The 97,474-nt window shown below is 61.1% G+C and carries 100 protein-coding genes and 1 riboswitch (1 of these 101 only partly in view); of the genes, 47 read left to right on the top strand and 53 right to left on the bottom strand.

The window, feature by feature from the left end:
* Window positions 1-215 precede the first annotated feature (215 nt).
* Window positions 216-2,399 (top strand): YccS family putative transporter, encoded by a 2,184-nt coding sequence (yccS, locus tag ACQRBV_RS11370; RefSeq protein WP_411985446.1) that lies wholly within the window; start codon window positions 216-218, stop codon window positions 2,397-2,399.
* A gap of 74 nt (window positions 2,400-2,473) precedes the next feature.
* On the opposite strand, the gene ACQRBV_RS11365 is transcribed toward yccS, so the two are convergent.
* A complete protein-coding gene (locus tag ACQRBV_RS11365) occupies window positions 2,474-3,211 on the bottom strand; it encodes a substrate-binding periplasmic protein (protein WP_090368305.1) in 738 nt (245 codons plus the stop codon).
* Window positions 3,212-3,409: 198 nt separating this feature from the next.
* On the opposite strand from ACQRBV_RS11365, the gene ACQRBV_RS11360 reads away from it, so the two are divergent.
* Window positions 3,410-3,862 carry a GNAT family N-acetyltransferase gene (locus ACQRBV_RS11360; RefSeq protein ID WP_060753677.1) on the top strand — a complete coding sequence of 151 codons (453 nt, stop codon included), beginning with the start codon at window positions 3,410-3,412 and terminating at the stop codon, window positions 3,860-3,862.
* Between the two features lie 105 nt (window positions 3,863-3,967).
* Here ACQRBV_RS11360 and ACQRBV_RS11355 read toward each other — a convergent pair whose 3' ends face one another.
* Genes ACQRBV_RS11355 through ACQRBV_RS11345 form a run of 3 tightly spaced genes read right to left on the bottom strand, consistent with a single transcriptional unit; the run spans window position 3,968 to window position 6,932 of the window.
* Entirely contained in the window at window positions 3,968-4,264 is a 297-nt protein-coding gene (locus tag ACQRBV_RS11355; RefSeq protein WP_090368303.1) for a winged helix-turn-helix domain-containing protein, read from the bottom strand.
* Between the two features lie 19 nt (window positions 4,265-4,283).
* The gene (locus ACQRBV_RS11350) at window positions 4,284-4,784 is read right to left on the bottom strand and encodes a M48 metallopeptidase family protein (protein ID WP_090368301.1); all 501 of its coding nucleotides are present in this window, start codon (window positions 4,782-4,784) and stop codon (window positions 4,284-4,286) included.
* A 42-nt stretch (window positions 4,785-4,826) separates the two neighbouring features.
* Entirely contained in the window at window positions 4,827-6,932 is a 2,106-nt protein-coding gene (locus tag ACQRBV_RS11345; protein WP_090368299.1) for a putative bifunctional diguanylate cyclase/phosphodiesterase, read from the bottom strand.
* A 311-nt stretch (window positions 6,933-7,243) separates the two neighbouring features.
* Here ACQRBV_RS11345 and ACQRBV_RS11340 point away from each other — a divergent pair, with 311 nt between their 5' ends.
* Both ACQRBV_RS11340 and ACQRBV_RS11335 read left to right on the top strand, forming a co-directional pair.
* Window positions 7,244-7,909, top strand: a complete 666-nt coding sequence (locus tag ACQRBV_RS11340; protein ID WP_060753402.1) for a polysaccharide lyase family 7 protein — start codon at window positions 7,244-7,246, stop codon at window positions 7,907-7,909.
* Between the two features lie 857 nt (window positions 7,910-8,766).
* A complete protein-coding gene (locus ACQRBV_RS11335) occupies window positions 8,767-9,126 on the top strand; it encodes a hypothetical protein (RefSeq protein WP_411985445.1) in 360 nt (119 codons plus the stop codon).
* 78 nt (window positions 9,127-9,204) lie between these two features.
* Here ACQRBV_RS11335 and fba read toward each other — a convergent pair whose 3' ends face one another.
* The 6 genes from fba to tkt all read right to left on the bottom strand — a co-directional run bounded on the left by fba (window position 9,205) and on the right by tkt (window position 15,645).
* The gene (gene fba / locus ACQRBV_RS11330; RefSeq protein WP_003177554.1) at window positions 9,205-10,269 is read right to left on the bottom strand and encodes a class II fructose-bisphosphate aldolase; all 1,065 of its coding nucleotides are present in this window, start codon (window positions 10,267-10,269) and stop codon (window positions 9,205-9,207) included.
* Window positions 10,270-10,549: 280 nt separating this feature from the next.
* Window positions 10,550-10,882 (bottom strand): MliC family protein, encoded by a 333-nt coding sequence (locus tag ACQRBV_RS11325; RefSeq protein WP_060753403.1) that lies wholly within the window; start codon window positions 10,880-10,882, stop codon window positions 10,550-10,552.
* 61 nt (window positions 10,883-10,943) lie between these two features.
* Window positions 10,944-11,171, bottom strand: coding sequence for a hypothetical protein (locus ACQRBV_RS11320; protein WP_060753404.1), 228 nt, complete (start codon window positions 11,169-11,171; stop codon window positions 10,944-10,946).
* Window positions 11,172-11,200: 29 nt separating this feature from the next.
* Window positions 11,201-12,364: a phosphoglycerate kinase gene (locus ACQRBV_RS11315; protein WP_060753405.1), complete on the bottom strand. Its 1,164-nt coding sequence runs from the start codon at window positions 12,362-12,364 to the stop codon at window positions 11,201-11,203.
* A 17-nt stretch (window positions 12,365-12,381) separates the two neighbouring features.
* A complete protein-coding gene (gene epd, locus ACQRBV_RS11310; RefSeq protein ID WP_090368291.1) occupies window positions 12,382-13,437 on the bottom strand; it encodes an erythrose-4-phosphate dehydrogenase in 1,056 nt (351 codons plus the stop codon).
* Window positions 13,438-13,647: 210 nt separating this feature from the next.
* Entirely contained in the window at window positions 13,648-15,645 is a 1,998-nt protein-coding gene (gene tkt / locus ACQRBV_RS11305; RefSeq protein ID WP_411985444.1) for a transketolase, read from the bottom strand.
* A 272-nt stretch (window positions 15,646-15,917) separates the two neighbouring features.
* On the opposite strand from tkt, the gene ACQRBV_RS11300 reads away from it, so the two are divergent.
* The 5 genes from ACQRBV_RS11300 to ACQRBV_RS11280 all read left to right on the top strand — a co-directional run bounded on the left by ACQRBV_RS11300 (window position 15,918) and on the right by ACQRBV_RS11280 (window position 20,920).
* Window positions 15,918-16,913 (top strand): ArsR/SmtB family transcription factor, encoded by a 996-nt coding sequence (locus ACQRBV_RS11300; protein ID WP_060753408.1) that lies wholly within the window; start codon window positions 15,918-15,920, stop codon window positions 16,911-16,913.
* Window positions 16,914-16,932: 19 nt separating this feature from the next.
* The gene (metK, locus tag ACQRBV_RS11295) at window positions 16,933-18,123 is read left to right on the top strand and encodes a methionine adenosyltransferase (RefSeq protein WP_060753409.1); all 1,191 of its coding nucleotides are present in this window, start codon (window positions 16,933-16,935) and stop codon (window positions 18,121-18,123) included.
* A 221-nt stretch (window positions 18,124-18,344) separates the two neighbouring features.
* Complete coding sequence (locus ACQRBV_RS11290; protein WP_090368282.1) at window positions 18,345-18,695, top strand: hypothetical protein; 351 nt, start codon at window positions 18,345-18,347, stop codon at window positions 18,693-18,695.
* A 95-nt stretch (window positions 18,696-18,790) separates the two neighbouring features.
* Window positions 18,791-20,455 (top strand): NAD-dependent DNA ligase LigB, encoded by a 1,665-nt coding sequence (gene ligB, locus ACQRBV_RS11285; RefSeq protein WP_411985443.1) that lies wholly within the window; start codon window positions 18,791-18,793, stop codon window positions 20,453-20,455.
* Between the two features lie 69 nt (window positions 20,456-20,524).
* Window positions 20,525-20,920 carry a DUF1090 domain-containing protein gene (locus tag ACQRBV_RS11280; protein WP_060753412.1) on the top strand — a complete coding sequence of 132 codons (396 nt, stop codon included), beginning with the start codon at window positions 20,525-20,527 and terminating at the stop codon, window positions 20,918-20,920.
* 6 nt (window positions 20,921-20,926) lie between these two features.
* On the opposite strand, the gene ACQRBV_RS11275 is transcribed toward ACQRBV_RS11280, so the two are convergent.
* On the bottom strand, window positions 20,927-21,376 hold the full coding sequence (locus ACQRBV_RS11275; RefSeq protein ID WP_411985442.1) for a c-type cytochrome: 450 nt from the start codon (window positions 21,374-21,376) through the stop codon (window positions 20,927-20,929).
* A 129-nt stretch (window positions 21,377-21,505) separates the two neighbouring features.
* Here ACQRBV_RS11275 and mltA point away from each other — a divergent pair, with 129 nt between their 5' ends.
* Window positions 21,506-22,687 (top strand): murein transglycosylase A, encoded by a 1,182-nt coding sequence (gene mltA, locus ACQRBV_RS11270; RefSeq protein ID WP_411985441.1) that lies wholly within the window; start codon window positions 21,506-21,508, stop codon window positions 22,685-22,687.
* 49 nt (window positions 22,688-22,736) lie between these two features.
* Here the strand turns inward: mltA and ACQRBV_RS11265 are convergent, their stop codons facing one another.
* Window positions 22,737-23,123, bottom strand: a complete 387-nt coding sequence (locus ACQRBV_RS11265) for an MAPEG family protein (protein WP_205344401.1) — start codon at window positions 23,121-23,123, stop codon at window positions 22,737-22,739.
* A 184-nt stretch (window positions 23,124-23,307) separates the two neighbouring features.
* On the opposite strand from ACQRBV_RS11265, the gene ACQRBV_RS11260 reads away from it, so the two are divergent.
* A complete protein-coding gene (locus ACQRBV_RS11260; protein WP_411985440.1) occupies window positions 23,308-24,567 on the top strand; it encodes a cation:proton antiporter in 1,260 nt (419 codons plus the stop codon).
* On the opposite strand, the gene ACQRBV_RS11255 is transcribed toward ACQRBV_RS11260, so the two are convergent.
* From ACQRBV_RS11255 to ACQRBV_RS11245, 3 genes are all read right to left on the bottom strand, one after another.
* Window positions 24,561-25,448, bottom strand: coding sequence for a formate/nitrite transporter family protein (locus ACQRBV_RS11255; protein ID WP_060753417.1), 888 nt, complete (start codon window positions 25,446-25,448; stop codon window positions 24,561-24,563). The two genes, ACQRBV_RS11260 and ACQRBV_RS11255, sit on opposite strands and share 7 nt — an antisense overlap.
* 72 nt (window positions 25,449-25,520) lie before the next feature.
* The gene (locus tag ACQRBV_RS11250) at window positions 25,521-27,419 is read right to left on the bottom strand and encodes a patatin-like phospholipase family protein (RefSeq protein WP_411985439.1); all 1,899 of its coding nucleotides are present in this window, start codon (window positions 27,417-27,419) and stop codon (window positions 25,521-25,523) included.
* 89 nt (window positions 27,420-27,508) lie between these two features.
* The gene (locus ACQRBV_RS11245; RefSeq protein ID WP_060753419.1) at window positions 27,509-27,913 is read right to left on the bottom strand and encodes an acyl-CoA thioesterase; all 405 of its coding nucleotides are present in this window, start codon (window positions 27,911-27,913) and stop codon (window positions 27,509-27,511) included.
* Between the two features lie 198 nt (window positions 27,914-28,111).
* Window positions 28,112-28,218: riboswitch (S-adenosyl-L-homocysteine riboswitch) on the top strand.
* Between the two features lie 21 nt (window positions 28,219-28,239).
* Between ACQRBV_RS11245 and ahcY the strand changes: the two genes are divergently transcribed.
* From ahcY to ACQRBV_RS11225, 4 genes are all read left to right on the top strand, one after another.
* The gene (gene ahcY / locus ACQRBV_RS11240; protein ID WP_060753420.1) at window positions 28,240-29,649 is read left to right on the top strand and encodes an adenosylhomocysteinase; all 1,410 of its coding nucleotides are present in this window, start codon (window positions 28,240-28,242) and stop codon (window positions 29,647-29,649) included.
* Between the two features lie 180 nt (window positions 29,650-29,829).
* On the top strand, window positions 29,830-30,675 hold the full coding sequence (gene metF, locus ACQRBV_RS11235) for a methylenetetrahydrofolate reductase [NAD(P)H] (protein ID WP_060753421.1): 846 nt from the start codon (window positions 29,830-29,832) through the stop codon (window positions 30,673-30,675).
* Between the two features lie 195 nt (window positions 30,676-30,870).
* Window positions 30,871-31,674, top strand: a complete 804-nt coding sequence (locus ACQRBV_RS11230) for a substrate-binding periplasmic protein (RefSeq protein WP_411985438.1) — start codon at window positions 30,871-30,873, stop codon at window positions 31,672-31,674.
* A gap of 221 nt (window positions 31,675-31,895) precedes the next feature.
* Window positions 31,896-33,767, top strand: a complete 1,872-nt coding sequence (locus ACQRBV_RS11225; protein WP_411985437.1) for a DEAD/DEAH box helicase — start codon at window positions 31,896-31,898, stop codon at window positions 33,765-33,767.
* A gap of 68 nt (window positions 33,768-33,835) precedes the next feature.
* Here ACQRBV_RS11225 and ACQRBV_RS11220 read toward each other — a convergent pair whose 3' ends face one another.
* Both ACQRBV_RS11220 and ACQRBV_RS11215 read right to left on the bottom strand, forming a co-directional pair.
* On the bottom strand, window positions 33,836-34,435 hold the full coding sequence (locus ACQRBV_RS11220) for a YceI family protein (protein WP_060753425.1): 600 nt from the start codon (window positions 34,433-34,435) through the stop codon (window positions 33,836-33,838).
* Between the two features lie 32 nt (window positions 34,436-34,467).
* On the bottom strand, window positions 34,468-35,019 hold the full coding sequence (locus tag ACQRBV_RS11215) for a cytochrome b (protein ID WP_060753426.1): 552 nt from the start codon (window positions 35,017-35,019) through the stop codon (window positions 34,468-34,470).
* Between the two features lie 272 nt (window positions 35,020-35,291).
* Between ACQRBV_RS11215 and ACQRBV_RS11210 the strand changes: the two genes are divergently transcribed.
* Both ACQRBV_RS11210 and ACQRBV_RS11205 read left to right on the top strand, forming a co-directional pair.
* The gene (locus ACQRBV_RS11210) at window positions 35,292-36,698 is read left to right on the top strand and encodes an adenosylmethionine--8-amino-7-oxononanoate transaminase (protein ID WP_411985436.1); all 1,407 of its coding nucleotides are present in this window, start codon (window positions 35,292-35,294) and stop codon (window positions 36,696-36,698) included.
* Window positions 36,699-36,780: 82 nt separating this feature from the next.
* Window positions 36,781-37,500 carry a 16S rRNA (uracil(1498)-N(3))-methyltransferase gene (locus tag ACQRBV_RS11205; RefSeq protein ID WP_411985435.1) on the top strand — a complete coding sequence of 240 codons (720 nt, stop codon included), beginning with the start codon at window positions 36,781-36,783 and terminating at the stop codon, window positions 37,498-37,500.
* Window positions 37,501-37,570: 70 nt separating this feature from the next.
* On the opposite strand, the gene ACQRBV_RS11200 is transcribed toward ACQRBV_RS11205, so the two are convergent.
* From ACQRBV_RS11200 to ACQRBV_RS11190, 3 genes are read right to left on the bottom strand one after another with little or no spacing between them, the layout of a single operon-like run.
* Window positions 37,571-38,473, bottom strand: coding sequence for a transporter substrate-binding domain-containing protein (locus tag ACQRBV_RS11200; RefSeq protein WP_411985434.1), 903 nt, complete (start codon window positions 38,471-38,473; stop codon window positions 37,571-37,573).
* Window positions 38,474-38,498: 25 nt separating this feature from the next.
* On the bottom strand, window positions 38,499-38,849 hold the full coding sequence (locus tag ACQRBV_RS11195; protein WP_060753430.1) for a RidA family protein: 351 nt from the start codon (window positions 38,847-38,849) through the stop codon (window positions 38,499-38,501).
* Window positions 38,850-38,858: 9 nt separating this feature from the next.
* Complete coding sequence (locus ACQRBV_RS11190) at window positions 38,859-40,100, bottom strand: D-amino acid dehydrogenase (protein ID WP_090368263.1); 1,242 nt, start codon at window positions 40,098-40,100, stop codon at window positions 38,859-38,861.
* Between the two features lie 108 nt (window positions 40,101-40,208).
* On the opposite strand from ACQRBV_RS11190, the gene ACQRBV_RS11185 reads away from it, so the two are divergent.
* The gene (locus tag ACQRBV_RS11185; RefSeq protein WP_411985433.1) at window positions 40,209-41,111 is read left to right on the top strand and encodes a LysR family transcriptional regulator; all 903 of its coding nucleotides are present in this window, start codon (window positions 40,209-40,211) and stop codon (window positions 41,109-41,111) included.
* Here the strand turns inward: ACQRBV_RS11185 and trhA are convergent.
* The gene (gene trhA, locus ACQRBV_RS11180; protein WP_060753433.1) at window positions 41,106-41,723 is read right to left on the bottom strand and encodes a PAQR family membrane homeostasis protein TrhA; all 618 of its coding nucleotides are present in this window, start codon (window positions 41,721-41,723) and stop codon (window positions 41,106-41,108) included. The two genes, ACQRBV_RS11185 and trhA, sit on opposite strands and share 6 nt — an antisense overlap.
* A gap of 143 nt (window positions 41,724-41,866) precedes the next feature.
* On the opposite strand from trhA, the gene ACQRBV_RS11175 reads away from it, so the two are divergent.
* Window positions 41,867-42,811 carry a LysR family transcriptional regulator gene (locus ACQRBV_RS11175; RefSeq protein WP_060753434.1) on the top strand — a complete coding sequence of 315 codons (945 nt, stop codon included), beginning with the start codon at window positions 41,867-41,869 and terminating at the stop codon, window positions 42,809-42,811.
* 117 nt (window positions 42,812-42,928) lie between these two features.
* Here the strand turns inward: ACQRBV_RS11175 and madM are convergent, their stop codons facing one another.
* The 14 genes from madM to ACQRBV_RS11105 form a co-directional block, all read right to left on the bottom strand.
* A complete protein-coding gene (gene madM / locus ACQRBV_RS11170) occupies window positions 42,929-43,693 on the bottom strand; it encodes a malonate transporter subunit MadM (protein ID WP_060753435.1) in 765 nt (254 codons plus the stop codon).
* 1 nt (window position 43,694) lies between these two features.
* Window positions 43,695-44,099 (bottom strand): malonate transporter subunit MadL, encoded by a 405-nt coding sequence (gene madL, locus ACQRBV_RS11165; RefSeq protein WP_411985432.1) that lies wholly within the window; start codon window positions 44,097-44,099, stop codon window positions 43,695-43,697.
* Window positions 44,100-44,166: 67 nt separating this feature from the next.
* Window positions 44,167-45,066, bottom strand: coding sequence for a malonate decarboxylase subunit epsilon (mdcH, locus tag ACQRBV_RS11160; RefSeq protein ID WP_411985431.1), 900 nt, complete (start codon window positions 45,064-45,066; stop codon window positions 44,167-44,169).
* Complete coding sequence (locus ACQRBV_RS11155; RefSeq protein ID WP_411985430.1) at window positions 45,063-45,659, bottom strand: malonate decarboxylase holo-ACP synthase; 597 nt, start codon at window positions 45,657-45,659, stop codon at window positions 45,063-45,065. The genes mdcH and ACQRBV_RS11155 overlap by 4 nt, the downstream gene beginning before the upstream one ends.
* Entirely contained in the window at window positions 45,653-46,423 is a 771-nt protein-coding gene (gene mdcE, locus ACQRBV_RS11150; RefSeq protein ID WP_411985429.1) for a biotin-independent malonate decarboxylase subunit gamma, read from the bottom strand. The genes ACQRBV_RS11155 and mdcE overlap by 7 nt, the downstream gene beginning before the upstream one ends.
* The gene (locus ACQRBV_RS11145) at window positions 46,420-47,262 is read right to left on the bottom strand and encodes a biotin-independent malonate decarboxylase subunit beta (RefSeq protein ID WP_060753440.1); all 843 of its coding nucleotides are present in this window, start codon (window positions 47,260-47,262) and stop codon (window positions 46,420-46,422) included. Before ACQRBV_RS11145 ends, mdcE begins: the two co-directional genes overlap by 4 nt.
* Complete coding sequence (locus ACQRBV_RS11140; protein WP_411985428.1) at window positions 47,255-47,554, bottom strand: malonate decarboxylase subunit delta; 300 nt, start codon at window positions 47,552-47,554, stop codon at window positions 47,255-47,257. Before ACQRBV_RS11140 ends, ACQRBV_RS11145 begins: the two co-directional genes overlap by 8 nt.
* Window positions 47,554-48,387, bottom strand: coding sequence for a triphosphoribosyl-dephospho-CoA synthase (locus ACQRBV_RS11135; protein ID WP_198763247.1), 834 nt, complete (start codon window positions 48,385-48,387; stop codon window positions 47,554-47,556). The genes ACQRBV_RS11140 and ACQRBV_RS11135 overlap by 1 nt, the downstream gene beginning before the upstream one ends.
* The gene (mdcA, locus tag ACQRBV_RS11130) at window positions 48,388-50,058 is read right to left on the bottom strand and encodes a malonate decarboxylase subunit alpha (RefSeq protein WP_090368242.1); all 1,671 of its coding nucleotides are present in this window, start codon (window positions 50,056-50,058) and stop codon (window positions 48,388-48,390) included.
* Between the two features lie 175 nt (window positions 50,059-50,233).
* A complete protein-coding gene (locus tag ACQRBV_RS11125) occupies window positions 50,234-50,668 on the bottom strand; it encodes a hypothetical protein (RefSeq protein WP_060753444.1) in 435 nt (144 codons plus the stop codon).
* Entirely contained in the window at window positions 50,631-51,260 is a 630-nt protein-coding gene (locus ACQRBV_RS11120) for a nucleotidyltransferase domain-containing protein (protein ID WP_104994920.1), read from the bottom strand. Before ACQRBV_RS11120 ends, ACQRBV_RS11125 begins: the two co-directional genes overlap by 38 nt.
* A 350-nt stretch (window positions 51,261-51,610) precedes the next feature.
* A complete protein-coding gene (locus ACQRBV_RS11115; RefSeq protein ID WP_411985427.1) occupies window positions 51,611-52,030 on the bottom strand; it encodes a hypothetical protein in 420 nt (139 codons plus the stop codon).
* On the bottom strand, window positions 52,008-52,238 hold the full coding sequence (locus ACQRBV_RS11110; RefSeq protein ID WP_205344390.1) for a polymorphic toxin type 44 domain-containing protein: 231 nt from the start codon (window positions 52,236-52,238) through the stop codon (window positions 52,008-52,010). The genes ACQRBV_RS11115 and ACQRBV_RS11110 overlap by 23 nt, the downstream gene beginning before the upstream one ends.
* Window positions 52,239-52,423: 185 nt before the next feature.
* Window positions 52,424-52,663, bottom strand: coding sequence for a DUF6124 family protein (locus ACQRBV_RS11105; RefSeq protein ID WP_411985426.1), 240 nt, complete (start codon window positions 52,661-52,663; stop codon window positions 52,424-52,426).
* Window positions 52,664-53,172: 509 nt separating this feature from the next.
* Between ACQRBV_RS11105 and ACQRBV_RS11100 the strand changes: the two genes are divergently transcribed.
* Window positions 53,173-53,451 (top strand): type II toxin-antitoxin system RelE/ParE family toxin, encoded by a 279-nt coding sequence (locus tag ACQRBV_RS11100; protein WP_065938127.1) that lies wholly within the window; start codon window positions 53,173-53,175, stop codon window positions 53,449-53,451.
* 14 nt (window positions 53,452-53,465) lie between these two features.
* Window positions 53,466-53,753 carry a HigA family addiction module antitoxin gene (locus ACQRBV_RS11095; protein ID WP_060753449.1) on the top strand — a complete coding sequence of 96 codons (288 nt, stop codon included), beginning with the start codon at window positions 53,466-53,468 and terminating at the stop codon, window positions 53,751-53,753.
* A 93-nt stretch (window positions 53,754-53,846) separates the two neighbouring features.
* Here ACQRBV_RS11095 and ACQRBV_RS11090 read toward each other — a convergent pair whose 3' ends face one another.
* The 6 genes from ACQRBV_RS11090 to pilG all read right to left on the bottom strand — a co-directional run bounded on the left by ACQRBV_RS11090 (window position 53,847) and on the right by pilG (window position 63,672).
* Window positions 53,847-54,302, bottom strand: a complete 456-nt coding sequence (locus tag ACQRBV_RS11090) for a chemotaxis protein CheW (RefSeq protein WP_104994923.1) — start codon at window positions 54,300-54,302, stop codon at window positions 53,847-53,849.
* Window positions 54,295-60,099: an Hpt domain-containing protein gene (locus ACQRBV_RS11085; RefSeq protein WP_244384925.1), complete on the bottom strand. Its 5,805-nt coding sequence runs from the start codon at window positions 60,097-60,099 to the stop codon at window positions 54,295-54,297. The genes ACQRBV_RS11090 and ACQRBV_RS11085 overlap by 8 nt, the downstream gene beginning before the upstream one ends.
* A gap of 168 nt (window positions 60,100-60,267) precedes the next feature.
* Window positions 60,268-62,319 (bottom strand): methyl-accepting chemotaxis protein, encoded by a 2,052-nt coding sequence (locus ACQRBV_RS11080; protein ID WP_060753452.1) that lies wholly within the window; start codon window positions 62,317-62,319, stop codon window positions 60,268-60,270.
* Entirely contained in the window at window positions 62,316-62,840 is a 525-nt protein-coding gene (locus ACQRBV_RS11075) for a chemotaxis protein CheW (RefSeq protein ID WP_090368232.1), read from the bottom strand. Before ACQRBV_RS11075 ends, ACQRBV_RS11080 begins: the two co-directional genes overlap by 4 nt.
* 12 nt (window positions 62,841-62,852) lie before the next feature.
* The gene (pilH, locus tag ACQRBV_RS11070; RefSeq protein ID WP_003234583.1) at window positions 62,853-63,218 is read right to left on the bottom strand and encodes a twitching motility response regulator PilH; all 366 of its coding nucleotides are present in this window, start codon (window positions 63,216-63,218) and stop codon (window positions 62,853-62,855) included.
* A 46-nt stretch (window positions 63,219-63,264) separates the two neighbouring features.
* Window positions 63,265-63,672 carry a twitching motility response regulator PilG gene (gene pilG / locus ACQRBV_RS11065; protein WP_060753454.1) on the bottom strand — a complete coding sequence of 136 codons (408 nt, stop codon included), beginning with the start codon at window positions 63,670-63,672 and terminating at the stop codon, window positions 63,265-63,267.
* A 239-nt stretch (window positions 63,673-63,911) separates the two neighbouring features.
* Here pilG and gshB point away from each other — a divergent pair, with 239 nt between their 5' ends.
* The 7 genes from gshB (at window position 63,912) to ACQRBV_RS11030 (ending at window position 69,798) form a co-directional block, all read left to right on the top strand.
* Window positions 63,912-64,865, top strand: coding sequence for a glutathione synthase (gene gshB, locus ACQRBV_RS11060; RefSeq protein ID WP_104994926.1), 954 nt, complete (start codon window positions 63,912-63,914; stop codon window positions 64,863-64,865).
* Window positions 64,866-64,942: 77 nt separating this feature from the next.
* Window positions 64,943-65,848, top strand: coding sequence for an energy transducer TonB (locus ACQRBV_RS11055; RefSeq protein WP_060753455.1), 906 nt, complete (start codon window positions 64,943-64,945; stop codon window positions 65,846-65,848).
* Window positions 65,849-65,915: 67 nt separating this feature from the next.
* Window positions 65,916-66,485 carry a YqgE/AlgH family protein gene (locus ACQRBV_RS11050; protein ID WP_060753456.1) on the top strand — a complete coding sequence of 190 codons (570 nt, stop codon included), beginning with the start codon at window positions 65,916-65,918 and terminating at the stop codon, window positions 66,483-66,485.
* Window positions 66,485-66,922 carry a Holliday junction resolvase RuvX gene (ruvX, locus tag ACQRBV_RS11045; RefSeq protein WP_003195067.1) on the top strand — a complete coding sequence of 146 codons (438 nt, stop codon included), beginning with the start codon at window positions 66,485-66,487 and terminating at the stop codon, window positions 66,920-66,922. Before ACQRBV_RS11050 ends, ruvX begins: the two co-directional genes overlap by 1 nt.
* 72 nt (window positions 66,923-66,994) lie before the next feature.
* A complete protein-coding gene (gene pyrR / locus ACQRBV_RS11040; RefSeq protein ID WP_060753457.1) occupies window positions 66,995-67,501 on the top strand; it encodes a bifunctional pyr operon transcriptional regulator/uracil phosphoribosyltransferase PyrR in 507 nt (168 codons plus the stop codon).
* A 24-nt stretch (window positions 67,502-67,525) separates the two neighbouring features.
* The gene (locus ACQRBV_RS11035) at window positions 67,526-68,530 is read left to right on the top strand and encodes an aspartate carbamoyltransferase catalytic subunit (protein WP_060753458.1); all 1,005 of its coding nucleotides are present in this window, start codon (window positions 67,526-67,528) and stop codon (window positions 68,528-68,530) included.
* Window positions 68,527-69,798 carry a dihydroorotase gene (locus ACQRBV_RS11030; protein WP_104994927.1) on the top strand — a complete coding sequence of 424 codons (1,272 nt, stop codon included), beginning with the start codon at window positions 68,527-68,529 and terminating at the stop codon, window positions 69,796-69,798. The genes ACQRBV_RS11035 and ACQRBV_RS11030 overlap by 4 nt, the downstream gene beginning before the upstream one ends.
* 131 nt (window positions 69,799-69,929) lie before the next feature.
* Here the strand turns inward: ACQRBV_RS11030 and ACQRBV_RS11025 are convergent, their stop codons facing one another.
* A complete protein-coding gene (locus ACQRBV_RS11025; RefSeq protein ID WP_060753460.1) occupies window positions 69,930-70,358 on the bottom strand; it encodes an NINE protein in 429 nt (142 codons plus the stop codon).
* Window positions 70,359-70,607: 249 nt separating this feature from the next.
* Between ACQRBV_RS11025 and ACQRBV_RS11020 the strand changes: the two genes are divergently transcribed.
* A complete protein-coding gene (locus tag ACQRBV_RS11020) occupies window positions 70,608-71,243 on the top strand; it encodes a C40 family peptidase (protein ID WP_060753461.1) in 636 nt (211 codons plus the stop codon).
* Window positions 71,244-71,380: 137 nt separating this feature from the next.
* On the opposite strand, the gene ACQRBV_RS11015 is transcribed toward ACQRBV_RS11020, so the two are convergent.
* Window positions 71,381-72,412, bottom strand: a complete 1,032-nt coding sequence (locus ACQRBV_RS11015; protein WP_411985425.1) for a type IV pilus twitching motility protein PilT — start codon at window positions 72,410-72,412, stop codon at window positions 71,381-71,383.
* A gap of 57 nt (window positions 72,413-72,469) precedes the next feature.
* Between ACQRBV_RS11015 and ACQRBV_RS11010 the strand changes: the two genes are divergently transcribed.
* From ACQRBV_RS11010 to ACQRBV_RS10970, 9 genes are all read left to right on the top strand, one after another.
* A complete protein-coding gene (locus ACQRBV_RS11010) occupies window positions 72,470-73,156 on the top strand; it encodes a YggS family pyridoxal phosphate-dependent enzyme (protein WP_104994930.1) in 687 nt (228 codons plus the stop codon).
* Window positions 73,157-73,189: 33 nt separating this feature from the next.
* Window positions 73,190-74,008, top strand: coding sequence for a pyrroline-5-carboxylate reductase (gene proC, locus ACQRBV_RS11005; protein ID WP_090368224.1), 819 nt, complete (start codon window positions 73,190-73,192; stop codon window positions 74,006-74,008).
* A gap of 25 nt (window positions 74,009-74,033) precedes the next feature.
* Window positions 74,034-74,621 carry a YggT family protein gene (locus ACQRBV_RS11000; RefSeq protein WP_060753465.1) on the top strand — a complete coding sequence of 196 codons (588 nt, stop codon included), beginning with the start codon at window positions 74,034-74,036 and terminating at the stop codon, window positions 74,619-74,621.
* A 190-nt stretch (window positions 74,622-74,811) separates the two neighbouring features.
* On the top strand, window positions 74,812-75,951 hold the full coding sequence (metX, locus tag ACQRBV_RS10995) for a homoserine O-succinyltransferase MetX (RefSeq protein WP_090368222.1): 1,140 nt from the start codon (window positions 74,812-74,814) through the stop codon (window positions 75,949-75,951).
* Window positions 75,952-75,958: 7 nt separating this feature from the next.
* Window positions 75,959-76,579 carry a methionine biosynthesis protein MetW gene (gene metW / locus ACQRBV_RS10990; protein WP_060753467.1) on the top strand — a complete coding sequence of 207 codons (621 nt, stop codon included), beginning with the start codon at window positions 75,959-75,961 and terminating at the stop codon, window positions 76,577-76,579.
* Between the two features lie 21 nt (window positions 76,580-76,600).
* Entirely contained in the window at window positions 76,601-77,035 is a 435-nt protein-coding gene (locus ACQRBV_RS10985; RefSeq protein WP_090368220.1) for a DUF4426 domain-containing protein, read from the top strand.
* The gene (gene rdgB, locus ACQRBV_RS10980) at window positions 77,032-77,628 is read left to right on the top strand and encodes an RdgB/HAM1 family non-canonical purine NTP pyrophosphatase (RefSeq protein ID WP_060753469.1); all 597 of its coding nucleotides are present in this window, start codon (window positions 77,032-77,034) and stop codon (window positions 77,626-77,628) included. Before ACQRBV_RS10985 ends, rdgB begins: the two co-directional genes overlap by 4 nt.
* Entirely contained in the window at window positions 77,625-78,827 is a 1,203-nt protein-coding gene (gene hemW / locus ACQRBV_RS10975) for a radical SAM family heme chaperone HemW (protein ID WP_411985424.1), read from the top strand. The genes rdgB and hemW overlap by 4 nt, the downstream gene beginning before the upstream one ends.
* 19 nt (window positions 78,828-78,846) lie before the next feature.
* Entirely contained in the window at window positions 78,847-79,170 is a 324-nt protein-coding gene (locus ACQRBV_RS10970; protein ID WP_016972961.1) for a DUF3392 domain-containing protein, read from the top strand.
* A gap of 75 nt (window positions 79,171-79,245) precedes the next feature.
* Here the strand turns inward: ACQRBV_RS10970 and trmB are convergent, their stop codons facing one another.
* The 4 genes from trmB to ACQRBV_RS10950 all read right to left on the bottom strand — a co-directional run bounded on the left by trmB (window position 79,246) and on the right by ACQRBV_RS10950 (window position 81,493).
* Window positions 79,246-79,971, bottom strand: a complete 726-nt coding sequence (gene trmB, locus ACQRBV_RS10965; RefSeq protein WP_060753471.1) for a tRNA (guanosine(46)-N7)-methyltransferase TrmB — start codon at window positions 79,969-79,971, stop codon at window positions 79,246-79,248.
* Between the two features lie 9 nt (window positions 79,972-79,980).
* Window positions 79,981-80,775 carry a thiazole synthase gene (locus ACQRBV_RS10960; protein WP_060753472.1) on the bottom strand — a complete coding sequence of 265 codons (795 nt, stop codon included), beginning with the start codon at window positions 80,773-80,775 and terminating at the stop codon, window positions 79,981-79,983.
* A gap of 65 nt (window positions 80,776-80,840) precedes the next feature.
* Window positions 80,841-81,041, bottom strand: coding sequence for a sulfur carrier protein ThiS (thiS, locus tag ACQRBV_RS10955; protein WP_060753678.1), 201 nt, complete (start codon window positions 81,039-81,041; stop codon window positions 80,841-80,843).
* A 71-nt stretch (window positions 81,042-81,112) separates the two neighbouring features.
* Entirely contained in the window at window positions 81,113-81,493 is a 381-nt protein-coding gene (locus ACQRBV_RS10950) for a DUF423 domain-containing protein (RefSeq protein ID WP_198763344.1), read from the bottom strand.
* 74 nt (window positions 81,494-81,567) lie between these two features.
* Between ACQRBV_RS10950 and mtgA the strand changes: the two genes are divergently transcribed.
* A complete protein-coding gene (mtgA, locus tag ACQRBV_RS10945; protein WP_411985423.1) occupies window positions 81,568-82,290 on the top strand; it encodes a monofunctional biosynthetic peptidoglycan transglycosylase in 723 nt (240 codons plus the stop codon).
* A 124-nt stretch (window positions 82,291-82,414) separates the two neighbouring features.
* Here mtgA and rpoH read toward each other — a convergent pair whose 3' ends face one another.
* The 4 genes from rpoH to ftsY all read right to left on the bottom strand — a co-directional run bounded on the left by rpoH (window position 82,415) and on the right by ftsY (window position 86,492).
* On the bottom strand, window positions 82,415-83,269 hold the full coding sequence (gene rpoH, locus ACQRBV_RS10940) for an RNA polymerase sigma factor RpoH (RefSeq protein WP_060753475.1): 855 nt from the start codon (window positions 83,267-83,269) through the stop codon (window positions 82,415-82,417).
* Between the two features lie 129 nt (window positions 83,270-83,398).
* Window positions 83,399-84,424: a permease-like cell division protein FtsX gene (gene ftsX, locus ACQRBV_RS10935; protein WP_090368208.1), complete on the bottom strand. Its 1,026-nt coding sequence runs from the start codon at window positions 84,422-84,424 to the stop codon at window positions 83,399-83,401.
* Window positions 84,421-85,092: a cell division ATP-binding protein FtsE gene (gene ftsE, locus ACQRBV_RS10930; protein WP_003176700.1), complete on the bottom strand. Its 672-nt coding sequence runs from the start codon at window positions 85,090-85,092 to the stop codon at window positions 84,421-84,423. Before ftsE ends, ftsX begins: the two co-directional genes overlap by 4 nt.
* Window positions 85,089-86,492, bottom strand: coding sequence for a signal recognition particle-docking protein FtsY (gene ftsY, locus ACQRBV_RS10925; protein WP_411985422.1), 1,404 nt, complete (start codon window positions 86,490-86,492; stop codon window positions 85,089-85,091). Before ftsY ends, ftsE begins: the two co-directional genes overlap by 4 nt.
* 337 nt (window positions 86,493-86,829) lie before the next feature.
* Between ftsY and ACQRBV_RS10920 the strand changes: the two genes are divergently transcribed.
* From ACQRBV_RS10920 to ACQRBV_RS10905, 4 genes are all read left to right on the top strand, one after another.
* Entirely contained in the window at window positions 86,830-88,185 is a 1,356-nt protein-coding gene (locus ACQRBV_RS10920) for a M16 family metallopeptidase (RefSeq protein ID WP_411985421.1), read from the top strand.
* Window positions 88,178-89,665 carry a M16 family metallopeptidase gene (locus ACQRBV_RS10915; RefSeq protein ID WP_104994936.1) on the top strand — a complete coding sequence of 496 codons (1,488 nt, stop codon included), beginning with the start codon at window positions 88,178-88,180 and terminating at the stop codon, window positions 89,663-89,665. The genes ACQRBV_RS10920 and ACQRBV_RS10915 overlap by 8 nt, the downstream gene beginning before the upstream one ends.
* Entirely contained in the window at window positions 89,665-90,273 is a 609-nt protein-coding gene (gene rsmD, locus ACQRBV_RS10910) for a 16S rRNA (guanine(966)-N(2))-methyltransferase RsmD (RefSeq protein ID WP_104994937.1), read from the top strand. The genes ACQRBV_RS10915 and rsmD overlap by 1 nt, the downstream gene beginning before the upstream one ends.
* A 176-nt stretch (window positions 90,274-90,449) precedes the next feature.
* Window positions 90,450-91,445: a hydrolase gene (locus ACQRBV_RS10905; protein ID WP_411985420.1), complete on the top strand. Its 996-nt coding sequence runs from the start codon at window positions 90,450-90,452 to the stop codon at window positions 91,443-91,445.
* A gap of 120 nt (window positions 91,446-91,565) precedes the next feature.
* Here ACQRBV_RS10905 and ACQRBV_RS10900 read toward each other — a convergent pair whose 3' ends face one another.
* Window positions 91,566-92,420, bottom strand: coding sequence for a sulfurtransferase (locus ACQRBV_RS10900; RefSeq protein WP_205344380.1), 855 nt, complete (start codon window positions 92,418-92,420; stop codon window positions 91,566-91,568).
* A gap of 33 nt (window positions 92,421-92,453) precedes the next feature.
* Window positions 92,454-93,125 (bottom strand): TetR/AcrR family transcriptional regulator, encoded by a 672-nt coding sequence (locus ACQRBV_RS10895; protein ID WP_060753484.1) that lies wholly within the window; start codon window positions 93,123-93,125, stop codon window positions 92,454-92,456.
* 146 nt (window positions 93,126-93,271) lie between these two features.
* On the opposite strand from ACQRBV_RS10895, the gene ACQRBV_RS10890 reads away from it, so the two are divergent.
* The 4 genes from ACQRBV_RS10890 to coaD all read left to right on the top strand — a co-directional run.
* Window positions 93,272-94,699, top strand: coding sequence for a coniferyl aldehyde dehydrogenase (locus tag ACQRBV_RS10890; protein WP_244384914.1), 1,428 nt, complete (start codon window positions 93,272-93,274; stop codon window positions 94,697-94,699).
* A gap of 44 nt (window positions 94,700-94,743) precedes the next feature.
* Complete coding sequence (locus ACQRBV_RS10885; protein WP_244384913.1) at window positions 94,744-95,289, top strand: twin-arginine translocation pathway signal protein; 546 nt, start codon at window positions 94,744-94,746, stop codon at window positions 95,287-95,289.
* 37 nt (window positions 95,290-95,326) lie between these two features.
* Complete coding sequence (locus tag ACQRBV_RS10880; protein WP_411985419.1) at window positions 95,327-96,922, top strand: GMC family oxidoreductase; 1,596 nt, start codon at window positions 95,327-95,329, stop codon at window positions 96,920-96,922.
* A gap of 103 nt (window positions 96,923-97,025) precedes the next feature.
* Window positions 97,026-97,474: the 5' portion of a pantetheine-phosphate adenylyltransferase gene (gene coaD / locus ACQRBV_RS10875; RefSeq protein WP_003176711.1), read on the top strand. It continues 31 nt past the right edge of the window; 449 of the gene's 480 nt are visible here — the first part of the coding sequence; it begins with the start codon at window positions 97,026-97,028; its stop codon lies off the right edge, out of view.

The raw sequence follows: 97,474 nt of genomic DNA, 5'->3' as shown, positions 1-97,474 counted from the left end.
GTGGGAGGGGGCTTGCTCCCGATAGCGGTGGATCAGCCAGCTTATCTGCCGCTGCCCCACCGCCATCGGGAGCAAGCCCCCTCCCACTTGGATTGCATTGCATATTGAAAATGGCGGGCGGGAATATATTTTGCTGTCGGATGTGATCGCCACGCTTGCCGTGGCGTCATTACTGGCTCAATTTAGCGGCATCGTCCCGGAAGACTCCAGACTTCATGTCATCGACCTCGTTCAAGCAGTCCATGCGGCGCCTGTGGGCGCTGGATAAATTCAGTTACAGCGTACGGGTATTCATCGCCCTCACCGGCAGCATGGCGCTGTGCTGGTATCAGGATGAAATGACGCTGCTGATCCCGTTATTCCTGGGGATTATCGCCAGCGCCCTGGCCGAGACCGATGACAGTTGGCAAGGCCGCCTCAATGCCTTGGCGGTGACGCTGGTGTGTTTCAGCATCGCGGCACTGTCGGTGGAGCTGCTGTTTCCCTACCCCTGGATCTTCGCGATAGCCCTGGCCCTGGCCAGTTTCGGCCTGACCATGCTCGGGGCGCTGGGTGAACGTTATGGGGCGATTGCCTCGGCGACGCTGATTCTGTCGGTGTACACCATGATCGGCGTGGACCAGCGCGGTGGCGCGGTCACGGATTTCTGGCATGAGCCCCTGCTGCTGGTAGCGGGTGCAGCCTGGTATGGCGTGCTGTCGGTAGTGTGGCAGGCACTGTTTTCCAACCAGCCGGTACAGCAGAGCCTGGCGCGGTTGTTCCGCGAGCTGGGACGCTACCTTAAACTGAAGTCGTCGCTGTTCGAGCCCATCCGCCAGTTGGACGTGGAAGCGCGCCGCCTGGAACTGGCCCAGCAAAATGGCCGGGTGGTCGCAGCGCTGAATGCGGCGAAGGAAATCATCCTGCACCGCGTGGGCAATGGTCGGCCAGGCTCGAAAGTCAGCCGCTACTTGAAGCTGTACTTCCTCGCCCAGGACATTCACGAACGCGCCAGTTCATCCCATTATCCCTACAACGCCCTGGCCGAAGCCTTCTTCCACAGCGACGTGCTGTTCCGTTGCCAGCGCCTGCTGCGTCAGCAAGGCAAAGCCTGCCAGACCCTGGCCGAGTCGATTCAGCTACGCCAGCCGTTCATCTATGACGACAGCTTCGCCGAAGCCCTGGGCGACTTGAACTCATCCCTGGAGCATCTGCGCATCCAGAGCAACCCGGCCTGGCGCGGCCTGCTGCGCTCGCTGCGGGCCTTGGCGGCCAACCTGTCCACGCTCGACCGCCTGCTGAGCGACGCCAGCAACCCCGACGCCCTGGCCGACGCCACCGACAGCAGCCTGCTTGACCGCTCGCCGCGCAACCTGAAGGAAATGTGGACGCGCCTGCGCACCCAGCTGACGCCAACGTCGTTGCTGTTTCGCCACGCGTTGCGCCTGCCGCTGGCACTGAGCATCGGCTACGGCATGGTGCATTTGATTCACCCGTCCCAGGGTTACTGGATCATCCTCACTACCTTGTTCGTCTGCCAACCCAACTACGGCGCGACGCGGCGCAAACTCGGCCAGCGGATCATCGGCACCGCCATCGGCCTCACCGTGGCCTGGGCCTTGTTCGACCTGTTCCCAAGCCCGCTGGTGCAGTCGATGTTCGCCATCGCCGCCGGCCTGGTGTTCTTTATCAACCGCACCACCCGCTACACCCTGGCCACGGCGGCGATCACCCTGATGGTGCTGTTCTGCTTCAACCAGGTCGGCGATGGCTACGGGCTGTTCCTGCCGCGTCTGTTCGACACCTTGCTCGGCAGCGTGATCGCGGGCCTGGCGGTGTTCCTGTTCCTGCCGGACTGGCAAGGCCGGCGCCTGAACAAAGTGCTGGCCAACACCCTGACCTGCAACAGCATCTACCTGCGCCAGATCATGCAGCAATACGCCGCCGGCAAGAGCGACGACCTGGCCTACCGCCTGGCCCGGCGCAATGCACACAACGCCGACGCAGCGCTGTCCACGACCCTGGCGAACATGCTGATGGAGCCGGGGCACTTCCGTAAGGAGGCAGACGTGGGCTTTCGCTTCCTGGTGTTGTCCCACACCCTGCTCAGCTATTTATCGGGGCTGGGCGCGCACCGCGAAACCCAACTGCCGGCCGAAGCGCGTGAACATTTGATCGAGGGTGCCGGCAATACCCTGGCGGCAAGTATCGATGAAATCGCCACGGGGCTGGCCAACAAGCAGCCCATTGCGATTCAAAGCGATGCCGAGGAAGCGATGGCCGCGGAGCTGGAGCAGATGCCGGAGGAGATCGATGAAGGGCAGCGCCTGGTGCAGACGCAGTTGGCATTGATCTGTCGGCAATTGGGGCCGTTGCGCACATTGGCCGCACATTTGATCAAAGATACCGGCGCGGCTTAGGCCGCTATCGGGGGCAAGCCCCCTCCTACAGGGGAATGCGTTCCAAAGGCAGGACGATAAGGCCAGAAAGAACGCTACATCCCATGCTCTTTCATTAACCGGTCATAACTACCGTCGGCCTTCATCCTGGCGATCTCCCGATCGAAGCCGGCAACGATCTGCGCATGCTCCGGGTTCTTCAGGCTGACCAGGATATGCAGGCTGTTCTCACTCAGCGGCTTGGGCAGGAACTCCACCGAATTGCGCACCCGCGGCGACTCCCGCGCCAGGTAGTAGCGGGCCACATACTCATCTTCCAGCGTCAGCCTCACTCGCTGTGCAGCGAGCATGCGCACGGCCATGGCGAAGTTATGCACCGGTATTTTCTGTAATTGTGCATCCTGATCGAACGCTGGCGAATAGGCATACCCGCGCACGACAGCGATAGGTTCGCCGTGCAACTGCTCCAGGTTCTGATAGTCGATCGGGTCATCGCCACGTTTAATGAAACGCACCCGGTTGAGCAGGTACTCAGCGGAGAACTGCCCAAACTGCGTGCGGGCATCGTCGTACCAGGCATTGATCAGCACGTCGTAGCGCCCCTCACTGACCCCCATCAGCGCGCGCGCCCAGGGCACCTGCTCGAAATCGCTGGCGTAGCCGGCACGGGCCAACGCAGTGCTGACAATATCGGTGGCCAACCCACCGTTGACCAGCGTGATATCGGTAAACGGTGGCCAGGCGTCCGCGACCAGACGCAGGCGTTGCGCGAGCGCCGGTTGGGCCAGCAACAGCACTGCAATCAAAGCAACGGCACGATAACTTCGCAGCATGCTCAAAGTCCTTGGCGGGCACGTGATGGCTTTATAACAGTAGCTCATCAATGAGCTTGTATTGCAGATTACACAAAGAAGTCAGCGGCGAGCGCAGAGAATGATGGCAAATTGACGCCATTCACAAAAATGCACGACTTAGACAGCAACCGCCGTCGCGCTTACTATCCTCTCCAGGCATTTCCAAGAGCACATATGATGACGATTGAATGGGTCTGCAAGCATCACGACGATTTGGGCAAAGAGCAGCTCTACGCCATCTTGCGCCTGCGCTGCGAGGTGTTTGTCGTGGAGCAGCGGTGCGCTTATCAGGACATCGACGGGCAGGACCTGTCCGGCGATACCCACCACCTGATGGCCTGGAAAGAGAATGAACTGGTGGCCTACCTGCGCTTGCTGGACCCGGAGTCCCAGGGCGGCGACGTGGTGATTGGCCGGGTCATCGTGGCACCCTCGGCGCGCGGCAGCGGCCTGGGGCACCGGATGATGGAGGAGACGCTCAAGCACATCGCAGAAATCTGGCCCGAGATGCCGATCTTTCTCTCAGCCCAGGCGCATTTGCAGGAATATTACGGGCGGTATGGGTTTGTGGTGGCGGGCGAGGAATACCTGGAGGACGATATTCCACATATTGGTATGCGGCGCGCTTGAGGACCTCATCGGGGGCAAGCCCCCTCCCACACTGGGTTGGGTTCACACTGTCAAAATGTGGGAGGGGGCTTGCCCCCGATTGCGTCAGCCCTATCACCGCATCCCTCAGGGGTAACCCAACACCTGCTTGATCGACACCAGATTCCCTTCGATCCATTGGCGATCAATCGCCCCCCAGTTGCGGATCCGATAGCGCCCGGCATGGTTGCGCGCACCGTCTTGCTGCTCGAACTCACACACGATATCCAGGTCGGCCAGCGCCGCAATCGTGTCCTGCGCGGTGCGCCTGGGCATGCCGGTGACGTCAGTCAGTGCCGGGACAGTGCTGGCCAGCTGGCTGTCGATCAAGTACGCCACGTACAGGCGGCGGTAAAAACTGCTTTTGGTCTTGCTCACATCCATGGTCAATCGCCTTGTGCGGTCAGGGCTTGCCCTGCAGGTCGCGATACGTGAGGTACACCCGCAGGTCGAATTCCACCTGATGGTAGCCCGGCATCATGTAGTCGCAGAGTTTGTAGAACGCCTTGTTGTGGTCCGATTCCTTGAAGTGCGCCAGTTCATGCACCACGATCATGCGCAGAAATTCCGGTGCCGCCTCCTTGAACAACGCGGCAATACGGATCTCTTTCTTGGCTTTGAGATTGCCGCCCTGCACGCGCGAAATCGTGGTGTGCAAACCCAAGGCGCGATGGGTCAGGTCCAGGCGGTTATCGAACAGCACCTTATCGATTGCCGGGGCGTTGCGCAGGTGTTCCTGCTTGAGCGCCAGCGCATACGCGTACAACGCCTTATCGCTCTGCACCGCGTGGCGCTCGGGGTAACGCTGCTCCAGATAGGCACCCAACTGGTCTTTGGCGATCAATTGGCGCACCTGCTCCTGGAGCGCGGCGGGATAGGCCTGGAGGTATTTCAACGCGGTCATGGGATCTGCAACGGTGCTCGAAAGGCCACCAGTGTAGCGAATTCACAGCTGACGGGGGTGAGACCAGGCGCCAACTTCCTCGGCGAGCAATGGTTGCGCCGCCAATGGGCCTTGGATAAACAGACAACCATGGGTTTTAAGCCACAGGGCCTGCTCTGATGTCTCCACGCCCTCGGCGATGACCAACACATCGAAATGCTCACACAGCTGGATAATGCTGCGCGCCATCGCCGCGTCCCGTGTCGAGCCCGGCAGGCGAGCCACCAGTTGCGGGTCCAGCTTGAGCGTATCGAACTCCAGGTCACGCAGATGGGCCAAGGAACAGCGACCCGAGCCGAAATCATCCAGGGCAATGCGCACACCGATCTGGCGCAGTAACTTGAGTTGCTTGGTGGAGTCTTGAAGGTTGTTCATCAGGCAGTCTTCACTGATCTCGACCTCCAACTGCCGCGCCTTCAAGCCATGCTGCTCCAGTACCTGCTGCAGTTGGTTCGCGAGGTTAGGCATATTGAACTGGCTGCTGCTGAGGCTGACACTCAACACCAGCTCGCTATCGAAAATGCCTTGCCAGGTTTCGCGCTGAACCGCGACCTCCTGGTAGATCCAGGTACTCAGTTGGCTGATCAGGCGAGCCTCTTCCAGCAACGGTAGAAACAGCCCCGGCGGCACGTCGCCGACGCTCGGGTGCTGCCAGCGCAACAGGGCCTCGAAGCCACGCAAACGCCCATCCTCCAACGACACCTGCGGCTGGAACACCAAGGTGAACTCTTTGTTCTGGATCGCCGTGCGCACACTGTCTTCGAGCATCAGCCGTGAGCGCGCGCGGCCGTTCATGTCTTTATCGTAGTAACGATACTGCTGGCGGCCGGCGCGCTTGGCTTCGTACATGGCGATATCCGCCGCTCGCAGCAGGCCGCTCAGGTCGGCACCGCAATCCGGGTACGTCGCAATCCCGATGCAGGCCCCGAGCATCACATCCAAGCCGTCGACGTGTTGGCTGACAGACACGCGCTCGATCAGTTTTTCCGAGATTTTCGCCGCTTGTTCCGGAAATTCCAGTTCCAACAACGCGGTGAACTCATCCCCGCCCATGCGCCCGAGAATGTCATAGGAACGCAGACACGCCTGCATCTGTTCCGAGACCCAACGCAGTACACGGTCACCGGCGTCATGCCCCAAGGTATCGTTGACCCGCTTGAACCCGTCGAGGTCCAGGTACAGCAACACCAGTGATTGATCACTGCGCTCGCTGCGCGCCAGGGTGCTTTCCACCGCCTGCTGGAAACCGCGCCGGTTCAACAGTCCGGTCAACGGATCGGTGACGGCCTGGAACTCCAACTGTTGATGCAGATGGCGCACCTCCGACATGTCGAGCACCGTCACCACCATGGCCTTCTGCTCAGCGGGCAGAGGCGCGCAAGACAAGGCCACCGGCACTTGCTGGCCGCGACGGGTGCGCAAGATCGCGTCGTGCTGGCGCCACGTTTCGCCTTTGCGATACGCCTCGTACATCGGGAAACCCAACCAGGCAGGCACGTGAGGCTTTTGCAGGAAACTCAGGAAACTTTCGCCCTGCAACTCAGCCATCGTAGCGTTGAGCAAGCGTGAAATCGCCGGGTTGGCATACTGGATGACGCTGCCCTCACCCACCACCAAAATACCCTCGGCAGCGTTGTCCAGCACCGAGGCATTGAAGGCACGGGCAGCCTCCAGTTCCAGGCTAAGGCGCTGCAAGGAGCGCCGGTTACGCTGGTGCTCCAACAGTGCCTGCACTTTGGGCTTGAGGATATTCGGGTCAAAGGGTTTGAACAGGTAATCGATGGCACCACTGGCATAGCCTTCCTGCACTGCGTCGGGCGATTGGGCATGGGCGGTGAGGAAGATGATCGGGGTCATTCGTGTACGCTGGCTGCCACGCATCAGGCGCGCCACCTCAAAGCCATCCATGCCGGGCATGCGCACGTCCAGCAATACCAGATCGATTTCGTGGGCCAGCAATAATTCGAGGGCTTCCAGGCCGGAAGCGGCGGTAATCACCCGCCAGTCTTCGCGCTGCAACAATGCACGCATGCTGATGAGATTTTCCGGGTAGTCATCGACCACCAAAAGAACCGAACTGCCATCGCCGTGGTGTGGAGCACAATCCATGCTACTTCTCTTCCTTGAAGGGCTGCACCGGTCACTTCTAAGACTAAAACCGGACAAACACTGAGGTCTCACTCTAGACCCGGTTCTAAAAAAGCAGAAGCGACGTCGATACCATCATTGCGCCAATAGCCAGGAAGCCGACTAACGGTACAGCCCTGCAGGCCACGCGGTATGGGACACATGGCTTTTTGGCATTCCATTGGCGCCAAAAATTTGCCAGCAAGTGTTTAACAATCGGTTTGAACCGACCTATAAAGAACCCGTGCAGCCCTCGGGCTAAAGCCTTCAACCCCTGCAATAAGGCCAACACCATGATCGACCTTTCCACTTGGAACCTGAGCATTCCTGTCGGCTCCCCGCCCGCGACTATCGACACACCGAAGCTGGTCAGCGGCTTCAAGGACCAGTACTTCCAGGCCGAAGGCAGCAACGTGCAATTCTGGACACCGGTGACCGGCACCCGCACCGAAAACGCCATCTACCCCCGCAGCGAATTACGTGAAACCTATGCCGACGGAAGGCTGCGCAACTGGACCTACCCAGAAGCGAACAACTTCCTGCGCGCGACCCTGGAGGTCAATCAGGTGCCGTCGTCCGGTAAAGTCGTGATCGGGCAGATTCATGCCTATGACAGCCAGAAGCCGCTGATCAAACTCGAATACCAGTTCAAGGAAAAGACCCAGACCGGCAACATCGTCGCCAAGGTGCGCATGCGCCCGGACGACGGCGAAGGCCGCGTGGTAACCATCGCGTCGAATGTGCCGCTGGAGAAGAGTTTTACCTACGTGATCAACCTCAACAAAGCCGGCCTGCTCAGCGTGTACGCCGCGGACGGAGAGTGGAACGAGCGAATCGGCGCGGCGTGGGGGAACAAGCCGTTGTACTTCAAGGCGGGGGTGTATGTGCAGGACAACAGCGGGGATAGCAAGGAAGGGGCGCGGGTGACGTTTGCCAAGTTGGATATTGATCACGAGTGAGTTGAACATCCCGAGATTTGGCCAGGCCCTGTGTTTTCAGGGCCTGGGTACCATCGGCATCGCACGCCTTCTTGGCGCGGATTCGCACGCCTGAGGGGAGCTCGACTCACGTGTAAGCAACGCAAGTGCAAACTTATCTAACCCATTCAGTGCCTATATATACAGACCGAATATCATCTATCTCAAAAAACTATAAAAACCTGTCAACTTTGACAGTTGTTCGTTTATACAAATAATTCAATTATTGGCTCAACCCCATATGGAGAGCCTCTAGATGCCCACTACAATCATACCGAATAACGTCCCCGGACCTATTCCTCAAAATGGACCGGTAAACGCGCTGCCTTTAGCCACGACGGCCGTTACAAGTGCAGCTGTTGCTCCCCCTCCGTACCTTGAACAATTTATCGCTGCTAACGGTCAGGAATGTTTTAGGTGCGTTTTGGTTTTGCACGCAAATACACGAACGGCTGATGTAATTCGAGTCAACTTGAAAAGCACGACTTTAAAACCTCAAATATCGCTCACGTTTATAAGCCAAACAGTGGATGATGCTTTTACAAAGCGAAGTGTTATTCAGAGTAACGGCCTTTGCATAGACGAATACACCATCGAAAACATTAAAAGCATGGGAGTGTTAAGCGACATTTATAAAATCAGCTACACACAAAGGAGTGTTTCTGGAGCATTGGTTGTCGCGTCTCTGTCCAACAGCTACTCAATTACCGTGTAAAAAAGGGCAACCACAATAATTTCCTCGAAGAGGAAGCGACTTGTATCACAGCCATTCCGAGGAACCTTAATAGAGAACGTTAAGAAGCGAAGCAACCTTAGCTATTTACACAAGGAGCGCCAACATGAAAATTGAACTTGAGTTAGAAGACGTAGTCACCCTAACCACAGGAAGCGATGAAAAAATTGGAGGCACTATTATTGGCATCGATGAGACCGGCTACATACTTAAAACCGGCCCAGGGGATAATGATATAGAAGCAATCGAGAGGAGACATATAATTTTAGTGGATGCAATACTTTCAATTGAAATGCATGAGAATGGAACGTACTCAGAGATATATACCACCCCAGCTCCTGGCTCGGTACCTCCAAGATACGACAGTATCATCATGAAATGGTATCACCCAGCTGGTGGCGCATGTACGTGTGGATGCACAGGTGGGGTTTATAGCGAATCACCCGATTACTTAATATCCTGTTAAGAACGTGAGCGACGCGCTATCAAATCCCATGCAAAAAAAGCCCGCATCACTGCGGGCTTCTTTTCAAACACCTGAGGCTCAATTCACCTTGGCGTTCAACTCACCTTTCAAATACCGCTGGTACATCGCTTCCAACGAGATCGGCTTGATCTTCGAAGCATTACCGGCCGTGCCGAACGCTTCGTAGCGAGCGATGCACACGTCGCGCATTGCCGTTACGGTAGCGCCGAAGAACTTACGTGGGTCGAACTCGCTCGGGTTGGTCGCCATCAGGCGACGCATCGCACCGGTGGAGGCCAGGCGCAGGTCAGTGTCGATGTTGACCTTGCGCACGCCGTACTTGATGCCTTCGACGATTTCTTCAACCGGTACGCCGTAGGTTTCCTTGATGTCGCCGCCGTACTGGTTGATGATCGCCAGCCACTCTTGCGGTACCGAGGAAGAACCGTGCATCACCAGGTGGGTGTTCGGGATGCGCTTGTGGATTTCCTTGATGCGGTCGATGGCCAGTACGTCGCCGGTCGGTGGCTTGGTGAACTTGTAGGCGCCGTGGCTGGTACCGATGGCGATGGCCAGGGCATCCACCTGGGTCTTTTTCACGAAGTCGGCGGCTTCTTCCGGGTCGGTCAGCATCTGGCTGTGATCCAGTACGCCTTCGGCGCCGATACCGTCTTCTTCGCCGGCCATGCCGGTTTCCAGGGAACCCAGGCAGCCCAGCTCACCTTCAACCGAGACGCCGCAGGCGTGAGCCATGGCCACGGTTTGTTGGGTCACGCGTACGTTGTACTCGTAGTCGGTCGGGGTCTTGCCGTCTTCGCCGAGGGAGCCGTCCATCATCACCGAGCTGAAGCCCAGTTGGATGGAGCGCTGGCACACATCAGGGCTGGTGCCGTGGTCCTGGTGCATGCACACCGGGATGTGCGGGAATTCTTCGATCGCGGCAAGGATCAGGTGACGCAGGAACGGCGCGCCGGCGTACTTGCGGGCACCGGCCGAAGCCTGGACGATCACGGGGGAGTCGGTCTTGTCAGCGGCTTCCATGATGGCGCGCATCTGCTCAAGGTTGTTGACGTTAAAGGCTGGGACGCCGTAGCCGAACTCGGCTGCGTGGTCCAGCATTTGACGCATGCTGATAAGTGCCATTGTGTTGTCTCTCCCGATCGAGGGTCGTTAATCGTGCAAGCCTGCCGTAGCGCAGGCTGCTATTCAAGTTATTGCCGGTCAGGTTTTGCACGCCTGGCCTGCTGAATCGTTATTTCTGATGGGCGCGACTCAAGTTCCAGTTTTGAACCGAATCTCATGTGGGAGGGGGCTTGCTCCCGATGGCAGCCTCCCAGTGATGAATCTCTTGACTGACCCACCGCTATCGGGGGCAAGCCCCCTCCCACATTTGGATCTCATGACCTTCGAGACCGCGCTCCAGTTACTGGGCCTTGCAGCCGCGCCCGATCAAATCGTCAGTCGCAACCCAGTAGACCAGGCCTTCCTCACCTTTTGTGTGAAACGCCAATTGACCGTCGCTGTACAGCACGCCCGAGGCGGCAACCTCTTGTTTGAGGCGGTAAACCTGCTCCGAACCCCCGAGGCGCACATCCACCTCCGAACGCGCCTGGTTCGCGAAGCGCCAGTTGACCTCAGCCTTGCTGTCGCAGGTCCAGGTGGTCCACTTATCGGCAGGCTCTGCCTTGTTGAACATGTTCATGCTGCTGCAACCGGCCAACAGGGCCAGTGCCGCGAGGGCGAAAACGCCTTTCATTGCCAATCCTCGAACGCAGGCCCAAGGGCCGCTGCTGCTGTCGGTTAGTTGATCAGACCCGTCAAGGGCAACCCTGTTCCTGACCGTTGGGCGCGGCGTCGTATTTCTCCAGCCGCTCGTTGCCGATGCGCTTGTTGATCACCGGCATGGTTTCGGCTTGCCAGTCAGCCTGGTAGCAACTGTGTTTGCGAGGCGCATCGGCTTTGTCCGCCTCGGGCGCCACACGTGGCGTGCTACCGCAGGCGGCCAACAGGCCTGCGGTCATCACCAATGCCAGCGACTTGATCATGGGAATGCTCCTTTTCCAGATCACGCGCCTTAACCTTTGGCTCGGGTTTCCAGCACTTCCACGGCCGGCAGCACCTTACCCTCGACGAACTCGAGGAACGCGCCACCACCGGTAGAAATGTAGGAGATTTGATCAGCAACGCCATATTTATCGATGGCCGCCAGGGTGTCGCCGCCACCGGCGATGGAGAACGCCGCGCTTTCAGCAATCGCCTTGGCCAGCACTTTGGTGCCGTTGCCGAACTGGTCGAATTCGAACACGCCGACCGGACCGTTCCACAGGATGGTCTGGGAAGCTTTCAGCAGTTCGGCGAAATTAGCCGCGGTTTGCGGGCCGATATCCAGGATCATGTCGTCGGCGGCCACGTCAGCGATCAGCTTGACGGTGGCTGCGGCGCTCTCGGCGAACTCCTTGGCAACCACCACGTCGACCGGCAACGGCACGCTGACCTTGGCGGCGATGGCGCGGGCGGTGTCCAGCAGGTCCGGCTCATACAGCGACTTGCCTACCGGGTGGCCGGCAGCGGCCAGGAAGGTGTTGGCGATACCGCCGCCGACGATCAGCTGGTTGCAGATCTGGCTCAGGCTGTTGAGCACGTCCAGTTTGGTGGACACTTTGGAGCCGGCCACGATGGCGGCCATCGGTTGCGCCGGCGCGCCCAGGGCCTTGCCCAGTGCATCCAGTTCAGCCGCGAGCAGTGGGCCGGCCGCCGCGACCTTGGCGAACTTGGCCACGCCGTGGGTCGAACCCTCGGCACGGTGAGCGGTGCCGAAGGCGTCCATCACGAACACGTCGCACAAGGCCGCATATTGCTGGGCCAGTTCGTCGCTGTTCTTTTTCTCGCCCTTGTTGAAGCGCACGTTTTCGAACAGCACGATATCGCCCGCTTTAACCTCAACGCCACCCAGGTAGTCAGCTACCAGCGGCACGTCGCGGCCCAGGGCCTTGCTCAGGTAGTCGGCCACCGGCTTGAGGCTGTTTTCGGCGGAGAACTCACCTTCGGTCGGACGGCCCAGGTGGGAGCACACCATCACGGCCGCGCCTTTTTCCAGGGCCAGCTTGATGGTCGGCAGCGAGGCCAGGATTCGCGCATCGCTGGTGACAACACCGTCCTTGACTGGGACGTTGAGGTCTTCGCGGATCAGTACGCGCTTACCTTGCAGATCGAGGTCGGTCATCTTCAACACGGTCATGGGTCGCAGTTCCTGAATTACTGTTGAGGTTGTTTAGAAGCGATGTGCAGATAGTGTTCGGCAACATCCAGCATGCGGTTGGCAAAGCCCCATTCGTTGTCGAACCAGGCCAGGATGTTCACCAGCCTGGGGCCGGAAACGCGGGTCTGGCTGGCATCGACAATCGCCGAATGCGGGTCATGGTTGAAATCACAACTGGCGTGGGGCAACTCGGTGTAGGCCAGCAAGCCTTTGAGCGGGCCGCGGGTGGCGGCATCACGCAAGATCCGGTTGACCTCCGTCGCATCGGTGTCGCTGACGGTCTGCATGGTGATATCCAGGCAGGACACGTTCACCGTCGGCACCCGTACGGCTTTGGCCTGGATTCGCCCGGCAAGTTCCGGCAAAAGGCGCTCGATACCACGGGCCAGGCCGGTGGACACCGGAATCACCGACTGGAACGCCGATCGTGTGCGGCGCAGGTCTTCGTGATGGTAGGCGTCAATCACCGGCTGGTCGTTCATCGCCGAGTGAATCGTGGTGATCGACACATAATCCAGGCCAATCGCCTGATCCAGCAGGCGCAACAGCGGCACGCTGCAGTTGGTGGTGCAGGAGGCGTTGGACACCAGCAACTCATCACCGGTCAGGCAATCCTGGTTGATGCCGTAGACGATAGTGGCGTCGACATCCGCCTCGCTGGCCATCGGCTGGGAAAACAGCACGCGTGGCGCGCCGGCGTCGAGGAACCGCTGGCCATCGGCACGGGTGTGGTAGGCACCGGAGCATTCCAACACCAGGTCGACGCCCAGCGCCGCCCAGTCGATGCCCTCGGGGGTGGCACTGCGCAGCACTTTCACGCAGTTGCCATTAATGTGCAGACAATCGCCGTCAACCCGCACTTCGCCAGGGAAGCGGCCGTGGGTGGAGTCAAAGCGTGTCAGGTATTCAATACTGGCCATGTCGGCCAGATCGTTGATCGCGACAATTTCAAACCCGGCCGCCGCCCCTCGCTCGAACAGAGCACGCAAGACGCAACGACCAATGCGGCCGTAGCCGTTGAGTGCAACTTTGTAGGGACGCGGTTGAGGCATGGGGTTCTCGTAGTGTGGGCGACATAAACCATTGTAGGAGCGAGCTTGCGTGGCGAGGGAGCTTGCTCCCGCTGGAGTGCGAAGCACTCCCAGACCGGTTGACGAAGTGTATCTGACACATATCGATCGCACGGTTTGGGGCCGCTTCGCAGCCCAGCGGGAGCAAGCTCCCTCGCCACAACAAGCTCGCTCCTACAAGGAGACGTGCTTTTAGTCTTCCAGCAGCTCTTCAGCCTGGCCCAGGATGTTCTCCAGGGTGAAGCCGAACTCTTCGAACAACGCTGGCGCCGGCGCCGACTCACCGTAGGTGGTCATGCCGATCACACGGCCTTCCAGGCCAACGTACTTGTACCAGTAGTCGGCGTGAGCCGCTTCGATGGCAATGCGCGCGCCAACTTGCAGCGGCAATACCGACTGCTTGTAGCTCGCGTCCTGGGCTTCGAACACGCTGGTGCAAGGCATCGAAACAACACGAACCTTGCGGCCTTGCTCGGTCAGCTTGTCATAAGCCTGAACCGTGAGGCCCACTTCGGAACCGGTGGAGATCAGGATCAGTTCCGGCTCGCCGGCGCAGTCCTTGAGCACGTAGCCGCCGCGGCTGATGTCGGCGATCTGCGCGTCGGTACGCACCTGGTGCTGCAGGTTCTGACGCGAGAAGATCAGCGCCGATGGGCCGTCCTTGCGCTCGATCGCATGCTTCCAGGCCACCGCGGATTCCACCGCGTCGGCAGGGCGCCAGGTGTCCAGGTTCGGCGTGGTGCGCAGGCTGGTCAGTTGCTCGACCGGCTGGTGCGTCGGGCCGTCTTCGCCCAGGCCGATGGAGTCGTGGGTGTACACATGGATCACACGCTTCTTCATCAGCGCGGCCATGCGCACGGCGTTGCGTGCGTATTCCATGAACATCAGGAAGGTCGCGCCGTAAGGCACCAGGCCGCCGTGCAGCGACACGCCATTCATGATGGCGCTCATGCCGAATTCGCGCACGCCGTAGTACATGTAGTTGCCGCTGGCATCTTCAGCCGAGACCCCTTTGCAACCTTTCCACAGGGTCAGGTTGGAACCGGCCAGGTCAGCCGAACCGCCGAGGATCTCAGGCAGCAGCGGGCCGAAGGCATTCAGGGTGTTCTGGCTGGCTTTACGGCTGGCGATGGTCTCGCCCTTGGCCGCGACTTCGGCGATGTAGGCCGAGGCTTTTTCCGCGAAATCGGCAGGCAGGTCACCGGCCAGGCGGCGTACCAGTTCGTTGGCCAACTCAGGGAACTGGGCGGAGTAGGCAGCGAAACGCTGATCCCATTCGGCTTCAGTGGCCAGACCTTTTTCCTTGGCGTCCCATTCGGCATAGATGTCGGCAGGAATTTCAAAGGCGCCGTGGTTCCACTTCAGCGCTTCGCGGGTCAAGGCGATTTCCGCGTCACCCAGCGGGGCGCCGTGGCAGTCTTCCTTGCCTTGCTTGTTCGGCGAGCCGAAACCGATGGTGGTCTTGCAGCAGATCAGGGTTGGCTGCGCGCTCTTGCGAGCGGTGTCGATAGCGGTCTTGATTTCTTCCGGGTCGTGGCCGTCGACGTTGCGGATCACCTGCCAGTTGTAGGCTTCGAAACGCTTCGGGGTGTCATCGGTGAACCAGCCTTCGACTTCGCCGTCGATGGAGATGCCGTTGTCATCGTAGAAGGCAATCAGCTTGCCCAGGCCCAGGGTGCCGGCCAGGGAAGCGACTTCGTGGGAAATGCCTTCCATCATGCAGCCATCACCCAGGAACACATAGGTGTGGTGGTCGACGATGTCGTGGCCAGGGCGGTTGAACTGTGCGCCCAGTACTTTTTCAGCCAGTGCGAAGCCGACGGCGTTCGCCAGGCCCTGGCCCAGGGGGCCGGTGGTGGTCTCCACGCCTGGGGTGTAGCCGAATTCCGGGTGGCCCGGAGTGCGGCTGTGCAGCTGGCGGAAGCTCTTGAGGTCATCGATGGTGACGTCGTAGCCGGTCAGGTGCAGCAGCGAGTAGATCAGCATCGAGCCATGGCCGTTGGACAGCACGAAGCGGTCACGGTCGGCGAACGACGGGTTGCTCGGGTTGTGCTTCAGGTAGTCACGCCAAAGTACCTCGGCGATATCCGCCATGCCCATCGGGGCACCGGGATGGCCGCTGTTGGCTTTTTGCACGGCATCCATGCTGAGGGCACGAATGGCGTTGGCACGCTCACGACGGCTGGGCATCGCTGATCTCCTGGGGATTTTGAATAGACAATGAATAAAAGAAACGGAAAAAAGGACCGGCATTTTCCCTCAGCCACCGCCTGCGGGCAATGACAGATAGTCACTTGGCGGTGTTTTTCCTGTGCTTTAAGCGGCAATCGCCTGCAGAAACCTTTCACCGGTTCGTCCCAAGACTATACCGACTGCTTATAACCGCCACTTATCGTTCAATATCAAAACTTTTTGATATTGACCTTGCGGGGACCTCCCCCCACCACTAGACTGCTGGCCTTATGAACCTACCCGTGCCCTCCCTGCGCCCCGACGACGGCGATGAACTGGCAGCCTTGTGCAAGGCCGCTGGCGATCCGTTGCGCCTGAACGTATTGCGTGCACTGGCCAACGACTCCTTCGGCGTACTGGAACTGGCGCAGATCTTCGCCATCGGCCAGTCGGGCATGAGCCACCACTTGAAGGTGCTGGCCCAGGCCGAACTGGTGGCCACCCGCCGTGAAGGCAATGCGATCTTCTACCGCCGCGCCCTGCCCCACACCGAGCTGCTCGGCGGCAAGTTGCACGCGGCCTTGCTGGAGGAAGTGGACAACCTCGGGCTGCCGTCGGATGTACAGTCGCGTATCGCTCAAGTGCACGGGCAACGCGCCGCTGCCAGCCAGGACTTTTTCTCACGGGTAGCCGAGAAGTTTCGCGCCCAGCAGGACCTGATCGCCGGTTTGCCCCAGTACCGCGAGAGCGTACTGGCGTTGTTGGACAAGCTGAGCTTCAGTGAAGAGGCGAGCGCACTGGAAGTCGGCCCCGGCGATGGCGGTTTCCTGCCGGAGCTGGCGCGCCGCTTCAAGCAGGTCACCGCGCTGGACAACAGCCCGGCCATGCTCGAGCTGGCGCGCCAGTTATGCGAGCGCGAGGCACTGGGCAATGTCAGCCTGCAGTTGGCTGACGCCCTGAATCACACCAGCCTGCGGGCCGACTGCGTGGTACTGAATATGGTCTTGCACCATTTCGCCGCCCCCGCCGACGCCCTCAAGCAAATGGCCGGGTTGCTGCACCCCGGCGGTAGCCTGCTGGTTACGGATCTATGCAGCCACAACCAGAATTGGGCCAGGGAGGCCTGCGGTGATCTCTGGTTGGGTTTTGAACAGGACGATCTGGCCCGTTGGGCCACCGCTGCGGGACTCGTTCCCGGGGAAAGCCTCTATGTAGGTTTACGTAATGGTTTCCAGATCCAGGTTCGCCACTTTCAGCGACCGGCTGGCGACACTCACCATCGGTAAATATCAGGAAAACATCGAGATGAGCGAATACTCCCTTTTCACCTCCGAGTCCGTGTCTGAAGGGCATCCGGACAAAATCGCCGACCAGATTTCTGATGCGGTGCTGGACGCCATCATTGCTCAAGACAAGTTCGCCCGCGTGGCGTGCGAGACCCTGGTGAAAACCGGTGTAGCGATCATCGCTGGCGAAGTGACCACTTCGGCCTGGGTCGACCTGGAGCAGATCGTCCGTGATGTGATCACCGACATCGGCTACAACAGCTCCGACGTCGGCTTCGACGGCGCCACTTGCGGCGTGATGAACATCATCGGCAAGCAGTCCCCCGACATCAACCAGGGCGTGGACCGTGCCAAGCCGGAAGATCAAGGCGCGGGCGACCAGGGCCTGATGTTCGGCTACGCCAGCAACGAGACCGACGTGCTGATGCCGGCGCCGATCACCTTCTCGCACCAGTTGGTACAGCGCCAGGCCGAAGCCCGTAAATCCGGCCTGCTGCCATGGCTGCGCCCGGACGCCAAATCCCAGGTGACCTGCCGCTACGACGGCGGCAAGGTGGTCGGGATCGACGCTGTTGTATTGTCGACCCAGCACAACCCGGACGTGTCCTACGCCGACCTGCGTGAAGGCGTGATGGAACTGATCGTCAAGCACGTGCTGCCTGCCGAATTGCTGAGCAAAGACACCCAGTTCCACATCAACCCAACCGGCCAGTTCATCATCGGTGGCCCGGTGGGCGACTGCGGCCTCACCGGTCGCAAGATCATCGTCGACAGCTACGGCGGCATGGCCCGTCACGGCGGTGGCGCGTTCTCGGGCAAAGACCCATCCAAGGTTGACCGCTCGGCGGCCTACGCCGGTCGTTACGTGGCCAAGAACATCGTCGCCGCCGGCCTGGCCGAGCGTTGCGAGATTCAAGTGTCCTACGCCATCGGTGTAGCGCAGCCTACGTCGATCTCACTGAATACTTTCGGCACCGGCAAGATCAGCGACGACAAGATCATCAAGCTGGTACGCGAAATCTTCGACCTGCGCCCTTACGCGATCACCACCATGCTCGACCTGCTGCATCCGATGTACCAGGAAACCGCAGCCTATGGCCACTTCGGCCGTACACCTGCACAGAAGACCGTCGGCGACGACACCTTCACCACCTTCACCTGGGAAAAAACCGACCGCGCCAACGACCTGCGCACCGCTGCCGGTTTGTAATCCTTCGCGGTACTCAAAGCCCCACCGGGTTAGCCCGGCGGGGCTTTTTATTGCCCGCAGGTTTACGCACAACGGTCACATATTTTGGATCCAAACCTTGCAGGCCAAATAATGGCCCTCTAGAATCCGCGCCCTCTCGGGCCCTTCACCTCCATCTGGATATTGCACTGCGCCCGCCCGGGACGGATAAGCGCGCAGGCAATCGAACATTGAGGTTTTTCATGCGCATTTCCACGCTCGCCCCTGCCGCCGTTCTGCTCAGCCTGTTCACCCTGCCGGCTCACGCCGCAGACCTGAGCGCACTGAGCGGTGCCCTGAGCTCCCAACTGGGCGGCGGTAATTCCGGCGATTGCCAGCAACACGCCAAAGACCTGCAAGCCAAGATCGATGCCGCCGACGCCCAGAACGACGTTTTGAAAGTGAAGGCCTTTGAGGCTGCGCTGGAACAAGTCAACAAAGGTTGCAACAAACTCGCCGAATCCCAGGCCAAAGTCGACGCCAGCCAGCAAAAGCAGCAGGCCAAGGCACAGAACAACGACGCGGTGAAAGCCTTGGGCGGCCTGTTCAAGTAAGCCGAAACACCCAGTAAAAAGCCCCGCTCGTTCGGGGCTTTTTTGTGGCTGCGTGGATCACTTAGGCTGGGCACCCTTTTCGAGCAAGGATGCTCATGATGCGCTTGCTGATGGTTTTACTGCTGAGTGCTCTACCTTTTTGGGTCACGGCCGAAGACTGCACCAACCGGACCCGCTCACAGTTCGACGCCCTGGCCAGGCAAATACACCTGTGGGATGACCGTTACCACCGCCTCGGCCAATCCCCCGTCAGTGACGAGCTCTACGACCAGGCCCGCCAGCGCCTGAGCCGGTGGCGCGAATGTTTTCCCCAACCCACACCGGACACCGACTCACCCCTGGCCAGTTCACGGGGCACGCAGCCTCATCCGGTGGTACACACCGGCCTCGAAAAGTTGCTGGATGAATCGGCCGTCGGCGACTGGCTTGGGCACCGCCAAGACGTCTGGATTCAACCCAAGGTCGACGGCGTGGCGGTGACATTGGTGTATCGCAACGGGCGCTTGAGCCAAGTCATCAGTCGCGGCGATGGCGTGCTCGGCCAGGACTGGTCCGCCTCCGCCAGCAAGATCGCCGCGATCGCCCAGCAACTGCCGGAGCCCATCGATGTCGTGTTGCAAGGCGAGCTTTACTGGCGCCTGGATGCACACGTGCAGTCGGCACAGGGCGGGCTCAATGCCCGCAGCAAAGTAGCCGGCCTGATGAACCGCCACCAGTTGAGTGACGTCGAAGCCGCCGGAATCGGCCTTTTCGTCTGGGCCTGGCCAGAAGGCCCGGCCAGCTTCTCCGAGCGCCTGGCGACCCTGGCACGCTGGGGTTTCAGCGACAGCGAACGTTACAGCCACCCTATCAAGCACATCAGCGAAGCCGCGCATTGGCGCACTTATTGGTACAACCAACCTCTGCCCTTCGCCAGCGATGGCGTGGTGCTGCACCAGGCCGCGCGCGCACCCGCCGAACGCTGGCAAGTCGCCGCACCTTACTGGGCAGTCGCCTGGAAATACCCGGCCGCCAAGGCCCTGGCACTGGTCCGCAAGGTGCAATTCAAGATCGGTCGCACGGGGCGCATCACCCCCATTCTGGAACTGGAACCCGTGCGCCTGGATGATCGGCAGATCAGCCGGGTCAGCGTCGGCTCCCTCATGCGCTGGCAAACCCTGGATATCCGCCCCGGAGACCAGGTGTCCATCAGCCTGGCCGGCCAGGTGATCCCACGATTGGACGAAGTCATCCTGCGCAACAAGACCCGGGTGCAAGTGCAAGTGCCCGACGCCCACGCGTTCCATGCCTTGAGCTGCTGGCAACTGGACCCCGGCTGCGAGGAGCAGTTGCTCGCGCGCCTGACCTGGCTCAGCAGCAACCAGGGCCTGGCTTTACCGCATATGGGCCGCGAGACCTGGAACATATTGATCCAGGCCGGTCTAATCGCAGGCTTTCTCGATTGGTTAACCCTGGATGCGACAGAGCTTGCTAACATTGACGGCTTCGGCGACCGCAGCCGTGCGCGGCTGCTCGACAACATCCACAGCGCCCGGCAACGCCCTTTTGCACAATGGCTCAAAGCCCTGGGCGTACCGCCCTCGGCACGCAACAACCTGGAAGGCGGCTGGCAAACCCTGGCTGCCCGGGACACACAAGCCTGGCTCGCCACCGACGGCATAGGCCCGGGTCGCGCCGCGCAACTCAGCGCTTTTTTTCACGACCCGCAAGTGCAGGCGCTGGCTCAAACATTACGTACGGCCGGAATAGACGGGTTTTGAACCCAGGCCAACTACCTTTAACCCCGGCAGAATTCATCCTGCCATCGGATCGCGACTTTGGAGTTCCACATGAATTTTTTCGCCCCCCTTGCCCTATTGACCGCCGCAAGCTTCATGACCACACCGTTGCTGGCAGCCGAAGAAGACTCACCACTCACCGGCTGCGCCGCCAAGCGCCAGGCCATCAGCACGCAGATCGAACAAGCCAAGGTGCACGGTAACAGCGAGCAGCAGGCCGGCCTGGAAAAAGCCCTGAGCGAAGTCACCACCCACTGCACTGACGCCTCCTTGCGCAAAGAACGTGAAAACAAAGTGCTCGACGCCAAGCACGAAGTCAGCCGCCGTCAGGCCGACCTCGACAAGGCGATGAAAAAGGGTGACGCCGACAAGATCAACAAGCGCAAGGACAAGCTCGCCGACTCGCGCAAAGAGCTGCAGGACGCCGTGGAAGAACTCGACAAATAAAACCGGTCAATGGTCTCGGAACTGCTTATGGCAGGCGGAGCAGGCATCTTCGACTTTCTGCACGGCATGCCCCAGGTTGCTGGCTTTGTAAGGCTGGACTTGGCTGGCGATCACCAGTTCACCGGTGGCCGCCTCAAGGTTACGCGCCAGTTCCTGAAAACGGGCCTGTTGTTGCCACACGTTATCCTTGGCGCTGGTATGGTCTTCTTCACGCACGCTTGGGAAATGTTTCCACGGTTCGTGGGACAACGCGTCCAGCTTGACCGCACCTTCGGCAAACTTTGCGCCGTCGAACGGAATGCGTCCGCGCAACATGCCACCCAGGTCTTCGCCGGTTTTGAGCATCTGCTTGAAGATCGCCTTGCGCTGACCCAGCGGCGAATTCGGATCAACACCGCCACAGGCGGACAACGTCAGGCAGGCCAGCAATACCACGGTCAGTTTTTTAAAAGTCATGATGGCTTCAAGGTCACGGGAACGGCGGCCAGTATCCTCGCCCCGCCCGCAAAGACCAATAGCCATATTAATAGTAAGGTTTGCCCACTGGCATGAATGCACGGGTGACCGCTTCAGGAATTGCTGTATATGAATCTCACCTTCAAACCTTGGAACCGCCTGGCGTGGGCTCTGCCGATCATCGCGCTGCTGGCGGGCTGTGACGGCGGCAAAGACGCCAATCAACCGCAAGCCCCCAAACCCCATGCTATCGCCACTTATGTGAGCGCGCCGTGGGAAGCCTTGCCAAGCGTGTCCGACAGCGACCTGCTGGCCGGTTTTGAGTCCTGGCGCAGTGCCTGCCAACGCCTCAAGGCCGATCCGGTGTGGGGTGCAACCTGTGCGGCCGCGGTGAACGTGCCGGGCAATGCCGAGGCGGTTCGTGGTTTTCTCAAGGAACGCCTGGATGTATTTGGCCTGCGCTCGGCCGACAACACTCCGAACGGCCTGATCACCGGCTACTACGAGCCGGTCTACCCCGGCAGCCTGACCGAAACCGCCACGGCCCATGTGCCGGTGTATGGCGTGCCGGACGACCTGATCATCGTCAACCTGGAAAGTATCTACCCCGAACTCAAGGGCAAGCGCCTGCGTGGTCGCCTGGAAGGTCGCGTACTCAAGCCCTATGACGACGCCGGCACCCTCAACAGCCAAGGCTCGACCGCCAAGCCGATTGCCTGGCTGACCAACCCGATGGACCTGCAGTTCCTGCAAATCCAGGGCTCGGGGCGTATTCAACTGCCAGGCGGGCGCCAACTACGCGTGGGTTACGGCGACCAGAACGGTTACCCCTATCGCCCGATCGGACGCTGGCTGGTAGAGCAAGGCGAACTGAAAAAGGACGATGTGACCATGGGCGCCATCAGCGCCTGGGCCAAGGCCCATCCACAGCGCATTCCGGAACTGCTGGCGAGCAACCCCAGCTACGTGTTCTTCAGCGCCCGCCCCGACAGTAACGAAGGGCCACGGGGCTCTTTGAATGTGCCGTTGACGGCCGGTTATAGCGTGGCCGTTGATCGCAAGGTCATTCCGCTCGGCAGCCTGTTGTGGCTGTCGACGACCAAACCCGATGGTTCACCGATCTCAAGGCCCGTCGCCGCGCAAGACACGGGTGGTGCGATCACCGGTGAAGTGCGTGCGGACTTGTTCTGGGGCACGGGGGATGCTGCGGGTGAATTGGCCGGAAACATGAAGCAGCAGGGGCAGATCTGGATGTTGTGGCCTAAAGGTGCTGCATTGCCACAAGTGCCGGACGCGCCTGCCGGCACCTGATGCTGACCTGTGGCGAGGGAGCCAAGCTCCCTCGCCATTGCGTCACGCGTCAGATCGAGACAAAGAAGAAACTCGCAATCAACGCCATGCCCACGAACCACACCAGCGAACGCAACATCGCCCAGTCCGCCAGGTAGCAAATGATGTACAGCAAGCGACTGGTGATAAACAACACGGCCAGCACGTTGATCGTCACCAGCGACGCCGTACCGGCCAGGTGCGCAATAATCACCGCCGCGGCGAATGCCGGCGTCACCTCAAAGCTGTTCAGTTGTGCGTTGTGGGCGCGTCTGGCTACCCCGTCGAGGGTATCCAGGAAGGCACGTGGGTCGTGGTTCTGCCGCGGTCCGAATTTGCCGCCGCTGAACTTGGCCACTCCCGTGCACAGGTAAGGTAGGAAAATCGCGATCAATACACACCAGAATGCCACCGTCATCACAGATTCCTTTTGTTGTTTTAACCAGCGGTTAGAGTTTTAGCACTAAACATTCGCGACCGCACTCACCCGCTATGAGCCCTGTCGAACCGAAAAGGTTCTATCCAGCGCTTGCAACATCCCACCGCTGCTGCGGTCCATCCACCCATTGACGAACGATCCAAACCACTTCCAAGGACCCCGGATGCTTGAACTTGTCGCCGCTTTCATTTGCCTCACCACACTGCTCACCTATGTGAACTTCCGTTTTATCGGCCTGCCGCCCACTATTGGCGTGATGGTCACGGCCCTGCTCTTCTCACTGATCCTGCAAGGGTTGAGCGTGCTTGGCTACCCTGGCCTGGAAGACCGCATCCAGCAACTGATCGGCCAGATCGACTTCGGCGACTTGCTGATGAACTGGATGCTGTCGTTCCTGTTGTTTGCCGGCGCCTTGCACGTCAACTTGAACGACCTGCGCAGTTACCGCTGGCCCATCGGCCTGCTGGCAACCTTCGGCGTGTTGATTGCTACCGTGGTGATCGGCAGCCTGGCGTATTACATCTTTGCCCTGTTTGGCTGGCACGTGAGCTTCCTCTACTGCCTGCTGTTCGGCGCGCTGATTTCGCCCACTGACCCGATTGCGGTGCTCGGCGTACTGCGTACCGCCAACGCCTCGAAACCCTTGAAAACCACCATCGTCGGCGAATCGCTGTTCAACGACGGCACAGCGGTCGTGGTGTTTACCGTATTGCTGGGCATCGCGCAGTTGGGCGAAACCCCCACCGTGGGTGCCACCGCCATGCTGTTCGCCCACGAGGCGTTGGGTGGCGTGGTGTTCGGCGGCTTGATTGGTTACCTGGTGTACCTGATGATCAAAAGCATTGAACAGCATCAGATCGAAGTGATGCTGACCCTTGCCCTGGTCATCGGCGGCTCGGCGATGGCCACCGAACTGCACGTCTCTGCACCGATTGCGATGGTGGTCGCGGGGCTGATCATCGGCAACCTGGGCCGCAAGCTGGCAATGAACGACATGACCCGGCGCTACCTGGACGGTTTCTGGGAACTGCTCGATGACATGCTCAACGCCCTGCTGTTTGCGCTGATCGGCATGGAGCTGTTGCTGCTGCCGTTCAACTGGCTGCATGTATTGGCGGCAAGCTTGCTGGCCGTGGCGATCCTGCTGTCGCGCCTGCTGACGGTGGCTCCCGCGATCCTGCTGCTGCGTCGCTGGCGCAGCGTGCCGCGTGGCACCATCCGCATTCTCACCTGGGGCGGCTTGCGCGGCGGCGTTTCGGTGGCATTGGCCCTGGCCTTGCCGCTGGGCCCGGAACGCGACCTGTTGCTGAGCATCACCTACATCGTGGTGCTGTCATCGATCCTGCTGCAGGGCTTGAGCATCGGCAAGCTGGTCAAGCATGTGACCCAGGGCGAACCCGAGGCCACACCCGAACCTCACTGATCCTTGTTGATGGGCTGCGGATGCCTTGGGTCCGCAGCTTGTTTGCGGGGCAGGCTGCCTTCGCTGCGGATCTGCGCATGGCTGATCAACGCAAAGATGAAGCTGCCACCAATGATGTTGCCGGCCAGGGTCGGGCCGGCAAATACCAGCCAGAAGTCATGCCACGACAGTTCACCGGCAAACACGAGGTAGGACACTTCCGCCGACCCCACCACGATATGGGTGAAGTCGCCCAGCGCCATCAGGTAGGTGATCAGAACGATGATCCAGATCTTGGCGCTTTCCATCGACGGGATCATCCACACCATGGTGGCGATCATCCAGCCGGAAACGATGCCCTTGGCGAACATCTGGCCGGCGTCGTTCTCCATGATCTTGCGCCCGATCTCGAGGAAGGCAAGGTCGGTCTTGCTGTCGAAGATCGGCAAGTGAAGCATCACGTAGGCAACCAGCAAGGTGCCGCACAAGTTACCCACCAGCACCACGGACCACAGCCGCAGCAGCCGACCCGCATTGTTCAGCGTAGGTTTGCTCATCACCGGCAGCACGGCGGTCAGGGTGTTCTCGGTGAACAGTTGCTGGCGCGCCAGGATCACCGCGAGGAACCCCGCGCAATAGCCGAAACTGGCGATGACCTTGAAGGCTTCGCCCTCCGGCAAGCGCGAGTTGAGCAGCCCCATGGCCATCAATGACAACCCCATGGTCAACCCGGCTGCCAGCGCCGACCACCACAACGCCGCAACGTTGCGCTCCAGTTCCTGGTCGCCCTGGGTACGGATGATTTCATGCAACACAGCCGCGCGGGGCGGCTGGTTTTTGTCTACGTCCTGCTGCTCTTCCTGCGACAGGTTGGGGGTCTTGCCGTCTTCGGGGGTGGCCATGATCTACAGTGTCCTTAGGGGGTTCCTGTAGCTACGACACGCCGCAACGATGGCTGTTCAGTGGCACCGTATTTAAACCGGAATGCGCCAGGCCTTGGCCATTTCAACGGTGGTCGACCTGACCGGCTTGCTCCAGGGTTTATTGCGCGCACCGTAGTGCTCAATGATGCCGTCGAGTACGCGGTTGAACTCGGCGGGCGTGGTCGCATCGGCCAAGTCACGCGCCGAGCGCTGCAATAACTCAAGATTGGCCTTCGATTGGCCCGGGCGGTGCATTGAGGGGTAAATCACTTCACGCGTGAAATTCTCGGCTTTCACCGCGATATCGCGTCTTTTCATCTCAGCGACGGCACTGCTCATCACTTTGGACAGGGGCGAAGCTTGTTTGGCAGCCACTTGCAGCAACTGCTGGAAGTTGCGCTGGCCCGGCGCATTCAAGCGCTGCGCCAGCCACTCGATGTGCTCAGGTTTACGGGCCAGCGCGTCCAGGTTACGCAAGGCTGCCGCCACCTTGGGCGTGACCTTGAGGGCGCCACCGGTTTGATTGGCCTCGCTGATGGCGCTGTCCAAGGCGTGCAAGGCTTGTTGTGCATGCCTGCGAAACATCAGCACCTGTGCGGCAGCCGGGTCTTTCTGGAGTTCCGTTTGCACGCCGGCAAGCAGTTCATCGTCCATCGCCAGCACCGCACTTTCCAATGAGGGAAACTCGTGCGTTTCACGCGCCTGCGCACGCTGATCCAGATGCCCTGCGACCGCTTGCCGGCTGCGTGCCTGCAGCTCCTGTTTCTGTTCGGGGGTCATGGTGAAGTTGACCGTACCGTTGAGCAGGCCGCGAAAGTCACCTTTGTTGGTTTTCAGCGGCAAGGTCACCGTCTGATCGCGATACGCCTTGAGTTGCTGCTCCTGATAAGCGCCCGCTGCGGCGTGGGGCGTACCGGTAAAGCGGTCGACCAAATGACTGAAGAATCCCCCACTTTTTCTCGGCCCTGCTGCTGCGGACTCAAACTCGACGACCAGCGACTCGGGCCGATTCAACGGGCCCTGCGCAACGGCGCCGCCGATCACCCCCGGCGCGGGCGTATTGGCCAGCAGGCCACCGTCCTGAAACGCCGTGATCTGAGCCTGTGCCTGGAATGCATGGCCTTGCTCCTCAGGGCTTTTGAACAGCCCCGGCAAGGCACCCGAGATACGCGCTGCCCGGGCAATGTCCATATCCGGGGTGAGGCTGGCGTTGAACACAACCAACTGCGGCCGCCCATCGAACATGCCCGTGCCGGTGATATTGAGTGACTTGATGGCCGGGATATGCCGGCTCAACACCTCCAGATCGCGGAACGTCGGCGCACCACCGGCTCTGAGCCTGGCGGTGATCTTCATCACCTCGGCGGGCGGCTTGGCCCCGGGCATTGCGGCGATATGGGCGAGGATCGACTTGCGCGACTCGTTGCGTATCATCTCCTCCAGCGGCGAGGCCTCGGTTTGCAGGCGCGGCAACAGGGTCAGCAGCAGTTGGGAAATGTTGCCGGCGGCGCCTGGCAGACAACCGGCGAGCTTGCCAAGTTCGGAACTGATGGTTTGCAGCCAGGCCGTCACCGGGTCCTGGCTATTGAGCAGGCTGGGCAGGTCGATACTGTTCGACAACTCACCGAACGCCTGCGCGCCCATGCCGCTGGCGATCAGCGTCGCGGAAATCGCTCCGGCCGATGAACCGGAAATCACTTTGACGCCAGGGAGCTTATTGGCCTGCTCGAGCGCCTGTAGCACTCCGGGGAAAGCGATACCCTTCGCACCGCCACCACTGAGCACAAGATGGCTCACCGCCGGCGGCGACAGAACCACTTTTACGCGGCCATCGCTGTAACGATGAAGGCTTAACTTGCGCGGGCCCACCTCTTTGAGCAGAGGCGTCTTCACCGCCTGTTCGAGCGCTTGAGGAAACGAAGATTGGACAGGCGAGGTTGACACTTTCATACACGGGGCTCTCTCTACAGGGTGTAGGCCTGAGTGATAAGAGAGCCACGCAAAGATCCTTACGGAATAACCCGGTAAAGATTCAACACCTACCCGGCGACGGCGTCGTCCTGGAACTGGTCCTTCACGTATTTGATCTCGGTACGCCCATGGGGCGCAGGCAAGCCATCTTCGCCGAGGTTGACGAACACCATTTTTTCCACGGTGAGGATACTTTTACGCGTGATCTTGTTGCGCACTTCACAGGTCAGGGTGATGGAGGTGCGGCCGAACTCGGTAGCCGTGATGCCCAGTTCGATGATGTCGCCCTGGCGCGAAGCGCTGACGAAGTTGATTTCGGAAATGTACTTGGTCACCACGCGCTGGTTGCCCAGTTGGACAATCGCGTAGATGGCCGCTTCTTCATCGATCCAGCGCAGCAGGCTGCCGCCGAACAGGGTGCCGTTGGGGTTGAGGTCTTCAGGTTTTACCCACTTGCGGGTGTGGAAGTTCATGGTCACTCCAAAGCGTCTTGCCGAATGATGGGTGACATCATGGCAGAGCCTGGGCTCTGGCTCTATGAGCCATTGCCTATCAACCCCATGAGCGATCTTCATATGACCGACGGAAAGGCTTGGGAAGTCAGGCGCACACGGCTATAATCGCCACCGTTTCAAAACGGTCATCTACGATTGATACCGTTCTCCCGCCACCTGTCCGAGGGGCGCTGCAGCAGGTTCAACCTGTCAGGCTCGGATGGGGCGTTGTCCGGCCTGGTTGCCCTGGCCTGATACTAAACGCACAACGGCGCCCATTCGCACACTACGAATGGAGGCTCTTCATGAGCGCTGTCAACACGCCTGCAGATTTCAACGACTACAAAGTCGCCGACATGTCCCTCGCTGCCTGGGGCCGTCGCGAAACCTTTATCGCCGAATCCGAAATGCCTGCCCTGATGGGCCTGCGTCGCAAGTACGCCGCTGAGCAGCCGCTCAAGGGCGCGAAGATTCTCGGCTGCATCCACATGACCATCCAGACTGCCGTGCTGATCGAAACCCTGGTTGCACTGGGTGCCGAAGTACGCTGGTCGTCCTGCAACATTTTCTCGACTCAAGACCAGGCCGCTGCCGCGATCGCTGCCGCCGGTATCCCGGTATTCGCCTGGAAAGGCGAGACCGAAGAAGAGTACGAGTGGTGCCTGGAGCAAACCATCCTCAAAGATGGCAAGCCTTGGGATGCCAACATGATCCTCGACGACGGCGGCGACCTGACCGAGCTGCTGCACAAGAAATACCCGGCCATCCTGGACCGCGTCCACGGCGTGACCGAAGAAACCACCACTGGCGTACACCGCCTGCTGGACATGCTGGCCAAGGGCGAGCTGAAAATCCCGGCCATCAACGTCAACGACTCGGTGACCAAGAGCAAGAACGACAACAAGTACGGCTGCCGTCACAGCCTGAACGACGCCATCAAGCGCGGCACCGACCACCTGCTGTCGGGCAAGCAAGCCCTGGTGATCGGCTACGGTGACGTGGGCAAGGGTTCGTCCCAGTCGCTGCGTCAGGAAGGCATGATCGTCAAAGTCTCCGAAGTCGACCCGATCTGTGCCATGCAAGCCTGCATGGACGGCTTCGAAGTGGTTTCGCCGTTTATCGATGGCGTCAATGACGGCACCGAAGCGAGCATCGACAAGGCCCTGCTGGGCAAGATCGATCTGATCGTCACCACGACCGGCAACGTGAATGTTTGCGACGCGAACATGCTCAAAGCCCTGAAGAAGCGTGCTGTTGTCTGCAACATCGGTCACTTCGACAACGAGATCGACACCGCTTTCATGCGCAAGAACTGGGCATGGGAAGAAGTGAAGCCGCAGGTACACAAGGTTCACCGTACCGGTGCCGGCGATTTCGACCCGCAGAACGACGACTACCTGATCCTGCTGGCTGAAGGCCGCCTGGTTAACCTGGGCAACGCCACCGGCCACCCAAGCCGCATCATGGACGGCTCGTTCGCCAACCAGGTACTGGCACAGATCTTCCTGTTCGGCCAGAAGTACGCCGACCTGTCGCCGGCCCAGAAAGCCGAGCGCCTGACGGTAGAAGTACTGCCGAAGAAACTCGACGAAGAAGTGGCCCTGGAAATGGTCCGCGGCTTCGGCGGCGTTGTGACTCAACTGACCAAGACCCAGGCCGACTACATCGGCGTGACCGTTGAAGGTCCGTTCAAGCCGCACGCTTACCGCTACTGATTTGCCTGCTGCCCGCTCTCTACTCACGGGAGAGCGGGCTTTATGTGGGAGGGGGCTTGCCCCCGATGGCGGTAGCACATTCAACAGCTCTGTTGACTGAACGACTGCTATCGGGAGCAAGCCCCCTCCCACATTGACGGTGTACACCTCCCGGCATTTTGAGTTTCCAAGGATCCGACCATGTCCCAAGACCGTCGCTACAGCTTCGAGTTCTTCCCGACCAAGACCGATGCTGGGCATGAAAAACTGATGGCCACTGCTGAGCAACTGGCCCGCTACAACCCTGACTTCTTCTCCTGCACCTACGGTGCCGGCGGCTCCACCCGCGACCGCACGATCAACACCGTGCTGCAGCTGGAAAGCCAAGTCAAAGTTCCCGCCGCTCCGCACTTGTCGTGCGTGGGCGATAGCAAGGCCGACCTGCGCAGCCTGCTGACCCAATACAAGCAAGCCGGCATCAAGCGTATCGTCGCCCTGCGTGGTGACCTGCCGTCCGGTATGGGGATGGCCAGCGGTGAACTGCGCCACGCCAATGACCTGGTGAGCTTCATCCGCGAAGAAAGCGGCGATCACTTCCATATCGAAGTGGCGGCTTACCCGGAGATGCACCCTCAGGCACGTAACTTCGAAGACGATCTGCGCAACTTCGTACGCAAGGCCAATGCCGGCGCCGACAGCGCGATCACCCAGTACTTCTTCAACGCCGACAGTTACTTCTACTTCGTCGAGCGTGTACGGGCCATGGGCGTGAACATCCCAATCGTGCCGGGCATCATGCCGATTACCAACTACAGCAAGCTGGCGCGTTTCTCCGACGCTTGCGGCGCTGAAATCCCACGCTGGGTGCGCAAGCAACTGGAAGCCTATGGCGATGACGTCAAGAGCATCCAGGCGTTCGGTGAACAGGTCATCACGCAAATGTGCGAACAATTGTTACAAGGCGGTGCGCCAGGGCTGCATTTCTATACCCTGAACCAGGCTGAACCCAGCCTTGCCATCTGGAACAACCTCAAGCTGCCACGCTAACGCTTGCCCGGTTGTGCCAAGGCCCTCGTCCAGACGAGGGCCTTTGTCGTTTTACGTAGCCAAGGAACTGCGAAATCCGCCCCACCTCCGATCAAGGCCCATGCCCACTTGATGGACGCTGCGGCGAAATAGCTCGCGCCGCCAATGCGCGTGCCAGAGCTTCTCTTTAGGGCTGGAGCGTCGTAATCTCCCGGCATGCCCGTCATTTTAAAGCTGTTGACTGCTGCGCTTTTCGCTTGCCTGAGCCTGGCCGCTTACGGCGAGAAGCTGCGCATTGTCACTGAGCCTTGGACGCCCTACGTCTACGACGACAACGGCACCATGCGCGGGCTCGACTATGAAACCACGGTGACCGTGTTCCAGCGCCTGGGGGTGGATGTGCAATGGCAGTTCCTGCCCTGGAAGCGCTGCCTGGCAATGCTCGACCAAGGCCACGCCGATGGTGCGCTGGATATTTTCCACAGCCACGACCGCGATGCCCTGCTGCTTTACCCCAGCGAGCCGTTATCGGAGGTCGAGTTCGTGCTGTTCTACGCCAACGAACGCCCTCACCCCGCCAAGACCCTGGACGAGTTGCGCGGCCTGACGGTCGGCATCTCGCCAGGCTACCTGTATGGCAGCGCCTTCAGTGACTCCACGGCCTTCAACCGCGAACCCGCTCCCAGCCACGAAGCCAATTTCGGCAAACTCATGCTGGGGCGCATCGACCTGCTGATCACTGACCGACGCGTGGGAATGCATGTGATCAAGGACCTGGGCCTGGAAGGCAAGGTCAGCCAGGCACCGCTGGTGGTCAGTCGCCAGCAGCAATTTCTGGCCGTACGCCGTGGCGCGGGCATGGACCTGCTGGTGCAACGTTTCGCCGCCGAGCTCAAGCGTTTCAAACAAGAGCCGGCCTATGCCGTATTGAGCGCAAAATATGGCGATGCCCACCTACACACCACCCCGGTTACCACGCCCGCAGGAACCGTTGAGCAGCAGGAAAGCAGCGCGCAGTGATTGCTCTGTTATACTCCGGCCTTTCCGCCAGGCTTACGCCCGGCCGCTGAGGTCTTGAAAAAGGCACCTAACCCAGCTACTGCGCAGCTTTCAGCCCGCGCGAGCCGGTGGAGTGCCCGCCAGACGCAGCAGGACCGGACGGGGTTGCGCTCCCCTAAGCGCCATTCACGCCCGGCAAGATTATCCCTTTGGGCCAAGCCCTAACTAAAACAGGATTACTCATGTCCTTTGCTTCCCTCGGTCTCTCCGAGGCTTTAGTCCGCGCCATCGAGGCTGCGGGCTATACCGAGCCTACTCCGGTGCAACAGCGGGCCATTCCCGCCGTGTTGCAAGGTCGCGACCTGATGGTTGCGGCACAGACAGGTACTGGTAAAACCGGTGGTTTCGCCCTCCCGATTCTGGAGCGGTTGTTCCCCAACGGTCATCCGGACAAGTCCCAGCGTCACGGCCCGCGCCAACCGCGCGTACTGGTCCTGACCCCAACCCGCGAACTCGCAGCCCAGGTACATGACAGCTTCAAGCTGTATGCCCGCGACTTGAAGTTCGTCAGTGCCTGCATCTTCGGCGGCGTCGGCATGAACCCACAGGTTCAGGCCATGTCCCGGGGTGTTGACGTGCTGGTGGCGTGCCCGGGTCGCTTGCTCGACCTGTGCGGTCAAGGCAGCGTCGACTTGTCCCACGTCGAAATCCTCGTACTGGACGAAGCCGACCGCATGCTCGACATGGGCTTTGTCCATGACGTGAAAAAAGTCCTCGCCCGCCTGCCGGCCAAGCGCCAGAACCTGCTGTTCTCGGCGACGTTCTCCCAGGACATCACCGCCCTGGCCGGCAAGCTGCTGCACAACCCGGAGCGCATCGAAGTCACGCCACCGAACACCACGGTCGAGCGTATCGAGCAACGTGTGTTCCGCCTGGCCGCCAGCCACAAGCGTGCATTGCTGGCCCACCTGATCACCGCCGGCGCCTGGGAACAGGTGCTGGTGTTCACCCGTACCAAGCACGGCGCCAACCGCCTGGCCGAGTACCTGGACAAGCACGGCCTCACCGCCGTCGCCATCCACGGCAACAAGAGCCAGAACGCGCGCACCAAGGCCCTGGCCGACTTCAAGGCCGGCACCGTACGCATCCTGGTTGCCACCGACATCGCCGCCCGAGGCCTGGATATCGACCAGTTGCCGCACGTGGTCAACTTCGAACTGCCTAACGTCGACGAAGACTATGTGCACCGTATCGGCCGTACCGGCCGCGCCGGTCGTTCGGGTGAAGCCATTTCCCTGGTTGCACCGGACGAAGAAAAACTGCTGAAAAGCATTGAGCGCATGACCAAGCAGAAGATCGCCGACGGCGACCTGATGGGCTTCGATGCCAGCGCCGTAGAGGCTGAAAAGCCTGAAGCGCGCGAGCGTCCGGACGTGCGCAACCCACGCAACCCACGCGGTCCTAAGGGCGATGGCCCGAACGGCGGCGGCGGTGGCGGCGGGCGTCGCGACAAGGGCAAAGACAAGGGCAAGGAAAAATCCGCGACCAACGGCCGTGGCGAACGCCCAGCCCGCGAGCAAAAGCCCCGCGAAGGCACACCGGCCCGCGAACAGCGCCAGCCGAGCCAGCCACCCCGCGCCGCAGCCGACCGTGCTCCGGACGAGTTCCTGGACGACGATATCGACAACTTCGGTAACCGCGTCGACTACGTGCCTCAGGCCAAACCGGCGCAAGGCCGTGGCCGCCGCCCAGGTGCTCCGGCACAGGGCGCGGGCGCTCCGCGCAGCGGCCAGCCTCAAGGCGGCCGCCAGAACGGCCCACGCAACAGCAGCGGCGGCACCGCCGGCACCCCACCAGCCAAGCGCAATGGCGGACGTAATGGCGCATCACGTGACGGCCAGGCCCGTCGCGAAGATTCGCGTAACCGCCGCCCGGCCCGTGACGACCAGCCTCGCTCGTCTGAACCTGCCGTGCAGAACCCGCGTGGTGGCCCGGCGCCGAAGATCATCCACAAGGAGTCCAAAGCCGACCGCTTCCCGACACCCGAGCAGTTGGATCAACTGCCAGGCCGTCCTCGTGGTGAAAAACCAGCGCTGCTGACCCGCAACCGCTGAGTTTTCAAGCCCCATAAAAAATGCCCCGCATCGAAAGATGCGGGGCATTTTTGTATGCGAGGCAAAAATTACTTCGCTTTCACACCTTCAAAGGTGATGTACAGATTAACCACGTCGGACTGTGGACCTACGTCCATGCCACCCGGATTGAACTCCTTGCGGCTGATCGAGGTGGTCCCTTCAAAGCCGGCACGGTAGCCGCCCCATGGATCCTTGCCTTCGCCCAGGAACGTAGCCTTGACCACGATAGGCTTGGTCACGCCGTGGAAGGTCAGGTCGCCCGCCACATCGGCAGTCTGCTTGCCATCAGCATTCTTGCCGGTTGGCTTGACGCTGGTGGAAACGAACTTGGCGTCCGGGAATTTGCCCGACTCCAGGAAGTCCTTGCTGTTGACGTGCTTGTCACGTTCAGCATGGTTGGTGAACACACTGGCAGTGCGCACATTGACTTCGATCTTGGCGTCTTCAGGCTTGGCCGCGTCAAAACTGAACTTGCCGTCCAGGTCCTTGAAGGTACCGGTGATGTAGCTGTAGCCCAGGTGGCTGATCTTGAAGTCGACGAAGGCGTGCTGGCCTTCTTTGTCGATCACATAGTCGGCAGCCATTGCCGAACCTGCGGACAGCAGGGCAGAACCGATTGCCAGAGCGGCGAGAGTCTTTTTCAACATGCTTTCTATTCCTTGTGAGTCGAGGTTGAACATCAGGCTTTGCGCCCCAGCATTCGCGTCAGGGTCACATCACGATCGATAAAGTGGTGTTTCAATGCAGCCACGCCATGCAAACCGGCGAAAACCACCAGCACCCAGGCCAGATACAAATGCACCACACCTGCGGTATCTGCCTGGTCCGGTAGACCGGAAACCAAGGCAGGAATTTCAAACAGGCCAAACACCGGGATACCGACACCGTCGGCGGTGGAAATCAGGTAACCGGCAATCATCACGGCAAACAGCCCGAGATAGAGAAACGCGTGGCCAAATGCGGCCCCCATACGGGTCAGGCGGCTATAGCTGGCCAGCGGTGGTGGCGGCGGGCTGATCAAGCGCCAGACGATCCGCACCAGCATGATGGCAAACAGCGTGATGCCAATGCTCTTGTGCAAATCCGGAGCTTCTTTGCGCCAGGCGCTGTAGTAATCGAGGCCGACCATCCACAAGCCCAGGGCGAACAAACCAAACACCACCAGGGCAACGCCCCAGTGCAAGACCATACTGACCCAACCATAGCGGGCCTCTGAATTGCGTAGCTGCATGTACTTAATCCCGTAAGAGCTGTGCCAAGCCTAGCGATTTACCTATCGAATTAAAGCGGAAAATTTTGCTTTGAAATATCAAGAAATACGATATTGAGAGTAGGCAGATTAAATTAACAAGGGATTAAGGACTATCCAGAAGAAACGTGACAGACCGTCCTGTGTTTACTGCCTATTCGCACGTAATGGGTTGTGACACGGCCGCCCATTGCATAGGCTTGCGCGATTGTTTCGCCTGCGTGGTGCGCAGGACCGCTTCGAGGAGAAAACCGATGGGCTTGAACAACCAGTGGATGCAACGCGACCTCGCGGTGCTGTGGCATCCCTGCACCCAGATGAAAGACCACCAGCAATTGCCGCTGATCCCCATCAAGCGCGGTGAAGGCGTGTGGCTGGAAGACTTCGAAGGCAAGCGCTACCTCGACGCCGTCAGTTCCTGGTGGGTCAATGTGTTTGGTCACGCCAACCCGCGCATCAACCAGCGCATCAAGGATCAGGTCGACCAGCTTGAACACGTGATCCTCGCCGGTTTCAGCCACCAGCCGGTGATTGAGCTGTCCGAGCGCCTGGTGCAGATGACGCCGGAGGGCCTGACCCGGTGCTTCTACGCCGATAATGGATCGTCCTGCATCGAAGTCGCGCTGAAAATGAGCTTTCACTATTGGCTCAACCGGGGCCTGCCGAACAAGAAGCGCTTCGTCACCCTGACCAACAGCTACCACGGTGAGACCATCGCCGCGATGTCGGTAGGCGACGTGCCACTGTTTACCGAAACCTATAAGGCGCTGCTGCTCGACACCCTCAAAGTGCCCAGCCCGGACTGCTACCTGCGCCCTGAGGGCATGAGCTGGGAAGAACATTCGCGCACTATGTTCCAGGCCATGGAACAGACCCTGGCGCAGCACCATGAAACGGTCGCCGCCGTCATCGTCGAGCCGCTGATCCAGGGCGCCGGCGGCATGCGCATGTACCACCCGGTCTACCTCAAGCTGCTGCGCGAAGCCTGCGACCGCTACGGCGTACACCTGATCCACGACGAAATCGCCGTGGGCTTCGGCCGCACCGGCAGTATGTTCGCCTGTGAACAGGCCGGCATCCGCCCGGACTTCCTGTGCCTGTCCAAGGCCCTCACCGGCGGCTACCTGCCGCTGGCCGCCGTGGTCACCACCGAAGACGTGTACAGCGCGTTCTACGACGACTACCCTACCCTGCGCGCCTTCCTGCACTCCCACAGCTACACCGGCAACCCGTTGGCGTGCGCGGCGGCCCTGGCCACCCTGGATATTTTCGAAGAAGACAACGTCATCGAAAATAACCAGGCCCTGGCCCAGCACATGGCCAGCGCGACTGCGCATCTGGTTGACCACCCCCACGTCTCGGAAGTCCGCCAGACCGGCATGGTGCTAGCCATCGAGATGGTCCAGGACAAAGCCACCAAGACCGCCTACCCCTGGCAGGAACGCCGTGGCCTGAAGGTCTTCGAACATGCCCTGGAACGTGGCGCGCTGTTGCGGCCACTGGGCAGCGTGGTGTATTTCCTGCCGCCCTATGTGATTACGCCACAGCAGATCGACTTCCTCGCCGAGGTGGCCAGCGAAGGCATCGATATTGCGACCAACAGCCGCGTCAGCGTGGCGGTGCCCAACAACTTCCACCCCGACTTCCGCGACCCCGGCTGACTGATCGTTCCCGCGCTCTGCGTGGGAACGCATCCCCGGACGTTGCGCGTCCGCTCTGCAGACCCTTTTCCAGAGAACACAAATGAGATTGTCCCGTTTCTTCACCGACACCCCGCTGAGTCTCGGCGATCACGAATTGCCCGAAGCCCAGGCGCATTACATCAGCCGCGTGCTACGCATGACGGAAGGCGACGCCGTGCAATTGTTCGACGGTTCCGGCCAGGAATTCCTGGGCAGCTTGCTGGAAGTCGGCAAAAAGCGCGTCACCGTGCAGCTGACGGAGCGTTTCGCAGGCCAGGCCGAATCACCGCTGCACATCCACCTCGGCCAGGGCCTGTCCCGGGGCGAACGCATGGACTGGGCGATCCAGAAAGCCACCGAACTGGGCGTCAACGCCATTACCCCGATTTTCAGCGAGCGTTGCGAGGTGCGCCTCAAAGACGAACGCGCCGAAAAACGCCTGCTGCACTGGCGCCAGGTGGCGATCAGCGCTTGCGAGCAATGCGGACGTTCAACGGTGCCGGTAATCCATCCGCCGCTGCTGTTGGCGGACTGGTTGAAGCAGACCGAGGCCGACCTGAAGCTGGTGCTGCATCCGGTCGCGGCGCCGCTGGTCAGCCATGCCAAGCCCTCGAGCCTGGCCTTCCTGATTGGCCCCGAGGGTGGGCTGACGGACGCCGAAGTCGAAACCGCCCAAGGCGCCGGCTACCATGCCGCCCGCCTTGGCCCACGGGTGTTGCGTACCGAGACGGCACCGGTGGTGGCGCTGGCGGTGGCCCAACAACTGTGGGGCGATTTCTAAGCCTGTTTGGTAAAACTAATCCCGATAATGTGGGAGCAAGCCATCTCCCACCTCTATCCAGGCGGGGTTATCAGTCCACCGGGTCACTGACCGGCTTGGCGATAATGGCCTTCAACTCAGCGGTCATCGGGAATTCCAGGTTCAGGCCCTTGGGCGGAATCGGCTGTTCAAACCAGCGCTGGTAAATCCCGTTGATCTCCCCGCTGCGATACAGGTCGCCGAGTGTCTCGTTGACCACGGCCAGAAATTGCGGTTCGTCCTTGCGCACCATGCAGCTGTAGATTTCCCTCGATTGCTCCTTGCCGACCACCACCCAGTGGTGCGGGTCCCTGGCCTTGGCGCGCTCGCCGTACAGCAGCGCGTCGTCCATGTAGAACGCCGCCGCACGGCCGGTCTCCAGCATCTTGAACGCTTCGCCATGATCCTTGGCGCTGATCACGAACATATTGGTTTTGTGCTCGGCGTCATAGCTCTTCAGGAAGCGCTCGTTGGTGGTGCCCGCAGTGGTCACCACGTTCTTGCCCTTGAGGTCGTCGAACCCCTGGATGCCACTGTCCTTGGCGGTGAGCAACTGGCCCTTCACGTAGATAAAGCCATAGGAGAAGGCCACCTGCTTCTGTCGCTCGGCCGTCACCCCGGTGGACCCACACTCCAGGTCGACGGTGCCGTTCTGCACCAGGGGAATGCGGGTCTGGGAGGTCACCAGGTTGTATTTGACCTTGAGGTCCGCCACCCCGGTTTTCTGCTGGATGCGCTCGACGATCTTGTTCGCCAACTCCACCGAATACCCCATGGGCTTGCCGCTCTGGTCCCCTACGTAGGAAAACGGCACCGATGCGTCGCGGTAGCCCAGGGTGATGGACCGGCTGCTGGCGATCTTGCTCAGCGTGCCCTCCAGCGGTGCTTCGTTCGCATAAGCCTGTGCCCCGAGTAAAAGCCCCAGGGTGCAGCCGCTCAACAGGATTTTTTTCATTGTTATGCTCCGTTGGTTTTTTGGATTATTGACGTACGGCGATCACGCTGATTTCCACCTGTACACTGGGCCGCGCCAGCTCCGCTTGCAGCGTGGTGCGCGTTGGCGCCATGCCCGGGGATAGCCATGCGGACCACACTTCATTCATCGGCGCAAAACCCGCGCCGATATCTTTCAGATAAATAGTCGCATTGAGCAGATGGTCCTTATCGCTACCGGCCTGGGCCAGCAGCGCATCGATCTTTGCCAGGACCTCGCGGGTTTGTGTCGCCACGTCCTGGCCTTCGCCCGGCACCTGCCCCGAAAGAAATACAAGGTCCTTGAAGGTGACGGCGCCAGAGAGGCGCTCGTTGCTGTCGATTCGGCTGATGGTCATGGGACATCCTCATGCGGCGCGGGGCGCCAGGCCCTGCATATCAATGGAAGGAACCTGCTGGCCAATCAACTCAGCCAGCAGTTGGCCGCTACCGCTGGCCAGCGTAAACCCGAGCGCGCCATGGCCCAGGTTCAACCACAGGTTGCTATAAACACTGGCGCCGATCAGCGGCACGCCGGTCGGAGTGGCCGGACGCATGCCTGCCCATTCGACCGCGTGGGCATAGTCGCCGGCCAGAGGGAAAGTCTCCAACGCCTGACGCTTCATCAGCGCCAGGCGCTTGGGTTCAAGGCGGGCGTCAAAACCGACGATGTCCACCATGGCCGCCACCCGCAGTTGCTCACCGATACGCGCGTAGACGATCTTGCGGTCGTAGTCGGTGATGCTCACGCTCGGCGCCCGGTGCTGTGGGCCGATGGGCACGCTCAGGCTGTAGCCCTTGAGCGGATACAGTGGCAGCGCCAACCCCGGCAGGCCCAACTCAGCACTGCGATGGCCGGCCGCGAGTACCAGTTGTTCTACGGGCAGCACTTCGTCGCCCAACTCGACGGCCCGCACCACGCCGTTGGCGTGGCGAATCGCAGTCACCCGCCGCCCCAGTAAAAACCTGCACCGGCCCGACGCCTCAAGCCGCTCGGCGAGCCGCCGGCAGAAGGCATGACAATCAGCCACCTCCTCGTTCGGCGTGTAAATGCCGCCGACAAAACCACCGTCTGCCAGTGCAGGTTCAAGGCGCGCACAATCCACCGCCGACAGCACTTGCTGCTGGAGGATATCCGTGACTTTGCTGCGCGCCTGCTCAAACGTGGCCGAGTGGCGGAAGGTCACCAACTTGCCGTTACGCCGCCAGTCGAAACCGTCCAGATGATCATCCTCGCGCCAGCGCTGCAACGTGTCCTGGCTCAGGGACGCCAGGCGCAGCAGGTGCGCGGCATTGCTCTTGTTGACCGAGCCACGGCAGGCACCAAGGAACGCGGCCATCCAGCGCCATTGCTGAAGGTCCAGGCGCGGGCGCAGCCTGAGCGGCGAGTCACCGCGCAGCAACCAGCCAATGGCTTGCAGGGGGACACCGGCGTCGGCCAACGGCGCGACGTAGCGATAAGACAACTGCCCACCGTTGGCGAAACTGGTTTCACTGCCCACACTGTCGCGAGCCTCGATCAGTGTCACTTCATGGCCCGCCCGCACCAACGCGTAGGCACTGGCCAAACCGATGACGCCACCGCCGATGATGCAAACTCGCTTGGCCATCCCCGCCACCCGTGGTTGAAGTAAGAGGTTCCAAGGGTAGAGGCAGGTGACAGGTCACCGACAATGAATAAAGATGGTCCACCTATAAACAAAGGTTATGGACTTGCCATGCGCTTGCGGCATATCGAAATTTTCCAGGCCATCCGCCAGACCGGCTCCGTCAGCGCCGCCGCGCAGTTGTTGCACGTCTCGCAACCGGCAGTGACCAAGGTGTTGCAACACGCCGAATTGCAGCTCGGCTTCCCGCTGTTCCTGCGGGTGCGCGGTAAATTGCAGCCCACCCCGGAAGCCCTGGCGCTGGAAAGTGAAGTGGAGAAAGTCACCCAGAGCCTGCAAGGGGTGCGGCGCCTGGCCAAGAGCCTGCGCCACGAGCCTGGGCAAAGCGTGCGCATCGGTGCGATTCCGGCGCTGGCATTGTCACTGTTGCCACCGGCGGTGCTCGAGTGGAAGCGTGACTACCCGGACATCGCCTGCGAGCTGTCCAGCGATCACAGCCGCGAGCTGGTCCACAAGCTGTTGATGCGCGAGATCGACCTGGCGCTGACGCTCAACTTCTCCGGCCATCCGGGGCTGACCACCCAGGTGCTGGCCAACGGTGTGCTGGTGGCGTTGGCGTCCAAAGGCTATTGGCCCGAAACCGAGTCGGCTCAACCTTTGGCTTTATCGGATCTGGCCGGCGCACCGCTGATTGGCTTGTCCAGCGCTGACCCACTGGCGGCAAAACTCGAGAGTTACCTGGAAAGCGTCGACCCGGCGCCTCGGGTGACCCTCTCCGTACAGACCTACTCCCTGGCCCGGGCCATGGTGGAGTCCGGCGCGGGCTTGACGGTGATCGATCCCTTCACTGCATCAGGTGCCTCGACGGCCACCACCTGCATCCGCACGCTCACACCGCCGCTGCCCATCACCCTGTATGCCTTGACCCGCGCCGACGAGCCGCCGCCGCATATGCTGGCCAAGCTGGTGGAGATCTTCGGACTGCGCGCCAGGGAGCTACTGGAGCGCTTATAAGACGTAATGCATGATCGCCACGAAGTGCAGCAGGCTGCCGCCGATCACGAACAGATGCCAGATCCCGTGGGAATGCCGCAGCCGGTCCTCCAAGGCAAAGAAGATGATGCCGACGGTGTACAGCACCCCACCCGCCGCCAGCCAGGTAAACCCCGCCGTGCCCAGCGCGGCGATCAGCGGCTTGACGGCCACCAACACAATCCAGCCCATCACCGCGTAGATCACGATCGACAGGATGCGCGCCTCGGAGCGCGGCTTGATCTCCTGCAGGATGCCGATCACCGCCAGCCCCCACACGATGCCGAACAGCGTCCAACCCCACGGGCCACGCAAGGTCACCAGGCAGAACGGCGTGTAACTGCCGGCAATCAGCAGGTAGATCGAAAAATGATCGACCTTCTGCATGATCTCTTTTCGCCGCCCGCGCACGCTGTGGTACACGGTCGACGCGCTGTACAGCACCAGCAACGTAAAGCCATAAATCGCCACGCTGACAATCTTCCACGGGCTGCCATCCAGGCTCGCCACCACCAACATCCACACTGCACCAATACACGCCGCCACTGTGCCGAGCAAATGGCTCCAGGCGTTGAATCGTTCACCGTGGTACATCTGTCACCGACCTCCCTAACCGTTAACCATTGGCGAGCTAGCGTCCAACCTTGCGCATAAGAGTGCAAGCGTCTTGTGACGTTCCGAGGACGCCACGCGGTTTTGCGGGCACAATCGAACGCATTCGAACAAGAGCCACGGCCATGCTGATCGACGAAGAGTTCACCCTCAAGAAGCTGGAAATCTTCCTGGCGTTCATGCGCACCGGTAACCTGGCCCGCGCCGCCGCCGAGCTGCAAACCAGTAACGTCAGCGTGCACCGCGCCATCCACTCCCTGGAAAATGCCCTGCGTTGCCCACTGTTCAAACATGAAGGGCGCAACCTCACCCCGCTGGAAAGTGCCTACGTGCTGGAGGAGCGCGCGCAAAAACTGGTCGCCGATGTGGTCGACAGCGTGCGCCTGACCCGTGAAGCCGCGGGTTTCTCCGCCGAACGCTTCAAGCTCGGCGCGTTGTATTCGCTGACGGTCAAGACCGTGCCGCAACTGATCATGGGCCTGAAAATCCGGCGCAGCGAACTCAACATCGACCTGATCCTGGGCTCCAACTTCGACCTGCTCTACAAGCTCAAGAATATGGAAGTGGACGCGATCCTGATCTCCCTCGATGAGCACGCCAACGACCCTGACTGCGAACAGATCGCGCTGTTCTCGGACGACATCTTCCTCGCCACCCCGGCCGACTCGCCGTTCGATCGCGAGCAGCAGATCGACCTCGCCGCCGTTCGCGACGCCACCTTCATCACCCTCACGCAAGGCTTCGCCACCCACCAGGATGGCAATCGCGTATTCAAGCAAGCGGGGTTCGAACCGAAGGTCGCGATGCAGGTGAATGACATTTTCACGTTACTGAGCATGGTCAGTTCGGGAGTGGGCTATGCCCTGCTGCCGGGAAGGATTGCGGCGGTGTATGAGAACCGGGTGAAACTGATACCGCTGCAACCGCGGTATCGGTTGCAGCAGCATATTGGCGTGGTGTTCTTGAAGGCCAAGGAACGCGACCCGAATTTGCTCGCGCTGCTGGCGGAGTGTCGGATGTATGCCAACCGCCAGACCGCTATCGGGAGCAAGCCCCCTCCCACATTTTGATCTACGCCCCCAATCAAATGTGGGAGCCCCCTCCTGCATTTTGATATGTGAACCCAATCAAGTGTGGGAGGGGGCTTGCTCCCGATGACGCCAGACCAGACAACACAAACTCCAGAGTCAGCCAACCAGCCCACGCACAATGAAGTACAGCACCGAAGGCCCGAGCAAACACCCAAGCCCGGTATGAAACGTCGCCGTCAACGCCCCATAAGGCACCAACCGCCGATCCGTCGCCGCCAGCCCCGCCGTCACCCCGCTCACCGTGCCGGCCAAACCGCCAAACACCATCGCCGAGCGCGGGTTATCCAAGCCCATCCAGCGCGCCGCCACCGGGGTGCCGACCATCACCAGAATCGCCTTGATCAAGCCGGTGGCAATCGACAGCGCCATCACATCCGAAGTCGCGCCAATCGCCGCGCCGGTCACCGGGCCGACAATGTACGTCACCGCACCGGCGCCGATGGTGGTCATGCTAACCGCATCGCGATAACCAAAGGCCCAGGCCATGCTGGCGCCGACAATAAACGGCAGCACCGTGCCCAGCAGCAATGCGATCACGCCGATCAACCCAGCCTTGCGCGCTTCGGTGGCTTGCACTTCAAACGCGGTGGCAACGATGGCGAAATCCCGCAGCATCGCACCGCCCATCAGGCCAATGCCGGAGAACAACGCCACATCGGCCAAACCCTTTTGCCCGCCGGTGAGTGTGCCGCCGACCCAGGCCAGTACCAGGCCAATAACGATGGCAATCGCCGAGCCATGAATGCGCCCGAATGTCAGGCGCTTGGACAGCACCACGGAAATCCACATCACCACACCCACGAAGGCGAATGCGGTAACCAGGCCGTTATGTTCCAAACCTTTCTCGATGAGGTCCCACATATCAGCGACCTCCCGCCGACGCGATCAGCGGCTCTTCAGCGGGTAACGGTTCGCCTTTGTGGGTGCGGCTGATCAGGGCAATCGTGCAACCGCACACCAGTACCGAACCGATGGCCGCCAGTACCGCCACCGGCCCACCGTGCAGGGCCGTCACCACGTTTTGTTGCGCCGCCATCGCCACCACCACGGGGATGTACATCGCGCCCCAGAAGCCCACGCCCATCTCGCAATCCTTGGTCATGGCACCGCGTTTTTGCATCCACAGGCGGGCGCAGATCAGCAGGATCATCGCAATGCCCACTCCGCCCACGTTGGATTTGACGCCCAGCAACACGCCGAGCATGTCGCCCATGATCACGCCCGCTAGCGTGCAGATCGCCAGCAATGCCACACCGTAGATAATCATTGTTGTTGTCCTCAAAGTGCTCGATCGAAATTGTTGTTTTTGTACTTCGAATGCCTTGGGTGGGGCTTTATCGGTGGCGGCGTTCCTCCTCTTGCAGCAGGGCCTGCAAGGTGTCCAGGCGCGCGCCTTCATAGGCGATCACCGTGCCTTGCTCGAACACCCGGCGTGACAGGCCGGTCAGCACGGAGCCCGGCGGCAATTCGATTTGCAGGCGCACGCCGCGCTCGTAGGCGCTTTGCACAGTGCCGCGCCAGTCGACGATGCGGCACATGTTGAACGCCAGGTCATCGCGCAGTTGCTCGGGGTTGTGGATAGGTCGGGCACGCGTGCTGCTCAGGTAGGTGATGCGCGGCGCCTTGAGTGCAACGAAGGCTTGTGCCAACACCTGGGCGGGTTGCTCCAGCAGCGCGCAGTGGGACGGCACGCTCACTGCCAGGCGCTTGGCAATGCCGTTGCCTTTGATGCGCTCGGCGACAAGCGCCATCGCCGCGTTGCTGCCGGCAATGACGACCTGGTTGTCGGCGTTGATATTGGCCAGGTACACCGGGGTTTGCGGGCTGTGGATAGCGGCCAGTAAGGCTTCGACGGTGGCTAGCTGAGCACCGATGATCGCCGTCATGCCATACCCTTGTGGATAAGCCTGCTGCATCAGTTCGCCGCGCAGGCTGACCAGTCTGACCGCGTCGGCAAAATCCAGGGCACCGGCGATCACCGCGGCCGGATAAGCACCGATGGAGAGGCCCGCCACGTAATCCGGTGTGTATTGCAGCTGGCGGGCATGGGCCACCCCGCTGATCAACAGGCACAATTGCACGGCGCGCGTCGACTCAAGGGCTTGGGCGCAATCGAGTTGGCGAACGTCCTCGCCCAAGGTATCGCTGGCTTCATCCAGCACAGCGGAAGACAATGGCTGGAGCATGCCCGGCCGTTGCGCGCCCTGCCCCGGAAACACCAGCAGGCTGCTCATGCCACGGCCTGCCAGGGGTTGAATACGAGGTGCGCGCCGCTGACGGTTTTCAACAGCACTCGGCGTGATGGGCCAGCCCATTCGCGTAAAGCGACCGCGCCGAAGGGCGTTTGCAGTTGCAGGTCCACCGCACACACGGCCGTGTCCAACAACGCCAGCAGGTCCCGCGCGGCATGCCGATCAAGCGGTTCAGGTGTACACAGAATCAAATCCAGATCGCTGTGGGCATGCAGCGCTTCGATGCCGCTGGCCAACTCAAAGCCGGCGCTGCCGCTGACGCCCCAGTCCAAAGACGCAAGCAACGGACGCACCTGATCAAGCGCGCGCAACGCAGGCACCTCCCGCGACGAGCGCCGCTCACGCAGGGCTTGCGGCGTCACGCTGCGCTGCACCGAGTGCAGGGGCATGGCCGTGGCAAAACGTTGCTCGCGCAAACGCCCACGCACACCGACCGCAACAAAGCCAGGCTCGGCGATGGCGCGACGCACCACCACCGGGTGGCCGGCGCTGATCGCCTCCAGCGCCCAGGCCGGTGCATCAGCAGGCAGTTGCGCCGGGGTCATGCCCCAGAGCAAATCGTGCGCGTTCACCATTGCTCCCGCAGCAGTTGGCGTACGTGGCTGGAGGCGGCGCGATTGGAGGCGCCCAGGCGTCCGCTCAAATCGGTGCTGGCGATATCCTTGATCGCGTGCACCAGGCAGTCGCTGACCCGCGCCACGTCATCCGCCGTAGGCTGTTCGATCTGGCTGACCGACAGCGTCTCCCAGAGCAAACCGAGGCTGGCATAACTGTCGATGTCGTAGGCCATGGGCGGCACGCTGGCCGCCAGGGCTTCCAACTCTTCGACGCTGCGCAGGGTCACCCGCGCGGCAGAAGCTTTGCCCATGGCATGCACCATCACACCCGGGTCGCGCAGGGCGATCAAGCGATTGGCCTGGTAGCCGTGGGCGAGAAACGCACCCGACATGGCCTTGCCCACCAAGAGCGCAATCACCGGGTGCCCGGCCAAGCGAGCGCGGGCGTAACTGTCGGCGGCGGCGGCCAGGGCCTGATGAATACCGAGGGCTTCTTCGCGACGCCCGTAGGCTTGGCTGGGCACATCGACGATGGCAATGATCGGACGCCGGTCGCCACGGGCGATGGCGTCATCCACCGCCTTGGCCAGGCCCCAGCCTTCGAGCAAGCCGACTTCCCCATTGCGGGCACGGGCAAAGCGGTTTTGTGGGTCGGTGACCACGGCGATAAAGCGCACGGCTTGCCCGCCCGAGGCAGCGTCGGCGACCCTCAATGAAGCCGGCAAGCCTTCAACAGGCGTCGCCCCGGCGCTCAATGCGTTGAACCACTGCAAGCCTCTCATGGGCGTTCTCCTTGATACAGCTTGCGCACCGTCGCCGGATCGATCTGCGGCGTGGCGTCCAGTTCGGCCAGGCGCGCCAAGTAGTACTCGGCCTGACGGCTGCGTTGTTGAGCGGGTAAACCTTGTTGCAGCAGCGCGGTGACGGTCTGCTGGATCTGCACGGCATCGTCCGCGACATAGCGGTCGGCCAGGCCACTGTTAAAGCGTTGCTCCCCTCCGGTGAGGCTCCAGATGAAAGGCCGGTCACGGGAGTCATACTCATCCAGGCCCGCTTCCTGCTCGATCACTTGCGGGCCGTTCAGGCCCAGGCGGGCTTCACGGGTGACAACGAGGTAGCTGCACAGCCCAGCCGCGATGGACATGCCGCCAAAGCAACCGACACTGCCGGCCACCACGCCGACCACGGGCTGGTATTGGCGCAGGTCGACAATCGCCGCGTGGATATCGGCAATCGCGGCCAGGCCCAGGTTGGCTTCCTGCAAGCGCACGCCACCGGTTTCCAGCAACAGCACGGCACGCGTGGGCACACCGTTGCGGTTGTCTTCGGCCGCCAGCTCCAAGGCGCCAGCGATTTTTGCGCCACCGACTTCACCGAGGCTGCCGCCCTGGAAATTCCCTTCGATGGCCGCGATCACTACCGGCAACCCGGCCATGCTGCCCTTGGCGATCACCACGCCATCGTCGGCCTGGGGTACCACGCCCTGGCGACTGAGCCAGGGCGACATCACACGCTGGAACGGATCGATCAGTTCGCGCAGGGAGCCGGCGTCCAGCAATGCCTTGGCCCGCTGACGAGCGCCCAATTCAACGAAGCTGTGTTTAGCGAGCAAGTCAGTCATGACCGACCTCCTCGAAACCCTGCTCCAGACGCAGCCGCACCACGCCGGGCGTCGCGCCGAAATCGTGAATATCAATGCGCAACGCCGGTGGCGTCTGCTCCTGGAAAATCCGCTCAAACAGGTTACGCCAACGTTGTTCAGCGCCATTCACCGAGGTTTGCACCTGGATCGTCAGCGTGCCCGCCGTGCCTGGCTCCAGCAGCACTTCCAGGTCTCCCGAACCGACACATCCCACCAATGCACGGCCTTTGGGCGGCACCCCGGCGGGGAATTCAAAGGATAAGGTTTCCATCACAACGCTCCGTCGAGGCGGTCGATAAACAGGCAGGCGGCCAACAGGTCGGCAGCGCCGCCGGGGGAGGCATTCAGGGCCAGCAGTTGCAGGTCCAACTCGTGCAGTCGGCGACGTCCGGCGAGGGTTGCGCTGCCGCCGGCCTCCAACACGGCTTGGGCACCCTGCTGCATGGCGCTGATCCCTTCAGGGCCGGCACGGTAGAGCACGCAGGTGTCGGCCAGCTCGGTCATGATCGCCAACAGCGCGTCCAGCCGAGCGTTCTGCTCACCGACGTTTTGCAGGCGGCTTGTACGCAGTTGCGGCAAGCCGCGTTGCATCACCGAAGGGAAGCCGAGCTGGGCTTCCTCGCGAGCACCACGCGCGCCGTAGCGTTGCGCAACTTGTGCGCCGTGGCTCAAGGGCTGCGGCGCATAGCGGTCATTGAGCAGGGCCAGCCTGGCGGCAGTCAGCGTGACAGCGCGAGGTTGCAACGCGGCGGCGGCGGTGAGCAGACCGAGCGCCCAGATCGCCCCACGATGAGTGTTCACGCCTTGAGTGGTGATCAGCATTGCTTGCTCACCTTCGCGCCCCAGCCGCCCGAGGGCTTCGCGCAGGGGCAGGCCGATTTCACCGAACTCGATCGCCGCCTCGGCCATGGCCTTGAACATCGGCCACAACGACAACGCCGAGGCGTGCATCAGGCCCAGGTGCAGATCGCTGTGGGCGCCGTTGCCGCGACGGTCCACCAAGGCGGGTTTGGGCGACAGGTCGGCCTCATCGATCAGCGCATCGACGGCCAGGTCGGCCAGCCGATCGGCAAGGCTGAGTTCATGCAGTTTGAGGGCGCGCATTTACCAGCTCCTGAACTTGGCGGGCGGGTTGTACAAACCACCGGACCACTCCACCAGGTCGGCCACGCTCTTGGCGGCCAACAGCTCGCGGGTGGCGTCGGTACGGCGGATGCCGAGGTCTTCGGGCAAGGCGATCAAACCTTCACGACGCATGCGTGCGGTGTCCTTGGGGTTATGGCGCATGCCGATGGCCGTTACGCCTGCAACGGCGGCGATCATCGCTTGGCGCTCTTCCAGCGAGCGCGCCTTGTACAAGTAGGCAATGCCTTCTTCGGTGAGCAGGTGGGTGACGTCATCGCCGTAGATCATGATCGGTGCCAGCGGCATACCGCTTTTACGGGCGACTTCCACCGCATCCAGCGTGTCGACGAAGGTGGGTTTGCCGCCTTCCTGGAAGGTCTCGACCATTTGCACCACGAGTTTTTTGCCGCGTTCAAGCAAGGCTTCCGGCGCATCGTCGTGGCGCATATCCAGCCAGGCCGGTGTGCCATGCCGGCGGCCGCGCGGGTCGTGGCCCATGTTCGGCGCGCCACCGAAACCGGCGAGGCGGCCACGGGTGACGGTGGAGGAATGCCCATCGCCGTCCACTTGCAGGGTGGCGCCGATAAACAGGTCCACCGCGTATTGGCCGGCGAGTTGGCAGAACATCCGGTTGGAGCGCATCGAGCCATCACGGCCGGTGAAAAATACATCGGGCCGTGCGGCGATATAGTTTTCCATGCCCAGCTCGGTGCCGAAACAATGCACGCTCTGCACCCAGCCGCTTTCGATGGCCGGGATCAGGGTTGGGTGTGGGTTCAGGGTCCAGTTACGGCAGATCTTGCCTTTGAGACCGAGGGATTCGCCATAGGTGGGCAGAATCAATTCAATCGCGGCGGTGTTGAAACCGATGCCGTGGTTGAGCGACTGCACGTTGTGTTTTTCGTAGATGCCGCGGATCGCCATCATCGCCATCAGCACATGCACCGGCTTGATGTGGCGCGGGTCGCGGGTAAACAGCGGTTCGATGTAGAACGGCTTGTCGGCCACCACCACAAAATCCACCCAGCTCGCCGGGATATCGACGCGGGGCAAGTCAGTAACGTCGTCCACCAACTGATTGACCTGCACGATGACGATGCCATCGCTGAACGCAGCGGGCTCGATCAAAGCCGGGGTGTCTTCGGTACTGGCGCCGGTGTAGATGTTGCCGGCGCGGTCAGCCATGAAACCGGCGGAGAGCACCACGTTAGGGATCAGGTCCACCACCAGTCGCGCATAGAGTTCGATGTAGGTGTGAATCGCGCCGATTTCCAGCAGGCCATCTTCCAGCAACTGGCTGATGCGCAGGGATTGGGTGCCGGCGAAAGAGAAATCCAGCTTACGGGCGATGCCTTTTTCAAACAGGTCCAGGTGCTCGGAACGGCCGACACTGGGCATGATCATGTGCAAATCGTGGAGCTTGGCTGGGTCGGCCTTGGCCAGGGAGCGCGAGAGAAAATCGGCCTGCTTCTGGTTGTTGCCTTCCAGCACGACACGGTCGCCGGGGAGGATCAGGGCTTCAAGGGCCTCGACGATTTTGTCACTGGCCAGCACGGCCCCGTCTGCGTATTGCCGGACCAACCCGAGGCGCCGCTGCTTCTCGTCGCGCCGCCGCGTCCAGCGCGAGTCGGGGGTGATTGTTGTTGTCATGGTCGCTCCACGAGGATTGCTGTCGTGGGCTGTACCTTAGGAGTGAAACTGGGGGGTATCAATCAAGCTGGTCGTTGGACTGTTACGCTTGGGTTAACGATAACCCGAATGAACACAGGCATTCACGTTCTATGGGAGGGTTGGCGGTTTTCAAGTACTCCCACATTTGATCAAGTCATTCCCACTGATAGCTCGCCAACAGATACTCCACGCTACTCAGCAATGTCCTCGCGTTGTCAATCAACTGGGCTAACAGCGAATCGTCTTCATCCATATAACCTTCGTACTCCGCCAGGTTACGACGCTCATGACATAGCGCCAGCAACCTCACCGCCACCTTACTCACGTCGCAGGTATGAATCAGGCATTGAAAGACCAGATAGCGTTTCTCAGAGCGATACCCTTGCAGGCGTAGCGCCGTGAGAGCGAGAGCATGAGCGGCGTTATAGGCCAGATCGAAACGACTGGCGAACGATAACTGTGGATTACCAGCGTCCTTCAACCGATCCCTGGCTGAACGCATCAACCCATCGCACTCCTTGCGATCCGGCGGTTCAGCCTTTAAGCCACCACTACGTTGCAGGTTCTCCAGGTTTGCCTTGTTGTCCATCCGTGGGTTCCAGGGGGTTGTCCCCAATCAGGTTGATCTTGTCCTGCTGCATGACCCGCCGTACAAAACTGTTCCCTGCATGCCATTTGCCTATCCAGTCTTCAGGGGTGTAAAGCGTCGGGTTGATGGTGCGGCCCAGCTGTTCTTCCAGCGGCATCAACTGCTCCATGACTTCACTGTAGTTGAGGCTTTCGCCAACCAACATGAGATCTATGTCACTGGATGAGTGCGCCTCGCCCTTGGCGATGGAACCGTAGATAAAGGCCCAGGTTATCTGTTCGGCAAACGGTGTCAGTGCATTGCGCAATGGCTCGTCCAGGCTCAAGGTCTTGCGCACGATGGCCAACAACTCCGAGTAAATCGGACATTGGGGGTTGGCTTGGTAGTGGGTCTGATTGCCCTGGCGTGTCATGTTCAAGATACCTGCCAACTGCAAACGCTCCAGCTCACGGGTGAGACTGCCCTTGCCCACTTGGGCCCAGCGTGCGATTTCATTGGTAAAGAAACTTTGATCGGGCTTGCCGTAAAGCAGGCCAAGCACTTTTTGCTGAGTGACGGTAAAGAGCACAGTGCTGAGCGGCAAGGTATGCATGACGGCGGCCAAAGAGTCCCAAAAAGGGAACGATAGGTCCCATTTTGGGAACGATCAAGTTTTAAAGCACAAGGGATCTCCCGCGCACAGCCGCAATCACAAGTACAGCAGACATAAAAAACGCCCACTGAATGGCTATAGACGCTGGTGCGCCCACGTGCTCAAGGCAAAAACACTTCCTGTAGTGAGCGGGCTTGTCCCGCGCTGGGTGGCGAAGCCGCCCCAACAGGGACGCTGGGGTGTTTCAGATAGACCGAGGCGCCTGGGTTTGGGGCGGCTGCGCCACCCAGCGCGGGGCAAGCCCGCTCACTACATTGAATGTTGCAGGCCCAACGCGCAGCATCGGTCAATCACAACGCCATCACCACCTTGACTCCTCCAAGGCTTTCAAGAACGTAGCTGCTGTACTCATACACTCGCCCCCGAACATCCAAGCGAAGCACGCCTTCATGCCCACTGACTTGCACAGTGGGCTCCTGGGTTTTCAGAAAGGGATGTGCCGAGACCAATGTCTTGAGTAGTTCCTGATCATTTCCCAGATCCTTATGCACGTAGTACCTGTAGGAAAAACCCACCGTCGCGCCACCCTGACCATCCCTGGCGCCGCAGATAGAGGTGCCGTTACCCAGGGAATACTTGAGTACTACCTCATCCAACTGAGGCGTACCGGGGCTCATCAACCAACTGATCGCCAGGTACCCGAGACACATCGCCAGCAGCCCGTTGAGCAGGCCTTGAGCCGGCCATTTAATATCCTTGGCTTTTCGCATATTCGATACCCTCCTTGATCCAGTGCTGGTCAATCTGATCATCGCCGTACGGCGCGTCTCCCCACCAGTCTCCAAACTCCGCCCGGGACGTCCCTGCCGCCTTCTGCGCAGCACCGGCCGCTCGCAACAGCACGCCTTCCGGAATGCCCAGCACCGTGCCGGTAACCCCATAGTTGAAGTTGCCGAACGCCTTTGGCTGTCGATGCAAAGTGCCTATGACCTATGGCATGCCTAGGTCTGGAAGCGAACATATTTGTGTGTGGGAGGGGGCTTGCTCCCGATGGCTTGCTACCTGTCGATACATCCTTGGCTGACCCACCGCTATCGGGAGCAAGCCCCCTCCCACACTCGCTCAGTGGTGTTTGTCAGGAAGCAGTCCCGCAGGGGACCGCTTCACACTTCCGGCGACGGGCTGACTTGCTCCCGCGCACGATCCACCAACAACTGCCCCAACTCCACCATTTGCTGGATCCCGAGCATAACGGCGCGCTGGGACGTGTCCAGGTCAAAAGCCAGATTGCAGGTGAGAGCATTGAGGGAGGACAGGGTTTCGCTGGCGTTGACCAGCAGGGTTTCGGTGTTTTGATGAAGGTTTACGGTGAAGATTGGTGGGTGAGGCGTAGGTTTGATCATGATTCGCAGCTCCGATATGGGATGGAAACTGCCCTCTTCCGCTTGCACGCGAATTAAGGTGGCAGCCGTGCGCAGGTGTGCAAGACCGGGCATATCGGACCCCGGCAGATCCCGAAGAATCTCCCACGCACAGCCGCCATAACAAGTACAGCAGACATAAAAACGCCCACTGAATGGCTATGGGCGCTGGTGCGCCGACATGTAACCGGACTTGCACGTCCGTGTCACCGTTTTTTGCGATGACGGGACGAAGACTAGGCGCGCCGACTGCACGCGACAAGTTCATGCACGGCCCAAAATCTTGCAGGAAAAATCCTGAGCAACCGCCTCCCCTCATTACCCCTACAGGCAGCAAAGAATGCTCCGACAGGCTTTTCAGGTTGTTGCTCGGAACTCGCCTCTCTAGCCTTTTCCATCCGAATCGTGCCACGGGCAGGCATCATGAATCCGACTGTTAAATTCGATGCAAGGTCATTGCAGGGCGTGATGCATCACATCACAATTACGCCATGATCGTCAGCTGGAAACATAAGGGCCTTAGGGCCTTCTATGAGACCGGTTCAACCAGAGGCATCAACGCAAACCATGCAAAGCGCTTGCGCCGTGTTCTGCTCATTCTGGACAAAGCCGAGCACCCTGATGCGCTGGACCTGCCTGGCTGGCGCTTCCATCGTTTGAAGGGCGACCTGATCGACTACTGGTCCGTCAGCATAAGTGGTAACTGGCGCATCATTTTTCGGATGTTCGACGACCAGGTCGAATTGGTCGATTATCTTGACTACCACTGAGTGGAGGTATCGATATGGGTATGCACAACCCACCTCACCCAGGTGAAATTCTGCTTGAGGATGTGGTTCCCTCGCTGGGTATCACTATCACGGAAATGGCGCGGCGCCTCGGCTTCGCGCGAGAAACCTTTTCAAGGATCTTGCATGGCCGCGCCCCGGTCAGCCCGGACCTTGCCGTTCGGCTGGAACGGGCCGGCGTAAGTACTGCCCAGTTATGGTTGTCGATGCAAAGTGCCTACGACCTGTGGCAGGCCGAACATCGGGAGCAGCCGGTGATTGAGCGGTTTGTGCGGCCTGAGTAGCAAACACGAACGTACAGACGCAGCAGATCAACCGGCCCGCGACGTGGGCTCCCCCCACACGTTGATTCGTACAAGGCCTGAAAACAGAGCAATTCAGGCCAGGCCGGACTCGACCAGCAGCGCTTCCAGCCCCATCAAGTCCGGCACCTTCGCCACATGCTCCCCCACCTGCACCGCCGCCAACTCCAGGGGGCACAGGGGGACGTCCACATAGCTCAACTGGCTGTCGAGCTTGTACGAGCGGGGAATCCCCTGGATCACCATCGCAATGAACTTCAATGTCGGCCGCCCACCCAGCGTATTCAGCACGACGATCCGCGAGCGTTCGCTTGTGACGATGGCTTCACCGCACACCGCTTCAAAACTGATCAGCGGCAACTGCCGATCACGCCAGGTGACTTGCCGCAAATACCAAGGGGGTGCATCGCTGGCCGGTTCGCCGCGTTGGAAGTCGATGAGTTCGGCCACGGCGACGTTGGGCAACACCAGGTGGCGGTCAGCCAGAGGTAGCAGCAGGCCGGTGACTAGGCTGGCACGGTGGTCAAGCATGGGACTTGCTCCAATAGGCGATGCTTTCCAGCAGCACCGACTCTTGATACGGCTTGCCGAGGTAGTCGTTGACACCAATGGCCATGGCGCGATCGCGGTGTTTCTGGCCGGTACGCGAGGTGATCATGATGATCGGCAGGCGCATCAGGCGCGGGTCGTTGCGCACCTGCATCGCCACTTCGAAACCATCCATGCGCGGCATTTCAATGTCGAGCAGCATCAGGTCCGGCGTGTGTTCTTCAAGCACGGCAATGGCATCGATGCCGTCCTTGGCAGTGAGGACGTTCATGCCGTTGCGCTCCAGCAGGCGGCTGGTGACTTTGCGCACAGTGACCGAGTCGTCCACCACCAGCACCAGCAGCGGGCGCTTTTTCAGCGGGTCGTTGAGCACCAGCGGCGCATCGACCACCTGGGCCGGCAAGGCCGGTTGCCGGGCGCGGATATGGGCGAGCAAGTCGATGATCAGCACCACGCGTCCGTCACCCAGGATCGTCGCGCCGGACAAACCCTGCACGCCGGCAAACTGTGGCCCCAGGGCTTTCACCACGATCTCTCGCGTACCGGCCATGGCGTCCACGTGTACCGCCACGTGACGTTCATTGCATTGCACCAGCAGCACCGGCACCGGCTGGTACTGGCCGAGCAATTTCGGGCGGGCGCCGGTATGCAACAGATCGCCAAGGTAAAACAATTCGTAGCGCTGGCCGGCGTATTCATAACTCGGTGGGTCTTGCTGATAGTGCCCCGCCAGTTCATGGGGCAGCACACGCACCAACCCCTCAATGGTGTTGAGCGGGATCGCGTATTGATCGTCGGCGCATTGCACCATCAGCGCACGGTTGACCGAGACGGTAAACGGCAGGCGAATACGGAAGTGCACGCCCATGCCCGGTGTCGAGTCGATCACCATCGAGCCGCCCAGTTGGCGCACTTCTTCATGCACCACGTCCATGCCGACGCCTCGCCCGGAAATCTGCGTGATTTTTTCCGCAGTGGAAAAGCCTGGCTGCAAAATGAACTGCAACACATCGCGGTCGCTCATCTCCTGCTGAGGAGCCAGCAGGCCGCGCTTGATCGCCTTGCGCCGCACCGCGTCCAAGGGTACGCCGGCGCCGTCGTCGCGCATGTCGAAGACAATATCACCGCCTTCGTGGGTCAGGTCCAAGGTGATGCGGCCCTTCTCCGGCTTGCCGGCCAACAGCCGTACCTCGCGCGACTCCAGGCCATGGTCGACGGCGTTGCGCAACATGTGTTCCAGCGGCGCCACCATGCGCTCCAGCACGTTGCGGTCCATTTCGCCCTCGGCATTGCCGACCACGAACTCCACGTCCTTGCCCAACTCCTCCGCCACCTGCCGCACGATACGCTTGAGGCGCGGCAGCATCCGTTCAAACGGCACCATGCGCGTGCGCATCAAGCCTTCCTGCAACTCGGTGTTGATGCGGGCTTGTTGTTGCAACAGGTTGTGGGCGTCCTGATTGCGGCGGTCGAGGGTTTCCTTGAGGTCCAACAGGTCGAACGCCGATTCCGACAGCGCTCGCGACAATTGTTGCAGCTGCGAATGGCGGTCCATTTCCAGCGGGTCGAACTCCTCATAGCCCAGGCGCTCGGCCTCGGCCTGCTGATGGCTGAGGATGCGGCCCTGGGTTTCAGTCTCGAGGCGACGCAACTGGTCGCGCATGCGCTCGATCGTGGTCTCCACCTCATTGAGGGCAACGCGTGCGTCGTTGACTTGCTGCTCGATGCGCCCCTGCAGGATCGAAGTTTCGCCGGCCAGGTTAACCAGGTCGTCCAGCAGGTCGGCGGAGATTTTCACCATATCCGCCGCAGGGTCGACCGCAGCCTCGGTCTTGCCGCCGGGCAAGGCGACCGGTACCGGCGGCTCGTCGCCGGCCTGTACCAGGCTTTTGATGCGCCCGATGAGCTTGTCCACCGAGCCTACCGGCAACCCCTGTGCCACGGCGTCGATCATCTGCGCCAGGCGGTCATGACAGCCTTGCAGTAACGCGAACAGTTCGGCGGAAGGCGCCAGCTGGCCGGCGGATAACCCCTCGCAGAGAAATTCCAGTTCATGCGCCAAGTCGCCAATCGGCGCGATTTCGACCATGCGTGCACCGCCCTTGAGGGTGTGCAGGTCACGCAGCAGGGTTTCCACCTCCTGACGATTACTCGGCTCAGCCTGCCAACGCGCCAGCGCACTGCCGGAGCTGTCGAGAATATCGGCGGCTTCTTCGAGGAAGATATCCAGCAGCTCAGGGTCGGCGCCCTGGGTGGGCGCTGCCGTGGCGGCAGCGGGCGCAGTGCTGCCCTGGCGCAATGCGCGCACCCTGGCGACCAGCTCGCCGCTGTCGCTCAAGGGTTGGTGGTGTTGCAGTTCTTCGAGTTGCAAGGCCAGCCGCTCGTGGCAGGCCATCAGCACCTGGGACAGCTCGGTGGAATAACTGTAGCGGCGGTCCACCAGGCCCTCATAAAGGCCCTCCAGCTCATGGGCCAGGTCGCCGATCGGCCCTATTTCGGCCATGCGCGCACCGCCCTTGAGGGTGTGCAGATCGCGTTGCAATGACGACAACGGCGCGGCACTGTCGGGCTCCAGCAACCAACGCTTGAGCGATTGCCCGGCGCTGTCGAGGATGTCGACCGCTTCTTCCAGGAAGATCTCGACCAGTTCATCGTCCATGGCCGTGTCGTGGTCGAGCCTTGCAGTCGCGGCGCCCAGTTCGGTAATGCTCGGAGCGCGGCTGCCGTCACGTTTGATCAGGCCGGTGGCGGAGGGGTCGAGGGCTTCATCCAGCAGCTCGCGCAAGGCTTCGACCCGCGCCGGTGCCGGGCTGATTTCCTGGCCGGCGGCCAGTTGGTCGAGCATGTTGATCAGCGCTTCATGGGCCTGTTCGGCCTCCTGGAAAAACCGTTCGCTGACCGCCAGGCTGCTCTCTTCCACGGCGCCATACAGGTCGAGCAAGGCTTCGCAGAGTGCGTCGATGCTGTGCAGGTCTGCGTCGTGTGCGCCCTCGCCCAGGGTGGTCAATTCGTCCAGCAGCGCCGTCAGTTCCTGGCGCTCGCCAGGGTGCTGCTGCCAGCGCCGTAACAGGCTTTCTGCGTCGAGCAGGATATCCATGCCCTGGGCCAGGAAGTTGGTGATCAATTGCGGGTCGCGCTTGGTACGCAGGCCAGTATTGGGTGCGTCGAGCAACGCTTGCAGTTGTTGATCGAGCAGGCCTTGGGTACGGCTGATCAGGTCTTGCGCGCCTTTTATCGGCGCCAGGGGGTCGCTGTCCAAATCACGCAGCCCACGCTGGAACAAGCCTTCGGCCTCCAGCAGCAACTCCACTTCGTCCAGGTCCAGCGGCAGGCGGTGGGCTTTGTATTCACGGGTCAGGTGGTCAAGGGGGCGCGCCAGTTCGGCGATGGGTAGCACACCGGCCATATAGGCACTGCCCTTGAGCGTATGCAGGGCGCGTTGCAGCTCGTCGCTGACTTGCAGCGGCACGTGTTCGGCGGCCTGTTGCAGGAACTGGTTGAGGCTCTCGAGATGGCTCTGGGCTTCGTTGCGGAAGATCTCCAGCAACAGCGGGTCATGCGGTTCGGCGCCGCTGGCCAAGGCATGGGCGCGGGCCGCCAGGGCATCGACTTCATCGCGCTGGCGCTGCTCGTCGTTGGCGAAGTCGGCGACCAGTGTCGGCAACAGGGCCACCGCTTCATCCAGCACCTGTTGCACTTCAAGGCCAAGGGTCACGCTGCGCTCCAGGACCCGATTGAGCAGGTTTTCCACCGCCCAGGCCAGCTCGGCCAGGACCAGCGCGCGCACCATGCGACCGCTGCCCTTGAGGGTGTGGAACGCCCGGCGCATTTCGCCCTGGGCGGTTTTGTCGGCGCTGTCCGGCAGGTAGCGGTGCAACACCTCGAGCACTTCGTCGACTTCTTCGAGGAAGACCTCGCGCAGCTCATCGTCAATCGGTTCTTCGTCGGCCGGTGGCGGCAGCAAGCTGCCGGGGCGGTGCAGGGCCGGCGGGTTCAAGCGCGAGGCCGGGCTGGCCAACGCATCGAACTGGGACTGGCTGGGGATGATCTCGGCCGACAGCGCCCCATCGGGCGCGACCAGCGCCTGACGCCAGGGCTTTTCGGCAGGCAGGTAGCCCAGCGCGGCCAGCCCCTGGGTCGCCAGCTCAAGCACCCGCTCACCCGAAGCGTCAGGGTCCTGGAGCATGCGCTCCAGGTAGTATTCCAGGCTGCTGACCACCTCGGCAAAGTGCCCCAATTGCACCTCGGCAGGAGGGCTGTCGCTGAGCATCAACTGTTCGTCGACGTAATCCGAGCAACCCCGCATCAGGCTGGCCGCCCGTGGCAGGGGAATCATCGCCAGCGCACCGCGCACCTGGCTCAACAGCTGCGGCAGCGACTCCAGGCGCTGGCGGTCCCAGTCCGCTTCGATGCAGTCGATGACCAGCTCCTGCGCTTGCCGCAGGCATTGGCAGGATTCGCGGATCACCAGTTGGTGAATCTGGGTCAGGTCGGTCGTGGGCAGACGGCTTTCTTCACGGCTTTGCGGCTCCACGGTGCCGACCATGCCCGCCAGGGTGGCCTCGACGTACAGCAAGGCACCGGCGACGTCCATCAGCACCGCATCGTTGGGCTCGCGCTGCCCCTGGACAAGGCTGAGGACCACGGCCAATTGATCGATGATCACCTTTCGCGGCTGGCCGAACCCCAGTACCGCCAGGGTATCGGCTATCTGGCGCAGCGGTGCCAGCAACGCATCAAGGTCGCTGGTGTGTTGCCGGTCGCTGCGCACGAACAGATCCAGGCGCTCCTTGACCCGCACCAGCTCTTCACACAAAGCGCCGAGTACCGAACCCATGCCGTCGCGATCCGGCCCGGCCAGGCGCGCACGCTCGGCATCAACCACGGCACTGTCGGGCAAGGCTTCGTCCAGGCCGTAGCGCTCCTTGAGGCTTTGCATGCGCGGCGTCGGCCGAGTGACCTTGGCCACGTAGAACAGCAGGCTCCTGAGCAATTCATCCGGTGCCGGCTGGTTGATCCCGCCGATCCCCTGGGCCAGCAGGCGCTTGAGTTGTTTGTCGCTGGCCTTGAGCAGGCTGCGCAAAGCCGGGCTGTTGGCGATTACCCCGGTGAGCATGCCTTCGACCAGCGCCGAGGTGACCTGCCACAACGGCAACAACGGCGCGCCTTGGCACAACGCTTCGAGGCGCGCAAAGACCCGCGCCATGTCCACCAGGTTACTGGGGCCGTGATCTTCACGCAGCAGGCCGGCCAAGGCTTGTTGCAGCAGTTGGTGCCACTGGCGCAGTTGCTCATGCAGTTCAGGCGGCGCACGTTGCGCCAGGACCTCATCGCTCAACGGCGCAATCGTCAGCAGTTGCGGACTGAACAGGCTGGTTTCCGACAGCAGGCTTTCACCGCGCGCGCTGCGCAGGTCGTTGAGCAGCGGCAGTACCACCAGCGGCAGGTCACGCCGGGCACTGTGGACGCGGTCCAGATACAGCGGCAATTGGCCGAGGGCCTGTTGCAGCAGGCGGATGCTTTCATCGCGCTGGCCGACACGCCCGGCCTGGAACGCCAGGGCCAGCTCTTCGAGTTCTTCGGCGAGCAAGGCGGCACCGTAGAATTCGACCATTTGCAGCGCACCCTGCACTTGGTGGATGCCGGCCAGGCACTCGTCAATGGCTTCGCTGTCGCCGGTCTCGACAAATGTGTCCAGCGCCGAACGAGCCTGTTTCAGGGTTTCGGCAATGTCGCCCTTGACCCATTCGAGGGCCACGTAGTCGTGCCGATCAACCATAACTGCTCCGCTTAGAATTCATGAGTGGCTGGTGTTCTTGAAACCTGTGGCCTGCGGCGGCCAACTGTGGGAGGGGGCTTGCTCCCGATGACGGTGGTTCAGCCAATGGCTCAGGTGACTGATGCACCGCCATCGGGAGCAAGCCCCCTCCCACAGTTGCATCGCGTTTCAATCATCGGTTTGCTTGGCCGCCGGCAAGGTGAACCCGGATACCGACCTGCGCAACTGGCTGGCCATTTTCGCCAGGTTGCCAATGCTTTCAGCGGTGGCGGTGGAACCCGACGACGTCTGGGTGGTGATCTGCTGGATCACGTTCATGGTCAGGGAAATCTGCCCCGCCGACGACGTCTGCTGTTGCGCCGCGTTGGAGATGCTCTGGATCAGCGCCGCCAGGGTTTTCGATACGCCCTCGATCTCTTCCAGCGCGACGCCGGCGTCCTGGGCCAGTCGCGCGCCACGTACCACTTCGGTGGTGGTCTGTTCCATGGAGATCACGGCTTCGTTGGTGTCGGCCTGGATCGCGCGCACCAGGGTCTCGATTTGCCGCGTCGCGGCCGACGAACGCTCGGCCAGCCGTTGTACTTCATCGGCCACCACCGCAAACCCGCGTCCGGCATCCCCGGCCATGCTCGCCTGGATCGCGGCGTTGAGGGCGAGGATGTTGGTCTGGTCGGCGATGTCGTCGATCAGGCTGACAATATCGCCAATTTCCTGGGACGACTCACCCAGGCGCTTGATGCGCTTGGCGGTGTCCTGGATCTGTTCGCGGATGTTGTCCATGCCGTGGATGGTGTTGTGCACCACCTCGTTGCCCTTGTTGGCAATCTCCACCGAGCGCTCGGCCACCGCCGAGGATTCGGCGGCGTTGGCCGACACCTGATCGATGGACTGGGCCATTTGCTTGATTGCGGTGGAGGCCTCGGCGATCTGCTGGGCCTGGTGCTCCGAAGCCTGGGCCAGGTGCATGGCGGTGGCCTGGGTGTCCTGCACCGCACCGGCCACTTGCCCGGCCGTGAGGTTGATGGTGGCGACCAGGTCGCGCAATTGGTCCACGGAATAGTTGATGGAGTCGGCAATGGTGCCGGTGAAATCTTCAGTCACCGAGGCCGTGACGGTCAGGTCGCCGTCGGCCAAATCTTCGATCTCATCGAGCAGACGCATGATCGCGTTCTGGTTGCGCTCGTTCTTTTCGGCGGTTTCATGCAGCTGCCGGTTGGTTTCGCGCACCATCACCAAGCCGATCAGGATGATCGAGGTCAGCGCCAGCAGGCCCAGCACGTAGCCGCCAATGGTGTCGAGGCTGCGCCCGCCGGCGAGATTTTCAAAGCCGGTGGCCAGGTGCGAGGCTTCATCGAGCAGGGTTTGCGAAAGGTTGAAGATATTGCTCGCCGAGGCCCGTACCTGGAACAGTTGCGGCGAGGTTTCAAGGATCTCATCCACGGAACCGGAGACGAACTCGAACAGCTCGGCAATTTCCGCCAACCGCGCCCGGGCGTCGTGGTCCTCGACCTGGCTGATGCGCAACCCTGGGTTGCCCTGGAGCATGCCATTGAGCACTTCGCCGAAACGGTTGGCATCGCGGCCAAAGGCATCGGCGGCCTGTACCGAGGTGTCGTCGCCGGCCAGCACGGTATTCACCGCGCCGAGGATACGTTCGGCCAACAGCGATTGGCGCTGGGCCAATACCACCTGGCTGGCCGGGGCACCGCGTTGTAGCAGGATGTCGACGACTTTTTCCGACTCCATCTGCAACTGCGGCACCGTCTCGGCCAGTGTCGCAGCCACTTGGTGCAGGGACAGCACGGTCTGTTCGCTGGCAAGGATCGCGTCGGTGTTTTTCAGCAGCGCTTCCCAGTCGGTCTGCACCGCACGCATTTCGGCGCGCACGGCGTGGGGCGCCGCCGGCAGGCCGGTTTGCGGGTCGCCTTTTTTCAGGTAACCCCAACGCTGGGCAAAGTCATTGCGCGCATCGCCCAGCAACTTGAACGCCGCGGCCTTGCCGGCGGCGGCTTCGGTGGCGTTCTTGGCAATACGCTGCGACAGCACGCGCAATTCACCGGCGTGGCCGATGTACTGCTTGTCGTAGGTGGACTGGGTGTTGAGGTACGCAAAGTTGGCAAACAGCAGCATGATGAACACGATCAACGCGATAAACAGCACGATGATCTGCGAACGGCTGCGCGACCCAGCCTCGGGTTTGGACGTGGTAGCGGTGGTCATGCGGCAACATCCATGAAACCTGGGGCCTGGGCCAAAGCGAAGGGGCTGAAGACCTGCCACGGCGGGTCGCCGTCGAACTGGCCTTGAATATACGGCGCGCCGGGGTTGGCGCTCGCCATCAATGCGTCTTGCGCGAAATGCTGCATGCCCACCACCTCATCCACCAGCAGACCGACGAACAGGTCGTTGAACTCCACCACCAGCACCCGCCGCTGCTTGGGCGCCGGTGACCGCTCAAGGCCGAGGAACCCACCCAGATCCATCACCGGCAGCAGGCGCCCGCGCAGGTTGGCCACGCCCTTGACCCAGGGTTTGACCCCGGGCATCAAGGTGCAACGCGGTTCATGCAGCACCTCGGCGACTTCGCCCATGGGCGCCACATAACCGTTCGGCCCCACGCGAAAGGCGATCCCGCTCCAGCGCTGCTGGCGGGTTTCCTGGGACGGCAGGTCGGCGGCCAGCAGGCGGCAGCGGCGGTCGATGTCCAGCAGCAACTCGAAGGCGGTTTGCGACTCGGTCATGATGGTGAACCGTCAGCCGGCCAACACCTTGTTCAGGGTGGCGATCAGGGTGTCTTCATCCACCGGCTTGGTCAGGTAATCCTTGGCGCCCTGGCGTGCGCCCCAGATCTTGTCGGTTTCCTGGTCTTTGGTGGTGATGATGATGATCGGGATGCCGTTGGTTTCCGGCTCCTTGGACAACTGACGGGTGGCCTGGAAGCCATTGAGACCCGGCATCACGATGTCCATCAGCACGGCGTCGGGTTTTTCCTGGCGGGCCAGGGCCACGCCGTCCGCGCCGTTTTCGGCTTTCAGTACCTGGTGGCCATGCTTTTCCAGCATGCCGGTCAGTTTGTACATTTCGGTCGGCGAATCGTCGACGATCAGAACACGTGCCATGGTTTTCCCCATTACTTTGATGGATGCCGGCCCTTGTGAGGCGGTATCAGTGTGCTTGTTCTACTGCGGCGAAGGCAGGCACGTAGGCCTTGATCGCGCTCAGCAGCTCTTCCTTGCTGAAAGGCTTGGTCAAAAACTGATCGACACCCACGATACGCCCCTTGGCCTTGTCGAACAGGCCATCCTTGGAGGACAGCATGATCACCGGGATCGACTTGAACGCCGGGTTGTTCTTCACCAGTGCGCAGGTCTGATAGCCATCCAGGCGCGGCATCATAATGTCGACGAAGATAATGTGCGGGTGATGATCCACGATCCGCGCCAAGGCATCAAAACCATCGATGGCCGTGATGACCTCGCACCCCATGTTCTTCAACAGGGTCTCGGCGGTGCGGCGGATCGTTTTCGAATCGTCGATCACCATCACTCTCAAGGCGTGGGAATGCTGTTCCATATCTGCTCTACCATCGCCACAGCGAATCGGTTTTCGGTGTGTACTGCCTGATGTTGCACAGGATGAACGCCAGAAGCCTTGGAATTGGAGGGCTGCTGCGCCGTGGCAGTCTTTTTAGCACAGTCTCAGGGCGCAATCTATCGAGCGGCCCGCCCAGTGGTTTTTCCTTGACCCACAACAGCCGCAGCGCCACTCTGACGCCACTTTTATGCGCCCTTATTTGCTAGAGGAAATCCCCCATGAGCGTTCGCGTCGGCATTGTCATGGACCCTATCGCCAGCATTTCCTATAAAAAGGACAGCTCGCTGGCCATGCTCCTGGCCGCCCAGGCCCGCGGTTGGACGTTGTTCTATATGGAGCAGCGCGACCTGTACCAGGGCGACGGCGAGGCCCGCGCACGCATGCGCCCGCTGCAGGTGTTTGCCAACCCTGAGAAGTGGTTCGAACTTGCGGACGAAATCGACAGCCCGCTGAGCGATCTGGATGTGATCCTGATGCGCAAGGACCCGCCGTTCGACATGGAATTCGTCTACTCCACCTACCTGCTGGAGCAGGCCGAGCGCGCCGGGGTACTGATCGTCAACAAGCCGCAGAGCCTGCGTGACTGCAATGAAAAGCTGTTCGCCACGCTGTTCCCACAGTGCACGCCGCCGACCGTGGTCAGCCGTCGCGCCGATGTATTGCGTGAATTTGCCGCCAAGCACGGTGACGTGATCCTCAAGCCGCTGGACGGCATGGGCGGTACGTCGATCTTCCGCCACCGCGCCGGTGACCCGAACCTGTCGGTGATCCTGGAGACCCTGACCGCCCTGGGCGCCCAGCAGATCATGGGCCAGGCCTATCTGCCGGCGATCAAGGACGGCGACAAACGCATCCTGATGATCGACGGCGAACCGGTGGACTATTGCCTGGCACGCATCCCGGCGGCGGGCGAGACGCGTGGCAACCTGGCGGCCGGTGGTCGCGGTGAAGCGCGCCCTCTGTCGGACAAGGATCGCTGGATTGCAGCCCAGGTCGGCCCCACCCTGCGTGAAAAGGGCCTGCTGTTCGTCGGGTTGGACGTCATCGGCGAAAACCTCACCGAAATCAACGTCACCAGCCCGACCTGCATTCGCGAGATCGACAATGCTTTCGGCACGAATATCGGCGAAATGCTGATGGCGGCGATTGAGCGCAAGCTACAAGCCAAGTGACATAGAACAGCCGGACACAAACCAACATTGCGTTATCATGCGCCACCTGTGAAACGCGCGATGTTGGTTTTCTTGCCATGACCCTCCCGTCCAATCTGCCCCCCGAACTCTCCCACAGCGGCGTGCGCCCGGCTGATCGGCTTGGATTTACCCTGTTCCTCGCGGCACTGGTCCACCTCGCATTGCTCCTCGGCCTGGGTTTCACTTTCGCCGAACCCAAGCAGATCACCAAGACCCTGGAGATCACCCTCGCCACGTTCAAGAGCGAGAAAAAGCCCGAGAAAGCAGACTTTCTGGCACAGGAAAACCAGCAAGGCAGCGGCACCCTGGACAAGAAAGCGGTGCCCAAGACCACCGAAGTGGCGCCATTCCAGGACAACAAGGTCAATAAAGTTACCCCACCGCCGACGCCCAAGCCCGAGGTCAAGCAAGCCACGCCCAAACCTGCCGTGACCACCGTCGCACCCAAACCGCAAAAAGCCCCGGCCCAGCGCGAGAAGACCAAGACCGAGCCGCAACCCGAGCCGGTGAAACCGGCGCCGACTTTCGACAGCTCGCAGCTCTCCGACCAGATTTCCAGCCTGGAGGCGGAGCTGGCCAACGAACAACAACTTTATGCCAAGCGCCCACGCATCTATCGCTTGAACGCTGCCTCGACCATGCGCGACAAGGGTGCCTGGTATAAGGACGAGTGGCGCAAGAAGGTCGAACGCATCGGCAACCTCAATTACCCGGATGAGGCACGGCGCCAGCAGATCTACGGCAATCTGCGCTTGCTGGTGTCGATCAACCGCGACGGCACGCTCTATGAGGTGCAAGTGCTGGAGTCGTCCGGCCAGCCCCTGCTCGACCAGGCCGCCCAGCGCATCGTGCGCCTGGCAGCGCCCTTTGCGCCGTTCAGCGGTGACTTGAACGACGTGGACCGCCTGGAAATCATCCGCACCTGGAAGTTCGCCCGGGGTGATCGGTTGTCCAGCAATTGATGACAATTGCCATTTGCCGCACATCCCCAGCTTGTCAGTTAGCCCCTCCAACGCCACACTAGTGGACATGAAAAACGTCAACCCGACCTACCTCAAGCACCAATTCCTGATCGCCATGCCCCATATGGCCGACCCGAACTTTGCGCAGACCCTGACCTATATCGTCGAGCACACCGCCAAGGGTGCCATGGGGTTGGTGGTGAACCGCCCGCAAGAGCTGAACCTGGCCGACATCCTCGAGCAACTGCGACCGGAGGTTGACCCACCGGCCCGCTGCCAGGGCGTACCGATCTACATCGGCGGGCCGGTACAAACCGATCGCGGTTTTGTGCTGCACCCCACCGGGCCGAAGTTCCAGGCCACGGTCGACCTGGAAGGTGTGTCGTTGTCCACGTCCCAGGATGTGCTGTTCGCCATTGCCGACGGCGTTGGCCCTGAGCAAAGCGTGATCACCCTCGGTTACGCCGGCTGGGAGGCCGGGCAACTGGAGGCGGAACTGGCCAGTAACGCCTGGCTGACCTGCCCCTTCGATGCCGACATTCTGTTCAACACCGCCAGTGAACTGCGCCTGGAAGCGGCCGCCGCCAAGCTGCGCGTCAACCTCAACCTGCTGACCAGCCAGGCGGGGCACGCCTGATGGCTTTGCGTCTGATCCTTGGTTTTGACTACGGCACCAAACAGATCGGCGTAGCGGTCGGCCAGGTGATTACCGGCCAGGCCCGCGAGCTGTGTACCTTGAAAGCCCAGAACGGCGTGCCGGACTGGAACCAGGTCGAAGCCCTGATCAAGGAGTGGAAACCCGACGCCGTCGTGGTCGGCCTGCCCTTGAACATGGACGGTACCCCCAGCGACATGTGCCTGCGCGCCGAAAAGTTCGCCCGCCGTCTCAATGGGCGCTACAACCTGCCCTTCTATACCCATGATGAACGCCTCACCACCTTTGAAGCCAAGGGCGAGCGCCGCGACCGTGGCGGCCAGAAAGGCAGCTACCGCGACAACCCCGTGGACGCTATTGCCGCCGCCCTGCTGCTGCAGGGTTGGCTGGACGAAAACACCGCTTTATTTGAATCCTGACTGACGCGGCTTGCCGCGTCTTTTTACGTTTGAGCCCGGATCTTGCCAGCGCGAGACCTAGAAGGAGCACCCATGAGCCTGCCCAATCCCGCCGACCTGATCAGCCAGATGGCGACGCGCCTTACGGCCCATCTGCAACACCGCGGCATCAGCGAACCACGCTTCATCGGCATCCGCACCGGCGGTGTCTGGGTGGCCCAAGCCTTGCTGGAAGCGCTGGGCAGCGAGTCGCCGCTCGGCACTCTGGACGTGTCCTTCTACCGCGACGACTTCAGCCAGAACGGCCTGCACCCGCAAGTGCGCCCTTCGGCCCTGCCGTTCGAGATTGAAGGCCAGCACCTGGTGTTGATCGACGACGTACTGATGAGCGGGCGCACCATCCGTGCCGCCATGAACGAATTGTTCGACTACGGTCGCCCAGCCAGCGTGACACTGGTGTGCCTGCTGGACCTGGATGCTGGCGAATTGCCGATCAGCCCGGATGTGGTCGGCGCCACACTGTCGCTGCAGGCCCACCAGCGGGTAAAATTGTCCGGTCCCACGCCGCTCGAACTCGAACTGCAAGACCTCGCCCTTTAAACCGCCTTGTAAAGAGTCCCCGCGATGACGCCTCTAGATGCCAAGCGCCCGCTGCAGCTCAATGCTCAGGGTCAGTTGCAACACTTCTTGTCCCTCGACGGTTTGCCCCGCGAACTGCTCACCGAAATCCTCGACACGGCCGACTCGTTCCTCGAAGTCGGTGGCCGGGCGGTGAAGAAGGTCCCGCTGCTGCGCGGCAAGACGATCTGCAATGTGTTCTTCGAGAACTCCACCCGCACCCGCACCACCTTTGAACTGGCCGCCCAACGGCTGTCGGCCGACGTGATCACGCTGAACGTGTCCACCTCGTCGGCGAGCAAGGGCGAAACCCTACTCGACACCCTGCGTAACCTGGAAGCCATGGCCGCCGACATGTTCGTGGTCCGCCACGGCGACTCCGGCGCCGCGCACTTCATCGCCGAGCACGTATGCCCGCAGGTGGCGATCATCAATGGCGGCGACGGTCGTCATGCCCACCCGACACAGGGCATGCTCGACATGCTGACCATTCGTCGGCACAAGGGCAGCTTTGAAAACCTTTCGGTGGCCATCGTCGGCGACATCCTGCACTCGCGGGTGGCACGCTCGAACATGCTCGCCCTGAAAGCCCTGGGCTGCCCGGACATCCGTGTGATCGCCCCGAAAACCCTGCTGCCCATCGGCATCGAGCAATACGGCGTGAAGGTCTATACCGACATGACCGAAGGGCTCAAGGATGTGGATGTGGTGATCATGCTGCGCCTGCAACGCGAGCGCATGGCTGGTGGCCTGCTGCCCAGCGAAGGTGAGTTCTACCGCCTGTTCGGCCTGACCACTGCGCGCCTGGCCGGCGCCAAGCCGGATGCCATCGTGATGCACCCAGGCCCGATCAACCGTGGCGTGGAGATTGAGTCGGCGGTGGCCGACGGTGCGCAGTCGGTGATCTTGAACCAGGTGACCTACGGCATCGCGGTCCGCATGGCGGTACTGTCCATGGCCATGAGCGGGCAAACCGCGCAACGTCAATTCGAGCAGGAGAACGCCCAGTGAAGCTCAGCATTCTCGGCGCCCGTGTCATCGATCCGGCCAGTGGCCTGGATCAAGTTGTCGATCTTCACCTGGAAGCCGGCAAGATCATCGCCATCGGTGCCGCGCCCAGCGGTTTCAGCGCCCACGAGACCATCGACGCCAAGGGCCTGGTGGCCGCTCCGGGCCTTGTGGACCTGAACGTCGCCCTGCGTGAACCGGGCTACAGCCGCAAAGGCAACATCACCAGCGAAACCCGCGCCGCCGCCGCCGGTGGCGTGACCAGCCTGTGCTGCCCGCCGAATACCAAGCCGGTACTGGATACCTCGGCCGTGACCGAGTTGATCCTCGACCGCGCCCGCGAAGCCGGCAATTGCAAAGTGTTCCCTGTCGGCGCCTTGAGCAAGGGCCTGGACGGTGAGCAACTCGCCGAGCTGATCGCCCTGCGCGACGCCGGTTGCGTGGCCTTCGGCAATGGCCTGGAAAGCTTTCGCAGCACCCGCACGCTGTTACGCGCCCTGGAATACGCGGCCACATTCGACCTGACGGTGGTCTTCCACTCCCAGGACCACGACCTGGCCGAAGGCGGCCTGGCCCATGAAGGCGCCGTCGCCAGCTTCCTCGGTTTGCCGGGCATCCCGGAGACCGCCGAAACCGTCGCCCTGGCCCGCGACCTGCTGCTGGTGGAACAAAGCGGCGTACGCGCGCATTTCAGCCAACTGACCAGCGCCCGGGGCGTCGCCCTGATCGCGCAGGCCCAGGCCCGTGGCTTGCCGGTGACGGCGGATGTGGCGCTGTATCAACTGATCCTGACGGATGAGGCGCTGATCGACTTCTCCAGCCTGTATCACGTGCAGCCGCCACTGCGCACCCGTGCCGACCGTGAAGGTTTGCGTGCGGCGGTGAAGTCCGGCGTGGTGTCGGCGATCTCCAGCCATCACCAACCCCATGAGCGCGATGCCAAACTGGCACCCTTCGGCGCGACAGAGCCGGGCATCAGCAGCGTCGAGTTGTTGCTGCCACTGGCCATGACGTTAGTCGATGAAGGTTTGCTCGATTTGCCGACATTGCTGGCACGCCTGAGCACAGGCCCGGCCCAGGCGCTGCGCTTGCCGGTGGGCAAATTGGCGGTGGGGGCTGCGGCGGATCTGGTGCTGTTTGACACGGGCAGTTCCACGGTGGCCGGGGAACACTGGCTGTCCAAGGGCGAAAACTGCCCGTTCATCGGCCATAGCCTGCCGGCGACGGTGCGTTACACCCTGGTGGATGGGCGGATTACCTACCCGATTTAATCGTTCACACCTCAAGTGTGGGAGGGGGCTTGCTCCCGATTGCAGTGGGTCAGCTACAGAAAAACTGGCTGATCCACCGCTATCGGGAGCAAGCCCCCTCCCACATTTGGATCTCGCGATGGATAGCAAGCTCAACGGCCGCTAATGCGCTCGGCATTGCGGATGGAAATCTGGGTATTCAACGTCCAGAAGTCATACAACACCCCCACCAGGAACAAACCGCCGGTCAGCAGGTAGATCAGGCCGGTGATCCATTTGCCCTGGTACATGCGGTGCAAACCAAACACCCCCAGGAACGCCAGCAGTACCCAGGCCACGTTGTATTCGATGGGCCCAGCGGTAAAACGCAGGTCGGCTTCACGGTCCATGGCCGGGATCAGGAACAAGTCGATCAGCCAGCCGATACCCAGCAGGCCGAAGGTGAAAAACCAGATCGTACCGGTGACCGGTTTGCCGTAATAGAAGCGATGGGCACCGGTAAAACCGAAAATCCAGAGCAGGTAACCAATCACCTTGCTGTGGGTGTCTTGCTGCGAAACATCCTGTCGATAGGTGTTCATGAAGTACCTCTTTTGCCTCGATAGATAAATTTTTTCACTTTCTTTGTGACTTTTTTACGGGCGCCCGACGTACGGCAAATGGTATCTTCCCTCCCCTCAAAGCCTTGTACCGCCTGACTTGTGTAGGACAATTGCGATAAAACGTCGCGTTTTCCTGTATTTGACCCCAAGGTTCAGTCGACAAACGGCCTGAGAACGGCACAAAAAGCTGTTATAAAGTTGCGCGCAAACCCATAAGAGCCACGCCTAATGCGACCATTTTTCAAGACATGGCTAACCATTTGCCTATTAATGCCACTGGCCGCCCACGCCACCAATCGTGAGCAACGACTTCCGAACGTTAATGGTTTCACCCCTAAAGTCCACAGCACACCCAGCACTGCCAAGTCGGTAAAGCTGACCGTCAACCGCCCGACTCAAGTGAGCAAGGCCCACGGTAAAACGCTTCATACCCAACTGGCCGCGAACGGCAAGCAAAGCAGCACCGTGCTCAGCCGCGCCGTCAACGTGCTGGGTACTCCTTATCGTTGGGGCGGAAGCAGCCCAAGTAAAGGGTTCGACTGCAGTGGTTTGGTGAAATACGCATTTAATGACGTCAAAGCGGTGGATTTACCACGCACCTCCAACGCCATGGCTGCCGGCCACGGGTTGAAGGTAGATCGCAAGGACCTGAAACCGGGCGACCTGTTGTTCTTCAAACTCAAGAGCCGCCAGGTCAATCACGTCGCCATCTACTTGGGCAACGACCGTTTCATCCACGCACCGCGTCGTGGCAAGTCGGTCAGCATCGACACGCTGAAAAAACCGTTCTGGGACAAGAACTACGTGATCGCCAAGCGGGTCCTGCCTAAAGAGCAGAACAACTTGCGCGTGGTACAACGCTGATCTCAAGCTGAAATGCAGTAAATGTGGGAGGGAGCTTGCTCCCGAAAGCGGTAGATCTGTCAAACATGTGTTGACTGACACTCTGCTATCGGGAGCAAGCCCCCTCTCACATTTTGGCTTTCACTGGCCCCCAGAAGCTATATGTCTGCGGGAACCCTCGCCAGCTCCCGCGCAGCCTCCCGGCTGACCAGCCCCTCGTTCACCAGGGCCTTCAAGCTCATATCCAACGTCTTCATCCCCAATGCCCCACCGGTCTGGATCGCTGAAACCAGCTGTGCACCCTTGTCCTCGCGGATCAGGTTACGAATGGCCAGCGTGCCCAGCATGATCTCGTGAGCCGCTACCCGCCCGCCGCCGATCTTCTTGACCAGCGCCTGGGACACCACGGCCTGCAAAGACTCCGACAGCATCGAACGCACCATGGCCTTTTCCCCCGCCGGGAATACATCCACCAGCCTGTCCACGGTTTTCGCCGCGGACGCGGTGTGCAGGGTGCCCAGGACCAGGTGCCCGGTCTCGGCCGCCGTCAGCGCGAGGCGGATGGTTTCCAGGTCGCGCAGCTCTCCCACCAGAATCACATCCGGGTCTTCGCGCAACGCCGAACGCAGGGCCGCCGAGAAGCTGTGGGTATCACGGTGCACCTGCCGCTGGTTGATCAACGCCGATTTGGGTTTGTGGATAAATTCGATGGGGTCTTCGAGGGTGAGGATGTGCTGGCGCCGATGCTGGTTGAGATGGTCGATCATCGCCGCCAGTGTCGTGGACTTGCCCGACCCGGTCGGCCCGGTCACCAGTACCAGCCCACGAGGCAATTGGGCGATACGCTGGAACACCTCCCCGAGGCCCAGGCTTTCCAGGCTTCGCACCTGAGCAATGGTACGAAACACCGCCCCCATGCCGCGATCGTGTCGGAACACATTGGCCCGGAAGCGCGCCACGCCAGGCAATTCAAAGGCAAAATCCGTTTCAAGAGATGTTTCGAAATCCTTTTGTTGGTGTTGATTGAGCAAAGGGCTCAATAAGTCCGCAACTTGCGGTGGCGAAAGTACCGACCCCTCCAGGGGCCAGACTTCGCCATCGATGCGCAGCATCGGCGCCAGACCGGCGGACAAATGCAGGTCTGAGGCGCCACGGCGCACGCTGGCCGTGAGCAATTGCGTGATATCCATAGGGCTTTCCATTTCCAGTAGAATGCCGCGGACTCCATATCCACGGGTGCATCTTGAATGTCGACGATAGCAGACAACATTGGCTTGGTTAGCGAGCGGATCCGTGCCGCGGCCCATGCCGTGCAACGTGATGAACACAGCATCCATCTGCTGGCCGTGAGCAAGACCAAACCCGCGCAAGCCGTGCGCGAAGCCTTTGCCGCGGGAATGCGCGACTTTGGCGAAAACTACCTGCAGGAAGCCTTGGGCAAACAGGCCGAATTAACCGACCTGCCCTTGAGTTGGCACTTCATCGGCCCCATTCAATCGAACAAGACTCGCTCGATCGCCGAGAACTTCGCCTGGGTGCATTCCGTGGACCGCTTGAAAATCGCACAACGCCTGTCCGAACAACGCCCGGCCGACCTGCCGCCGCTGAACATCTGCATCCAGGTCAACGTCAGTGGCGAAGCCAGCAAGTCCGGCTGCACACCCGCCGACCTGCCGGCCCTGGCCAATGCCATCAGCGCCCTGCCGCGCCTGAAGCTGCGCGGGTTGATGGCGATCCCCGAGCCGACTGAAGACCGCGCTGCGCAAGATGCGGCGTTCGCAACGGTCAGAGACCTGCAAGCGAGCTTGAACCTGCCGCTCGACACACTTTCGATGGGCATGAGCCATGACCTTGAGTCGGCGATCGCCCAAGGCGCCACCTGGGTGCGGATCGGTACCGCCCTGTTTGGCGCCCGCGACTACGGCCAGCCGTGAAATGGCTGACTTCTCTCTGAATAAGGACCTGTCATGAGCAACACGCGTATTGCCTTTATCGGCGCCGGCAACATGGCGGCCAGCCTGATCGGCGGCCTGCGGGCCAAGGGCCTGCAAGCCCAGCAGATTCGTGCCAGCGACCCCGGTGCCGAAACCCGTGCCCGTGTCAGCGCCGAGCACGGTATCGAAACGTTCGCCGACAACGCCGAAGCCATCCAGGGCGTCGACGTGATCGTGCTGGCGGTCAAGCCGCAAGCCATGAAGGCCGTTTGCGAAAGCCTGCGCCCGAGCCTGCAACCGCAGCAACTGGTGGTCTCGATAGCCGCCGGCATCACATGCGCCAGCATGAGCCAATGGCTCGGCGCCCAGCCGATTGTGCGCTGCATGCCCAACACCCCGGCGCTGCTGCGCCAGGGCGTGAGCGGCCTGTATGCAACTTCCAGCGTCAGCGCCGAACAACGCGACCAGGCCCAGGAGCTGCTGTCCGCCGTGGGTAGCGCCCTGTGGCTGGAACAGGAGCAGCAGCTGGATGCCGTCACCGCCGTCTCCGGCAGCGGCCCGGCCTACTTCTTCCTGCTGATCGAGGCCATGACCGCCGCCGGCGTCAAACTGGGCCTGTCCCACGAAGTGGCTGAACAACTGGCCGAGCAAACCGCGCTGGGGGCCGCGCACATGGCCGTCGGCAGCGAGGTGGATGCCGCCGAGCTGCGCCGTCGCGTAACCTCCCCAGGCGGCACCACGCAGGCCGCCATCGAATCCTTTCAGGCCGGGGGTTTTGAAGCCCTGGTGGAAAAAGCACTGGGTGCCGCGGCGCATCGTTCGGCTGAAATGGCCGAACAGCTGGGCAAATAGTCGTCCCCTTCATTAGGAAACCAACATGCTCGGAATCAATGACGCTGCCATTTTCATCATCCAGACCCTGGGCAGCCTGTACCTGCTGATCGTGCTGATGCGTTTTATCCTGCAACTGGTGCGGGCGAACTTCTACAACCCGCTGTGCCAGTTCGTGGTGAAGGCCACCCAACCGCTGCTCAAGCCACTGCGCCGGGTGATCCCGAGCATGTTCGGCCTGGACATGTCTTCGTTGGTGCTGGCGCTGCTGCTGCAGATCCTGCTGTTCGCCGTGATCCTGCTGCTCAACGGCTACCAGGCCAACACGGTGTTGTTGTTGCCGTGGGGCCTGATCGGCATTTTCTCGCTGTTTTTGAAGATCCTCTTCTGGTCGATGATCATCAGCGTGATCCTGTCGTGGGTCGCACCTGGCAGCCGCAGCCCGGGCGCCGAATTGGTGTACCAGATCACCGAGCCGGTGCTGGCGCCGTTCCGCCGCCTGATCCCTAACCTGGGCGGCCTGGATATCTCGCCGATCTTCGCGTTTATCGCGATCCAGCTCCTGCAAAGCTGGGTGATTCCACGCCTGGCTTACTACGCGTTCATGCCCAAGGAACTGTTCGGCCTGATCTGACACGCAACGATCGTTCCCACGCTCCGCGTGGGAACGCAGCACTGGACGCTCCGCGTCCCGAAGCGTGACGCAGAGCATCACAAAAGGCATTCCCACGCAGAGCGTGGGAACGATCCGCCGGGAAGGGTTTGCTTGCCGCTGGGTGCAGCGCTCTTTAGACTTACGCCTCATTTAAACGAGAGCAGGGTCGATGCCAGCTGCCTTTCCCCCCGATTCCGTTGGACTGGTCGTACCCCAAGTGGCGCACTTCAGCGAGCCGCTGGCCCTGGCCTGTGGCCGCTCGCTGCCCGCCTACGACCTGATCTACGAAACCTACGGCCAACTGAACGCCACGGCGAGCAATGCCGTGCTGATCTGTCACGCCCTGTCCGGCCATCACCACGCGGCGGGCTTCCACGCTGCCGATGATCGCAAGCCCGGCTGGTGGGACAGTTGCATCGGCCCCGGCAAGCCCATCGACACCAACAAGTTTTACGTGGTCAGCCTGAACAACCTCGGCGGCTGCAACGGTTCTACCGGCCCGAGCAGTATCAACCCGGAAACCGGAAAACCCTTCGGGGCCGACTTCCCGGTATTGACCGTGGAAGACTGGGTACACAGCCAGGCTCGTCTTGCCGACCTGCTGGGCATCGGCCAATGGGCAGCGGTGATCGGCGGCAGCCTGGGCGGCATGCAGGCCCTGCAATGGACCATCACCTACCCGGATCGCGTGCGCCATTGCCTGGCCATTGCCTCGGCGCCGAAACTCTCGGCACAGAACATCGCCTTCAACGAAGTCGCGCGCCAGGCCATTCTCACCGACCCCGAGTTCCACGGCGGTTCATTCCAGGAAGCCGGGGTGATCCCCAAGCGCGGCCTGATGCTGGCGCGGATGGTGGGGCATATCACCTACCTGTCCGATGACTCCATGGGCGAGAAATTCGGTCGTGGCCTCAAGAGCGAGAAGCTCAACTACGACTTCCACAGCGTCGAGTTCCAGGTGGAAAGCTACCTGCGTTATCAGGGCGAGGAGTTCTCGGGGCGTTTCGACGCCAACACCTACTTGCTGATGACCAAGGCCCTGGACTACTTCGACCCGGCGGCCAACCACGACGACGACCTGGCGAAAACCTTCGAAAATGCCACGGCCAAGTTCTGCGTGATGTCATTCACCACCGACTGGCGCTTCTCGCCGGCCCGCTCCCGCGAGCTGGTGGACGCGCTGATGGCGGCACGCAAGGACGTCTGCTACCTGGAGATCGACGCTCCGCAAGGCCACGACGCCTTCCTGATCCCGATCCCGCGTTACTTGCAGGCGTTCGGCAACTACATGAACCGTATTACTGTATGAGAACGCCATGAGAGCTGACCTGGAAATCATCCAAGACTGGATACCCGCCGGCAGCCGCGTGCTCGACTTGGGCTGCGGCGACGGCGAACTGCTGAGCTGGCTGCGTGACAACAAGCAAGTCACCGGCTATGGCCTGGAAAACGACCCGGACAACATCGCCCAGTGCGTGGCCAAGGGCATCAACGTGATCGAGCAGGACCTGGACAAGGGCCTCGGCAACTTTGCCAGCAACAGCTTCGATATCGTGGTGATGACCCAAGCCCTGCAGGCGGTGCACTACCCGGACCGCATCCTCGACGAAATGCTGCGCGTGGGCCGCCAGTGCATCATCACTTTCCCCAACTTCGGCCACTGGCGCTGCCGCTGGTACCTGGCGACCAAGGGCCGCATGCCGGTCTCGGACTTCCTGCCGTACACGTGGTACAACACGCCCAACATCCACTTCTGCACCTTCGAAGACTTCGAAGCCCTGTGCGGCGAGCGTGAAGCCAAGGTGATCAACCGCCTTGCCGTCGATCAACAGCACCGCCACGGTTGGGCGAGTAAGCTGTGGCCGAACCTGTTGGGAGAAATCGGGATTTACCGGGTCAGCAGTCCTGGCCTGGCCGACCACAAGATTGCCGTCTAATCATTTTCCAGAGGGACGCACATGAGCCGTTTGGCTGTTGTTCTATTGACCGCACTGCTTGGCGTCAACGCCATGGCCGCCGACGTTATCGACCCTAATCGCACGAAGGAATTCGGCGATATCACCGTGCGCTACAACACCTTCACCTCCAGCTTCCTGCAGCCGGAAACCGCCCAGGCAGTGGGCGTAGTGCGCAGCAAGAACAAGGGCTTGATCAACGTGTCGGTGTTCAAGGGCGTGACGCCCGTGGCAGCGCAAGTGACCGGCACCATCAAGGACTCGCTCGGCAAGAGCGAAGTACTGACCTTCAAGCAGATCACCGAAAAAGGCGTGACCAACTACCTCGCGCCCTACTCGGTGCCGCAGCAGGAATTCAAGACCTTCACCATCAATGTTGAAACCGGCGGCAAGGCCCACGGTTTCAGTTTTGTCCAAGAACTCTTCCCGGCCGAATGATGAACCTCACCCAACTCGTACTGGCCAGCCATAACGCCGGCAAGCTCAAAGAACTGCAAGCCATGCTCGGTGGCTCCGTGCAGCTGCGCTCGATCGGCGAATTCAGCCAGGTCGAGCCGGAAGAAACCGGCCTGTCGTTCGTCGAAAATGCCATCCTCAAGGCGCGCAATGCCGCACGCCTCTCCGGTCTGCCGGCGCTGGCCGATGACTCGGGCCTGGCGGTGGACTTCCTGGGCGGCGCCCCAGGCATCTACTCGGCGCGGTATGCCGATGGCAAGGGCGACGCAGCCAATAATGCCAAGCTGCTGGACGCGCTCAAGGATGTGCCGGACGCAATGCGTGGCGCGCAGTTTGTGTGCGTACTGGCCCTGGTGCGACACGCCGACGACCCGCTGCCGATCCTCTGCGAAGGGTTGTGGCACGGGCGTATCCTGCACGCGCCCAGCGGTGAACACGGTTTTGGCTATGACCCGCTGTTCTGGGTACCGGAGCGCAATGTCTCCAGCGCCGAGCTGAGCCCGGCCGACAAGAACCAGATCAGCCACCGCGCCCGCGCAATGGATTTGCTGCGCCAACGCCTGGGCCTGAAATGACTCAAAACACCTCCGCGCAGCCGCTGATTCACGGCGGCGCGCGAACACCACGGGCGGCCCTGCCCCACTTGCCGCCCCTGGCGCTGTACATCCACATTCCGTGGTGCGTGCGCAAATGCCCTTATTGTGACTTCAACTCCCACACCGCCAGTAGCGTGCTGCCGGAAGAGGAGTATGTGGATGCCTTGCTGGCCGACCTCGATCAGGACCTGCATGCGGTGTATGGCCGCGAGCTGAGTTCGATCTTCTTTGGTGGCGGCACGCCCAGCCTGTTCAGCGCCGCCGCGTTGGGGCGCTTGCTCGAAGGCGTGCAAGCGCGCATTCGGTTTGCCGACGACATCGAGATCACTCTGGAGGCCAACCCCGGGACTTTCGAGCAGGAAAAATTTGTCGCGTACCGCAAGCTGGGGATCAACCGGCTGTCCATCGGCATCCAGAGCTTCCAGCAGGCGAAGCTCGAAGCCCTGGGGCGTATCCACAATGGCGATGAAGCCGTACGGGCTGCCGATATGGCGCGTCAGGCGGGCTTTGATAACTTCAACCTGGACTTGATGCACGGCCTGCCCGATCAGTCCCTGGACGACGCCCTGAGCGACCTGCGCCAGGCCATTGCGCTCAAGCCTACGCACCTGTCCTGGTACCAACTGACCCTGGAGCCCAACACCGTATTCTGGAACCAGCCACCTGCGCTGCCGGAAGACGACACGCTGTGGGACATCCAGGAAGCCGGCCAGACGCTGCTTGCCGAACATGGCTACCGGCAATATGAAGTGTCGGCCTATGCCCAGGCGGGCCGCCCGGCGCGGCATAACCTGAACTACTGGAGCTTCGGTGACTTTATCGGCATCGGCGCCGGCGCCCACGGCAAGCTCAGCCACCCGGACGGGCGTATTGTGCGCACCTGGAAGACGCGAGCGCCGAAGGACTACCTCAACCCCGCCAAAAGCTTCCAGGCTGGAGCCAAAGAGCTGACGAACGAGGAACTGCCGTTCGAGTTCCTGATGAACGCCTTGCGCCTCACCGAAGGTGTCGAAGCCAGACTCTATGCCGAACGCACCGGCCTCGACCTGGCAAGCCTCGACGAAGGCCGCCGCGAGGCAGAACAAAGTGGCTTAATGCAGGTCGAACCGTCACGCCTGGCGGCGACCGACCGCGGGCAACTTTTTCTCAATGACCTGTTGCAGAAGTTTTTGAGCTGATCGCTCTTAAGGAAATCACATGGATTTGGTACTCGACCTGCTCGCCACTGTGTCCCGCTGGAGCCGTAGCAACCTGTCGGAAATCTCCCTGGCCCTCGTGGGCTGTTTGCTGGTGCTGTTCGGCGCCGACATCAAGGGTTGGGTCGAAGCGCGCCTGGGCAGCATTGCTGGCGCTTTGCGCGTACCGCTGATGGCGCTGGTGTGCATGATCGGCAGCGGCGCGGCGCTGATCTATGCCACGCCGTGGATTGTGCGGGGGTTAAGCCAGTTCAATAACTACAGCCTGGCACCGGTGCTGGTGGTCGTGCTGGTGTTGATTGGCGTTGTCGCAGACCGGCGCTAATTCCAAGCACACTGCAAAAACAAATGTGGGAGCAAGCTCCCACATTTTTTACCGCATTTCAAAACTGCAGCCGGGTCAGGCCAGTTTCTCGAACTTCAAATCCCACACCCCATGCCCCAATCGCTCGCCGCGGCGTTCGAACTTGGTGATCGGACGCTCGGCCGGGCGTGGCACGCACTTGCCGTCTTCGGCCAGGTTGCGGTAGCCGGGCGCGACGTTCATCACTTCCAGCATGTATTCGGCATACGGCTCCCAGTCGGTCGCCATGTGCAGGATACCGCCCACTTTCAGCTTGCTGCGTACCAGTTCCGCGAAGGAAGCCTGGACGATGCGACGCTTGTGGTGACGAGCCTTGTGCCACGGGTCAGGGAAGAACAGCATCAGGCGATCGAGGCTGTTGTCGGCGATGCAGCGGTTGAGCACTTCAATCGCGTCGCAGTCATAGACTCGCAGGTTGGTCAGGCCCTGGGTCAATACGCCATTAAGCAGCGCGCCGACACCCGGACGGTGTACTTCCACACCGATGAAATCCTGTTCCGGCGAAGCGGCGGCCATTTCCAGCAAGGAGTGACCCATGCCGAAGCCGATTTCCAGGGAACGCGGGGCCGAACGGCCGAACACCTGGTCGTAATCCACCGGAGCGTCAGCCAGTGGCAATACGAACAGCGGCGTGCCCTGCTCCAGGCCCTTTTGCTGGCCTTCGGTCATGCGACCGGCGCGCATCACAAAACTCTTGATACGGCGGTGCTTGGACTCGTCACCTTCTTCCACGGTGTTTGGCGTTTCGTTTGATTCAGTCATCAATAGCTCTTACTTGATCAGACCATCCAGCGGCGAGGAGGCGCTGGCGTAGAGTTTTTTCGGCATGCGGCCGGCGAGATACGCCAGGCGGCCTGCAAGGATGGCGTGTTGCATGGCTTGGGCCATCATGACCGGTTGCTGGGCATGGGCAATGGCCGAGTTCATCAGCACCGCGTCGCAGCCCAGCTCCATGGCGATGGTGGCGTCGGAGGCAGTCCCCACACCCGCATCCACCAGGACCGGGATCTTGGCTTCTTCAAGGATGATCTGCAGGTTGTACGGATTGCAGATACCCAGGCCGGAACCGATCAGACCGGCCAGCGGCATCACGGCGATGCAGCCGATGTCTGCCAATTGGCGCGCGATGATCGGGTCATCGCTGGTGTAGACCATCACGTCGAAACCTTCCTTGACCAGGGTTTCAGCGGCCTTGAGGGTTTCGATCACGTTGGGGAACAGGGTTTTCTGGTCGGCCAGTACTTCCAGTTTCACCAGGTTATGGCCGTCGAGCAGCTCACGGGCCAGGCGGCAAGTACGCACGGCTTCGATGGCGTCGTAGCAACCGGCGGTGTTCGGCAGGAAGGTGTAGCGATCCGGCGACAACACGTCGAGCAGGTTCGGCTCGCCTTCGATCTGGCCCAGGTTGGTGCGGCGCACGGCAAACGTGACGATCTCGGCGCCCGAGGCTTCGATGGCCAGACGGGTTTCTTCCATGTCGCGGTACTTGCCGGTACCGACCAGCAGACGGGACTGGTAAGTACGACCGGCCAGAACGAAGGGCTTGTCGCTACGAACGATGCTCATGGGAAATCCTCGAAATGGGGTGAGGTTCTGCAGAATGCGGGTTGGCGCGATTGAGCGCCTGACGGCTAGCCGCCGCCGATGGCGTGGACCACTTCGACCTGGTCACCTTCGGTGAGCGCGGTCTCGGCGTGCTGGCTACGCGGGACGATATCCAGGTTGAGCTCCACTGCGACGCGACGCCCGGTCAGGTCCAGGCGGGTCAGCAGGGCCGCAACGGTTTCACCGTCGGGCAGTTCAAAGGGTTCGCCGTTCAACAGAATGCGCATGCCACGGGCCGTCATCGTTTTTAGGGGCCAGCATTCTAGCGCGATTGAGACCTCAAGGTCAGCTCCAAGCGTCAAGCGGTCAGTTGCAAGCGCCACGCGGCCAAGCCAAGGAAGAACCACCCGAGCAGAAACGCCAGCCCGCCAAATGGCGTGATGATCCCCAGTTTGCTGATCCCGGTCAGGGTCAGTACATACAGGCTGCCGGAGAACAGCAGGATGCCGACGGTAAACGAGAGACCCGCCCAATTCACCAATCGGCCCGGGATATGCGCAGCCAGCAACGCCACGCCGAACAGCGCCAGGGCATGCACCAACTGATAGGTCACGCCGGTATGGAAGATCGCCAGGTACTCGGCGCTCAGGCGGTTTTTCAGGCCGTGGGCGGCGAAAGCCCCCAGGGCGACACCGGTAAAGCCGAAAAAGGCAGCCAGCATCAGAAAGCTACGCAGCATGAGGAACTCCAGTCAGACTCAAAGGGCCGGGTCTGTATAATGGCCCGCTCAACGGGTTCGGCCAAGCCATCTCTATGCTGCGTTTCCTCTTCAAGCGTTTCCTCACAATCGTGAAATGGTTTGCCATCGGCAGTGTATTGCTGGTGCTGCTGTTGCGTGTCGTGCCGCCTCCGTTCACGGCGCTGATGGTGGAGCGCAAGGTCGAATCCTGGATTGATGGCGAGCCGATTGACCTGCAGCGCACCTGGGTGCCGTGGGATGAGATCTCCGATGAACTGAAAGTGGCGGTGATGGCCGGTGAAGACCAGCGCTTCCCGCAACACTGGGGCTTTGATTTCGGCGCGATCCAGGCGGCGATTCTGCATAACGAGCGCGGCGGCTCCATTCGCGGTGCCAGTACCCTGAGCCAGCAGGTCTCCAAGAACCTGTTCCTGTGGGCCGGCCGCAGCTATTTCCGCAAGGGCCTGGAAGCCTGGTTCACTGGGCTGATCGAGGTGTTGTGGCCCAAGCAGCGGATTCTCGAGGTGTACCTCAACAGCGTGGAATGGGATGAAGGGGTATTTGGTGCGCAAGCGGCAGCAGAGCATCACTTTGGAGTGAGTGCCAAGGCGCTTTCTCGCCAGCAGGCCAGTTATCTGGCTGCAGTGCTGCCTAACCCACGGGTATGGAGTGCCAGTCATCCAACGGCGTATGTGGCAAGACGGGCAGCCTGGATTCGCCAGCAGATGAGCCAGTTGGGTGGGGATGGTTACCTGGCTGAGCTGAACAACTCCAGAAAAGCCCCCTGGTCCGACTGACACAACGCACAAACAACTGTGGGAGGGGACTTGCTCCCGATTGCTGTGCGTCAGTCACAGATGAACTGGCAGAAACACAGCTATCGGGAGCAAGCCCCCTCCCACATTTTGACCAGGCCGCGCTTTAAGCAGCGATGGACAACTTCAGCTTGTTCATCGCGCTTTTCTCAAGCTGGCGAATCCGCTCGGCCGACACGTTGTACTTCTGCGCCAGGTCGTGCAGCGTGGCTTTTTCTTCCGCCAGCCAACGCTGGTAGAGGATGTCACGGCTGCGGTCGTCCAACACTTCCAGCGCTTCGTGCAGGTTGTGGTTGGAGTTGTCGCTCCAGTCGGCGTCTTCCAGTTGACGGGCCGGGTCATACCGGTGGTCTTCCAGATAGTTGGCCGGCGACTGGAAGGCGCTGTCGTCGTCCGCTTCGGCGGCCGGGTCGAAGGCCATGTCATGGCCGGTCAGGCGGCTTTCCATCTCGCGCACTTCACGTGGCTCCACGCCGAGGCTTTCGGCCACGCGGTGGACTTCTTCATTGTTCAACCATGCCAGGCGTTTCTTCTGGCTGCGCAGGTTGAAGAACAGCTTGCGCTGGGCCTTGGTGGTCGCGACTTTCACGATGCGCCAGTTGCGCAGGATGAACTCGTGGATTTCCGCCTTGATCCAGTGCACGGCAAACGACACCAGGCGCACGCCCATTTCCGGGTTGAAGCGCTTTACAGCCTTCATCAGGCCAACGTTGCCTTCCTGTATCAGGTCAGCCTGGGCCAGACCGTAGCCGCTGTAGCTACGGGCGATATGTACGACAAAACGCAGGTGGGCGAGCACCATCTGCCGAGCCGCCTCCAGATCCTGCTCATAGTAGAGACTCTCGGCCAGTTCACGCTCCTGCTCGGGCGTCAGCAATGGAATGCTGTTCACCGTGTGCACATAGGCCTCCAGGTTCGCACCCGGGACCAAGGCATAAGCAGGTTGCAAAGAAGTGGTCATACGAAAAAACCTCCGACTCACATAACTCGTGCAGTTAAGCACTGCGAAAATTGACCGGGAACCGTAGGACAAGTTCCCTAAACCACCCATACGGTCAATACAAACGAAACCACATTAATCTGACATTAACTACTTCGGTGCCAGCTCGCGTAAATGACGAGCGACCGCAATCCACGCACCGATATACCCCAACAAGACAGCGCCAAGCAAGAGACTCAGACCATCGGCCACCGGCACGCCGGCCAAGGCAAAATCGCTGCCGTACAACCCGGCAAGCCCGACGACCGCGTCGTTCAGCCAGTCAAGGCCAAACGCCAGCACGCCCCAGGACAAAATCCCCGCACCAAAGCCATAAAGCGCGCCCATGTACAGAAAAGGACGACGCACATAGCTGTCTGTGCCGCCGACCAGTTTAATCACTTCTATCTCGGTGCGACGGTTTTCAATATGAAGACGAATGGTATTACCTATCACCAAAAGTAATGCAGACACCAACAGCACCGTCAGGCCGAATACAAAGCGGTCACCCAGCTTGAGGATCGCGGCCAGGCGCTCCACCCAGACTAGATCAAGCTGCGCCTGTTGCACCTTGGGCATCTCTGCGAGTTTTTGTCGCAGGGCTTCCAGGGCCGGCTTGTCGACTTCATTGGGCGTCACCAGCACCACACCCGGCAGCGGGTTCTGCGGCAACTCCTTGAGCGCCTCGCCCAGCCCGGATTGTTGCTGGAATTCCTCAAGGGCTTGGTCACGGCTGATGTATTCAGCATCGGCGACACCCGGCAGTTGCTTGATGTCATCGCGCAGGCCCTCGCCATCTTTGGCACTGGCGTCGATGTTCAGGTACAGGGAAATCTGTGCCGCACGCTGCCAGGAGCCACCCAGGCGCTCCACATTATTGAGCAGCAGCGACAACCCCATCGGCAGGCTCAATGCCACCGCCATCACCAGGCAGGTGAAGAAACTGCCGATCGGCTGCTTGCCCAGGCGGCGCAGACTGTCGAGCAAGCTGGCACGATGGCTTTCGATCCAGGCGTGCAGCAGGGTGCCGAAGTCCGGGCCCTCATCATCGTCGCGTTTTTTCTTCTTCTGCGGTTGTGGATCAGCCGCTTTCGGCGCCACGCGCTCGGAAACTTTAGGGCTACGTGTTGCACTCATACACCCGCCTCCCCGTCACCGATCAGGCGGCCACGTTGCAGGGTCAGCATGCGGTGACGCATGCGGGCGATCAGTGCCAGGTCGTGGCTGGCAATCAGCACGCTGGTGCCCAGGCGATTGATGTCTTCGAACACGCCCATGATCTCGGCGGCAAGGCGCGGGTCAAGGTTGCCGGTAGGTTCGTCCGCCAGCAGCAAGGCCGGGCGGTGAACGATGGCGCGGGCAATGCCGACGCGTTGTTGCTGGCCGGTGGACAGATCGCCAGGATAAAGATCGGTCTTGTCCGACAACGCGACACGCTCCAGGGCCGAGTCCACGCGCTTGATGATCTCGGCCTTGGAGAGCCCGAGGATCTGCAACGGCAGCGCGACGTTATTGAATACCGTGCGATCAAACAACAATTGGTGGTTCTGGAACACCACGCCGATCTGGCGGCGCAGGAACGGAATCTGCGCATTGCTGATGGTTGCCAGGTCTTGCCCGGCCAACAGCAGTTTGCCGGTGGTAGGGCGCTCCATGGCCAATAGCAGGCGCAACAAGGTGCTCTTGCCGGCGCCGGAATGGCCGGTGACAAACAAAAACTCGCCGCGACGCACTCGAAAGCTCAGCTCATGCAAGCCCACATGCCCGTTGGCATAGCGTTTACCGACCTGTTCGAATCGAATCATGAACGCTCCCGTTCGGCAAACAGTGCCTGTACAAAGGGTTCGGCTTCAAAGGTGCGCAGGTCGTCGATGCCTTCACCGACGCCGATGTAGCGAATCGGCAACCCGAACTGTTTTGCCAAGGCGAAGATCACGCCACCTTTGGCCGTGCCGTCGAGCTTAGTCAATGCCAGGCCGGTCAGTTGCACCGTCTGGTTGAATTGCTTGGCCTGGCTGATAGCGTTCTGGCCAGTACCCGCGTCGAGCACCAGCAATACTTCGTGTGGCGCATCGGCGTCGAGCTTGCCGATCACGCGGCGCACTTTCTTCAGCTCTTCCATCAGATTGTCTTTGGTGTGCAGGCGACCGGCGGTATCGGCGATCAACACATCGATGTTGCGCGCCTTGGCGGCCTGCACGGCGTCGAAGATCACCGAAGCAGAATCGGCACCGGTGTGCTGGGCGATCACCGGGATCTTGTTGCGCTCACCCCACACCTGCAGCTGTTCAACAGCAGCGGCGCGGAAGGTGTCACCGGCCGCCAGCATGACTTTCTTGCCTTCCGACTGCAGTTTTTTCGCCAGTTTGCCGATGGTGGTGGTCTTGCCCGCGCCGTTCACACCCACAACCAGGATCACGAATGGTTTGTTCGGCGTGATCACCAGCGGCGCTTCCACGGGCTTGAGCATCGCGGCCAGTTCAGCCTGCAGGGATTTGTAGAGGGCGTCGGCGTCGGTCAACTGCTTGCGCGCCACCTTCTGGGTCAGGCTCTGGATGATCACCGCAGTGGCTTCGACGCCCACGTCGGCGGTCAGCAAACGGGTTTCGATGTCTTCCAGCAGTTCGTCATCGATGACCTTCTTGCCCAGGAACAGGCTGGCCATACCTTCGCCGATGCTTGCGCTGGTCTTGCTCAGGCCCTGCTTGAGGCGAGCGAAGAAGCCGGTTTTGCTGGTTTCGGTGACGGCGACGACAACCGGCTCTGGCTCTGGCTCGATCACGGCCGTAGCAACCGGCTCCAATGCCGGCGGAGCTTCGACCACTACCGTTACGGGCTCAATGACGACAGGAATGGGCGGCGTGACATGTTCAGCCTGCACATCCTCAACCAGCGCCACGGGCTCTTCGGCCACCGGCAACTGTGGCCACGGCGTATGTATCGGGCTGGACTCAGGCTCAGGCTCAGGCTCAGGCGCGGCCTCGACCACCGGCTGCAACACCGGTTCAGCCATCGGCAATACCACCGGCGCCGGAGTTTCGGCAACCGGTTCGGCCGCAACTACTGGGGGCTCTGGAATCGGCTCAGGTTGAACCTGCGGCTGTTCGACGACGGGTTCCTGCGGCTTTTTGCGCAGCCATCCGAACAGGCCTTTTTTCTCGCCAGCCGCAGCTGGGCTCTTCTTGTCGTCGTTGGAACCAAACATGGAGGACGGCTATCTCAAAGTAGCGATGCGCCAGGGCGCTTCGGTAAATAAATTCAATGCAGAACAGACTGCTTTAAAGCTCGCTTGTTCATGCGCAACATTTTCAGGGCATAAATAAAGACCCTGACAAATCGATTCAATATAGGACTGAAGCGATAACATCGGCGAAAAGTGGAAGATCGTCGGGGAAACCCACGCTCTATTCCAAGATTCCGACGACTGAACCCGGGACAGGATGACCGCCGCAGTGGCCGTGTCCAAATCGGATCAGTATCCTAGCACCTCCTCGCCCGCCGACGCTAAGACCAAGCGGGCAGCCCAACAGGTTTAAAAACGAATGAATGCTCTAGCCCGCCGCGCCGCAGGCCTGCTGCTCAGCACAGTTTGTCTGCCCCTTTGCGCTTTCGCAGCCGACCCACAACCTACCCATGAATTCACCCTGGATAACGGCCTTAAAGTGGTCGTGCGCGAAGATCATCGTGCTCCGGTGGTGGTTTCCCAGGTTTGGTACAAGGTGGGTTCAAGCTACGAAACCCCGGGCCAGACCGGTTTGTCCCACGCCCTGGAACACATGATGTTCAAAGGCAGCGCCAAGGTCGGCCCCGGCGAAGCCTCGCTGATCCTGCGCGACCTGGGCGCCGAGGAAAACGCCTTCACCAGTGACGACTACACCGCCTATTACCAGGTGCTGGCCCGTGATCGCCTGGGCGTAGCCTTCGAACTGGAAGCCGACCGCATGGCCAGCCTGCGCCTGCCGGCCGATGAGTTCAGCCGCGAAATCGAAGTGATCAAGGAAGAACGCCGCCTGCGCACCGACGACAACCCAATGTCCAAGGCCTACGAGCGCTTCAAGGCCATGGCCTACCCGGCCAGCGGCTACCACACGCCGACTATCGGCTGGATGGCCGACCTTGAGCGCATGAAGGTCGAGGAGCTGCGTCACTGGTACCAGTCCTGGTACGTGCCGAACAATGCCACCCTGGTGGTCGTCGGCGACGTCACGCCGGACGAGGTGAAAAACCTGGCCCAACGGTATTTCGGCCCGATTCCCAAGCGCGACGTGCCACCGGCGAAGATCCCACTGGAGCTGGCCGCGCCCGGCGAACGCCTGCTGACCATGCGCGTGCAAACCCAACTGCCGAGCGTGATCCTCGGCTTCAACGTCCCAAGCCTGGCAACGGCCGAAGACAAGCGCTCGGTACAAGCCCTGCGCCTGATCTCCGCCTTGCTGGATGGCGGCTACAGCGCACGTATTTCCGAGCAACTGGAACGTGGTGAAGAACTGGTTTCAGCCGCCTCCACCGGCTACGACGCCTACACCCGTGGCGACAGCCTGTTCACCCTGACGGCCACGCCGAACCAACAGAAGAAAAAGACCATTGCCCAAGCCGAAGCCGGCCTGTGGCGCCTGCTGGAAGAGCTGAAAGCCAAACCGCCGACCGCCGAGGAACTGGAGCGCATCCGCGCCCAGGTCATTGCCGGCGTGGTCTACCAGCGCGACTCCATCACCAGCCAGGCCACGGCCATCGGTTCGCTGGAAACCGTCGGCCTGTCCTGGAAGCTGATGGACACTGAACTGGCCGAGCTGCAAAGCGTGACGCCGGAAGATATCCAGAAAGCCGCGCGCACCTATTTCACCCGCGATCGTCTGAGCGTCGCCCATGTTCTGCCTGAGGAGACCGCTCATGAGTAATCGAAGCAGCCGCCTGATCTTTCCCGGCCTGGTCGTCGTCACCCTGGTCGCCGCAAGCGCCGTGTACTTCCTGCGCCCAAGCGAATCCGTCGCCAGCCAGGCGCTGGACAAGGCGCAATCGAGCAACACCCTGCAATCGCTCGCGGAGTTGGACGGCAAGGCGCCGACCAACCGCAAACTCGACGTGCAAACCTGGAACACCGCTGAAGGCGCCAAGGTACTGTTCGTCGAAGCCCATGAACTGCCGATGTTCGACATGCGCATCCTGTTCGCCGCCGGCAGCAGCCAGGACGGTGACGTCCCAGGCCTGGCCCTGATGACCAACGCCATGCTCAACGAGGGTGTGCCGGGCAAGGATGTGAGCCAGATTGCCAGCGGTTTTGAAAGCCTGGGCGCCGATTTCGGCAATGGGGCTTACCGCGACATGGCGCTGGTGTCCTTGCGCAGCCTGAGCGACAGCGACAAACGCGATGCCGCGTTGAACCTGTTTGATGAGGTGATCGGCAAGCCGACCTTCCCGGCCGACTCCCTGGCGCGCATCAAGAACCAGATCCTTGCCGGTTTCGAATACCAGAAGCAGAACCCCGGCAAACTGGCGAGCCTGGAGCTGTTCAAACGTCTCTACGGTGACCACCCGTACGCGCACCCGAGCGAAGGCACCGCCGAAAGCGTTCCAAAAATCACCCTCGCCCAGCTGCAGGCGTTCCACGCCAAAGCTTACGCCGCGGGTAATGCAGTCATTGCAGTGGTCGGCGACCTGACCCGCGCCGAAGCCGAAGCGATGACCGCCAAGGTTTCCGCATCGCTGCCCAAAGGTCCGGCGCTGGCCAAGATCGCTCAGCCAAGCGAGCCCAAGGCCGGCCTGAGCCACATCGAGTTTCCGTCCAAGCAGACTCACCTGCTGTTCGCCCAACTGGGTATCGACCGCGCCGATCCGGACTACGCAGCCCTCTCCCTGGGCAACCAGATCCTCGGCGGCGGTGGCTTCGGCACTCGCTTGATGAGTGAAGTGCGCGAAAAACGCGGCCTGACCTACGGCGTGTACTCCGGCTTTTCGCCGATGCAGGTACGCGGCCCGTTCATGATCAACCTGCAGACTCGCGCCGAAATGAGCGGCGGCACCCTGCGCCTGGTCGAGGACGTGCTGGCCGACTACCTCAAGACCGGCCCGACGCAAAAGGAACTGGATGACGCCAAGCGCGAGTTGGCCGGCAGCTTCCCACTGTCGACGGCAAGCAACGCCGATATCGTCGGGCAACTGGGCGCGATGGGTTTCTACAACCTGCCGCTGAGCTATCTGGAAGATTTCATGAAACAATCCCAGGCCCTGACCACAGAGCAGGTCAAGGCTGCCTTGAACAAACACTTGAGCGCCGACAAGATGGTCATCGTGACCGCCGGCCCGACGATTGCGCAAAAGCCACTACCGCCCCCCACTGACAAACCCGCCGAGCAACCGCTCGGGGTTCCGGAGCATTAATGGCCAGTTCATCTCGCCCGAAAAAACCTGTCCACAACGTCCATAACGGTGTGGGCCAACTGCGCATCATTGGTGGTGAATGGGGCAGCCGCAAGCTGAGCTTCCCCGATGTCGTGGGCCTGCGCCCGACGCCGGATCGCGTGCGTGAAACCCTGTTCAACTGGCTCGCGCCGCACATCGGCGGGGCCAAGGTACTGGACCCGTTTGCCGGCAGCGGCGCGCTGTTCCTGGAGGCGCTGTCCCGTGGTGCGGCCCAAGGCCAGGCGCTGGATGCCAGCAATGTGGCGGTGTCCAGCCTCAAGGAACACCTGGGCACCTTGCGCTGCACCACCGGCCAGGTCCAGACCGCCGACGCCTTGCGCTACCTGGACACCCAGCCGGCCAGCGAATACGACGTCGTGTTCCTCGACCCACCGTTCAACCAGAACCTGTTGCCGACCGTGTGTGCGTTGCTTGAAGAACGCCAATGGCTGGCGCCCGATGCCTGGATCTACACTGAAAGCGAGACTGCGCCATCCACGCTTGGCCTGCCGGGCAGCTGGCGCCTGCACCGGGAACAGAAGTCCGGCCGCGTGTATTACGCCCTGTGGCACCGCAACACCATGTAGTGAGCGGGCTTGCCCCGCGCTGGGTGGCGCAGCCGCCCTAAACCAGGCGCCTAATTTCTGCCTGGATACATGCCTTAAAACCAGACGCCTGAGCTCTACCCGGACGCATGCGTTGGACGGATTGGGACGGCTGCGCCGCCCAGCGCGGGGCAAGCCCGCTCACTACAGAGACCTTCATGAAGATGTCGTCTGGAAATTTTACGCCCGCCTTCGGCCTCGGCAACCCACATCTGCAAACGCTGTGGGGGCCGTTGTGGCGCCCGACCACCCACATCGAGCGCCAGCGCGAACGCTTATGGCTGGACGACGGCGACTTCCTTGACCTCGACTGGCATGGCCCCCACGACGTGCAAGCACCGTTGGTGCTGGTGCTGCATGGGCTGACCGGCTCATCCAACTCACCCTACGTGGCCGGCCTGCAAAAAGCCCTCGCCGAGCAGGGCTGGGCCAGTGCAGCGTTGAACTGGCGCGGCTGTTCGGGTGAGCCAAACCTGTTGGCGCGCAGCTATCACTCGGGCGCCAGTGAAGACCTGGCGGCGGCGATTGCACACCTGCGAGCCAAACGGCCGTTGGCACCGCTGTATGCAGTTGGTTATTCGCTGGGCGGCAACGTGCTGCTCAAGCATCTGGGTGAAACCGGTGAAAGGTCGGGCTTGCAAGGCGCGGCGGCGGTATCGGTGCCGTTTCGTCTGGATCAGTGTGCGGATCGTATCGGGCTGGGGTTCTCCCGGGTTTACCAAAAGCATTTCATGCGCGAAATGCTGACGTACATCCGCGTCAAACAGAGCCGTTTTCTGCAGGACGGTCGTGCTGAAGGGCTGAAAACCCTGGAAGCACTCGGTTCGTTGGAAAAAATGCGCACGTTTTGGGATTTCGACGGACGAGTGACCGCACCGCTGCACGGTTTTCTGAGTGCCGAAGACTATTACCGTCGCGCATCGAGCCGTTACTACCTGAGTGGGATCCGCACCCCCACCCTGATCATCCAGGCCGCCGACGACCCCTTCGTGTTCAACCATAGCCTGCCCGAAGCCAGCGAACTGTCGGATTGCACCGAGTTCGAACTGCTGGCCAAGGGTGGGCATGTGGGGTTTGTGGACGGTTCGCTGAAGCGCCCCGGCTACTACCTCGAACGACGAATCCCACAATGGCTACAGACAAAACGCAGTTAAACATGTGGGAGGGGGCTTGCTCCCGATGGCGGTGTATCAGTATCAGATGTCCTGACCGACCTACTGCTATCGGGAGCAAGCCCCCTCTCACATTTTGATTGGATTCACACCGGCATTACGTCAATCGCCAGTAGCGACCTTCCGCGCAGGATCGGTAATCCACTCGCTCCACGACCCCGCATACAAGGTGCCCAAGGGGTAACCCGCCAAGCTCAGGGCGAACAGGTTGTGGCACGCCGTCACGCCTGAGCCGCAATAGGCAACCAGCTTGTCCGGCGAGCGGCCCTGCAACTGCGCGGCAAACCGCTGCTTGAGCTGTTCGGCCGGCAGGAAGCGGCCGTCACTGCCCAGGTTTTCACTGAATGCCGCACATTGCGCGCCAGGAATATGCCCGGCGACCGGGTCGATAGGCTCCACTTCGCCGCGAAAACGCGGTTGAGCGCGGGCATCGATCAACGTCATGCCGGGTTCGCCCAGACGTTTTTGCAGCTGTTCGGCATCTACCAGCAGATGATTGTCCGGCGTGCCGGTAAAGGCTCCCGGCTCGATCACCGGTGCATCCAGGCTCAACGGGAAACCGGCCGCGTGCCAAGCCTTGAGGCCGCCGTCCAGGATAAACACGCCATCGCGCTTGCCCAGCCAGGCCAGCAGCCACCAGGCGCGGGCGGCATAGGCGCCAGGCCCGTCGTCATACAGCACAATGTCGGTGTCGGCGTTGATGCCCCACGCCCGCAGTTGCTGTACCAGAGTGTCCGCCGCCGGCAGCGGGTGACGACCGGTCACGCCCTTCGTCACCGGGCCGCTGAGGTGACGCTCCAGGTCGGCGTATTGCGCGCCTTCGATATGCCCTTCGGCATAGCTGCAAAGCCCATAGTCAGGGTCTTCCAAGGCAAAACGGCAATCAAGGATCACCAGCCCTCCACGCTGTTGGCGCTCGGCCAGTTGCTGGGGGCTGATCAGTTGCGCAAGCGGCATGACGGACTCCTGTGAACAGATTAGGGAAAGGTCCTACTTCACTTCTTCCAATGCCTGATTCAACGGCACGTAAAACTCTTTGAACAGTGCATCCACTGCTTCCTTCGCCTGGGGCGTGACAAACCCCGCCTCCAGCACCAGCACCTGATACACCCCGCGTTTGATCGCTTCAGCGCTCAAGTGCGCGGAGTTTTCATTGGTGGTGCACAGGAAACGCACCCAGGAGGTGAGGATGATCCAGGCATTGAGGGTCAGGGCTTCGGTTTGCACCTTATCCATATTGAGGATGCCGGCATCGACGAACCCTTGGTAGATGGCACCACCCTGGGTCAGGCAACGTTGGGAGAAACGCCGGTAGCCGGTGGCCAGTTCCGGGTCGCTTTCCAGCAAATGTTCAAGATCACGGTGCAGGAAACGATAGCGCCACATGCCGGCCAGCACAGCCTGCAGATAGAAGCGTTTGTCTTCGACGGTGACGGCGCGGCCTTGGGGCGGCCGCAGGAAACTGTCCACCAGGGCTTCATATTCACGAAACAGTACGGCGATGATCGCCTGCTTGTTGGGGAAGTGGTAGTACAGGTTGCCCGGGGAAATTTCCATATGGGCGGCAATGTGGTTGGTGCTGACGCTACGCTCGCCCTGCTGGTTAAAAAGCTCCAGGCTGGTTTGCACAATGCGCTCGCTGGTCTTTACTCGTGGTGCCATAGGGGATCAGCTTCTGTACACGTGATGAGGCATCTTACGGCCTATCCTTGCCAGGATAAATCCGCATGTTGCTGCAATGTTATTTGACAATTTAGAGTAATGACTCTAATAAATGGTGCATTCCAATAATAGTCGGGAACTGCGCCATGTCTGCCAACGTTGCCTATCTGCAAGATTCCCAGGGGCCGGATCAACTCCAGCCCCTGTTCGACGCACAACGGCGTGCCTACGCGGCCAACCCGATGCCGCCGGCCGAGCAGCGCCAGCAATGGCTCAAGGCATTGCGCGACCTGCTCAGTGACGAACGCCAGGCGTTGATCAATGCGATCAGCCAGGACTTCAGCAACCGCAGCGCCGACGAAACCCTCTTCGCCGAGTTGATGCCCAGCCTGCATGGCATTCACTATGCCAGCAAACACCTCAAGGGCTGGATGAAACCCTCCCGCCGCGCCGTAGGTATCGCCTTCCAACCGGCTTCAGCCAAAGTCATCTACCAACCGCTGGGTGTGGTCGGGGTGATCGTGCCCTGGAATTACCCGTTGTATCTGGCTATAGGCCCGCTGGTCGGAGCTTTGGCGGCGGGTAACCGGGTGATGCTCAAGCTCAGCGAGTCCACCCCTGCCACTGGCGAGCTGCTCAAAGCCCTCTTGGCGAAAATCTTCCCCGAGGACCTGGTGTGCGTGGTGCTGGGCGAGGCCGAAGTGGGCATGGCGTTTTCCAGGCTGCCCTTCGATCACCTGCTCTTTACCGGCGCCACCAGCATCGGCAAGCATGTAATGCGTGCTGCCGCCGAACACCTCACGCCGGTCACTCTGGAACTGGGCGGCAAATCCCCTGCCATCGTTTCCGCCGATGTGCCGCTCAAGGATGCCGCCGAACGTATCGCCTTCGGTAAAGCCTTGAACGCCGGGCAGACCTGCGTGGCACCGGACTACGTGTTGGTGCCGGAAGATCGCATCGAGGGTTTCGTCGAGGCCTACACCCAGGCCGTTCGCGGGTTTTATCCGACCCTGGCCGACAACCCGGACTACACCGCCGTCATCAACGAACGGCAATTGGCCCGGCTCAATAGCTACGTCAAGGACGCGACCGACAAAGGCGCCACCCTGATTGCGCTGTATGACCAGGGCCAGGCACGACGCATGGCCCACAGCCTGCTGCTTGACGTCAGTGATGACATGATCGTGATGCAGGATGAAATCTTCGGGCCCTTGCTGCCTATCGTGCCTTATCGCGGCCTCGACCAAGCCTTTGCCTACATCAACCAACGCCCTCGCCCACTGGCCCTTTACTACTTTGGCTACAACAAGGGCGAACAGAACCGTGTGCTTCACGAAACCCATTCCGGTGGCGTATGCCTGAACGACACTCTGCTGCATGTGGCTCAGGACGACATGCCGTTTGGTGGCATCGGCCCCTCAGGCATGGGCCACTACCATGGGCATGAAGGCTTCCTGACGTTCAGCAAGGCCAAAGGCGTATTGGTGAAGCAGCGCCTGAACGCCGCAAAGTTGATCTACCCGCCTTACGGAAAATCGATCCAGAAGTTAATCCAGAAGCTGTTTATCCGCTGATATCTACACCTTCGGGACTCTCCACCTTCGGGACCATAAAAACAATGAACCCCAGCCTGACTGAATCACCCGCGCTGTCACGGCGCGGCGTCTTGAAAATCGGCCTGTGCGCCAGCGCCTTCCTGGCCACCGCCGGGTTGGGCGCCAGCCTCAGTGGCTGCTCCAGCAGCACCCCGGCCAGCGGCTTTGCCATGCTGCGCAGCAGTGACCTGCCCTTCCTGCGTGCAGTGATTCCGGTGCTGCTCGAAGGCGCCGCCAGCGTCCAGGCGGTGGTCGACGGGGTTGAAGACACCCTGAAAAAACTCGACTACAGCCTGCAATACCTGTCGCCAGAAATGTTCAAGCTCACCCAGCAACTGTTCGATGTATTGGCCATGGGCATCACTCGTGGTCCGTTGACCGGGATCTGGGGCAGTTGGGAAAACGCCAGCGCGGAGCAAATCCGCAATTTCCTGCACCGCTGGGAAAACAGCTACCTGAACCTGCTGCGCATGGGCCAGGGTTCGCTGCTCAAACTGGTGATCATGGCCTGGTACTTCCGGCCAGAGTCCTGGGCCCACTGCGGCTACCCCGGCCCGCCGAAGATCTGATGCGTATCTTCCCTCATAAAAACAAGAGACGACCCTGATGCCCGTACCCGATCTGTTCCGCGACGGCCTGGCCCGCGGCTGGAAAACCCACAATGGCGCCGCCCTCGATAACGACCTGACCCTGGAAGCCGACGTGGCGATCATCGGCAGCGGTGCCGGCGGCGGCACCACGGCTGAAATCCTCAGCGCGGCGGGCTACAAGGTGCTGCTGATCGAAGAAGGCCCGCTCAAGACCAGCAGCGACTTCAAGCTGTTGGAGGACGAGGCTTACGCCAGCCTGTACCAGGAAGGTATCGGCCGCATGAGCAAGGACGGCGCGATCACGATCCTGCAGGGGCGGGCCGTGGGCGGTACCACGCTGATCAACTGGACCTCCAGCTTCCGCACACCCGACCCCACGCTGACCCACTGGGCCAGTGAATACGCGGTCAAAGGCCACAGCAGCGCCGAGATGGCGCCGTGGTTCGAGAAAATGGAACAACGCCTGGGCATCGCACCCTGGGCCATTCCACCCAACGCCAACAACGACGTGATCCGCAAGGGCTGCGAACAGCTCGGCTACAGCTGGCACGTGATCCCACGCAACGTGCGCGGCTGCTTCAACCTGGGTTATTGCGGCATGGGTTGCCCGGTCAACGCCAAGCAGTCAATGCTGGTGACCACCATTCCGGCCACCCTGGAAAAAGGCGGTGAGCTGCTCTACCTGGCCCGTGCCGAACGCCTCAAATACAGCGGCGACACCATCAACAGCCTGGAGTGCGTGGCCATGGACGAGCGCTGCGTGGCACCCACCGGCCGCAAGATCACGGTCAAGGCCAAGCATTACGTGCTGTCCGGCGGCGGCATCAACAGCCCGGCACTGCTGATGCGCTCGGACGCGCCGGATCCGCACTCGCGCCTGGGCAAGCGCACGTTCCTGCATCTGGTGAATTTTTCCGCCGGGCTGTTCGACGAGGTGATCAACCCATTTTATGGCGCACCGCAGTCGATCTATTCCGACCACTTCCAATGGCAGGACGGCACCACCGGCAAAATGTCCTACAAGCTCGAGGCGCCGCCCTTGCACCCGGGCCTGGCCAGTACCTTGTTCGGTGGCTACGGCACGCAAAACGCGCTGGAGATGGGCCAGTTGCCCCACACCCACGCCATGCTGGCGTTGATGCGCGACGGTTTTCACCCCGACAGCCAAGGCGGCACCGTGGACTTGCGCGGGGACGGTACGCCCGTGCTCGACTATCAAGTCTCACCTTATGCCTGGGACGGCCTGCGCCGGGCCTTTCACAGCATGGCCGAGATCCAGTTCGCCGCCGGCGCAAAGTCGGTCAAGCCACTGCATCACGATGCGCGTCATGTGAACACCCTGGCCCAAGCACGCGAACTGATTGACGGCCTGAACCTGGAACTGCACCGAACCACGCTGGGCAGCGCCCATGTGATGGGCGGTTGCGCCATGGGTGAAGATCCGAAAATCGCAGTGGCCGATAGCCTCGGTCGCCATCACCAACTGCGTAACCTGTCGATCCACGACGGCTCGCTATTTCCCACCAGCATTGGTGCCAACCCGCAATTGTCGGTGTATGGCTTGACGGCGCAACTGGCGACGGCATTGGTCGAACGTCTGAAAACAGCATGAAAAAACCGGGTATTCACGGTATCTATCTACATAAGTCGACTTGGCCGACCGGGATGGCTGCGATACCATCCGGTTCCCCAACGGACTCCGCCAGGACGACGCGATGAACCGAGTGTTGTACCCAGGTACCTTCGACCCGATTACCAAAGGCCATGGCGATCTGGTCGAACGCGCCTCTCGCCTGTTCGACCATGTGATCATCGCAGTCGCGGCCAGCCCCAAGAAAAACCCGCTGTTTCCCCTGGAACAGCGCGTGGAACTGGCGCGTGAGGTCACCAAGCACCTGCCCAACGTGGAAGTAGTGGGTTTCTCCACACTGCTGGCCCATTTCGCCAAAGAGCAGAACGCCAATGTATTCCTGCGTGGCCTGCGTGCGGTGTCGGACTTCGAATACGAATTCCAGCTGGCCAACATGAACCGCCAATTGGCGCCAGACGTGGAAAGCCTGTTCCTCACGCCGTCGGAACGTTATTCGTTCATTTCCTCGACGCTGGTCCGTGAGATCGCGGCGTTGGGCGGCGATATCACCAAGTTCGTGCACCCGGCCGTCGC

The organism is Pseudomonas sp. R11F, from assembly GCF_050312575.1.
Taxonomy (GTDB): Bacteria; Pseudomonadota; Gammaproteobacteria; order Pseudomonadales; family Pseudomonadaceae; genus Aquipseudomonas; species Aquipseudomonas palleroniana.
This window is presented reverse-complemented; position numbering and strand designations above follow the sequence as displayed.

Excerpts from the sequence above, each read along its gene's own strand:
- ACQRBV_RS11000 (WP_060753465.1), top strand. The coding sequence starts at position 74,034 with ATGCTCGGAATCAATGACGCTGCCATTTTCATCATCCAGACCCTGGGC.
- metX (WP_090368222.1), top strand. The coding sequence starts at position 74,812 with ATGCCAGCTGCCTTTCCCCCCGATTCCGTTGGACTGGTCGTACCCCAA.
- ACQRBV_RS11115 (WP_411985427.1), bottom strand. The coding sequence starts at position 52,030 with ATGCGAAAAGCCAAGGATATTAAATGGCCGGCTCAAGGCCTGCTCAAC.
- ACQRBV_RS11355 (WP_090368303.1), bottom strand. The coding sequence starts at position 4,264 with ATGGATGTGAGCAAGACCAAAAGCAGTTTTTACCGCCGCCTGTACGTG.
- ACQRBV_RS11015 (WP_411985425.1), bottom strand. The coding sequence starts at position 72,412 with ATGGATATCACGCAATTGCTCACGGCCAGCGTGCGCCGTGGCGCCTCA.
- ACQRBV_RS10890 (WP_244384914.1), top strand. The coding sequence starts at position 93,272 with ATGTCTGCCAACGTTGCCTATCTGCAAGATTCCCAGGGGCCGGATCAA.
- ligB (WP_411985443.1), top strand. The coding sequence starts at position 18,791 with ATGATGCGCTTGCTGATGGTTTTACTGCTGAGTGCTCTACCTTTTTGG.
- ACQRBV_RS11325 (WP_060753403.1), bottom strand. The coding sequence starts at position 10,882 with ATGAAAGGCGTTTTCGCCCTCGCGGCACTGGCCCTGTTGGCCGGTTGC.
- ACQRBV_RS11210 (WP_411985436.1), top strand. The coding sequence starts at position 35,292 with ATGGGCTTGAACAACCAGTGGATGCAACGCGACCTCGCGGTGCTGTGG.
- ACQRBV_RS11010 (WP_104994930.1), top strand. The coding sequence starts at position 72,470 with ATGTCGACGATAGCAGACAACATTGGCTTGGTTAGCGAGCGGATCCGT.
- ACQRBV_RS11260 (WP_411985440.1), top strand. The coding sequence starts at position 23,308 with ATGCTTGAACTTGTCGCCGCTTTCATTTGCCTCACCACACTGCTCACC.
- ACQRBV_RS11080 (WP_060753452.1), bottom strand. The coding sequence starts at position 62,319 with ATGACCACCGCTACCACGTCCAAACCCGAGGCTGGGTCGCGCAGCCGT.
- ACQRBV_RS10885 (WP_244384913.1), top strand. The coding sequence starts at position 94,744 with ATGAACCCCAGCCTGACTGAATCACCCGCGCTGTCACGGCGCGGCGTC.
- ACQRBV_RS11290 (WP_090368282.1), top strand. The coding sequence starts at position 18,345 with ATGCGCATTTCCACGCTCGCCCCTGCCGCCGTTCTGCTCAGCCTGTTC.
- ACQRBV_RS11200 (WP_411985434.1), bottom strand. The coding sequence starts at position 38,473 with ATGAAAAAAATCCTGTTGAGCGGCTGCACCCTGGGGCTTTTACTCGGG.
- ACQRBV_RS11155 (WP_411985430.1), bottom strand. The coding sequence starts at position 45,659 with ATGGTGAACGCGCACGATTTGCTCTGGGGCATGACCCCGGCGCAACTG.
- ACQRBV_RS11050 (WP_060753456.1), top strand. The coding sequence starts at position 65,916 with ATGAAAAACGTCAACCCGACCTACCTCAAGCACCAATTCCTGATCGCC.
- ACQRBV_RS11340 (WP_060753402.1), top strand. The coding sequence starts at position 7,244 with ATGATCGACCTTTCCACTTGGAACCTGAGCATTCCTGTCGGCTCCCCG.
- gshB (WP_104994926.1), top strand. The coding sequence starts at position 63,912 with ATGAGCGTTCGCGTCGGCATTGTCATGGACCCTATCGCCAGCATTTCC.
- ACQRBV_RS11175 (WP_060753434.1), top strand. The coding sequence starts at position 41,867 with ATGCTGATCGACGAAGAGTTCACCCTCAAGAAGCTGGAAATCTTCCTG.
- pyrR (WP_060753457.1), top strand. The coding sequence starts at position 66,995 with ATGAGCCTGCCCAATCCCGCCGACCTGATCAGCCAGATGGCGACGCGC.
- ACQRBV_RS11125 (WP_060753444.1), bottom strand. The coding sequence starts at position 50,668 with ATGGACAACAAGGCAAACCTGGAGAACCTGCAACGTAGTGGTGGCTTA.
- ACQRBV_RS11275 (WP_411985442.1), bottom strand. The coding sequence starts at position 21,376 with ATGACTTTTAAAAAACTGACCGTGGTATTGCTGGCCTGCCTGACGTTG.
- ACQRBV_RS11025 (WP_060753460.1), bottom strand. The coding sequence starts at position 70,358 with ATGAACACCTATCGACAGGATGTTTCGCAGCAAGACACCCACAGCAAG.
- mtgA (WP_411985423.1), top strand. The coding sequence starts at position 81,568 with ATGCTGCGTTTCCTCTTCAAGCGTTTCCTCACAATCGTGAAATGGTTT.
- ACQRBV_RS11135 (WP_198763247.1), bottom strand. The coding sequence starts at position 48,387 with ATGCGCGCCCTCAAACTGCATGAACTCAGCCTTGCCGATCGGCTGGCC.
- metF (WP_060753421.1), top strand. The coding sequence starts at position 29,830 with ATGTCCCAAGACCGTCGCTACAGCTTCGAGTTCTTCCCGACCAAGACC.
- ACQRBV_RS11280 (WP_060753412.1), top strand. The coding sequence starts at position 20,525 with ATGAATTTTTTCGCCCCCCTTGCCCTATTGACCGCCGCAAGCTTCATG.
- mltA (WP_411985441.1), top strand. The coding sequence starts at position 21,506 with ATGAATCTCACCTTCAAACCTTGGAACCGCCTGGCGTGGGCTCTGCCG.
- rpoH (WP_060753475.1), bottom strand. The coding sequence starts at position 83,269 with ATGACCACTTCTTTGCAACCTGCTTATGCCTTGGTCCCGGGTGCGAAC.
- ACQRBV_RS11315 (WP_060753405.1), bottom strand. The coding sequence starts at position 12,364 with ATGACCGTGTTGAAGATGACCGACCTCGATCTGCAAGGTAAGCGCGTA.
- ACQRBV_RS11220 (WP_060753425.1), bottom strand. The coding sequence starts at position 34,435 with ATGTTGAAAAAGACTCTCGCCGCTCTGGCAATCGGTTCTGCCCTGCTG.
- trmB (WP_060753471.1), bottom strand. The coding sequence starts at position 79,971 with ATGACTGAATCAAACGAAACGCCAAACACCGTGGAAGAAGGTGACGAG.
- pilG (WP_060753454.1), bottom strand. The coding sequence starts at position 63,672 with ATGGAACAGCATTCCCACGCCTTGAGAGTGATGGTGATCGACGATTCG.
- ACQRBV_RS10915 (WP_104994936.1), top strand. The coding sequence starts at position 88,178 with ATGAGTAATCGAAGCAGCCGCCTGATCTTTCCCGGCCTGGTCGTCGTC.
- ACQRBV_RS10950 (WP_198763344.1), bottom strand. The coding sequence starts at position 81,493 with ATGCTGCGTAGCTTTCTGATGCTGGCTGCCTTTTTCGGCTTTACCGGT.
- fba (WP_003177554.1), bottom strand. The coding sequence starts at position 10,269 with ATGGCACTTATCAGCATGCGTCAAATGCTGGACCACGCAGCCGAGTTC.
- ACQRBV_RS11120 (WP_104994920.1), bottom strand. The coding sequence starts at position 51,260 with ATGCATACCTTGCCGCTCAGCACTGTGCTCTTTACCGTCACTCAGCAA.
- ACQRBV_RS11250 (WP_411985439.1), bottom strand. The coding sequence starts at position 27,419 with ATGAAAGTGTCAACCTCGCCTGTCCAATCTTCGTTTCCTCAAGCGCTC.
- ACQRBV_RS11105 (WP_411985426.1), bottom strand. The coding sequence starts at position 52,663 with ATGATCAAACCTACGCCTCACCCACCAATCTTCACCGTAAACCTTCAT.
- ACQRBV_RS11140 (WP_411985428.1), bottom strand. The coding sequence starts at position 47,554 with ATGGAAACCTTATCCTTTGAATTCCCCGCCGGGGTGCCGCCCAAAGGC.
- pilH (WP_003234583.1), bottom strand. The coding sequence starts at position 63,218 with ATGGCACGTGTTCTGATCGTCGACGATTCGCCGACCGAAATGTACAAA.
- ACQRBV_RS10985 (WP_090368220.1), top strand. The coding sequence starts at position 76,601 with ATGAGCCGTTTGGCTGTTGTTCTATTGACCGCACTGCTTGGCGTCAAC.
- ACQRBV_RS11195 (WP_060753430.1), bottom strand. The coding sequence starts at position 38,849 with ATGACCATCAGCCGAATCGACAGCAACGAGCGCCTCTCTGGCGCCGTC.
- ACQRBV_RS11320 (WP_060753404.1), bottom strand. The coding sequence starts at position 11,171 with ATGATCAAGTCGCTGGCATTGGTGATGACCGCAGGCCTGTTGGCCGCC.
- ACQRBV_RS11265 (WP_205344401.1), bottom strand. The coding sequence starts at position 23,123 with ATGACGGTGGCATTCTGGTGTGTATTGATCGCGATTTTCCTACCTTAC.
- ACQRBV_RS11035 (WP_060753458.1), top strand. The coding sequence starts at position 67,526 with ATGACGCCTCTAGATGCCAAGCGCCCGCTGCAGCTCAATGCTCAGGGT.
- mdcH (WP_411985431.1), bottom strand. The coding sequence starts at position 45,066 with ATGAGCAGCCTGCTGGTGTTTCCGGGGCAGGGCGCGCAACGGCCGGGC.
- ftsY (WP_411985422.1), bottom strand. The coding sequence starts at position 86,492 with ATGTTTGGTTCCAACGACGACAAGAAGAGCCCAGCTGCGGCTGGCGAG.
- madL (WP_411985432.1), bottom strand. The coding sequence starts at position 44,099 with ATGATTATCTACGGTGTGGCATTGCTGGCGATCTGCACGCTAGCGGGC.
- metW (WP_060753467.1), top strand. The coding sequence starts at position 75,959 with ATGAGAGCTGACCTGGAAATCATCCAAGACTGGATACCCGCCGGCAGC.
- ACQRBV_RS11020 (WP_060753461.1), top strand. The coding sequence starts at position 70,608 with ATGCGACCATTTTTCAAGACATGGCTAACCATTTGCCTATTAATGCCA.
- ACQRBV_RS11075 (WP_090368232.1), bottom strand. The coding sequence starts at position 62,840 with ATGACCGAGTCGCAAACCGCCTTCGAGTTGCTGCTGGACATCGACCGC.
- ACQRBV_RS11225 (WP_411985437.1), top strand. The coding sequence starts at position 31,896 with ATGTCCTTTGCTTCCCTCGGTCTCTCCGAGGCTTTAGTCCGCGCCATC.
- ACQRBV_RS11365 (WP_090368305.1), bottom strand. The coding sequence starts at position 3,211 with ATGCTGCGAAGTTATCGTGCCGTTGCTTTGATTGCAGTGCTGTTGCTG.
- madM (WP_060753435.1), bottom strand. The coding sequence starts at position 43,693 with ATGTGGGACCTCATCGAGAAAGGTTTGGAACATAACGGCCTGGTTACC.
- ACQRBV_RS11360 (WP_060753677.1), top strand. The coding sequence starts at position 3,410 with ATGACGATTGAATGGGTCTGCAAGCATCACGACGATTTGGGCAAAGAG.
- epd (WP_090368291.1), bottom strand. The coding sequence starts at position 13,437 with ATGCCTCAACCGCGTCCCTACAAAGTTGCACTCAACGGCTACGGCCGC.
- tkt (WP_411985444.1), bottom strand. The coding sequence starts at position 15,645 with ATGCCCAGCCGTCGTGAGCGTGCCAACGCCATTCGTGCCCTCAGCATG.
- ACQRBV_RS11095 (WP_060753449.1), top strand. The coding sequence starts at position 53,466 with ATGGGTATGCACAACCCACCTCACCCAGGTGAAATTCTGCTTGAGGAT.
- ACQRBV_RS10880 (WP_411985419.1), top strand. The coding sequence starts at position 95,327 with ATGCCCGTACCCGATCTGTTCCGCGACGGCCTGGCCCGCGGCTGGAAA.
- hemW (WP_411985424.1), top strand. The coding sequence starts at position 77,625 with ATGACTCAAAACACCTCCGCGCAGCCGCTGATTCACGGCGGCGCGCGA.
- ACQRBV_RS11055 (WP_060753455.1), top strand. The coding sequence starts at position 64,943 with ATGACCCTCCCGTCCAATCTGCCCCCCGAACTCTCCCACAGCGGCGTG.
- ruvX (WP_003195067.1), top strand. The coding sequence starts at position 66,485 with ATGGCTTTGCGTCTGATCCTTGGTTTTGACTACGGCACCAAACAGATC.
- ACQRBV_RS11205 (WP_411985435.1), top strand. The coding sequence starts at position 36,781 with ATGAGATTGTCCCGTTTCTTCACCGACACCCCGCTGAGTCTCGGCGAT.
- ACQRBV_RS11350 (WP_090368301.1), bottom strand. The coding sequence starts at position 4,784 with ATGACCGCGTTGAAATACCTCCAGGCCTATCCCGCCGCGCTCCAGGAG.
- ACQRBV_RS10895 (WP_060753484.1), bottom strand. The coding sequence starts at position 93,125 with ATGGCACCACGAGTAAAGACCAGCGAGCGCATTGTGCAAACCAGCCTG.
- ACQRBV_RS10920 (WP_411985421.1), top strand. The coding sequence starts at position 86,830 with ATGAATGCTCTAGCCCGCCGCGCCGCAGGCCTGCTGCTCAGCACAGTT.
- rdgB (WP_060753469.1), top strand. The coding sequence starts at position 77,032 with ATGATGAACCTCACCCAACTCGTACTGGCCAGCCATAACGCCGGCAAG.
- proC (WP_090368224.1), top strand. The coding sequence starts at position 73,190 with ATGAGCAACACGCGTATTGCCTTTATCGGCGCCGGCAACATGGCGGCC.
- ACQRBV_RS11215 (WP_060753426.1), bottom strand. The coding sequence starts at position 35,019 with ATGCAGCTACGCAATTCAGAGGCCCGCTATGGTTGGGTCAGTATGGTC.
- ACQRBV_RS11090 (WP_104994923.1), bottom strand. The coding sequence starts at position 54,302 with ATGCTTGACCACCGTGCCAGCCTAGTCACCGGCCTGCTGCTACCTCTG.
- ACQRBV_RS11100 (WP_065938127.1), top strand. The coding sequence starts at position 53,173 with ATGATCGTCAGCTGGAAACATAAGGGCCTTAGGGCCTTCTATGAGACC.
- ACQRBV_RS11300 (WP_060753408.1), top strand. The coding sequence starts at position 15,918 with ATGAACCTACCCGTGCCCTCCCTGCGCCCCGACGACGGCGATGAACTG.
- thiS (WP_060753678.1), bottom strand. The coding sequence starts at position 81,041 with ATGCGCATTCTGTTGAACGGCGAACCCTTTGAACTGCCCGACGGTGAA.
- ACQRBV_RS11190 (WP_090368263.1), bottom strand. The coding sequence starts at position 40,100 with ATGGCCAAGCGAGTTTGCATCATCGGCGGTGGCGTCATCGGTTTGGCC.
- ACQRBV_RS10905 (WP_411985420.1), top strand. The coding sequence starts at position 90,450 with ATGAAGATGTCGTCTGGAAATTTTACGCCCGCCTTCGGCCTCGGCAAC.
- ACQRBV_RS11185 (WP_411985433.1), top strand. The coding sequence starts at position 40,209 with ATGCGCTTGCGGCATATCGAAATTTTCCAGGCCATCCGCCAGACCGGC.
- mdcA (WP_090368242.1), bottom strand. The coding sequence starts at position 50,058 with ATGACAACAACAATCACCCCCGACTCGCGCTGGACGCGGCGGCGCGAC.
- ACQRBV_RS11345 (WP_090368299.1), bottom strand. The coding sequence starts at position 6,932 with ATGGATTGTGCTCCACACCACGGCGATGGCAGTTCGGTTCTTTTGGTG.
- rsmD (WP_104994937.1), top strand. The coding sequence starts at position 89,665 with ATGGCCAGTTCATCTCGCCCGAAAAAACCTGTCCACAACGTCCATAAC.
- ACQRBV_RS10900 (WP_205344380.1), bottom strand. The coding sequence starts at position 92,420 with ATGCCGCTTGCGCAACTGATCAGCCCCCAGCAACTGGCCGAGCGCCAA.
- ACQRBV_RS11230 (WP_411985438.1), top strand. The coding sequence starts at position 30,871 with ATGCCCGTCATTTTAAAGCTGTTGACTGCTGCGCTTTTCGCTTGCCTG.
- ACQRBV_RS10960 (WP_060753472.1), bottom strand. The coding sequence starts at position 80,775 with ATGAGCATCGTTCGTAGCGACAAGCCCTTCGTTCTGGCCGGTCGTACT.
- metK (WP_060753409.1), top strand. The coding sequence starts at position 16,933 with ATGAGCGAATACTCCCTTTTCACCTCCGAGTCCGTGTCTGAAGGGCAT.
- ahcY (WP_060753420.1), top strand. The coding sequence starts at position 28,240 with ATGAGCGCTGTCAACACGCCTGCAGATTTCAACGACTACAAAGTCGCC.
- trhA (WP_060753433.1), bottom strand. The coding sequence starts at position 41,723 with ATGTACCACGGTGAACGATTCAACGCCTGGAGCCATTTGCTCGGCACA.
- ACQRBV_RS11145 (WP_060753440.1), bottom strand. The coding sequence starts at position 47,262 with ATGACTGACTTGCTCGCTAAACACAGCTTCGTTGAATTGGGCGCTCGT.
- ACQRBV_RS11335 (WP_411985445.1), top strand. The coding sequence starts at position 8,767 with ATGAAAATTGAACTTGAGTTAGAAGACGTAGTCACCCTAACCACAGGA.
- ftsE (WP_003176700.1), bottom strand. The coding sequence starts at position 85,092 with ATGATTCGATTCGAACAGGTCGGTAAACGCTATGCCAACGGGCATGTG.
- mdcE (WP_411985429.1), bottom strand. The coding sequence starts at position 46,423 with ATGAGAGGCTTGCAGTGGTTCAACGCATTGAGCGCCGGGGCGACGCCT.
- ACQRBV_RS11245 (WP_060753419.1), bottom strand. The coding sequence starts at position 27,913 with ATGAACTTCCACACCCGCAAGTGGGTAAAACCTGAAGACCTCAACCCC.
- ACQRBV_RS11255 (WP_060753417.1), bottom strand. The coding sequence starts at position 25,448 with ATGGCCACCCCCGAAGACGGCAAGACCCCCAACCTGTCGCAGGAAGAG.
- ACQRBV_RS11085 (WP_244384925.1), bottom strand. The coding sequence starts at position 60,099 with ATGGTTGATCGGCACGACTACGTGGCCCTCGAATGGGTCAAGGGCGAC.
- ftsX (WP_090368208.1), bottom strand. The coding sequence starts at position 84,424 with ATGAGTGCAACACGTAGCCCTAAAGTTTCCGAGCGCGTGGCGCCGAAA.
- ACQRBV_RS10970 (WP_016972961.1), top strand. The coding sequence starts at position 78,847 with ATGGATTTGGTACTCGACCTGCTCGCCACTGTGTCCCGCTGGAGCCGT.
- yccS (WP_411985446.1), top strand. The coding sequence starts at position 216 with ATGTCATCGACCTCGTTCAAGCAGTCCATGCGGCGCCTGTGGGCGCTG.